Source organism: Alphaproteobacteria bacterium (genome assembly GCA_005883305.1).
Classification (GTDB): domain Bacteria; phylum Pseudomonadota; class Alphaproteobacteria; order Sphingomonadales; family Sphingomonadaceae; genus Allosphingosinicella.
This window is the reverse complement of record VBAC01000001.1, coordinates 453,976-564,014: the sequence shown is the minus strand read 5'-3', so window position 1 is coordinate 564,014 and position 110,039 is coordinate 453,976. Positions and strand designations below refer to the sequence as shown.

At 68.1% G+C, this 110,039-nt stretch carries 110 protein-coding genes and 1 tRNA gene (2 of these 111 only partly in view); 56 read left to right on the top strand and 55 right to left on the bottom strand.

Annotated elements, in window-relative coordinates:
• Positions 1-1,315, bottom strand: the 5' portion of a protein-coding gene (locus E6G92_02655) for an NAD(P)/FAD-dependent oxidoreductase (GenBank protein TMJ18760.1). 275 nt of this gene lie to the left of the window's left edge; 1,315 of the gene's 1,590 nt are visible here — the first part of the coding sequence; the start codon lies at positions 1,313-1,315; its stop codon lies off the left edge, out of view.
• 75 nt (positions 1,316-1,390) lie between these two features.
• Here E6G92_02655 and E6G92_02650 point away from each other — a divergent pair, with 75 nt between their 5' ends.
• Entirely contained in the window at positions 1,391-1,942 is a 552-nt protein-coding gene (locus E6G92_02650) for a manganese efflux pump (protein ID TMJ18759.1), read from the top strand.
• Between the two features lie 64 nt (positions 1,943-2,006).
• The gene (locus E6G92_02645) at positions 2,007-2,336 is read left to right on the top strand and encodes a hypothetical protein (protein TMJ18758.1); all 330 of its coding nucleotides are present in this window, start codon (positions 2,007-2,009) and stop codon (positions 2,334-2,336) included.
• Positions 2,337-2,390: 54 nt separating this feature from the next.
• Here the strand turns inward: E6G92_02645 and gorA are convergent, their stop codons facing one another.
• Both gorA and E6G92_02635 read right to left on the bottom strand, forming a co-directional pair.
• Positions 2,391-3,740, bottom strand: coding sequence for a glutathione-disulfide reductase (gorA, locus tag E6G92_02640; protein ID TMJ18757.1), 1,350 nt, complete (start codon positions 3,738-3,740; stop codon positions 2,391-2,393).
• Positions 3,740-5,245 (bottom strand): glucose-6-phosphate isomerase, encoded by a 1,506-nt coding sequence (locus E6G92_02635; GenBank protein ID TMJ18756.1) that lies wholly within the window; start codon positions 5,243-5,245, stop codon positions 3,740-3,742. The genes gorA and E6G92_02635 overlap by 1 nt, the downstream gene beginning before the upstream one ends.
• A gap of 80 nt (positions 5,246-5,325) precedes the next feature.
• Here E6G92_02635 and lepB point away from each other — a divergent pair, with 80 nt between their 5' ends.
• The 4 genes from lepB to E6G92_02615 are packed head-to-tail and all read left to right on the top strand — an operon-like array spanning position 5,326 to position 8,057.
• Positions 5,326-6,156, top strand: a complete 831-nt coding sequence (lepB, locus tag E6G92_02630) for a signal peptidase I (protein ID TMJ18755.1) — start codon at positions 5,326-5,328, stop codon at positions 6,154-6,156.
• Entirely contained in the window at positions 6,156-6,815 is a 660-nt protein-coding gene (gene rnc, locus E6G92_02625) for a ribonuclease III (GenBank protein TMJ18754.1), read from the top strand. The genes lepB and rnc overlap by 1 nt, the downstream gene beginning before the upstream one ends.
• Positions 6,812-7,705 carry a GTPase Era gene (locus E6G92_02620; protein ID TMJ18753.1) on the top strand — a complete coding sequence of 298 codons (894 nt, stop codon included), beginning with the start codon at positions 6,812-6,814 and terminating at the stop codon, positions 7,703-7,705. The genes rnc and E6G92_02620 overlap by 4 nt, the downstream gene beginning before the upstream one ends.
• A 58-nt stretch (positions 7,706-7,763) precedes the next feature.
• Positions 7,764-8,057 (top strand): GIY-YIG nuclease family protein, encoded by a 294-nt coding sequence (locus E6G92_02615; protein ID TMJ18752.1) that lies wholly within the window; start codon positions 7,764-7,766, stop codon positions 8,055-8,057.
• A gap of 65 nt (positions 8,058-8,122) precedes the next feature.
• Here E6G92_02615 and E6G92_02610 read toward each other — a convergent pair whose 3' ends face one another.
• Genes E6G92_02610 through E6G92_02600 form a run of 3 tightly spaced genes read right to left on the bottom strand, consistent with a single transcriptional unit; the run spans position 8,123 to position 9,698 of the window.
• Entirely contained in the window at positions 8,123-8,464 is a 342-nt protein-coding gene (locus tag E6G92_02610) for a GFA family protein (protein ID TMJ18751.1), read from the bottom strand.
• Positions 8,451-9,161: an NAD-dependent deacylase gene (locus E6G92_02605; protein ID TMJ18750.1), complete on the bottom strand. Its 711-nt coding sequence runs from the start codon at positions 9,159-9,161 to the stop codon at positions 8,451-8,453. The genes E6G92_02610 and E6G92_02605 overlap by 14 nt, the downstream gene beginning before the upstream one ends.
• A 39-nt stretch (positions 9,162-9,200) precedes the next feature.
• Positions 9,201-9,698: a hypothetical protein gene (locus tag E6G92_02600; protein ID TMJ18749.1), complete on the bottom strand. Its 498-nt coding sequence runs from the start codon at positions 9,696-9,698 to the stop codon at positions 9,201-9,203.
• On the opposite strand from E6G92_02600, the gene E6G92_02595 reads away from it, so the two are divergent.
• Together E6G92_02595 and E6G92_02590 are read left to right on the top strand one after the other, a co-directional pair.
• Entirely contained in the window at positions 9,649-11,556 is a 1,908-nt protein-coding gene (locus E6G92_02595; GenBank protein ID TMJ18748.1) for a hypothetical protein, read from the top strand. The two genes, E6G92_02600 and E6G92_02595, sit on opposite strands and share 50 nt — an antisense overlap.
• Before the next feature lie 42 nt (positions 11,557-11,598).
• Positions 11,599-13,611, top strand: a complete 2,013-nt coding sequence (locus E6G92_02590) for a hypothetical protein (GenBank protein ID TMJ18747.1) — start codon at positions 11,599-11,601, stop codon at positions 13,609-13,611.
• Between the two features lies 1 nt (position 13,612).
• Here E6G92_02590 and E6G92_02585 read toward each other — a convergent pair whose 3' ends face one another.
• A complete protein-coding gene (locus tag E6G92_02585; GenBank protein ID TMJ18746.1) occupies positions 13,613-13,795 on the bottom strand; it encodes a hypothetical protein in 183 nt (60 codons plus the stop codon).
• Between the two features lie 121 nt (positions 13,796-13,916).
• On the opposite strand from E6G92_02585, the gene E6G92_02580 reads away from it, so the two are divergent.
• From E6G92_02580 to nth, 4 genes are all read left to right on the top strand, one after another.
• The gene (locus E6G92_02580) at positions 13,917-14,654 is read left to right on the top strand and encodes a 4-hydroxy-tetrahydrodipicolinate reductase (GenBank protein TMJ18745.1); all 738 of its coding nucleotides are present in this window, start codon (positions 13,917-13,919) and stop codon (positions 14,652-14,654) included.
• 109 nt (positions 14,655-14,763) lie between these two features.
• Positions 14,764-16,092, top strand: coding sequence for an amino acid permease (locus E6G92_02575; GenBank protein TMJ20664.1), 1,329 nt, complete (start codon positions 14,764-14,766; stop codon positions 16,090-16,092).
• Positions 16,089-17,144, top strand: a complete 1,056-nt coding sequence (locus E6G92_02570; protein TMJ18744.1) for a pyridoxal phosphate-dependent aminotransferase — start codon at positions 16,089-16,091, stop codon at positions 17,142-17,144. Before E6G92_02575 ends, E6G92_02570 begins: the two co-directional genes overlap by 4 nt.
• Positions 17,141-17,782, top strand: a complete 642-nt coding sequence (gene nth / locus E6G92_02565) for an endonuclease III (protein TMJ18743.1) — start codon at positions 17,141-17,143, stop codon at positions 17,780-17,782. Before E6G92_02570 ends, nth begins: the two co-directional genes overlap by 4 nt.
• Here the strand turns inward: nth and E6G92_02560 are convergent.
• Positions 17,779-18,384, bottom strand: coding sequence for an isoprenylcysteine carboxylmethyltransferase family protein (locus E6G92_02560; protein ID TMJ18742.1), 606 nt, complete (start codon positions 18,382-18,384; stop codon positions 17,779-17,781). The genes nth and E6G92_02560 overlap by 4 nt on opposite strands.
• Before the next feature lie 57 nt (positions 18,385-18,441).
• Complete coding sequence (locus E6G92_02555) at positions 18,442-19,773, bottom strand: DUF4118 domain-containing protein (protein ID TMJ18741.1); 1,332 nt, start codon at positions 19,771-19,773, stop codon at positions 18,442-18,444.
• 106 nt (positions 19,774-19,879) lie between these two features.
• On the opposite strand from E6G92_02555, the gene E6G92_02550 reads away from it, so the two are divergent.
• Positions 19,880-21,790, top strand: a complete 1,911-nt coding sequence (locus tag E6G92_02550; GenBank protein ID TMJ18740.1) for a potassium transporter Kup — start codon at positions 19,880-19,882, stop codon at positions 21,788-21,790.
• A gap of 23 nt (positions 21,791-21,813) precedes the next feature.
• Here E6G92_02550 and E6G92_02545 read toward each other — a convergent pair.
• A tRNA-Arg gene (locus E6G92_02545) sits at positions 21,814-21,890 on the bottom strand.
• A gap of 148 nt (positions 21,891-22,038) precedes the next feature.
• Between E6G92_02545 and E6G92_02540 the strand changes: the two genes are divergently transcribed.
• The 12 genes from E6G92_02540 to E6G92_02485 all read left to right on the top strand — a co-directional run bounded on the left by E6G92_02540 (position 22,039) and on the right by E6G92_02485 (position 36,658).
• Positions 22,039-22,383, top strand: a complete 345-nt coding sequence (locus E6G92_02540; GenBank protein ID TMJ18739.1) for a type VI secretion protein — start codon at positions 22,039-22,041, stop codon at positions 22,381-22,383.
• Positions 22,384-22,387: 4 nt separating this feature from the next.
• Positions 22,388-22,672 (top strand): type VI secretion protein, encoded by a 285-nt coding sequence (locus E6G92_02535; protein TMJ18738.1) that lies wholly within the window; start codon positions 22,388-22,390, stop codon positions 22,670-22,672.
• Positions 22,651-25,023 (top strand): VirB4 family type IV secretion/conjugal transfer ATPase, encoded by a 2,373-nt coding sequence (locus E6G92_02530; protein ID TMJ18737.1) that lies wholly within the window; start codon positions 22,651-22,653, stop codon positions 25,021-25,023. The genes E6G92_02535 and E6G92_02530 overlap by 22 nt, the downstream gene beginning before the upstream one ends.
• Entirely contained in the window at positions 25,020-26,282 is a 1,263-nt protein-coding gene (locus tag E6G92_02525) for a hypothetical protein (protein TMJ18736.1), read from the top strand. Before E6G92_02530 ends, E6G92_02525 begins: the two co-directional genes overlap by 4 nt.
• Positions 26,279-27,085: a hypothetical protein gene (locus E6G92_02520; protein TMJ18735.1), complete on the top strand. Its 807-nt coding sequence runs from the start codon at positions 26,279-26,281 to the stop codon at positions 27,083-27,085. Before E6G92_02525 ends, E6G92_02520 begins: the two co-directional genes overlap by 4 nt.
• A 14-nt stretch (positions 27,086-27,099) precedes the next feature.
• A complete protein-coding gene (locus tag E6G92_02515) occupies positions 27,100-27,822 on the top strand; it encodes a type VI secretion protein (GenBank protein ID TMJ18734.1) in 723 nt (240 codons plus the stop codon).
• A 479-nt stretch (positions 27,823-28,301) separates the two neighbouring features.
• Positions 28,302-28,967 carry a TrbI/VirB10 family protein gene (locus tag E6G92_02510; GenBank protein TMJ20663.1) on the top strand — a complete coding sequence of 222 codons (666 nt, stop codon included), beginning with the start codon at positions 28,302-28,304 and terminating at the stop codon, positions 28,965-28,967.
• Positions 28,964-29,959, top strand: coding sequence for a P-type DNA transfer ATPase VirB11 (virB11, locus tag E6G92_02505; protein ID TMJ18733.1), 996 nt, complete (start codon positions 28,964-28,966; stop codon positions 29,957-29,959). The genes E6G92_02510 and virB11 overlap by 4 nt, the downstream gene beginning before the upstream one ends.
• Positions 29,960-30,144: 185 nt before the next feature.
• Positions 30,145-31,044, top strand: a complete 900-nt coding sequence (cysD, locus tag E6G92_02500) for a sulfate adenylyltransferase subunit CysD (GenBank protein TMJ18732.1) — start codon at positions 30,145-30,147, stop codon at positions 31,042-31,044.
• Complete coding sequence (gene cysC / locus E6G92_02495; protein ID TMJ18731.1) at positions 31,044-32,846, top strand: adenylyl-sulfate kinase; 1,803 nt, start codon at positions 31,044-31,046, stop codon at positions 32,844-32,846. The genes cysD and cysC overlap by 1 nt, the downstream gene beginning before the upstream one ends.
• Before the next feature lie 304 nt (positions 32,847-33,150).
• Positions 33,151-35,412, top strand: coding sequence for a hypothetical protein (locus E6G92_02490; protein TMJ18730.1), 2,262 nt, complete (start codon positions 33,151-33,153; stop codon positions 35,410-35,412).
• Between the two features lie 106 nt (positions 35,413-35,518).
• On the top strand, positions 35,519-36,658 hold the full coding sequence (locus tag E6G92_02485) for a TIGR03032 family protein (GenBank protein TMJ18729.1): 1,140 nt from the start codon (positions 35,519-35,521) through the stop codon (positions 36,656-36,658).
• A gap of 76 nt (positions 36,659-36,734) precedes the next feature.
• On the opposite strand, the gene E6G92_02480 is transcribed toward E6G92_02485, so the two are convergent.
• Both E6G92_02480 and E6G92_02475 read right to left on the bottom strand, forming a co-directional pair.
• Positions 36,735-37,781: a GNAT family N-acetyltransferase gene (locus E6G92_02480; protein TMJ18728.1), complete on the bottom strand. Its 1,047-nt coding sequence runs from the start codon at positions 37,779-37,781 to the stop codon at positions 36,735-36,737.
• Between the two features lie 6 nt (positions 37,782-37,787).
• Positions 37,788-47,912, bottom strand: a complete 10,125-nt coding sequence (locus E6G92_02475; GenBank protein ID TMJ18727.1) for a hypothetical protein — start codon at positions 47,910-47,912, stop codon at positions 37,788-37,790.
• Between the two features lie 223 nt (positions 47,913-48,135).
• Between E6G92_02475 and E6G92_02470 the strand changes: the two genes are divergently transcribed.
• Genes E6G92_02470 through E6G92_02435 form a run of 8 tightly spaced genes read left to right on the top strand, consistent with a single transcriptional unit; the run spans position 48,136 to position 56,153 of the window.
• Positions 48,136-50,427 (top strand): bifunctional salicylyl-CoA 5-hydroxylase/oxidoreductase, encoded by a 2,292-nt coding sequence (locus E6G92_02470; GenBank protein ID TMJ18726.1) that lies wholly within the window; start codon positions 48,136-48,138, stop codon positions 50,425-50,427.
• The gene (locus tag E6G92_02465) at positions 50,424-51,236 is read left to right on the top strand and encodes an SDR family NAD(P)-dependent oxidoreductase (GenBank protein ID TMJ18725.1); all 813 of its coding nucleotides are present in this window, start codon (positions 50,424-50,426) and stop codon (positions 51,234-51,236) included. The genes E6G92_02470 and E6G92_02465 overlap by 4 nt, the downstream gene beginning before the upstream one ends.
• A gap of 14 nt (positions 51,237-51,250) precedes the next feature.
• Complete coding sequence (locus tag E6G92_02460) at positions 51,251-51,724, top strand: MarR family transcriptional regulator (protein ID TMJ20662.1); 474 nt, start codon at positions 51,251-51,253, stop codon at positions 51,722-51,724.
• Positions 51,642-52,523 (top strand): enoyl-CoA hydratase family protein, encoded by an 882-nt coding sequence (locus tag E6G92_02455; protein ID TMJ18724.1) that lies wholly within the window; start codon positions 51,642-51,644, stop codon positions 52,521-52,523. The genes E6G92_02460 and E6G92_02455 overlap by 83 nt, the downstream gene beginning before the upstream one ends.
• The gene (locus E6G92_02450) at positions 52,523-53,689 is read left to right on the top strand and encodes an acyl-CoA dehydrogenase (protein TMJ18723.1); all 1,167 of its coding nucleotides are present in this window, start codon (positions 52,523-52,525) and stop codon (positions 53,687-53,689) included. The genes E6G92_02455 and E6G92_02450 overlap by 1 nt, the downstream gene beginning before the upstream one ends.
• Positions 53,686-54,078 carry a RidA family protein gene (locus E6G92_02445; GenBank protein ID TMJ18722.1) on the top strand — a complete coding sequence of 131 codons (393 nt, stop codon included), beginning with the start codon at positions 53,686-53,688 and terminating at the stop codon, positions 54,076-54,078. The genes E6G92_02450 and E6G92_02445 overlap by 4 nt, the downstream gene beginning before the upstream one ends.
• Complete coding sequence (locus tag E6G92_02440; GenBank protein TMJ18721.1) at positions 54,075-55,631, top strand: 2-aminobenzoate-CoA ligase; 1,557 nt, start codon at positions 54,075-54,077, stop codon at positions 55,629-55,631. The genes E6G92_02445 and E6G92_02440 overlap by 4 nt, the downstream gene beginning before the upstream one ends.
• A gap of 60 nt (positions 55,632-55,691) precedes the next feature.
• Positions 55,692-56,153, top strand: a complete 462-nt coding sequence (locus E6G92_02435; protein ID TMJ18720.1) for a hypothetical protein — start codon at positions 55,692-55,694, stop codon at positions 56,151-56,153.
• Here the strand turns inward: E6G92_02435 and E6G92_02430 are convergent.
• A complete protein-coding gene (locus tag E6G92_02430) occupies positions 56,134-56,769 on the bottom strand; it encodes a glutathione S-transferase family protein (GenBank protein TMJ18719.1) in 636 nt (211 codons plus the stop codon). The genes E6G92_02435 and E6G92_02430 overlap by 20 nt on opposite strands.
• Entirely contained in the window at positions 56,766-57,746 is a 981-nt protein-coding gene (locus E6G92_02425; protein ID TMJ18718.1) for an NAD(P)H-quinone oxidoreductase, read from the bottom strand. Before E6G92_02425 ends, E6G92_02430 begins: the two co-directional genes overlap by 4 nt.
• 84 nt (positions 57,747-57,830) lie before the next feature.
• Here E6G92_02425 and E6G92_02420 point away from each other — a divergent pair, with 84 nt between their 5' ends.
• Both E6G92_02420 and clpA read left to right on the top strand, forming a co-directional pair.
• Positions 57,831-58,028: a DUF1192 domain-containing protein gene (locus tag E6G92_02420; protein ID TMJ18717.1), complete on the top strand. Its 198-nt coding sequence runs from the start codon at positions 57,831-57,833 to the stop codon at positions 58,026-58,028.
• Between the two features lie 109 nt (positions 58,029-58,137).
• Positions 58,138-60,474, top strand: coding sequence for an ATP-dependent Clp protease ATP-binding subunit ClpA (gene clpA, locus E6G92_02415; protein ID TMJ18716.1), 2,337 nt, complete (start codon positions 58,138-58,140; stop codon positions 60,472-60,474).
• A 98-nt stretch (positions 60,475-60,572) separates the two neighbouring features.
• Here clpA and E6G92_02410 read toward each other — a convergent pair whose 3' ends face one another.
• A complete protein-coding gene (locus E6G92_02410; GenBank protein ID TMJ18715.1) occupies positions 60,573-61,367 on the bottom strand; it encodes a class I SAM-dependent methyltransferase in 795 nt (264 codons plus the stop codon).
• A 223-nt stretch (positions 61,368-61,590) separates the two neighbouring features.
• On the opposite strand from E6G92_02410, the gene E6G92_02405 reads away from it, so the two are divergent.
• Entirely contained in the window at positions 61,591-62,235 is a 645-nt protein-coding gene (locus tag E6G92_02405) for a glutathione S-transferase family protein (GenBank protein ID TMJ18714.1), read from the top strand.
• On the top strand, positions 62,232-63,113 hold the full coding sequence (locus tag E6G92_02400) for a dienelactone hydrolase family protein (protein ID TMJ18713.1): 882 nt from the start codon (positions 62,232-62,234) through the stop codon (positions 63,111-63,113). Before E6G92_02405 ends, E6G92_02400 begins: the two co-directional genes overlap by 4 nt.
• 55 nt (positions 63,114-63,168) lie before the next feature.
• Here the strand turns inward: E6G92_02400 and E6G92_02395 are convergent, their stop codons facing one another.
• The gene (locus E6G92_02395) at positions 63,169-63,918 is read right to left on the bottom strand and encodes a Bax inhibitor-1/YccA family protein (protein ID TMJ18712.1); all 750 of its coding nucleotides are present in this window, start codon (positions 63,916-63,918) and stop codon (positions 63,169-63,171) included.
• Positions 63,919-64,107: 189 nt separating this feature from the next.
• On the opposite strand from E6G92_02395, the gene thpR reads away from it, so the two are divergent.
• Positions 64,108-64,641: an RNA 2',3'-cyclic phosphodiesterase gene (gene thpR / locus E6G92_02390; protein ID TMJ18711.1), complete on the top strand. Its 534-nt coding sequence runs from the start codon at positions 64,108-64,110 to the stop codon at positions 64,639-64,641.
• Here the strand turns inward: thpR and E6G92_02385 are convergent.
• Genes E6G92_02385 through E6G92_02375 form a run of 3 tightly spaced genes read right to left on the bottom strand, consistent with a single transcriptional unit; the run spans position 64,638 to position 66,564 of the window.
• Positions 64,638-65,444, bottom strand: coding sequence for a fructosamine kinase family protein (locus tag E6G92_02385; protein TMJ18710.1), 807 nt, complete (start codon positions 65,442-65,444; stop codon positions 64,638-64,640). The genes thpR and E6G92_02385 overlap by 4 nt on opposite strands.
• Complete coding sequence (locus E6G92_02380; GenBank protein ID TMJ18709.1) at positions 65,441-66,094, bottom strand: glutathione S-transferase family protein; 654 nt, start codon at positions 66,092-66,094, stop codon at positions 65,441-65,443. Before E6G92_02380 ends, E6G92_02385 begins: the two co-directional genes overlap by 4 nt.
• On the bottom strand, positions 66,091-66,564 hold the full coding sequence (locus tag E6G92_02375; GenBank protein TMJ20661.1) for a low molecular weight phosphotyrosine protein phosphatase: 474 nt from the start codon (positions 66,562-66,564) through the stop codon (positions 66,091-66,093). The genes E6G92_02380 and E6G92_02375 overlap by 4 nt, the downstream gene beginning before the upstream one ends.
• Before the next feature lie 79 nt (positions 66,565-66,643).
• On the opposite strand from E6G92_02375, the gene E6G92_02370 reads away from it, so the two are divergent.
• Positions 66,644-68,245 (top strand): MFS transporter, encoded by a 1,602-nt coding sequence (locus E6G92_02370; GenBank protein TMJ18708.1) that lies wholly within the window; start codon positions 66,644-66,646, stop codon positions 68,243-68,245.
• 167 nt (positions 68,246-68,412) lie between these two features.
• Here E6G92_02370 and E6G92_02365 read toward each other — a convergent pair whose 3' ends face one another.
• From E6G92_02365 to E6G92_02325, 9 genes are all read right to left on the bottom strand, one after another.
• A complete protein-coding gene (locus E6G92_02365) occupies positions 68,413-68,937 on the bottom strand; it encodes a superoxide dismutase family protein (protein TMJ18707.1) in 525 nt (174 codons plus the stop codon).
• A 2-nt stretch (positions 68,938-68,939) separates the two neighbouring features.
• Positions 68,940-70,277, bottom strand: coding sequence for a UDP-glucose/GDP-mannose dehydrogenase family protein (locus E6G92_02360; GenBank protein ID TMJ18706.1), 1,338 nt, complete (start codon positions 70,275-70,277; stop codon positions 68,940-68,942).
• A 169-nt stretch (positions 70,278-70,446) separates the two neighbouring features.
• Positions 70,447-71,601, bottom strand: a complete 1,155-nt coding sequence (locus E6G92_02355; GenBank protein TMJ18705.1) for a flagellar motor protein MotB — start codon at positions 71,599-71,601, stop codon at positions 70,447-70,449.
• 192 nt (positions 71,602-71,793) lie between these two features.
• The gene (locus E6G92_02350; GenBank protein TMJ18704.1) at positions 71,794-72,294 is read right to left on the bottom strand and encodes a DUF2793 domain-containing protein; all 501 of its coding nucleotides are present in this window, start codon (positions 72,292-72,294) and stop codon (positions 71,794-71,796) included.
• A gap of 12 nt (positions 72,295-72,306) precedes the next feature.
• Positions 72,307-74,457: a hypothetical protein gene (locus tag E6G92_02345; GenBank protein ID TMJ18703.1), complete on the bottom strand. Its 2,151-nt coding sequence runs from the start codon at positions 74,455-74,457 to the stop codon at positions 72,307-72,309.
• Between the two features lie 13 nt (positions 74,458-74,470).
• Positions 74,471-74,866 carry a peptidoglycan endopeptidase gene (locus E6G92_02340; protein TMJ18702.1) on the bottom strand — a complete coding sequence of 132 codons (396 nt, stop codon included), beginning with the start codon at positions 74,864-74,866 and terminating at the stop codon, positions 74,471-74,473.
• Positions 74,850-75,041, bottom strand: a complete 192-nt coding sequence (locus tag E6G92_02335) for a hypothetical protein (protein TMJ18701.1) — start codon at positions 75,039-75,041, stop codon at positions 74,850-74,852. The genes E6G92_02340 and E6G92_02335 overlap by 17 nt, the downstream gene beginning before the upstream one ends.
• Positions 75,042-75,085: 44 nt before the next feature.
• Positions 75,086-75,901 (bottom strand): DUF2163 domain-containing protein, encoded by an 816-nt coding sequence (locus tag E6G92_02330; GenBank protein ID TMJ18700.1) that lies wholly within the window; start codon positions 75,899-75,901, stop codon positions 75,086-75,088.
• A 163-nt stretch (positions 75,902-76,064) separates the two neighbouring features.
• A complete protein-coding gene (locus E6G92_02325; protein ID TMJ18699.1) occupies positions 76,065-78,347 on the bottom strand; it encodes a TIGR02217 family protein in 2,283 nt (760 codons plus the stop codon).
• Positions 78,348-78,430: 83 nt separating this feature from the next.
• Here E6G92_02325 and E6G92_02320 point away from each other — a divergent pair, with 83 nt between their 5' ends.
• Both E6G92_02320 and E6G92_02315 read left to right on the top strand, forming a co-directional pair.
• On the top strand, positions 78,431-78,727 hold the full coding sequence (locus E6G92_02320; protein ID TMJ18698.1) for a hypothetical protein: 297 nt from the start codon (positions 78,431-78,433) through the stop codon (positions 78,725-78,727).
• A gap of 87 nt (positions 78,728-78,814) precedes the next feature.
• The gene (locus tag E6G92_02315; GenBank protein ID TMJ18697.1) at positions 78,815-79,810 is read left to right on the top strand and encodes a hypothetical protein; all 996 of its coding nucleotides are present in this window, start codon (positions 78,815-78,817) and stop codon (positions 79,808-79,810) included.
• Between the two features lie 68 nt (positions 79,811-79,878).
• Here E6G92_02315 and E6G92_02310 read toward each other — a convergent pair whose 3' ends face one another.
• From E6G92_02310 to E6G92_02295, 4 genes are all read right to left on the bottom strand, one after another.
• Entirely contained in the window at positions 79,879-80,442 is a 564-nt protein-coding gene (locus tag E6G92_02310) for a tail tape measure protein (GenBank protein TMJ18696.1), read from the bottom strand.
• Positions 80,435-80,683, bottom strand: a complete 249-nt coding sequence (locus E6G92_02305) for a phage tail assembly chaperone (protein TMJ18695.1) — start codon at positions 80,681-80,683, stop codon at positions 80,435-80,437. The genes E6G92_02310 and E6G92_02305 overlap by 8 nt, the downstream gene beginning before the upstream one ends.
• 42 nt (positions 80,684-80,725) lie before the next feature.
• Positions 80,726-81,034, bottom strand: coding sequence for a gene transfer agent family protein (locus E6G92_02300; GenBank protein TMJ18694.1), 309 nt, complete (start codon positions 81,032-81,034; stop codon positions 80,726-80,728).
• Between the two features lie 200 nt (positions 81,035-81,234).
• On the bottom strand, positions 81,235-81,642 hold the full coding sequence (locus E6G92_02295) for a phage major tail protein, TP901-1 family (GenBank protein ID TMJ18693.1): 408 nt from the start codon (positions 81,640-81,642) through the stop codon (positions 81,235-81,237).
• A gap of 41 nt (positions 81,643-81,683) precedes the next feature.
• Here E6G92_02295 and E6G92_02290 point away from each other — a divergent pair, with 41 nt between their 5' ends.
• A complete protein-coding gene (locus tag E6G92_02290; protein TMJ18692.1) occupies positions 81,684-82,097 on the top strand; it encodes a hypothetical protein in 414 nt (137 codons plus the stop codon).
• 178 nt (positions 82,098-82,275) lie between these two features.
• Here E6G92_02290 and E6G92_02285 read toward each other — a convergent pair whose 3' ends face one another.
• The 5 genes from E6G92_02285 to E6G92_02265 all read right to left on the bottom strand — a co-directional run bounded on the left by E6G92_02285 (position 82,276) and on the right by E6G92_02265 (position 86,891).
• Positions 82,276-82,659, bottom strand: a complete 384-nt coding sequence (locus E6G92_02285) for a DUF3168 domain-containing protein (GenBank protein TMJ18691.1) — start codon at positions 82,657-82,659, stop codon at positions 82,276-82,278.
• Positions 82,656-82,874 (bottom strand): hypothetical protein, encoded by a 219-nt coding sequence (locus tag E6G92_02280; protein ID TMJ18690.1) that lies wholly within the window; start codon positions 82,872-82,874, stop codon positions 82,656-82,658. Before E6G92_02280 ends, E6G92_02285 begins: the two co-directional genes overlap by 4 nt.
• Positions 82,871-83,395, bottom strand: a complete 525-nt coding sequence (locus tag E6G92_02275; GenBank protein ID TMJ18689.1) for a hypothetical protein — start codon at positions 83,393-83,395, stop codon at positions 82,871-82,873. The genes E6G92_02280 and E6G92_02275 overlap by 4 nt, the downstream gene beginning before the upstream one ends.
• A gap of 241 nt (positions 83,396-83,636) precedes the next feature.
• Positions 83,637-84,755 carry a phage major capsid protein gene (locus E6G92_02270; GenBank protein ID TMJ18688.1) on the bottom strand — a complete coding sequence of 373 codons (1,119 nt, stop codon included), beginning with the start codon at positions 84,753-84,755 and terminating at the stop codon, positions 83,637-83,639.
• Positions 84,756-84,824: 69 nt separating this feature from the next.
• On the bottom strand, positions 84,825-86,891 hold the full coding sequence (locus E6G92_02265; protein ID TMJ18687.1) for a hypothetical protein: 2,067 nt from the start codon (positions 86,889-86,891) through the stop codon (positions 84,825-84,827).
• Between the two features lie 118 nt (positions 86,892-87,009).
• Here E6G92_02265 and E6G92_02260 point away from each other — a divergent pair, with 118 nt between their 5' ends.
• The gene (locus E6G92_02260) at positions 87,010-87,405 is read left to right on the top strand and encodes a hypothetical protein (protein ID TMJ18686.1); all 396 of its coding nucleotides are present in this window, start codon (positions 87,010-87,012) and stop codon (positions 87,403-87,405) included.
• Positions 87,406-87,432: 27 nt separating this feature from the next.
• On the opposite strand, the gene E6G92_02255 is transcribed toward E6G92_02260, so the two are convergent.
• The 3 genes from E6G92_02255 to E6G92_02245 all read right to left on the bottom strand — a co-directional run bounded on the left by E6G92_02255 (position 87,433) and on the right by E6G92_02245 (position 89,486).
• Positions 87,433-87,816: an HK97 family phage prohead protease gene (locus E6G92_02255; protein ID TMJ18685.1), complete on the bottom strand. Its 384-nt coding sequence runs from the start codon at positions 87,814-87,816 to the stop codon at positions 87,433-87,435.
• A gap of 186 nt (positions 87,817-88,002) precedes the next feature.
• Positions 88,003-88,320 (bottom strand): hypothetical protein, encoded by a 318-nt coding sequence (locus tag E6G92_02250; protein ID TMJ18684.1) that lies wholly within the window; start codon positions 88,318-88,320, stop codon positions 88,003-88,005.
• Between the two features lie 17 nt (positions 88,321-88,337).
• Positions 88,338-89,486 (bottom strand): phage portal protein, encoded by a 1,149-nt coding sequence (locus E6G92_02245; protein TMJ18683.1) that lies wholly within the window; start codon positions 89,484-89,486, stop codon positions 88,338-88,340.
• 331 nt (positions 89,487-89,817) lie between these two features.
• On the opposite strand from E6G92_02245, the gene E6G92_02240 reads away from it, so the two are divergent.
• Positions 89,818-90,222 (top strand): PRC-barrel domain containing protein, encoded by a 405-nt coding sequence (locus E6G92_02240; protein ID TMJ18682.1) that lies wholly within the window; start codon positions 89,818-89,820, stop codon positions 90,220-90,222.
• 344 nt (positions 90,223-90,566) lie between these two features.
• Here the strand turns inward: E6G92_02240 and E6G92_02235 are convergent, their stop codons facing one another.
• Both E6G92_02235 and E6G92_02230 read right to left on the bottom strand, forming a co-directional pair.
• Complete coding sequence (locus tag E6G92_02235) at positions 90,567-91,886, bottom strand: ATP-binding protein (protein TMJ18681.1); 1,320 nt, start codon at positions 91,884-91,886, stop codon at positions 90,567-90,569.
• Complete coding sequence (locus E6G92_02230) at positions 91,883-92,344, bottom strand: hypothetical protein (GenBank protein ID TMJ18680.1); 462 nt, start codon at positions 92,342-92,344, stop codon at positions 91,883-91,885. The genes E6G92_02235 and E6G92_02230 overlap by 4 nt, the downstream gene beginning before the upstream one ends.
• A gap of 254 nt (positions 92,345-92,598) precedes the next feature.
• Here E6G92_02230 and E6G92_02225 point away from each other — a divergent pair, with 254 nt between their 5' ends.
• Both E6G92_02225 and E6G92_02220 read left to right on the top strand, forming a co-directional pair.
• Complete coding sequence (locus tag E6G92_02225; protein TMJ18679.1) at positions 92,599-92,781, top strand: hypothetical protein; 183 nt, start codon at positions 92,599-92,601, stop codon at positions 92,779-92,781.
• A gap of 139 nt (positions 92,782-92,920) precedes the next feature.
• Positions 92,921-93,166: a hypothetical protein gene (locus tag E6G92_02220; GenBank protein TMJ18678.1), complete on the top strand. Its 246-nt coding sequence runs from the start codon at positions 92,921-92,923 to the stop codon at positions 93,164-93,166.
• A gap of 708 nt (positions 93,167-93,874) precedes the next feature.
• Here E6G92_02220 and E6G92_02215 read toward each other — a convergent pair.
• On the bottom strand, positions 93,875-94,219 hold the full coding sequence (locus E6G92_02215) for a hypothetical protein (protein ID TMJ18677.1): 345 nt from the start codon (positions 94,217-94,219) through the stop codon (positions 93,875-93,877).
• A 229-nt stretch (positions 94,220-94,448) separates the two neighbouring features.
• On the opposite strand from E6G92_02215, the gene E6G92_02210 reads away from it, so the two are divergent.
• Positions 94,449-94,994: a hypothetical protein gene (locus E6G92_02210; GenBank protein ID TMJ18676.1), complete on the top strand. Its 546-nt coding sequence runs from the start codon at positions 94,449-94,451 to the stop codon at positions 94,992-94,994.
• Positions 94,995-95,143: 149 nt separating this feature from the next.
• Positions 95,144-95,575, top strand: coding sequence for a DUF1801 domain-containing protein (locus tag E6G92_02205; GenBank protein TMJ18675.1), 432 nt, complete (start codon positions 95,144-95,146; stop codon positions 95,573-95,575).
• 192 nt (positions 95,576-95,767) lie between these two features.
• Here E6G92_02205 and E6G92_02200 read toward each other — a convergent pair whose 3' ends face one another.
• Positions 95,768-96,079 carry a hypothetical protein gene (locus E6G92_02200; protein TMJ18674.1) on the bottom strand — a complete coding sequence of 104 codons (312 nt, stop codon included), beginning with the start codon at positions 96,077-96,079 and terminating at the stop codon, positions 95,768-95,770.
• Positions 96,080-96,155: 76 nt separating this feature from the next.
• Here E6G92_02200 and E6G92_02195 point away from each other — a divergent pair, with 76 nt between their 5' ends.
• From E6G92_02195 to E6G92_02185, 3 genes are all read left to right on the top strand, one after another.
• Entirely contained in the window at positions 96,156-96,527 is a 372-nt protein-coding gene (locus E6G92_02195) for a hypothetical protein (GenBank protein ID TMJ18673.1), read from the top strand.
• A gap of 339 nt (positions 96,528-96,866) precedes the next feature.
• Positions 96,867-97,271 carry a hypothetical protein gene (locus tag E6G92_02190; protein TMJ18672.1) on the top strand — a complete coding sequence of 135 codons (405 nt, stop codon included), beginning with the start codon at positions 96,867-96,869 and terminating at the stop codon, positions 97,269-97,271.
• Between the two features lie 41 nt (positions 97,272-97,312).
• The gene (locus E6G92_02185) at positions 97,313-98,809 is read left to right on the top strand and encodes a hypothetical protein (protein TMJ18671.1); all 1,497 of its coding nucleotides are present in this window, start codon (positions 97,313-97,315) and stop codon (positions 98,807-98,809) included.
• Positions 98,810-98,914: 105 nt separating this feature from the next.
• On the opposite strand, the gene E6G92_02180 is transcribed toward E6G92_02185, so the two are convergent.
• From E6G92_02180 to E6G92_02170, 3 genes are all read right to left on the bottom strand, one after another.
• On the bottom strand, positions 98,915-99,499 hold the full coding sequence (locus E6G92_02180; GenBank protein TMJ18670.1) for a hypothetical protein: 585 nt from the start codon (positions 99,497-99,499) through the stop codon (positions 98,915-98,917).
• A gap of 414 nt (positions 99,500-99,913) precedes the next feature.
• The gene (locus E6G92_02175) at positions 99,914-100,339 is read right to left on the bottom strand and encodes a hypothetical protein (protein TMJ18669.1); all 426 of its coding nucleotides are present in this window, start codon (positions 100,337-100,339) and stop codon (positions 99,914-99,916) included.
• Positions 100,340-100,390: 51 nt separating this feature from the next.
• On the bottom strand, positions 100,391-100,633 hold the full coding sequence (locus E6G92_02170) for a hypothetical protein (protein TMJ18668.1): 243 nt from the start codon (positions 100,631-100,633) through the stop codon (positions 100,391-100,393).
• 228 nt (positions 100,634-100,861) lie between these two features.
• On the opposite strand from E6G92_02170, the gene E6G92_02165 reads away from it, so the two are divergent.
• Positions 100,862-101,191 carry a hypothetical protein gene (locus E6G92_02165; GenBank protein ID TMJ18667.1) on the top strand — a complete coding sequence of 110 codons (330 nt, stop codon included), beginning with the start codon at positions 100,862-100,864 and terminating at the stop codon, positions 101,189-101,191.
• A 64-nt stretch (positions 101,192-101,255) separates the two neighbouring features.
• Here the strand turns inward: E6G92_02165 and E6G92_02160 are convergent, their stop codons facing one another.
• Positions 101,256-101,540, bottom strand: a complete 285-nt coding sequence (locus E6G92_02160; protein TMJ18666.1) for a hypothetical protein — start codon at positions 101,538-101,540, stop codon at positions 101,256-101,258.
• 431 nt (positions 101,541-101,971) lie between these two features.
• Here E6G92_02160 and E6G92_02155 point away from each other — a divergent pair, with 431 nt between their 5' ends.
• From E6G92_02155 to E6G92_02140, 4 genes are all read left to right on the top strand, one after another.
• Positions 101,972-103,039 (top strand): DUF4118 domain-containing protein, encoded by a 1,068-nt coding sequence (locus E6G92_02155; protein TMJ18665.1) that lies wholly within the window; start codon positions 101,972-101,974, stop codon positions 103,037-103,039.
• 56 nt (positions 103,040-103,095) lie between these two features.
• The gene (locus tag E6G92_02150) at positions 103,096-103,284 is read left to right on the top strand and encodes a hypothetical protein (GenBank protein TMJ18664.1); all 189 of its coding nucleotides are present in this window, start codon (positions 103,096-103,098) and stop codon (positions 103,282-103,284) included.
• A 344-nt stretch (positions 103,285-103,628) separates the two neighbouring features.
• Entirely contained in the window at positions 103,629-103,913 is a 285-nt protein-coding gene (locus tag E6G92_02145; GenBank protein ID TMJ18663.1) for a hypothetical protein, read from the top strand.
• A gap of 66 nt (positions 103,914-103,979) precedes the next feature.
• On the top strand, positions 103,980-104,243 hold the full coding sequence (locus E6G92_02140; GenBank protein TMJ18662.1) for a hypothetical protein: 264 nt from the start codon (positions 103,980-103,982) through the stop codon (positions 104,241-104,243).
• Positions 104,244-104,416: 173 nt separating this feature from the next.
• On the opposite strand, the gene E6G92_02135 is transcribed toward E6G92_02140, so the two are convergent.
• The 7 genes from E6G92_02135 to E6G92_02105 all read right to left on the bottom strand — a co-directional run.
• On the bottom strand, positions 104,417-105,121 hold the full coding sequence (locus E6G92_02135; protein TMJ20660.1) for an aquaporin family protein: 705 nt from the start codon (positions 105,119-105,121) through the stop codon (positions 104,417-104,419).
• Positions 105,121-105,597 (bottom strand): glyoxalase/bleomycin resistance/dioxygenase family protein, encoded by a 477-nt coding sequence (locus tag E6G92_02130; GenBank protein ID TMJ18661.1) that lies wholly within the window; start codon positions 105,595-105,597, stop codon positions 105,121-105,123. The genes E6G92_02135 and E6G92_02130 overlap by 1 nt, the downstream gene beginning before the upstream one ends.
• A complete protein-coding gene (locus E6G92_02125; GenBank protein ID TMJ20659.1) occupies positions 105,594-105,950 on the bottom strand; it encodes a helix-turn-helix transcriptional regulator in 357 nt (118 codons plus the stop codon). The genes E6G92_02130 and E6G92_02125 overlap by 4 nt, the downstream gene beginning before the upstream one ends.
• Before the next feature lie 217 nt (positions 105,951-106,167).
• On the bottom strand, positions 106,168-106,863 hold the full coding sequence (locus tag E6G92_02120) for a DsbA family oxidoreductase (protein ID TMJ18660.1): 696 nt from the start codon (positions 106,861-106,863) through the stop codon (positions 106,168-106,170).
• A gap of 335 nt (positions 106,864-107,198) precedes the next feature.
• A complete protein-coding gene (locus tag E6G92_02115; protein ID TMJ18659.1) occupies positions 107,199-107,486 on the bottom strand; it encodes a GIY-YIG nuclease family protein in 288 nt (95 codons plus the stop codon).
• A 266-nt stretch (positions 107,487-107,752) separates the two neighbouring features.
• Complete coding sequence (locus tag E6G92_02110) at positions 107,753-108,442, bottom strand: trimeric intracellular cation channel family protein (protein TMJ18658.1); 690 nt, start codon at positions 108,440-108,442, stop codon at positions 107,753-107,755.
• A gap of 158 nt (positions 108,443-108,600) precedes the next feature.
• Positions 108,601-110,039: the final stretch of a hypothetical protein gene (locus E6G92_02105; protein ID TMJ18657.1), read on the bottom strand. Its footprint extends 2,011 nt past the window's final position; 1,439 of the gene's 3,450 nt are visible here — the last part of the coding sequence; its start codon lies beyond the right edge, outside the window; its stop codon occupies positions 108,601-108,603.

The following is a 110,039-nucleotide window of genomic DNA, read 5'->3' as shown; positions in this document are numbered from 1 at the left end:
CCGGCGCGTAGCGGTCGACATGGGCGATGATGTGGTCCGCGGCCTCTTCGCGCCGCGAGTCCCAGCCTCCGGGCACGTCGTAGGGGAAATGCTGGCAGAACAGGCTGGCGACATGCTGGCCGTCGGGCGCCAGGCTGTCGTCGAGCGTCGACGGGATCAGCATCTCGACGATCGGCTCTTTCGCATACCCTTCGGTCCGCGCAGTCAGATAGGCGCGGTCCATATAGCCGAGCGAGGGCGCGACGATGATCCCGGCGGTGAGCTGGTCGCCAGGCTTGGGCAGCGAAGTGAAACGCGGCAGCTCCGAAAGGGCCACATTCATCCGGAAGGTCGCCGACTCGCTGGACCAGTGCGCCATGCGCCGCGCCGGTTCCGCCGCGACCGCGCCCTCGGGCAGCAATCGGGTGAAGAGCAGCTTAGGGTGCACGCCGGCGACCACGGCCTTGGCGCGGTAGGTTTTGCCGCCCGCCACCACGCCCGCAGCCCGGCCGCGCTCGACGATCACCTCGTCCGCGGGGCTATCGAGGATGATCTCGACCCCCGCCTCTCGCGCAGCCTTGGCCATCGCCTGGGTGATTGCGCCCATGCCGCCGATCGCGTGCCCCCACGCGCCCTCCACGCCCGCCGCTTCGCCGAAGACGTGGTGAAGGAGGACATAGGCGGAGCCCGGCGCGTCGGGGCTGGCATAATGGCCGACCACGGCGTCGAAGCCGAACAGGGCCTGGACCAGTTCGTGGCTGAAATAGCGTTTCAGGATGTCGCCTGCCGACTTGGTGAAGAAATCGACCAGGTGGCGCTGCTCCTCGAGCCCGAGCCGACCGACGCCGCCGCCGAGCTTGAGCAAGGCAAGCAGGGCGCCGAGGCCGCCCCCCGCGTTGGGCGGCGCGCGCAGAAGCCACTGGCGGAGCACGCCGACGACTGAGCCCAAAGCGGTGGAATAAGCGTCGTAATTCTCGGCATCCGCCGGCGAATGCCGGGCGATCTCCCGCCGCGTCAGTCCGCCCCGGCCGGAAAGGAGATAGTCGCTCCCCTCGGTCGGAAGGAAATTGTCGATCTTGCGCAGCACGACCTTGAGGCCGTGCTGGTAGAGCCGCATGTCGCGGATCACCTTGGGGTTGAGCAGGCTGACCGTGTAGCTCGCGGTGGAGTTGCGAAAGCCCGGATGGAACTCCTCCGTCACCGCCGCCCCGCCGACGACGGAGCGGGCCTCGACCATGGTGACGCTGTAGCCCCGCTCGGCGAGGTAAAAGGCGCAGACGAGCGCATTGTGCCCCGCGCCGATGATCAGGATGTCGCTCTCGCCCGCCCGTGCCATGCGGCGGCTATAAGGGCGTCGGTCAAGCCCGGCCATCCTTGACTTGGGCGGTTCGAACGGCTTCGGCCCGGCTCCATGGCGGCCCTCTTCCTCCTCGCTCTGGCGCTCTCGATGGACGCCTTCGCCGTGGCGCTTTGCCAGGGCGCGGCCGGCGGCGGCACGCGCGCCGCGCTGCGCGCCGGTGCGGCCTTCGGCCTGGCGCAGGGCCTGATGCCGCTCGTCGGCTGGAGCCTCGGCATCGCCTTCGCCGCCTCGATCGCGGCGGTCGATCATTGGATCGCCCTCATCCTGCTCTCGATCCTCGGCCTCAAGATGATCCATGAGGGCGCGACCGCCGAGCATGAGAACGGCCGCCCCCTCCTGTCAGGCTGGGCGCTGTTCGCGGCGGCAATCGCGACGAGCATCGACGCGGCAGCGGCCGGCATAACGCTGCCGACGATCGGCGCCCCGATCCTGGCCGCGGTCGCGGCGATCGGCGCGACCACCGCAATCATGAGCTTCGCCGCCGTGCTCATCGGCCGCGCCGCCGGGGACCGTCTCGGCAAATGGGCGGAGATCGCAGGGGGCCTGATGTTGATCGGGATCGGCGCCAGAATCTTCGTCCAGCATCAGTTTCCGGGCGGCTGAGACGGTCATTGCTTCTCCCCATTCGGCCCTTATGCTGCGGGCCTCACAAAAGGGGGACGATTCAATGAGAAATTTGTTTATCGCCGGGGCTCTGTTGGCCTCGGCAATCGCCACTGCGGCCTATGCGGCGGCGCAGGATTTCACGATCACCAACAGCACCGGCCACGTCATCGTCACGCTCAACGTGTCGCCGACCAGCTCCAGCCGCTGGGGCCCGGACATCCTCGGCCGCGAGGTGCTGGCGGACGGCGAGCAGGCCGAAGTCAGCTTCGACCGCGACGAGAACCAGTGCGTCTGGGACATCCGCGTCACCTATGACGACGGCACCGAGAATGACGAGCGCGGGATCAACCTGTGCGAGACGACCGAGGTCGAGTTCACACCCTCCAGCTGATCGGGACCGCTTTAAAAGAGAGCCGCTCCGGCAGGTCCGGGGCGGCTCTCTTCGTCAGCGCATCAGCACCAATTCCTCCGACATAGTCGGATGCAATGCGACCGTCTCGTCGAACTGGGCCTTGGTCAGGCCCGCCTTCACCGCGATCGCCGCCGCCTGGAGGATTTCGGGCGCGTCAGGGCCGATCATGTGGATGCCTACGACCCGATCGGTCTCTTCATCCACGATCAGCTTGTAGAGCGAGCGCTCGTTGCGGCCGGCCAGGACATTCTTCATCGGCCGGAAATCGGAGACGTAGGTCCTGTAGGTGCCGAGCTTGTCGCGCGCCTGCCCCTCGGTCATGCCGACCGCCGCGATCGGCGGATGGCTGAACACGGCGGAGGGGATGTTGGCATAGTCCACGCGCGTCGGCTTGTTGCCGAACATCGTGTCGGCGAAGGCCTGACCCTCGCGGATGGCGACCGGGGTGAGCTGGACGCGGTCGGTGACGTCGCCGATCGCGTAGATGCTGGGCACCGACGACTGATTGTCCTCGTCGACCAGGATCGCGCCGTTCTTGCCGAGCTCCACGCCCGCTTCTGCGAGGCCCAGCCCTGCGGTGTTGGGCGCCCGGCCGACCGCCCACAGCAGCAGGTCCGCGTCGATCGGGCTCGATCCCTGCAGATGGATGCGCAAGCTGCCGTCCTTGCGCTTCACGACCTTCTCGAACGGGGCGTTGAACTTGAAGTTGATCCCCTTGGTCAGCGAGATCTGGAGCAGGCGGTCGCGGACCTGCTCGTCATAATGGCGAAGGATCCGGTCGCCGCGGTTGACGATCGTCACCTCGCAGGCGAATTCGTGCAGGATTCCGGCGAACTCGTTGGCGATATAGCCGCCGCCGGCGATCACCGCGCGGCGCGGCATCGCGTCCAGATGAAACATCTCGTTGGAGGTGACCCCGTGCTCGGCGCCGGGGACGTCGGGAACCACCGGAGTCGCTCCGGTCGCGATCAGGATCGTCGCGGCGCCCACTTCGCTGCCGTCCTCGAGCCGAACCCGGTTGGGCCCGACCAGACGCGCGCGCTGGGCGAAGACCTCGACGTCGTGGCGCTCGAGGATATCGGCGTAGATGCCCTCCAGCCGCTCGACCTCGGCCAGGACGTTGTCGCGAAGCGTCGGCCAATCGAACTTCTGCCCCTTGATCTTCCAGCCGAAGCGGGCGGCGTCCTCCAGGTCCTCGGCGAAATGGGCGCCGTAGACGAGCAGCTTCTTGGGCACGCAGCCGCGGATGACGCAGGTGCCGCCGACCCGAAATTCCTCGGCGATCGCCACCCGCGCGCCGTGCGCCGCCGACACGCGCGCCGCGCGCACCCCGCCGGAGCCGGCGCCGATGACGAACAGATCGTAATCATAGGCTTCGGCCATCACAGTTCTTCCTCGAACGCCCGGGCGAGCAGGGCCTGCGTGGACGGGTCGAAGGCGACCTCACCGTCGCCGTCCAGCGATTTCGCCATTTCCTTGCCGAGCTCGACTCCGAACTGGTCGAACGGGTTGATCCCGAGCAAGGCGGCGTTGGCGAAGGTCCGGTGTTCGTAGAAGGCGATCAGCGCGCCGAGGCTCGCCGGATCGAGCCGATCGAGCAGGATGGTGGTCGAGGGCCGGTCGCCCGGATAGGCGCGGTGCGGGTCCTCCGCATTCTTGCCGCTCATCAGCGCGGCGCCCTGGGCGAAGCAGTTGACCAGCAGCGCCCGGTGATGGTCATCGACGAAGCCGGCCGAATTCTCGATCGCCGCGACGAATTCGACGGGCACGAGGTGCGTCCCCTGGTGAAGCAACTGGAAAACGGCGTGCTGGGCGTCCGTCCCGACCCCGCCCCACACCACCGGCGAGGTCGCCCGCCCCGCCGGCTTGCCGTCAATGCGGACCGACTTGCCGTTCGATTCCATCTCCAGCTGCTGGAGATAGGAGGGGAGCAGCCGAAGCCGCTCGTCATAGGCGAAGACCGCGCGGGTCTCGGCGCCCCGGACGTCGGCGTAATAGCGGTCGACGAAGGCGGCGAGGACCGGCGCGTTCCGCTCGAACGGCGCCAGCCTGAAATGGCGGTCCATCGCCGCTGCGCCCTCCAGCAGGCTCTCGAACGCATCCCAGCCGAGCGCCAGCGCGGCGGAAAAGCCGATCGTCGACCACAGCGAATAGCGCCCTCCGACGCTTTCCGAAAAGGGCAGGATCCGGGTCTCGTCGACGCCGAACTCGATCGCCTTTTCCGGGCTTGCGGTGAGCGCGACGAGACGGCCGTAGGCATCCTCCACGCCCCCCTCTTCCAGCCAGCGCAGCGTCGAGCGCGCGTTGAGCATCGTTTCCGTCGTGGTGAAGGTCTTCGAGGCGATCGCGACGAGTGTGGTCGCCGGATCGAAGCCACTCAGCGCCTCGTCGAGCGCCGCGCCGTCGACGTTGGAGACGACCGCCGTCTCGTAGCGCCCAGCCTCGCGGCCGAGCGCGTCGACCAGCAGGTGCGGCCCGAGCGCCGATCCGCCGATGCCGATGTGGAGGATGTGGCGCACGGGGCCGAACGCTTCCGCCTCGATCGCGTCGATCAGCGCGCGCATCCGGTTGTGCATGCCGCTCGCGCGAGCCACGCTTTCAGGCGCCCCCTGGCCGCGCTCCGCGCTATGCTCGGCGGCGCGCCCTTCGGTCGGGTTGACCACCTCGCCGGCGAACATCGCGTCGCGGCGGGCTGCGAGGCCCGCCGTTTCGGCCAGCCGGACGAAATCGGCGATCGCGGCTTGGCTCAGGTGAGTCTTGGAAAAGTCGAACAGCGTGTCGCCGACCTCGAGCGACAGGCGATCGAGCCGGTCGGGCTCGGCGGCGAACAGCTCCGCCAGGGTCGGTCGCGGCGCCTGCGCCAGCGCGTTCCAAAGGTCCTCGTTCATTGGCCGTGCTATTAAGGCGGAGCGCGGCGAAAGCCCAGCGCGGCTTGACCCGGCCCGGCCCCCAAGCGAAAGCGCGCGCGATGGAGACCGACGCCGCCCCTTTTGCAACCCACGAGCGTAAACCCGAAAGCTGGGCCAGCCTGGCGCGCTTCGTGTTGCTCCTGTTCCTCGGCGCTCTGGTGCTCAGAACCCTCGTCGTGGCGCCGTTCAGCATCCCCTCTTCCTCGATGCTGCCGCGCCTGCTGGTCGGCGACTATCTGTTCGTCTCCAAGTGGAGCTACGGCTATTCGCGCTATTCCTTCCCCTTCGGACTCCTGAACTTCCACGGCCGAATCCTGGGCGACGTTCCCGAGCGCGGCGACGTCGTCGTGTTCCGCTACCCCGGCAATCGCGACGAGGACCTGGTCAAGCGCGTGATCGGCCTTCCCGGCGACACGATCGAGCTTCGCCAGGGGATCGTCGTTCTGAACGGTCAGGCGCTGCCGCGCGAGCGGATCGCGGACTTCGCCCTTGCCGTAAGCCCCAACAGCGAGTGTCGCGGAATCGTGCCCGGCGCCGCGCGGCTCGCTCCGCACGATGGCGGCGGCACGGACTGCCTCTATACGCGCTTCCGCGAAACGCTACCGGGCGGGCGAAGCTACGAGGTGCTGGACCAGGTGGTGAACGGAGAGGGCGACAATTTCGGCCCGGTCACCGTCCCCGTGGGCCATGTGTTCGTAATGGGCGATAATCGCGACGACAGCCTCGACAGCCGCTTCCTCCCGCAGCGGGGCGTTGGGATGCTGCCCGTCGACCATATCGTCGGCCGGGTCCTCGTCACCATCTGGTCGACCGACGGCTCGTCGAGCTGGGTGAAGCCCTGGACCTGGTTCACCGCCGCGCGGTGGAGCCGGATCGGGGGGACGGGCTGATGAAGCTTGCCGCCTGGATCGAGAAGCATACCGGCCACAAGCCGTCCGACATCGCCTTGTTCGAGCGCGCCATCACCCATTCGAGCCATGGCGAGGAGAATTACGAGCGGATCGAGTTTCTCGGCGACCGCGTGCTTGGCCTGGTCATCGCCGACTGGCTCTACGCTTCGTTCCCGAACGAGCCGGAGGGCCAGCTTTCCAAGCGCCTCAACGTCCTCGTCGCCCGCGCGACCTGCGCCGAGATCGCCCGCGACCTCGGGCTTTCGGCCCACATGCGCCTCGGTAAGCAGGCGCGGGACGACGGCGCCTTCGAAAGCGACAATGTGCTCGGCGACATGGTCGAATCGCTGATCGGCGCGCTCTGGCTCGATGGCGGGTTCGGGACGGCCAGGGCATTCATCCGCTCCGCCTGGAGCGACCGCGTCGACCGCCGCGAGGCCGCGCCGCAGCATCCCAAGTCGATGCTCCAGGAATGGGCCGCAGCGAAGGATCGCCGGCCCCCGGTCTACGAGGTCGTCCGCCGGTCGGGGCCGCAGCACGCCCCGACCTTCGTCGTCCGCGTGTCGATCCACAAAGTGGGCGAAGCGGAGGCCGAAGGCGCGTCGAAGCAGGACGCCGAGACCGAGGCGGCCCAAGCCTTGCTGGAGAAATTGAAATGAGCGCTCGCTTCGGTACGGTCGCGGTGGTCGGCGCGCCCAATGCCGGCAAGTCGACCCTGGTCAACGCGCTGGTCGGCCAGAAGGTGGCCATCGTCTCGCCCAAGGCGCAGACCACGCGCACCCGCCTCATGGGCATCGCCATGGCCGGCGAAAGCCAGATATTGCTCACCGACACGCCCGGAATTTTCGAGCCCAAGCGCCGGCTCGACCGGGCAATGGTCGCCGCCGCGTGGGGCAGCGCGCAGGATGTGGACCTGATCGCTTTGGTCGTCGATGCCAGCACCGGCCTGAAACGCGGCGTCACCGACATGGTCGACCGGCTGAAGGACCGGCCGGAGCCGAAGCTGCTGATCCTCAACAAGGTCGACCTGGTGAAGAAGGAGGCCTTGCTGACCCTCATCGCCGACTTCGACGGGCGCGCACGGTTCGAGCAGATCTACATGATCTCGGCTTCGACCGGCGACGGGGTCGAGGAGCTGAAGGCGGCGCTCGCCGCGCGCGTGCCGGAAGGACCGTGGCATTTTCCAGAGGACCAGGTCTCCGACGCCACCGATCGGATGATGGCCGCCGAGGTCACCCGCGAGCAGCTCTACCACCAGCTCCACGCGGAGCTCCCTTATGCGAGCGCGGTCGAGACCGAGAAATATGAGGAGCGCAAGGACGGCTCGATCGTCATCCACCAGCAGATCCTCGTCGGGCGGGACACGCAAAAGGCGATCGTGCTCGGCAAGGGCGGCGCCCGGATCAAGCAGATCGGCGAGGCCGCACGCAAGGAGCTGACCGAGGCGTTCGGCCGCAAGGTCCACCTGTTCCTCCACGTGAAGGTGAACCCGAAATGGGAGGAGGATCGGGGGCTCTACCGCGAGATCGGGCTGGACTGGGTGGAGTGAGGAGCGTGATGCTCACTTTTTCGTCATTCCCGCGTAAGCGGGAATCCCGCTTCTGAAAATGCGAGGCGGCTGGGTCTATCTGCTGGCCAGCCGCTATCGCGGCACGATCTATACCGGCGTCACGGCGGATCTGGCGCGACGGACCTACCAGCACCGGATGGGAAAGGGATCGAAGTTCGCCGCGAAATACGGTGCGATCCGCCTCGTTCACGCCGAGCATTATCCGAGAATTGACGAAGCGATTGCGCGCGAGAAGGCGATCAAGAAATGGCTTCGCGCCTGGAAGATCGAACTGATCGAGAAGGACAATCCAGATTGGATTGACCGGTACGATCAGCTCATCGGCCTGTGAGAAAGGAAGCGGGATTCCCGCTTTCGCGGGAATGACGGCCAAGTGCGAAGCTGGGGACTGACCCCTTACCAGCTCGCGCCGTCGATCATCCTATGCGGCAGCGATTCCCACACGGCCGGATCGAACAGGCGCAAATTGACCCCCATCCGCTCGTAAGCGGGATCGCGCGGCGACCAGTGGCTGGTGCAGCCGCATATCCCGCAATGCCAGGTGGTCAGGGTCTCGTCGCCCTGGACGTAGCCGGCGAGCCGCCCCTCGGGATCGGCGACGCCCACCTGGTCCGGCCGGTAATAGCCCCAGAGCCCGCCGAGGCGGCGGCACAAGGAGCAATTGCAGCTGCCGAGGTCTGCTGGCGGCTCCGGCAGGGTGATTCGAATCGCGCCGCAATGGCAGCTACCCTCGATCATCCAGCACCTCCTCGACCCAGGCCGGCACCAGCTCCCCCGCCTTCCCGATCCGGCTCTCGTCGAACAGATAGGAGCCGAGGCTCGGCTCCAGGTTCATCTCCAGCGTGCGGGCACCGACATAGCGCGCGGTCTGGACGAAGCCGGCGGCGGGATAGACGTTGCCGGAGGTGCCGATCGAGACGAACAGGTCCGCGTCCATGAGAGCGCGGTCGATCCGCTCCATCTCGTAGGGCATCTCGCCGAACCAGACGATGTCGGGCCGCATTTGCCCGGGAACTCCGCATTCGGGGCACAGCGCGTGACCGCCCATGCCGCCCTCCCAGGCCATCCGCGCGTCGCAGGCGCGGCACCAGGCGGACTTGAGCTCGCCGTGCATGTGGAGCAGCCTTTTCGCTCCCGCCCGTTCGTGCAGGTCGTCGACATTCTGGGTGACGATCAGCAGCTCGCCCGGCCATGAGGCGTCGAGCCGCGCCAGCGCCTCGTGCGCCGCATTAGGCGCGACGCGGGCGAGATTTTCGCGCCGCGCGTCGTAGAAGCGGTGGACCAGCACGGGATCGCGCGCGAACGCCTCCGGGGTCGCCACGTCCTCGACCCGGTGCCCCTCCCACAGCCCGTCGGGCCCGCGAAAGGTCGCCAGCCCGCTCTCGGCGGAAATGCCCGCGCCGGTCAGGATCACGATGTTGTGAATCTCGCGCATCGCGCTTTCTTAGCCGCAACAGCGCTGTCTGGAGAAGCGTCAGGCGCGACCTTCTGCAGGGAATATCTCGGCGACCTGGAACAAGGGCATGTGCCGGCGCCACACGCGGGCGAGATCGTCGAGCGTCGCGCGCTGAGCGGCCGCTTCCGTCATGTCGCCGCCGCGCATCGCGTGACGCAGGCGGAACAAAGCGATGTTGATTTCGGCGAGCAGACCCAATGCATGGTCGTCGCCGAGCCTCGCGAAATGGCACTGCGCGCGACCGATCTCGCCATCCACGCCGGGCGCGATCAGCAGGCGGTCGGCGGCCGCGTGCGCCGTCAGGATGCGGTGCACCTCGATGTGATGGCTTGACTGCGCGGGTTGATCGGGCTGCATCGAGCCAGCATGGCAGGAGATGGTTAACGGCCGGTTTTCTTGCGGCTGGCGCCGCCCGGAAAGCTCGCTTAAGCTCGCATAAAACCGAAACGATACGGGGGGATCGGCGATGCGCTTTAGATCGAGGCTCTGGTTTGCGGCGCTGGCCGCCGCCGTCATGATTTCAGGGTCTCCGGCCCCCGCAATCGCGCAGGGCGGCCCCGAGGCGCCGACGCTCACCCCCTTCTCCAGCGACCGCGCCCTGCGCGATTTCCTGCGCGCGGTGGTCGCCGAGGAAAGGCGCGAGAACATGGAGGCCTACGGCCAGCCTTACCCGCCGCCTCCGGCGCCGCCCCCTCCCCCGCCGCCTCCGCCTCCGCCGCCTCCGGGCGCCGCGGCCGCGCCCGCCGCGCTCAGCATCACCAACAACCAGGTGATCGGGGTCGATGAGGGGGACATCGTCAAGGCGCGCGGGGACATTCTCGTGGTGCTCCGCCGCGGCCGCCTCTTCACCGTCAGCCTGGCCGGCGGAACGATTCGGCCGGTCGCAGCGATCGACGCCTTTCCGCCGGGCGTGAACGCTCAGGGCGATTGGTATGACGAGATGCTGATCGCCGGGGATCGGGTCGTCGTGATAGGCTATTCCTACCACCGTGCCGGCACGCAGGTGAACCGTTTCCGGCTCGGCGCCGACGGCAGCCTGGCGTTCGAGGACAGCTACCAGCTCCGCTCCAACGATTATTATTCCTCGCGCAACTATGCGAGCCGGCTGATCGGCAACCGCCTGATCCTCTATTCGCCGCTCGCGCGCGGCTTCGACGACGTGCTCGGCAACCTCCCGGCCATCCGCCAATGGCAGCCGAATCCCCAAGGCGGCGGAGCCTGGCGGCGCACTGCCGGGGCCACCAGCTTCTACGTGCCGAACGCCTTGCGCGACCCCCGCCGCGCGATGATCACCACCCTCCACACGGTGACCAGCTGCGACCTTTCCGCCGCCACGCTCGATTGCGGCTCGACCGTGGTCCTCGGCGGCTACGCGCGGACCTTCTTCGTCTCGGGCAACGCCATCTATCTGTGGATCGGCAACGCCTGGAAGGAGCATGGCGGATCGACCGCCTTTGTCTACCGGATCCCGTTCGACGGTGCACGCCCCTCGGCGCTTCAGGCGCGCGGCATGCCGGTCGACCAATTCTCCTTCTATCCCGACGCGGCGCGAAGCGCGCTTCACGTCGTCGTCCGCGCCGAGGGGGATGGTGACGCGATGTGGAGCCCGGAGGTGACGAGCGGCGACGTGGCCCTGCTGACCATCCCGATGGCGACCTTCGGAAGCGGCGCGCGCGAGGCGCCTCGGGGCGCCTATCACCGCCTGCCCAAGCCGGAAGGAAGCACTTGGTCCTTCCAGAACCGATTCGTCGGCGATCACCTGCTCTACGGCACGGCGAGCGGCGACATCACCGGCGCCGTCTCGGTCGTCTCGCTTGCGGACTATGGAGTCACCCGGCTTGGGCTTCCGCACGGGGTCGACCGGCTCGACGCGATTGGCGCCGATGCCATCGCGATCGGCAGCGGCCGGGGGGCGCTGGGCTTCAGCGCGATCGACCTCGCCGGCACGCCGCGAATCGCCGACACCTTCCTTCTGCCCAACGCTCGCGAGGGGGAGACTCGAAGCCATGCCTTCTTCTTCCGGCCCGATCCGGATTCCCGCGACGGATCCGGCCTGCTCGGCCTGCCGGTGGCACGCTTCCTCGATCGGCGCGGACAGCCGCAGGGCAATTCCGCCGGCATCCTCTTCCTGAACCGGCGGGGCGGGAAGCTCTCCGAAGCCGGAGCGCTCAACGGCAGCACCGTCGCGGGCAGCAATGCCGACGATGGCTGCCAGGCCTCCTGCGCCGACTGGTACGGCAATGCGCGGCCGATCTTCATCGGCGACCGCATCTTCGCCCTGCTCGGCTATGAGCTGGTCGAAGGCACGGCGCGGGGCGGCCGCGTCAGCGAGGTGGGGCGCAGCTCCTTCGCCCCGCGGCGAGGCGACAAGTGACGCCAACCGCATCTTAAGGCTCCGCGCGTATAGGACGGCCCGATGTCGGCCGAGCTTGCCCTTCCCGCGAAGCGCTGGTCGCTGCGCCCGTCCTGGGCCGCGGCGGCGCGCCTGGTCCTGCCCGCGACGATCCTCGTCACGCTGATCGCCGAACTTCTCCTCGCCGAGCGCAAATATGCCTTGTTCGGCGGAGGCTTCGGCCAGTCGCAGGTGCTCGACGCGCCGCTCGAGATCGCCGCCTTCCTCGCCGCGATCCTCGCCTGCCAGACGTTGGTCTTCTGGCTGCTCTACCGCGCGCTCCGTCGCCTGCATGGACGAAACGGCTCGGCGCCGCTGTTCGTGCTCAATTATGCTTTTCTGATGGGCGGCGGCGCGATAGCGGTGTTGATCGGCAAATATCAGGCGCTGGCCTTCTTCAGCGACGCGATGAGCTTCCAGATCGTTCGCAATCTCGGCGGCGGCAGCCTGGTCGACGCCTTGCTCTATTCGCTGAGCGAATCCGGCTTGGTCCTGATCGCGGTGGCCGGCGGAGCGCTGTTGTATGCCGCAGCGCTGATCTTCTCGCGGCGATGGCGGCGCGATTCGCCGCCAATCCCCGATTGCTACCGGATCGGTGCCGCCCGGGCCGTGGCCGCGCTGGCCGCGACAGGCCTGCTGCTGTTCGCGGTGAACCGGGTCGACGATGCGCGCGCGGGGGCGGTGCGCTTCAATGCGGTGCTCGGCCTTTCAACCCTTTTCGACCAGCTGACCGATTTCGACCGCGACGGATGGAGCTGGTTCTCCTACCCGCTCGACCGCCAGCCCTTCGACTCCGCCCGCCACCCGTTCGCGCTCGACATTCCCGGCGACGGGATCGACCAGGACGGCTTCGGCGGCGACCTCATTTTCTCGGGCAACGCGGCGACGGCGTCGGCGCCGGTCATCGCCGGCGCGAAGCGCAACGTCGTCCTGATCGTCCTGGAAAGCACGCGCGCCGATGCGATCGGGCGGCGAATCGACGGCCGCTCGCTCACCCCGACGCTCGACGCACTGGCGGCGAGCGGGAGCCGGGCGCAAGCGGCCTATTCCCACGTCGGCTTCACCACCTTCTCGCTGCAGAGCCTGTTCACAGGCGAGCTGGCGCCGGTCGACGACCGCCAGTCATTGATCCGCGACTTCCAGGCCAATGGCTATGAGGTGGGAGTCTTCTCAGGGCAGGACGAGAATTTCGGGGGCACGGCGGAGCTCGTCGGCCTCAGGCGCGCCTCGACCTACGTCGACGGCGCGACCTTGCGCGAGGAGCGCGCGTTCAGCTTCGCCGCGCAGGGATCGATCATCATCGACGGCAAGCTCCTCCTTCGCGAGTTCGACCGCCGGCTCGGCCGGCCCGAGGCGTGGCACCGTCCGCATTTCCTCTATTTCAACCTGCAATCGGCCCATTTCCCTTATACCGAGCCGTTGATGGATCAGGTGATCGCCGGCACGCCGATTCCGCGCGGCGAGATCGGCGCCGGCAACCGCGACTGGACCCAGCGCACCTATTGGAACGCGATCGCCTATAACGACCGGCTGATCGGCGCTCTGATCGCCCGGCTGCGGCGCCTGGGGGTGCTCGACAACACCTTGCTGATCGTCACCGCCGATCATGGGGAATCGCTGTTCGACGACGGCTTCCTGGGCCACGGCCACATGCTCAATGAGCAACAGACGCGCATCCCCTTCATACTCAGCGCGCCGGGCGTGGCCATGCCGCAGGTGATGGGGCTGGCCGACATGCGCGGCCTCATCCTCACCGCTGCCGGAGCGCCGCAACCTGCCCGCTCCCCCGTCCCCGTCTTCCAGTATCTGGGCTCGCTCGACCGGCCCGGGTCGATCGGCTGGGTCGACCCGGCCGGCAACCGGACGATCTTCAATCTCTTCGAGGAATCGGTCTGGACCAGCGGCAGCGGGCGCTGGGTGCGCTATTCCGCGCTCGCCGCGGGAAGCGGCGAGAAGCGCGCCGCCGACGCGCTCATCGGCGAATGGGCGCGGCAACGCTGGCTGCGCCACTTGAGGGAGCAGCCAGCGTCGCGCTAGCTCACTTCGGCGTCTCGACCTTGACGTCGGCGTTGATGTCGGTCGGGTTGTTGCCGTTCATCAGGCCCCTGCCGAACAGCAGGAACAGAACGACGACCACCGCCACGAGCAAGACCACGGCGATCAGAACGCCGCCACCGCCGCCGCCACCGTCCGTGACGATCACTTCCTTTTCATCGGCCATCTTTTCGCTCCTGCAATGATACCTCGCCCGACAACGCCGCGCCCGGCGGGATCGTTCCGGGACCGGCGCTTGCGGCGAACGCGCCGCTCGCCCATGAAGCGATGCGAAGGAGCTTCGGCACATGACCTCGATCGGAATCCTGGGCGGCGAAGGACGGATGGGCCGGGCGATCGCCGACGCCGCGGGGGCCAGGAGCATCGGAGGGGCCGTCAACCGGGGGGCGGACGAGAAGGCGCTTGCGGCGCTGGCGGCGGCGAGCGACGTTCTCGTCGACTTCACCGCCCCGGACGCGCTTCAGGCTCATCTCGAGGCGGCCGTCGAAGCGGGCAAGCCGATCGTGATCGGCACCACCGGGCTCGCCCCGGAGCATCACCGCGCGATCGACGAGGCGGCGAACCGGATCGCCGTACTGCAGACGGCGAACACCTCGCTGGGCGTCAACCTCCTGCGGGCACTGGTGGAGCAAGCGGCAAGGCGCCTCGGCCCCGAATGGGACATCGAGATCGTCGAGATGCACCACCGCCACAAGCGCGACACGCCCTCGGGCACCGCGCTCCTGCTCGGCGCTTCCGCGAATATCGGCCGTCAAACCGGCAGCACCACCGCCAACAATCGCTTCGACCGAATGCAGGAGGGACCGCACGAGCGCGAGGAAGGCGGAATCTATTACGCTTCGCTGCGCGGCGGGTCGGTTGCCGGCGATCACCTGGTGATCTTCGCCGGAGAGGGCGAGCGGATCGAGCTCGGCCACCGCGCCGAAAGCCGCGCCATCTTCGCCAAAGGCGCGGTCAAGGCCGCCCTCTGGCTCGCCGACAAGCCTGCCGGCCGCTACGCGATGGCGGACGTATTGGGCCTGTGAGGACCAGGCGAATGGATCATTATCCCGTCATTGCGAGGAGCGTAGCGACGAAGCAATCCAGTCTGACTCGGCGGCAGCACTGGATTGCTTCGCTTCGCTCGCAATGACGATGGAAGCTCATCAGACCGGGCGAAATGGCGCAGAACCCCAGCTTGCCCGGCGGCTCGGCCTGTTCGACGCGATCATGCTGGTCATGGGCGGGATCGTCGGCTCGGGCATTTTCCTCAACCCCGCCGAGGTCGCGCGCCACGTCTCCTCGCCCGGACTGATCGTCGGCGCCTGGCTGATCGGCGGGGCGGTGGCGATCGCCGGAGCGTTCGTCTACGCCGAGCTCGCCGCGCGGCGGCCCGAAGTGGGCGGCCAATATGCCTATCTGCGCGACGCCTGGGGGCCGATGCCGGCCTTCCTCTACGGCTGGTCGCTGCTGCTGGTGATCCAGTCGGGCGGGATGGCGGCGGTGGCGATCACCTTCGCCCGCCACTTCCACGATCTCGTCGCCTTGCCGGTGCCGGACGGCGCGGTTGCAGCCGGCGTGCTGGCGTTGCTGACCGCGATCAACTGCCTCGGCGTGCGCGCCGGGAGCAACGTGCAGAGCTTCCTAATGGTGCTAAAGATCGCAGTCATCGCGGCGCTGGTCCTCGCCGGCCTGCTCCTCGCCGGCCCAGCCCGGGCGCCGGCCGCCACCTCCTTCGTCGCGGCCGGCGGGATCGGCGCCGCATTGACGCCGGTGATGTTCGCTTATGGCGGCTGGCAGACGTCGAGCTTCGTCGCGGGCGAGATGCGCGACCCCCGCCGCGACCTCGCGCGCGGCGTCCTGATCGGAGTCGCCGGCGTGGTCCTGCTCTACACCGCGGTTGCGTTGACCTGCGTCTACGTCCTCGGCCCCACGGGCCTCGCCGAGACGCGCACGCCGGCGACATCGATCATGCGCCTCGCCTTGGGCGACACCGGGGCGAGCCTGATCGCGCTCGGCATCGCCGTCTCCGCGCTCGGCTTCCTGAGCCAGGGCATGCTGACGACGCCGCGAGTCTATTTTGCCATGGCCGAGGATCGCCTCTTCTTCCGCACGGTCGCCAAAGTGAACGCCAAAACCCATGCCCCGGTCGCCGCGATCCTGCTCCAGGGCATTGTCGCGGTGCTGATTGCCCTGTCGGGCACTTACGGGTCCATTCTGAGCTACGTCGTCTCCGTCGATTTCATCTGGTTCGCGCTGACCGGCGCGGCCTTGTTCGTGTTCCGCGCCCGGGATGCGAAGGGCACGGCATGGTTCGAGGCGCCGGGCCATCCTTTCACCACCGGCCTCTTCGTTGTCGCCTGCGCGGTGATCGTCGGCGCGACGGTCTATAACGACCTCGCCAACAGCGCGGTCGGCTTCATCATCCTCCTCGCGGGCATCCCGGCCTTCCTCTACTGGAAGGCCCGGCGGAACCGCGCATGAGGACCCGGCAATCGGACTATATGCACTGGGCCAAGACCCAGACACCGGCGCGCTACAATCTGGCGTCGAGCGAGGTCCCGCATTTCCCGCTCGACCGCTTCCCGATCGACATCGCCGACCTGCATCTCACCGGCGCCAGCCATTACCGCTATCCGCCGCTGCGCGAGGCGATCGCGCGCAAATGCGGCGTCGATCCGGCATGCGTCGTGATGGCCGACGGCACGTCGATGGCCAACATGCTGGCCATGGCCGCCCTGATCGATCCGGGCGATGAGGTGCTGATCGAGCTTCCCGCCTACGAGCCGATGGTCGCCGCCGCCCGCTTCCTCGGCGGCGAGGTGAAGCGCTTCGTCCGTGAAGGCCCGGAATTCCGCCTCGATCCGGGAGCGGTCGGTAGAGCGGCGACGCCTCGAACGAAGCTGATCGTCCTCACCAACCTCCACAATCCGAGCGGCAACCTTGCCAGTCCGGAACTGCTCCTCCCGCTGGCGGAGATCGCCCCGCACGTACTGATCGACGAGGTCTATCTCGACGCGGCGCCGGGCCAGCGGAGCGCCGTCCTGCTCGGCGATGCCTTCGTCACGACCTCCAGCCTGACCAAGGTCTACGGCCTGTCGGGCCTGCGCTGCGGCTGGATCCTCGCCGAGCCCGCGCTGGCCGAGCGCATGTGGCGCCTCAACGAGTTGTTCGGAGTCGCCCAAGCCCACGCCGACGAGCGGCTCTCCTGTCTCGCGCTCGAGCGGCTCGACGAGATCGCCGCCGAGACCCCGGCCTTGCTCGCCCGCAATCGCGCACTCGCCAATGCCTTCTTTGTCGGCCGCGCGGACATCGAGGTCGCGTCCATGGTCCACAACGTGACCGCCTTTCCGCGCCTCCTCGGCGGCGATGTCGAGCGGCTCCACGGCCTTCTGCGAGAGCGCTACGACACGGCCATCGTCCCTGGACGCTTCTTCGGCCTCGCGGACCATTTCCGCGTAGGCGTCGGCGGGCCGACCGAGATGGTCGAACAAGGCCTGGCCCGCCTCGGGGCGGCCTTGGACAAGCTGGCATGAAGAAGGCCGACATCGCCGAATTCTATCGGCGCCTAGCCGAACGGACGCCCGATCCCGAGACCGAGCTGAAGTCGGTCAACGATTACACGCTGCTCGTGGCGGTCGTGCTCTCCGCCCAGGCGACGGACGCAGGGGTCAACGTCGCCACCCGCGATCTCTTCCGCGAAGTAACGACGCCGGAGCAGATGCTGGCGCTGGGCGAGGAGGGCCTGAAGCGCCACATCAGGACGATCGGCCTGTTCAACACCAAGGCCAGGAATGTGATCGCCTTGTCGAAGGCGCTGGTCGATCGGCACGGGGGCCGGGTCCCGGCCGACCGCGACGCCCTCCAGGCATTGCCGGGGGTCGGGCGCAAGACGGCAAATGTGGTGATGAACGTCGCCTTCGGCGCTGAGACCTTCCCGGTCGACACCCACGTCTTCCGGGTCGCGAACCGAACCGGTCTTGCGGCCGGAAAGAATGTCGAGCAGGTCGAAGCGATTCTCGAGCGGCAGACTCCCGCGCCCTGGCGCCTCGTCGCTCACCACCTCCTAATCCTCCACGGCCGCTACGTCTGCAAGGCACGCAGGCCCGAATGCTGGCGCTGCGTGGTACGCGATCTGTGCCGCTACAAGCCCAAGACCCCGGCGCCCGGCTAGATCACGCCGGGGATGAACCGCTTCACCCGGGTCGCATAGTCGTCATAAGCGGCGCCGAACTCGCCGCGCAGCAGCTTCTCCTCCTCGCGGATGCGGATCGCCGTCCCGATCGCGAACAGGGGAAGCGCGAAGGCCAGGCTGTATTCGTGGCCGAAGGCGATCGCCATGGCGAGAAGGAAGCAGCCCATCGCGGTATAGATCGGGTGGCGAATGCGCGCGAAGACACCGCCGGTGACCAGCTCGTGGCCCTCGCGCATCCGGGCGACGATGCTCCAATTGGCGCCCATCGCCCGCGCCGCGGCGACGAACAGGCCGACGGCGAGAAGCATCAGCACCGCGATAGCGACCGCTTCGCCGATCGCGAGCGGGCTCGTCGGCGGAAGCACGGCGGCGGCACCGCCGAAGCCCACCGCGAAGAAGGCGAGCGACTGGATGAGGACTCCCCAACGCGAGAGGCCGCTCTTTTTCGTCGTGCCCCGCCTGTCCGCACCGGCCGCGCCGATCCGGGTCCAGGCAAGGCTGGCGAAGAACAGCATCGCGCCGGCCAGAAAGGCGATCAGGCCGGGCAGCCCGACCGGCTGGACTTGAACCCATGCGAACATAGAAGCCTTCCCCCCTTCAGCCGCAAGACTAGCATGATCACGGCGGGACGTGCAGCCTCAGCCAGCCTTCAGCCGGTAGCCCACGGCGGGCTCGTTGACGATCAACTCCGGCGCGGATGGATTGCGTTCGAGCTTCTGCCGCAGCGCGCGGACGGCGACGCGGAGATAGTCGATCTGCCCCTCCTGCGCCGGGCCCCACACGGTGCGCAGCAGATGGGCGTGAGAGAGAACACGCCCGGAGTGCTTCGCCAGCTCGGCAAGCAAGCCATATTCCTTCGGCGTCAGATGGACCTCCTCGCCTTCCCGGAGCACCGATCGCCGGAACAGGTCGATCGTGACTCCGTCAATCTCGATCGGTCCCTGATCGGACCCCGGACCCAGATCGACGAGGTTGGAGAGGTAGCGCTCGAGCTTCGTTGCCTCTGAGCCCACGACCGAGACCAAATCCCTGTCGGCCGATCCGCTGCGCCTTAGCGCTTCGACCGCATCGCGGATCGCCTTCAACGGGGGCTGGAGATCCTCCCCGATCGTCGAGAGCAGCATCGTGCGCACCTCATCGCGCTCCCGCACGCGGGCGAACTCATGCGCCTCCGCCTCCAGCCGGCCGCGCTCCAACGCGAGCGCCGTCTGATCGAGCAGATTGTCGAGCAGCGGCATCTGGTCCGGGCGGATGGGCAGAGCGCCGTCGTCCCTCGCGAGCCCCATCGCCGCAATCACGGCTTCCCCGGATGTCAACGGATGGAATTGCCACTCGGTTGGCACTGCCCGGCTAACTCCCCGGCCGGCGCGCTCGCCCCGGTCGATCACCAGGGCAGCGACGGCGATGTCCCCCGGCGGCAGACGAAGCGACCCCGGCGCGCTGGCAAGAAGGGTCGGCCTGGCTGTGCCGCCGACCAGCACGGCATTGCAGTCGAATATCTCGCCCAGCTCGTGCGTGCTGACTTCGGCGACCTCCTTCTCCGTCGTGCAGGTCAGCAGCTGCCGCGCGAGACCGGCGATGGTCGCGTTGCGCGCAGCGTGGGTCTCGGCGATGCGCGCCTGCCTTCGCACGGATGCGGCGAGCTGGCTGGTGACGGCCGCGACCGCGAACAGCACCACGACCGTGACGATGTCGTTCGGATCGTCGATGCGGAAGGTGAGGTGGGGCTCGGTGAAGAAGAAGTTGTAGGCCAGGGCGGAGACCATGGCGGCGAAGAGCGCGGGCCATAGACCGGCAAGCACCGCCGTGGCGATCACCGCCGGCAAATAGAGCAGGTCGACCGCCGCATTGCCCCATCGCGGCGCGAGCGCGAGGCCGAGGAGTGTCGATCCCGCGATCATGAGCGCAGCTTCGGCATATCCGCGCAGCTGCGCGGGGGCGGATGCTCTGCTGGCGGGAAGGCCGACCATGGACGCTAAGTGCGCCGTACGGTTCCGCGCGTCGAGTGCCTACCCACCGACCTCTCCCGGAATCCACATGGAATCTTTATGCCCCCGGACCACACATGCATCGGCCATGGCCACTGTCACGCACCCCGCTGCAGCGCCGGCCGAAGCGCCGAGCGAGATTCACAAGCAGTCGCTGAGCACCGCGATGCTCGGCGCGATCGGCGTCGTCTACGGCGATATCGGCACCTCGCCGCTCTACGCGATGAAGGAAAGCTTCATCGGCCCGCATCCGCTGGCGGTCGATCCGCTGCACATATTCGGCGTCCTCAGCCTGATCTTCTGGTCGCTGATGCTCGTCGTCACCGCCAAATATGTGCTGGTCGCGATGCGCGCCGACAACAAGGGCGAGGGCGGCTCCTTCGCCTTGCTCGCCCTCATCGCACGCAACCTCGGCGAGAGCCGGTGGGCGTCCAGCCTGGTGATCATGGGCGTGCTCGCCGCCGCGCTTTTCTATGGCGACGCGATGATCACCCCGGCCATCTCGGTCCTTTCGGCGGTGGAGGGCCTCACCGTCATCCAATCGAGCCTGCAGCCGCTCGTCGTGCCGGCGGCGATCGTCATCCTGATCGGCCTGTTCGTGGTGCAATCCCGTGGCACCGGGAAGGTCGGCGCGATGTTCGGGCCGGTCGTCCTCCTCTATTTTGCCGTCCTCGCCGTGCTTGGCGTCTGGAACATCCTCAAGCACCCCGAGATTCTGGAAGCGCTGAGCCCGCATTGGGCCGTCCGGTTCTTCGCTTACGATCCCGGCCTCGCTTTCCTCGCCATGGGCTCGGTGTTCCTCGCGGTGACCGGCGCCGAGACGCTTTACGCCGACATGGGTCATTTCGGGCGCAAGGCGATCGGCTTCTCCTGGCTGGGGCTGGTCTATCCCTGCCTGACACTGAACTATTTTGGCCAGGGCGCGCTGCTGCTCGGCACACCGTCCGCGGTCGAGAACCCCTTCTACCTGATGGCCCCGGAATGGGCGCGGCTGCCGCTGGTGCTGATCGCCACCGCGGCGACGATCATTGCCAGCCAGGCGGTGATCTCGGGCGCCTTCTCCGTCACCCACCAGGCAGTCCAGCTCGGCTTCCTGCCCCGCCTCCGGACCGAGCACACCAGTGCCAGGGCGGCTGGCCAGATCTACATCCCGGCGGTCAACTGGGGCCTGCTGGTGATGATCGTGCTGCTGGTCCTCGGCTTCCGCGAATCGACCAATCTCGCCTCGGCCTATGGCATCGCGGTCAGCGGCACGATGATCATCACCACGATCATGCTCGCGGTGCTGATCTTCCCGGTGTGGAAGTGGAACCGCCTGTTCGCAGCGCTCACGATCGGTCTCTTTGCGCTCATCGACGGCATGTTCTTCGCGTCCAACGTCACCAAGGTGGCCGACGGCGGCTGGTTCCCGCTCACCGTGGCCGCGGTGATATTCACCGTCCTGACGACCTGGGCGACGGGCCGCGCCCTGATGCGCAAGCGGCTCGAGCAGGACGCGCTCCCGCTCGACGTCATGATCCGGTCTGCGGCATCGCTACACCGCGTGCGCGGCACGGCGGTCTTCCTGTCGACCTCACCCGATGTCATTCCGACCGCGCTCCTGCACAACCTCAAGCACAATCAGGTGCTCCACGAGCGCGTGCTGATCCTGACCGTCAAGGTCGAGGAGGTGCCGCACGTCCCGCCGGCTGGACGGCTCGAGGTGCATGCCGCCGAGAGGGGCTTCTACCGAGTCGTCCTCCATTATGGCTTCATGGACGAGGTCGACGTGCCAGCGGACCTCGTTCGCATCGAGACCTGCGGTGCGAGGTTCGACATGATGAGCACCAGCTTCTTCCTCGGCCGCCAGAAGCTGATCGCCGCCAAGGAGCAGCCCGGCATGGCGCTGTGGCGCGAACGGCTGTTCGCCTGGATGATGCGAAGCTCGGAAAGCGCGATGGAGTTCTTCAAGCTGCCCACCAACCGAGTCATCGAGCTCGGCAGCCAGCTGCGGATATGAGCGGCGTGGCGCACTAGGAAGAATGGCGCACCCGACAGGATTCGAACCTGTGGCCTCTGCCTTCGGAGGGCAGCGCTCTATCCAGCTGAGCTACGGGTGCATCCCTTGGAGGCGGCGCCTTAGCAAAGGGTATCGGGACGGGCCAGCCCGATCTTTCGCGCCCGCCCGAAGCGGGACCCGGCGCGAGCCTGCAAACTATTGGCAAGGAAGGCGGAAGAGAGCACAATCGCGCAGGGAGGCGAATCGAGATGTTTTTGCGTGGTAAACGGGCGTCCGGCGGGCGGGGAGGCATCGCGCTGGCGCTCGCGGGCTTGTGGAGCGCGGCGTGGCCCGGCGCGGCGATCGCCGGCACTCTCTCCGATCCCCAGGGCTCGGGCGTGATCGTGGCCGCGGTGCGCTGGCTCGAAGGCACGTTGCTCGGGACGATCGCGACGGTCGTCGCGGTGATCGCTGTGGCCTCGGTCGGCTTCCTGATGCTCACGGGGCGGATCAACTGGCGCTACGGGGCGACCGTGATCCTCGGCTGCTTCATCCTGTTCGGCGCGGCGAGCATCGTGGCCGGCATCCAATCCACGGCGGCGATCGGAAACTAGAGCCATGATCGGGCTCGAGCGGGACACCTTGTTCGTCGCGTTGACGCGGCCGCAGATGTTCGCGGGCGTGACCTACAGCTTCTTCATCGCCAATGCGGTGATCGCGACCGAATTGTTCCTCGTCTTCCGCTCGGCCTGGGTGCTGCTCGCGGCCGTCGTCATCCATGGCGTGGGCGCCGTGCTCTGCGTTCGCGAGCCTCGCTTCTTCGATCTGTGGCTGACCAGGGTCTCGCGCTGCCCGCGCGTCAAGAATTACGCGATCTGGCGATGCAACTCCTACCGGCCCTGACCCGCGAGGCGCGGATCGTCGCGCGCGAGCGGCCGGCGGGGTTCCACCTCCCCTATGCCCGCCACGTCGACGATCACACGATCGAGACCCGCGACGGCATGCTGATGCAGATGATCCATCTGCGCGGCCTGCTGTTCGAGACCGCCGACAGCGAGGAGATCAACTACCGCAAGCGGCTTCGCGACGCGATGCTTCAGGCGATCGGCTCGTCGCGCTTCGCGCTCTACCACCACATCGTCCGCCGCCGGATCGGCGCGGAGCTTTCCGCCGACCATCCCGATCCCTTCTCGCGCGAGCTCGACGCCATGTGGCGGGCGCGCCTCTCGACCAAGCGGCTCTACATCAACGATCTGTTCCTGACGCTGATCCGCCGGCCGCTGCAGGGCCGGGTCGGCGCGTTCGACCGGCTGGGCGGCCTGTTCGGCCGCGGTCCCGCCGAAGCCGAGACCGGCAGCGCCTACGAGGTGCGCCAGCTCGACGTCGCCCGCGACGCGCTGATCGCCGCGCTCGGCAGCTACGCGCCGCGGCTGCTCGGCGCCTATGAAACGCCGCAGGGCTTCTGCTCCGAGCCGCTCGAATTCCTCTCCGCGCTCTACAATGGCGAGATGCGCCCGGTGCTGATGCCGATGCAGGATCTGGGCGCCTACCTCCCCTATCGCCGGGTCAGCTTCGGGCAGGAGACCGTGGAGCTCGGCCCGTGCGCCAATCAGGAGCGAAGCTTCCTCGGCCTCGTCTCGATCAAAGACTATCCCGGCCAGACCGCGCCCGGAATGCTCGACGAGCTGCTTCGCCTGCCCTTCGAGCTGACCGTCTCGCAAAGCTTCGGCTTCGTCGAGCGGCAGGCGGCGCTCGGGCGGATGAACCTCGCGCTGAGGCGGATGCGCTCGGCCGAGGATGAGGCCGTCAGCCTTCGCGCCGATCTTTCCAGCGCCAAGGACGAGGTCGCCGCCGGCCGCGCCGGCTTCGGCGAGCATCACATGACGATCGCGATCCGCGGCGACACGCCCGCGCAGGTCGACGAGGGCGTCGCCGAGGCGCAGGCGGCGCTCGCCGATCTCGGGATCAACACCGTGCGCGAGGAGATCGCCATCGAGCCCGCCTTCTGGGCGCAGTTTCCGGGCAATTTCAAATATATCGCCCGCCGCGGCCTGGTCTCCACGGGCAATTTCGCGGGCCTCGCCAGCGGCCACAACTTCCCGCTCGGCCAGGCCGACGGCAACCTGTGGGGCGAGGCCGTCACCCTGCTCGAGACCACCGCCGCCGGCCCTTATTACTTCAACTTCCACCAGGGCGACCTGGGCAATTTCACGGTGATCGGGCCGTCGGGCTCGGGCAAGACCGTGGTGCTCAACTTCCTGCTCGCCCAGGCGCGCAAGTTCCGCCCGCGAATCACCTTCTTCGACAAGGACCGCGGCGCCGAATTGTTCATCCGGGCGATCGGCGGCCGCTACGACCTGCTGCGCCCCGGAGTCCCGTCCGGGCTCAATCCGCTCCAGCTCGACGACGCGCCGGTCAACCGCCAGTTCCTGATCGACTGGGTCACCCTGCTCGCCGGCGGGGCGGACATCGACGAGGTGGCTCGGATCAAGGACGCGGTCGACGCCAATTTCCAGCAACCCGTCGAGCACCGCCGCCTTCGCCATCTGGCCGAGCTGTTCCGAGGCGCGGCGCGGCCCCATGCGGGCGACCTGTGGTCGCGCCTCCGGCCCTGGTGGGGCGACGGCGAGCGCGCCTGGCTGTTCGACAACGAGCGCGACAGGATCGACCTCTCGGCCGAGGCGGTCGGCTTCGACATTACTTCGATCCTCGACGATCCCGCGATGCGCACCCCGGCGATGATGTACCTGTTCCACCGGGTCGAGGAGCGGCTCGACGGGACGGCGGCGATCATCGTCGTCGACGAGGGCTGGAAGGCGCTCGACGACGACGTCTTCGTTCGCCGGATCAAGGATTGGGAGAAGACGATCCGCAAGAGGAACGGGATCGTCGCCTTCGCAACGCAGAGCGCCCAGGACGCGCTCGAAAGCCGAATCGCCAGCGCGATCATCGAGCAGGCGGCGACCCAGATCTTCATGGCCAATCCCAAGGCGCGCGCCGCCGACTATATCGAAGGCTTCGGCCTCACCCCGCACGAGTTCGATCTGGTCCGCTCGCTTCCAGACAGCGCGCATTGCTTCCTGATCAAGCACGGCGCGGAAAGCGTCGTCGCCCGGCTCAACCTCAGCGGCGAGGACCGGATCCTCACCATCCTTTCCGGGCGCGAGCGCACCGTGCGGCTGCTCGACGAGATCCGCGCCGAGACCGGCGACGATCCGGAGCTGTGGATTCCGCGGCTGATGGAGCGGGCATGATCGCGGTCTGCCCAGCAGCCCCCTCGGGCGCCGCCTTCGTCCGGCGGATCCTCGATTTCGTCGATTGCCAGGCGCAGGCGATCGGCGCGGGGGGCTATCAGGCCCTGTCGTCCCCCGGGTCCGCCCTCTCGCTGATGCTGACCGGCCTGCTCACCCTGTTCGTCGCCCTGATCGGCTACCGGATGCTGTTCGGCCAGACTCCGACCGTTCGCGACGGCGTGCTCGCTCTGGTCAAGATCGGAATCGTTCTCGCGCTGGCGACCGGCTGGAACGCCTATCGGACGCTGGTCTACGACGTCGCGATGCACGGGCCTGCCGAGCTTGCCGGCGACGTCGGCCGCCCCGCCGCTCTGCCGGGCTCCGCCGGCGGCTTGGTCGACCGCCTGGCCAATGCCGACCGGATGTTCGAGCTTCTGGCGGTCGAGGGGACGGGCCGGATGATCGCGCCCGCCGCCCGGCCAGGCCAGCCCGGCGGGCTTCCGGTCGCCGTCCAGGGCGCGACTCCGGAGATGTTCCCCGGCTTCGACAGCTGGGCGCTCGGCTGGTCGCGGATCGCCTACCTCACCGGAGCGCTCGGATCGCTGGCGCTCGTCCGCCTGCTTGCGGGCCTGCTCCTCGCGCTGGGGCCTTTCTTCATCGCCTTCCTTCTGTTCGACGGGACTCGCGGCCTGTTCGAAGGCTGGCTCAGGGTGCTGGCCGGGGCCGCGCTCGGCGCGGCCGGCCTCGCGGTCGTGCTCGGAGTCGAGCTGGCGCTGCTTGAGCCCTGGCTCGCCGATCTGCTCTCGCGTCGCTATGCCGAAATGCCGATTCCGGGCGCCGCGGCCGAATTGTTCGTCGCCACGCTGCTGATGGCCTTCGTGCTCGCCGGCGTGCTCTACGGAGCGGCGCGCGTCGCCATGGGATTCAGGATGGCCGCCTTCTGGCGCCTTGTTCCGACCCAGGCGCTCAACGAGCTGAGGGCCCTTCAGCCGCAGCTTGCCGGCCTCTCCCAGAGCGCGCGCGAGAACCAGCTTGAGGGCCGCGCGCGCGCCGCCGCGATCGTCGACGCCGTCACCGCCGCCCAGCGACGCGAAGCGGGAACGCCGGCCGCGGCCCTCGCCGCCGCCGGGCCTGCGGGCGAGCCGGGGCGGCGAATCCATCCGCAGGGCAGGCCGCAAGATCTCGCCGCGCCTGCCCCGGCGCCGCTCGGCCAGAGCTTCCGGCGCCGCACCACCACCCGCGTCTCGGCGACGGCGGGCAGACGGGACATCGTCCGATGAAAAAGCAGACTCGCGAAGCGCTCAACGCTTATTATGTCGAGGCGGACAGCTGGGCCCACGATCGGGTCGACGCCCTCCAGGTGTCGCGCCGCACGGCATGGCGAGTGGCCTTCGGCGCGGCGCTCATCGCCGTGCTCGAAGCTTTCGCACTGATTATCCTGATGCCCCTGAAGACGGTCGAGCCCTACACCCTGCTGGTCGACCGGCAGACCGGCTTCGTCCAGGCGCTGAAGCCGCTCGACGTCGAGCGGATCGCGCCGGACCGCGCGCTGACCCAGTCCTTCCTCGTCCAATATGTCATTGCGCGCGAGAGCTTCGACATCGACTCGCTCCAGGAAAACTACCACAAGGTGGCGCTCTGGTCGGGCGGCCGCGCGCGCGCCGAATATGTCGCCGGCTCGCAGGTTTCCAACCCCGACAGCCCGCTCGCCCGTTATCCCCGGACGACCGTGATCGACACCCGGATCAAGAGCGTGTCGCCGGTGGGGCGGGACGTGGCGATGGTCCGCTTCGAGACTCGGCGGCGCGACGTCGGCGGCCAGCTCGGGCCGCCAAGCGCCTGGGTGGCGGTGATCCGCTATCGCTATTCCGGCGAGCCGATGCGGATCGAGGACCGGTTCATCAACCCGCTCGGCTTCGAGGTCGTGCGCTACCAGCGCAACCCCGAAGCGCTTCCGCCGCAGGAGCAGCCCGCGCCGCCGGCCGTCGTGTCGCAAGTCCAGGTCGTGCCCGGCCCGACCGTCACGGTCCAGACTCCTCCCTCCCGGCCCCAGCAGCCGCCCCAGCCGGAGCCCGAGCTCTGACCCTTCTCCTCGCCTTGATCGCGATGCTCGCCCAGGCGGAGCAGCAGCCGCAGCCCCAGGCCGGGCCTCAGCCCGAGGCGCCGGCCTTCGCGCCTCCCGGGCCGTCCGGGCCGTCCGGGCCGCCCCTGCCGCTGGATTCGCGCATCCAGTCAGTCGAATATCATGAAGACCAGGTGATTCCGATCCAGGTCGCCGGCGGCTATCAGCTGATGGTCGAGTTCGCCGCCGACGAGCGGATCGAGAGCGTCGCCGTCGGCGACAGCGCCGCCTGGCAGGTCACTCCCAACCACAGCGGCGACCGAATCTTCATCAAGCCGCTCCAGAGCGGCCTCGCCACCAACCTCACCGTCGTGACCAGCGCCCGCACCTACACGTTCGACCTGGGACCGGGCTCGCCGGGCGGACCCTATGTGCTCCGCTTCACCTATCCCGGCGCCAATGCGACGGCCGAGGCCGATCCCGCCGGGGCGGTCGCCGGCCGCTATCGCCTGAGCGGTGCGCGCGCGCTTCGCCCGAGCCGGATCAGCGACGACGGAATCCACACCTATATCGAATGGCCGCGGGACCGCTCGCTGCCCGCGGTCTACGCGATCGACGAGCGCGGACAGGAATCGATCGTCAACGGGATGATGCGCGACGATCTGTTCGTCATCGACGCGGTCGTCCACCGGCTGGTCTTCCGAATCGATCGCGACGTCGCCCGCGCCGAGCGGGTCGAGGAAAGGGGACGGCCCTGATGGCGCGGCGGCCGACCACCGGGACGGATCCGCGCATCGCGCCCGCGCCACCGGGCGAGGCTGGAGTCGCGAGCGAGGCAAGCGTCAAACCGGTCGTGCCGCTTCCCCGCGGCGGGCCTTCGCCTTTGTTCTTCGTGATCGCGGTGGCGGTCGCCGCGGTGCTGCTGTTCAGCGTCCTCGATGCCCGTCGGCGCTCCTTGAGCGCGCCATCGACTCGCGAGCGCGCCGCCGACCGGATTGCGCTCGCCGCCCCGCCCCCGCCTTTGTACGTGCCGCCGGCGGCGCCGCCTGCGCCGCTGCTGATCAATCCCGTCGTGGCCCGCGTCCAGACTCCAGCGCCGCCTCCGCCAGCACCGCCGCGGATCGTTTACGTGACTCAGCAGGTGCCGGTTCCGATGGCGCCCCAGCCGGAGGCGCCGCCGCCGCCGCAGAGGGGCGGGAACACGCCGACTTTGGTTTATGACGCCGGCACACAGGCCATGGCGGCGGCCGAGGGTGCTCCGGCGGCCGCATCGGGCGAGGGCGCCGCCAACGTGCCTGCTCCCACCGCCATGGCCGTCGCCGGAACGCGGACTCGCGCCGGCGTGCTCGCCAATCGCACCACTACGGTCGCCCAGGGCACGGTGATTCCGGCCGTGCTCGAAACCGCGCTCGATTCGACCCGGGCCGGCATGGCGCGGGCGATCGTCTCACGCGACGTTCGCGGCTTCGACGGCACCCGGGTGCTGATACCCCGGGGAAGCCGGCTGATCGGGGAATATCAGTCGGAGGTTCAGCCCGGCCAGAACCGGGCGATGGTCAACTGGTTTCGCCTGATCCGCCCGGATGGAACGACCATCTCGATCGGCTCGCCCGCCGGCGATCCGCTCGGACGCGCCGGCATTCGCGCCAGCGTGAACACCCATTTCTTCCAGCGCTTCGCCGGCGCGATCCTCCAGTCCGCGCTCGACATCGGAGTCGCCCTCGCCGCATCGAGCGCCGACAATAGCGGCGTACTGTTCGTCCCGGGCGCCTTCCAGAGCGCCACCCCCCAGATCGTCCAGCAGCAGCAGATCACGCCGACGCTCACCGTCCGGCCCGGAACGAGCATCAGCATCTTCGTCGCCCGAGACCTCGATTTCACCGGCGCCGGAGCGAGGCGGTGAGCGCCGCGGCCGCGCTCGACGAGCGGGTCTATCTTCGCTCTTACCTCGCCCCGCTGACCGGAGTCCTGGCGCGGGCCGACGTGACCGACATCTACGTCAACGGGCCCGGCGAAATCTGGGTCGAATCGACCGGCGGAGCGATCGAGCGGCACGAGGCGCCGGGCCTTACCGAAGCCACCCTCGCCCGCCTCGCGCGCCAGGTCGCCGCGCTTACCCACCAGGGGATCAGCCGCGAGCATCCGCTGCTTTCGGCCACTTTGCCAGACGGCGCCCGGGTGCAGATCGTCATCCCCCCGGCGACCCGCGGCCATATCGCGCTGGCCATCCGCAAGCACGTCTCGCCCGATCTGGCGCTCGAGGATTATGTCGCCGCCGGGGCCTTCGGCGAGACCCGCGCGCGCCAGTCGCTCGAGCGATCGGACGCCGACCGGGCGCTCGCCAACCAGCTCGAGGCCGGAGATTATGCCGGAATGCTCGCCGCAGCGGTGCGCGGCCGCAAGAATATCCTCGTCTCTGGCGGAACCTCCACCGGCAAGACCACCTTCCTCAACGCCCTTCTGCGCGAAGTCCCGGACTCGGAGCGCCTGATCCTGATCGAGGACACGCCGGAGCTTCAGACCCGGCACGAAAACATGGTCGGCCTTCTCGCGGCGCGAAGCGCGCTCGGCGAGGCGCAGGTGACGGCGAACGACCTGCTCGGGGCGTCGCTGCGCATGCGCCCGGACCGAATCATCCTCGGCGAGCTTCGCGGCGACGAGGCCTATGCTTTCCTTCGCGCCGTCAACACCGGCCATCCGGGCTCGATGACCACCGTCCACGCCGACAGCGCCGAGCGGGCGATCGAGCAGATCGTTCTGCTCGCGCTCCAGGCCGGCACCCAGCTCAACCGCGACGACATCCGCCATTACGTGCGCAGCACCGTCGACGTCTTCGTCCAGCTTGAGCGGATCGCCGGGCGGCGGCGGATAGCCGAGATCGTGCTGAGCGATTGAGCGTGATCGGTCGGAACCACTCCGTCATTGCGAGCGTAGCGAAGCAATCCAGTGCTGCTTTCGAGGCCCGCTGGATTGCTTCGTCGCTCCGCTCCTCGCAATGACGGATTCCGTCTTGGGCGATCGGGCTGGACAGCGCATTGGCGGTTGACGAGCACGCCGCTCCCCCGGCACGTGCTTCACCCATGCCGACGGGGAGCCCTAAGTTGAGCGACGCGCATCTCGATCGGCTGGAGGCCGAGGCGATCCAGATCATCCGCGAGGGCGTGGCCGAAGCGGAGCGGCCGGTGATGCTCTTCTCCGGCGGCAAGGACAGCTGCGTCATGCTGCACCTCGCGCGCAAGGCCTTCTTCCCCGCCCGGCCGCCCTTCCCCCTCCTCCACGTCGACACCCGGTGGAAATTCCGCGAGCTCTATCGCCTCCGCGATTCCCTCGCCGCACAGGCCGGGATGAGCCTGATCGTCCACCGCAATCCGGAGGCCGAGGCGCGCGGCATCAACCCGTTCGATCACGGCGCGACTTTGCACACCGAAATGTGGAAGACCGCAGGCCTCAGGCAGGCGCTCGACTCCGGCCGGTTCGACGTCGCCTTCGGCGGCGCCCGGCGCGACGAGGAGATGAGCCGGGCCAAGGAACGAGTCTTCTCGATCCGCTCGGCCGGGCACGTCTGGGACCCCAAGCGCCAGCGGCCCGAATTGTGGCGGCTCTACAACGGCCGGCTCGGGCCGGGCGAAACCCTCCGCATTTTTCCGCTCTCCGATTGGACCGAGGCGGACATCTGGACCTACGTCGCCGCGCAGAAGATCGAGGTCGCCTCGCTCTATTTCGCCGCCGAGCGGACGACGATCGTCCAGGACGGGACCCTGCTCATCGCCGACGACGGGCGCGAGGGCGTGGTACGGCGGGTGCGCGTGCGGACGGTCGGCTGCTGGCCGCTCACCGGTGCGGTCGAGAGCGACGCGGACAGCATCGAGGCGATCCTCGCCGAGCTTGTGCGCGAGGGCACGTCCGAGCGCGTCGGCCGCCTGATCGACCGCGACCAGAAGGCGTCGATGGAACGCAAGAAGCGCGAGGGCTACTTTTGATGCTGCCCCTCCTGCGCTTCCTCACCTGCGGGTCGGTCGACGACGGCAAGTCCACGTTGATCGGCCGGCTGCTGTTCGATTGCGGAGCGGTCGCGAAGGACAAGCGCGAGGGAATCGAGGATTTCTCGCTGCTCGCCGACGGGCTCGAGGCGGAGCGCGAGCAGGGCATCACGATCGACGTCGCCTATCTCTATTTCGCGACCGAGAAGCGCCGCTTCATCCTCGCCGACACGCCGGGCCATGAGCAGTACACGCGCAACATGGCCACCGGCGCGTCGAACGCCGATCTCGCCGTGGTGCTGATCGACGCGCGCAAGGGCATGCTGACCCAGACCCGCCGCCACGCGCGCATCGCGCGGCTGCTGGGCATTCGCCAGTTCGTCCTGGCGGTGAACAAGATGGATCTGGCCGGCTTCGATCGGGCCGCGTTCGCGGCGATCCGCGACGAATTCCTTGCTTTCGCCGAGGGGATCGGGATCGAGCAGGTCACCGCCATTCCGGTGTGTGCCCTCAGCGGCGACAATGTGGCGCGGCTGTCGGAGAAGATGCCCTGGCATGAGGGTCCCACGCTCCTTTCCTGTCTGGAAGAGGCCCGCGCCGGAACCGGCGAGACCCTCCCCTTCCGGATGCCGGTGCAAAGCGTCATCCGCGAGGGATCGCGGCTCTATGCCGGAACCGTCGCCGCGGGCTCGGTGAAGCCCGGCGACAAGCTGCTCGTCATGCCCGCCGGGACGCCGGCCGAGGTTGCGCGGATCGTCACGATGGACGGCGATCTGGCCGAAGCGGGCGAAGGCAAGGCGGTCGCCATCGCCCTTTCACGCGAGGTCGATTGCGCCCGCGGTGACATGCTCGCCGCCGCCCAGGCGCCGCCGCCGGTCGCCGACCAGTTCGAAGCGACGATCATCTGGATGAGCGAGGAGCCCTTGCTCCCCGGCCGCCAATATCTGCTCAAGCTCGCCACCCAATCGGTCCCCGCCACCGTTCACGAGCCCAAGCACAAGCTCGCAATAGACACACTGGAGGAGCTCGCAGCCAAGACCCTGGAACTCAACGAGATCGGCGTCGCGAATATATGGACGGGGCGGCCGATCGCCTTCGAGCCTTATGAAAAGAGCCGCGCGCTCGGCGGCTTCATCCTGATCGACCGGATCAGCGGCGCGACCCTTGCCGCGGGCCTGGTCAATTTCGCGCTGCGCCGGTCCGAGAACGTCCATGAGCAGAGCCTTTCCGTCACCGCCGCCCGCCGCGCGGCGCTGAAGCAGCAGAGGCCGAAGCTGCTCTGGTTCACCGGCCTCAGCGGCGCCGGCAAATCGACCATCGCCAACCTCGTCGAAGCAAAGCTGCACGCGCGCGGGCGGCACACCTTCCTCCTCGACGGCGACAATGTCCGCCTCGGCCTCAACAAGGATCTCGGCTTCACCGCCGCCGACCGGGTCGAGAATATCCGCCGCGCCGGCGAGGCGGCGAAGCTGATGATGGACGCGGGCCTGATCGTCCTCACCGCCTTCATCAGCCCCTTCCGCGCCGAGCGCGCGATGGTGCGCGAGCTCGTCCCCGAAGGCGACTTCGTCGAGATCTTCGTCGACACGCCGCTCGTCGAGGCCGAGCGGCGCGACACCAAGGGCCTCTACAGGAAGGCGCGCGCCGGCAAGCTCGCCAATTTCACGGGTGTGGATTCGCCTTACGAAACGCCGGAGGCGCCCGAGATCTGCATCGATACTTTGACGATGGACGCTGAGGCCGCCGCGGACCAGATCGTCCGCTATCTCGACCGGCTTGAGACAATAACGGACGCGAAATAACCACAGTTCTTCTTGCGCGGCGTGTTGACCGTTCGAATTTAGCTATCTAATCGAGCCACTTAGCGGCTGCGGAATCGCCGCTGGGGGGTTTATGTCCATTGTTGCGTTGCGTATCGGCGCGACCGCTTCGGCGGCCGCTTTCTCCGGCATTGCGGCCATGGCCGATGCGCCGCCGCTTCCCGGCGGCGCCGTCCGCGCGCCTGCGCCCTCGACATCATTGATCCCACGCGAGCCGGCTGCGTTCGCCCCAGCTCGCTGACCTGAGCCCCAACCACCGAACCCATCAAAAAAGGAGAGACAAGACATGCCCAGCGAAATTCTGACCGGCACCAATCCCGACCAGGTCGACGCCTCGATCGACAATCTCGCCGGCTCGATCGCCGGCAACGGAAAGCCGATCTGGACCCCCGACCAGATTTCCGCCTACCTCAACCGCACCAGCGCCGCCTTCGCCGGTGGGCCGGGCGACGCGCCGCAGAGCGACTCCAATCTCAGCGTCATCAATTTCGGCTTCCACACCAGCCAGGCGACGCTCCAGGCCAACGGCTACGTCTATGCGCTGAACGGCGGCCTGTTCGGCCTCGCGGAATATTTCAACTTCACGCCCTTCACCACTGCCCAGCGCGCCGCGGCGCGCGAGGCGCTTCAGACCTGGGACGACCTGATCAGCGTTTCGCTTCAGGAAACCGGAATCAACACTGCGGACATCGCCTTCGGCAATCTGACCAGCGCGCCGACCACCCAGGCCTATGCCTATCTGCCGAGCGCGACCGTCAGCTCCAACGCAATCGTCAACGCCCAGGTGCTCGACATCACCGGCGACGTCTGGATCTCGCTCAGCCAGGGCAACAACCTGCAACTCGACGAAGGCCAGTACGGCATGCACACCCTGGTGCATGAGATCGGCCATACGCTCGGCCTCTCGCACCCGGGCAATTACAATGCCGCGCCCGGCGTCTCGATCACCTACCCGGTCAACGCCGAATATTATCAGGACAATCGGGTCTATACGACCATGTCCTATTTCGACGCTTCGGCGATCGGCGTTCGCCACTTCGATTTCAACATCTCCACCACGGTCTTCTCCTCGACGCCCCAGATCCACGACGTGCTGGCGATCCAGACGATCTACGGCGCCGACATGACGACCCGCACCGGCGACACGACCTACGGCTTCAATTCCAACGCCGGCCGCGATTCCTACGACTTCACTAAAACTCCGGCCCCGATCATGACCATCTGGGATGCCGGCGGCACCGACACGCTCGATGCTTCGGGCTACGCCACCAGCCAGATCGTCGATCTGCGCGAGGGCGCGCTCTCCAGCATCGGCGGAGTCACCATCGATACCGCGCCCAGCTTCGCCCAGGTCAATGCCAACCGCGCCGCGGTAGGCCTCTCTGCGATCAGCCTCGCCACCTACAACGGCAACATGGCCGCCCTCGCCGCCAATGCGGTGGTCGGCCGGCTGACCGACAATGTCGGCATCGCTTACGGCGCCATCATCGAGAATGCGGTCGGCGGCTCGGGCAACGATCTGTTGATCGGCAACAATGTCGACAACATCCTTCGCGCCAATGGCGGGGACGACGGCCTCAACGGCGGCGCGGGCAACGACACGCTCGACGGCGGCACCGGCGCCGACAATATGATCGGCGGCACCGGCAACGACCTCTACTACATCGACGTGACCGGCGATTCGGTGGTCGAGCTGGCCAGCGAAGGCACCGACACGGTGTCGAGCGGGATCAGCTACACGCTCGGCACCAATGTCGAGAACCTGATCCTGACCGGCGGCGCGCTCGACGGCACCGGCAACGCGCTCGACAACATCGTTACCGGCAACGGCCTCGGCAACCATCTCGATGGCGGCCTCGGCGCGGACCGGATGGCCGGTGGCCTCGGCAACGACTTCTACGTCGTCGACCAGTCCGGCGATTCCGTGGTCGAGCTGGCCGGCGAGGGCAATGACACCGTGTCGAGCGGGATCAGCTATGCGCTCGGCGACAATGTCGAGAATCTGATCCTCACCGGCTCGGCCGCGAACGGTACCGGCAACGGCCTCGACAACGTCCTCCAGGGCAACGGCCTCGCCAACCATCTCGACGGCGGCGCGGGCGCCGACAGGCTGATCGGCGGCGACGGCACCGACTGGCTGACCGGCGGCGCCGGCGGGGACATCTTCGTCGCCGAGATCGATGCCCTGAAGGTCGACAGCAAGAACGGCCCGCTCTCGCTCGATCTCATCCTCGATTTCAAGAAGGGCGAGGATAAGATCGACCTCAGCGGTATCGACGCCAAGAGCGGCGTCGAGGGCCACCAGGCGTTCACCTTCGTCGGCAATGCCAGCGGCAACAATGCCGGCGATCTGTTCGCCAAGACTTTCGGCACCATCAACGCCGCGGAGAAGAGCCTCGGCATCGACCTCCATGGCCTCGACGGCAATACCGGCCCAGACGGCAAGGTGACGATCGTTTTCGGCAACACCGACGGCGGCCATCCGGACTTCGCGATGGTCCTGTTCAACACCGAATCGATCAACACGACCGACTTCATCTTCGGTTGAGATCGATAGCCGGAAGGGGCGCCGCGGGAAGCCGCGGCGCCCCTCTGGCACCGGCCCCGAATTCCCTCTAGGCTTCCCCCACGCGACGCTCGAGCGAGAGGGGACGATGGCCAAGAAGAAGAGCGTCGAAGCGCCGGCGGTCGCCGTCGAGGAAGCGCAAGCCGCGCCTTCGCCGCCCCAGCCGGCGGCCGATCAGACCCGGATCAGCGTCTCGCGCGGCTTCGGCGGCTGGCTCACGCGCAACCGCTGCAGCCTCGCCTTCACTTCCTACCAGACCGGTCAGCTCTTCCTCGTCGGAATGCTTCCCGGCGGGCGAGTCTCCTTCCATCAACAGAATTACGTGCGCGCGATGGGCGTCCACGCCAACGCCTCGCGTCTCTATGTCGGATCCCTGTTCCAGATCTGGCGGCTGGAGAACGTCCTCGCCCCGCACGAGCGGGCGAACGAGAATTTCGACCGGCTCTACGTGCCCCGCAACGCCCAGACCACCGGCGACATCGACGTCCACGAGCTCGCCGTCGACCGCTCGGGCCGGGTCATCTTCGTCAACACGAAATTCTCTTGCCTCGCGACGACGAGCATCACGCACGGCTTCAAGCCGCTATGGAAGCCGCCCTTCATCTCGCGTCTCGCCGCCGAGGACCGCTGCCATCTCAACGGGCTCGCGATGCAGGACGGCGCGCCCGCTTATGTCACCGCGGTCAGCCGCTCCGACATGATCAACGGCTGGCGCGACCGCCGGCACGAAGGCGGCGTGCTAATCGACGTCCGCGACGACCGCATCGTCACCGATCAGCTGTCGATGCCGCACAGCCCGCGCGTCGCGGCAAGCGGGCTCTATTTGCTGGATTCAGGCCGCGGAATGCTCGTACGCGTCGATCCGAAGAGCGGCGCGCGCGAGGATATCGCCTTCTGTCCCGGCTTCCTTCGCGGCCTCGCCATCCACAACGGCCACGCGATCGCCACCGTCTCCCTGCCCCGCGACGGCGCGTTCGGCGGCCTCGCCTTGCAGGACGAGCTCAAGAAGCGCGACGGCGAGCCCTGGTGCGGGGTCTGCGTGGTCGATCTGCGCTCGGGCGACACGGTCGAATGGATCAAGCTCGACGGAACGATCAAGGAATTGTTCGACGTCGCCGTGATCCCGGACACGATTTGCCCAATGGCCCTCGGCGTCAATTCGCCGGATATTCAAAGCCTGATCTCGTCCGACCCGGAGTTCGGCCCGCTTCAGCCGCCCGCGCCCTAGAGCATAATCGCCTATGACGGCCTCGCTTCGCTCGTCCTGAGGAGGGACTGAGCGAAGCGACTAAGCTGATAGTGCCCTAATCGAGCGAGGCGTTCCGGAACCAGCGGACGCGGATCTGGCGGCCGTCGGGCGTGAATCCGATCAGGTGGAAGCGCGTTTCCGGCCAATGCGGCACCCGCTGGAAAGCCGCCAGTTCGGGCGCCTCGATTATGCCGCCGACGCCGGCGACGCGCTTGGCCGGATTGGCCGCGGCCCAGGCTTCGAGCGCGTCGAGCGACCGTGGAAACATGGCAAGGCCGATATGGGTACGGCGATAATCGGGGTCCACCGAGCCACGCAGCATCGCCAGCCTGGCGCGCACCCGGGGCAAAATTCCAACCTCGGCGGTCGTCACGCCGATCATTCGGCCGTCATGATAGGCGGCCACCACCACCTCCCTTGCGCGCTCTTCCGGCGCGGTGTCGGGCGGCAGATTCCCGAGCCGCTGCCAGAAGGCGACCGCATCCTTTTCGATATCGGCTCGATCCGCCCGCCACGCGGTCCGGATCTCGATGCCGGGCGGAAGGCCTGCCGTCAGCGGTGGGAACGGAGGCGGCGGCGGTCCCTCGCCGTAATGAAAATGATCGAACCAGCGCAGGCGGATCTGGCTGCCCCGTTGATCGTAACCGGCCAGCTGGAGCTCCGATTCCGGCCAGACCGGCAGCCGCGCGAAATCGCCCCATTCGGCCGGATCGACGAAGACGATTCCACCGGCACATCTCTCGTCGGGGTTGGCGAGCGCCCATTCTTCCAGCGCCCGCCGGCTCGGCGCCGCGAGCGCGAGCTGGGCGTGGCTTCGGCGATAGTCGGGATCGGTCGCCCCGCGGATCACCGCCATTCGGGCGCCGAGAAAATCGATCGTCTCGATATGCGCGGTGGAAACGGCGACGAGGCGGCCGTCCTTGTAGGCCGCTGCGACCAGCTCCTGGGCGCGCTGCCCGGGCGCGACGTCCTTCGGCAGCAGGCCGAGCCGGCTCCAGAAGCCGATCGCGTCTGCCGCGATTTCGGGATCGTCACGCCGCCATGCCGGCCGCACGTCGAACCCGTAAGGCCCCGCCGGGTCGAACGCCTTGGATGCAATCACGCGCGGTCAGAACCGGATCCGGACCCCGGCCCGGCCCGAAATCCCGTCGCGATCGTCGCCGAAGTCGAGCTCGCCGCGGATGAACGCTTCGACCGAGCCTGTCCGCAACGTCGCTCCGGCGCTCACCTCGCCGAACGTGCCCGGCGAGTCCTGCTCGAGGACGATGGCCTGGCCGAGCGTGAAGACGTTGCGCGCGTCGCCCTCGAACTCCTCCACGGCCTGGATGCCGAGATAGGGCGACAGCGAGGCGTGCGGGCTGATCTGGAAATCGCCGCCGACGCGCACCCCGATCGACCCGCGCAGGCTCTCGAAGCTTTCGTACGAAACCGTCGCCCCGGCGACCGTATAATCGTCGATGTCGACATTGACCCAGGCGAGGCTCGCACCCGGCTCGATGAACGCGCCGCCGAGCTGGAAGCGATAGCCGGCATTGCCGCGAAGGCCCCAGGCGGTCGCGTCGAACTGAGTCGCGAAGCCCGTTCCGAATTGGCTGTCGGCATCGATCCAGTCGATCTTGCCGATCGCGTTGAAGTAGAAATTGCCCGACTGGAACGCGCCGTAAAGGCCGATGTTCGTGCCGTCGAGCTCGAGCGCGTTGAAGCTGGCGTCGAACTCGACGTCCGAGCGGCCCGCGCCGAATGTGACCCCGAGGATCGTTCCGCCGCTCTGATAGTCGAGGCCGGCCTGGATGCCTTCGAAATCCTGGTCGTAGCCGGTGTCGAACACGCTGGTCGTGCCGACGACGGTCAGGCTCTGCGCCGCATCGCGATCGACGTTCGCGCCGACCAGCTGGACCCATCCGCCAACGCGACCCCCGCCGCTCAGGTTGCCGGTCGAGCCGTCGAGTATCGTCCCGTCCCGCGCGGCCTCCAGCTGGTGGCTGATCGCGTCGTCCCCTTGGTACCAGAAATTGAGCAGCGTCTCGGGCACCATGATCGATTCGAACACCGGAGCGTCGGGCAGGCCGACGAGCAGGAAATTGTTGTTGGGCGCGTCGAACAGGAGCCCAAGCTTGATGAGCGGGCTGGAGATGTTGGTGCCGAGGGTGAAGGCGCTGGCGCTGGTGCCCGCGGTTGCGTCCACCACCAGGGTGCCGGTCAGGTTGAAGACCAGCGGTCCGATCAGGTTGACGTCGAGCACCGTCGACCCGCTCGAAACGCCGGTGATCAGCACGTCGGCGGTGGTCGTCGAAATATTGGCATCGACGCCGAGGCGGCTGTTGGCTCCGCCGGCAAAGGCGCCGGTGACGTTCAGCGTGTCGTTGACGGCGTTGTCGCGCATCTCGACGCGGCCTGTATTGTTGAACGCCTCCAGCCCCGCGAAGACCGCCGCGCCGTTGAACGCGGTGACCGTTCCGGAATTGTTGAACGCATCGCTGCCAAGGCCGAACAGGCTGGTGCCGATCGCGTCGAACAGGCCGGCATTGTTGACCCGGTCGGCATTGTCGGTGAGGTCGATCTGGCCGCGGATGATTCCGGTCGCCGTCGTGTTGACCGTCGCCGCCCCGCCATTGGCCTGGACCTCGAAGCCGTTGGTCGACTGGACGAGGCCGCGGATCGTGACCGTGCTGGTGGTCGCGGAATTGACGAAGATCGCTGACCCGCCGGCACCGGTGACGCTGATCGCGTTGGCGTCGACGGCGACGAAGCCGGCGTGGCTGATCGCGGCGATGCCGACGCTGTTGGCGCCCGACGTGGCGATTGTGCCGGTGCTGAGAATCTCGACGTCGCCGGTCGCCGCCTCGCCGACGATTCCGTGGGCGAACGCGCCGCTGGTGGTCACCGATCCGCTGGTGATCGAGACGCCGCCATTGGGCCCGAGCGCGGCCGCTCCTCCGGCGATCGAATCCTGCCCTTCGTCCGGTTCCTCGATCTGGGTGCCGAAGATGCCGATCGCATTGGCCCCGGTCGTGATCACGCTACCCGAGGTGATGACGACCCGCCCGGTCGCGGCGGCGTAGATGCCGAACGCGCTGGCCCCGCCGGTTCGGACCACGCCGGTGCTGGTCACCGTAGCATTGCCGCCATCGGCATAGGCATAGATGCCATCGCTGAAAGCGCCGCTGGTGGTGATGGCGCCGCTGCTGGTGACGCTCGCATTGCCGCCGATCGCGGTGATCTCGATGCCAGCCGAATCACTGCCGAGGGTGGTCACCGCGCCGCTGCTGACGACCGTCGCGTTGCCGTGATAGGCGAACAGGTCGATGCCGTCGCTGCGGTCGCCGGACGTGCTGACCGGGCCGGTGCTGGTGACGAGCGCGTCGCCCTCATAGGTGAAGACGTTGATCGCGTCGCTATAGCGGCCGGTCGTCGCCACCGAGCCGCTGGTCACCGTCGTGTTTCCGAACCTGGACCTGGCGACGATCCCCGCCGCTTCGTTGCCGCCGGTCGCGACCGCCGTGCTCGTGACGGTGGCGCCGCCCTCATCGGCATAAGCGAATATGCCCTCGGCATAGGCGCCCGTCGTTGTGACGCTTGTGCTGGTGACCCTGGCGTTGCCGTGAATCGCGACCGCCTGAACGCCGTCCGAATCCGCGCCGGACGTGATCACGATATTGCTGGCGACGGTCGCGTTGCCGCGGTTGGTGAAAGCGGTGATCCCGTCGGCATCGGAAGCGCTCGTGGTGCGCACCGTGCCGGTGCTGGTGACGGCCGCGTTGCCGTCGCGGGCGTAGGCGTAGATGCCGTCGCTGTTGGCCCCCGCGGTGGTCACGCCGCCGCTGGTGACGCTGGCGTTACCTCCGAGGGCGGATGCCCGGAGACCCTCGGACCCGGTCCCGGTCGTGATAACGAGGTTGCTTGTGATCGCCGCATTGCCGCCATTGGCGAAAGCGGTGATGCCCTCGGAATTGGCGCCCGTCGTGCGCACCGTGCCTGTGCTGGTGACGAGGACGTTGCCGTTGCGGGCGTAGGCGGAGATGCCATCGCTGTCGGCGCCCGATGTGGTGACGTTGCCGCTGGTGATCGTGGCGTCGCCGCCATACGCGCCGGCGATGAGGCCGTGCCCGCGCGTGCCGGTGGTGGTCACCGCCGAGCTCGCGATCGTGGCGCTGCCGCCGAAGGCGCGCGCCCGGATCCCAGTGCTGTCCGTGGCTCCGGTGGTCGCGACCGTGCCGCTGGTCACCGTCACATTGCCGGTATCGGACCGGGCTTCGATGCCGTTGCTGTTACTGCCCCCCGTGACGACGGAGGCGCTGGTGATCGCGATGTCGTTGGCCGCCGACGCGTCGATGCCCCGGCTGCCCTGGCCCGCCGTGGTGATCGACGTGCTCCCGATCGTCACGAAGCCGTTGGAGCTTTGCGCGCGGATCGCCGCCGAGTCGGCGCCCGTCGTCGCCACGCTGCCGCTGGTGATGGTGACGCCCGCCGAGCCGTAAGCCCCAATTCCGCGGCTGCTGTCGCCGGCGGTCGTGATCGCGCCGCTTCCGATCGTGACGGTCCCATCCGGGGCCAGCGCGAGGATGCCCGTCGCATAGGCCCCCGTCGTGGTCACGGAGCCGCTGGTGACGGTCCCGCCGGTAGCTGCCACCACGAGAATTCCTACGCTGTCGTCGCCGTGAGTGATGACCGACGCGCTCCCGACAGTGACGGCGCCCGCCGAGCTCTGGCCGCTAATGCCGATTGAATGATCGCCTGTGGTATCCACCGCGCCGCTCGTTACTGCCACGGCGCCCGGGCCCAACGCGTCAATGCCCCGGCTGCTGTCGCCGTCGGTGCTAATTGACATGCTGCCGACCGTGACGGGCCCCGTGTAGCTCCGCGCGAATATGCCGGTCGCGTATTCGCCGGCGGTGTCTACCGAGCCGCTGGTCAGGGTCGTGGCGGTCGCACCGAACGCAACGATCCCGCTGCTGCTGTCCCCGTTCGTGGTCACGGACGTGCTTCCGATCGTCACCTGACCGGACGAGCTTTGCGCGAAGATGCCGTTCGCGTTCGTGCCGCCGGTGGAAACGGTGCCGCTCGTAATCGCGACGTTGCCGTCCCCGAACGCAATGATTCCGCCGCTATTGGCGCCGCCGGTGACTACCGAGCCGCTGCCGATCGTCACCGCCCCGCTCGAGGCTTGCGCGAAGATGCCGGCCGCGTTGCCGCCCAGGGTCGAGACGGCGCCGCTGCCGATCGTCACGTTCGCTTCGTTGGAAATCGCGATGATGCCGGTGCTGCCGGCGCCTGCGGTGCTGACGGCTGTGCTGGTGACTGCGGCGTTGCCGCCGCCGGACACCGCGTAGATTCCGGTCGCATTGCCGCCTGCCGTGGTCACCGTGCCGCTGGTCACCGTCACGTCGCCCACCACCGCAACGGCGTCGATCCCGCGGCTGCCGTTGCCGATGGTGGTGACCGTGGTGCTCCCGACCGCCACCGAGCCCGCGTCGCTGTGCGCACGGATTCCGGTCGCACCGTTGCCGAGCGTCCCCACCGCGCCGCTCGTCACGGCCACGTTGCCCGCCCCGGACGCATAGATTCCGTGGCTGAAATTGCCGCCGGTGCTGACCGAGGTGCTGCCGACGGTGACGGAGCTTGTGACGCTACGGGCGAAGATGCCCGTCGCGCTTGCGCCCGCGGTGCCGATGGCGCCGCTGGTCACCGCGACATCGCCCGCCGCGAATGCGTTGATGCCGGTGCTTCCGCCGCCGCTGGTGGTGACCGAATTGCTGGCGATCTGGACGAAGCCGTCCTGCGAAAAGGCGTAGATGCCGTCGCTGTTGAAGCCCGTGGTCGTGACCGTTCCGCTGGTGATCGAGACGCCGGGGCCGACGCCGATTACCTGCGCGGAATCGGCCGGCGCCTGGATGTCGTTGCAGTCTGGGCAGACATAGGGTTCGTAGGTGTCCTGCCGCGCGATAATGCCCTCGGAATTGGAACCGCTGGTGCTGACGGTCCCCGACGTGATGACGACGTTGGCCGAGCTGCGCGCGTCGATTCCGTCGCTGTCGTTGCCCGTCGTGGTAATGGAGGTCGAATGGATGGTGACGGTCGGCGAATAATAGCCATAGCGATCCGAGCCCGCTCGGATGCCGGCGCTGTTCCCTCCGTGGGTCGTGACCGAGCCCGACGTGACCGTGACATTGCGGTTATAGGAATAGGCCGAGATTCCGGCCGAACCGTTCCCGGACGTCGCGATCGAGCCGCTCCCGACAATCACCTCGGCATTGTGTGCGTAGGCATCGATTCCGACGGAGCCGTTGCCACCGGTCGTCACGCTGCCGCTCGTTACCGATATCAGGCCCGGCTCGGCGCTCCGGCCGGCAACGGCGACGATGCCGGCCGAATTGTCTCCGATCGTGCTTACGACGCCGCTGTCGATTGAAATCGAGCCGGCAAAATTGCTGATCGGTGTCACTCGCGCGTCGATGCCGCCGGCACCGCTGCCCTGGGTGGCAACGGTGTGGCTGACAATGGTGACGCTGCCGTCTTGCGAGAAAGCGGCGATACCGGTCGCGCCAGCGCCCGAGGTCTGGACCGAGCCGCTGTGAACGGATACGCCGCTCTCGCCGAAGGCATCGATGCCGATCGAGTTAATGCCTTGGGTTGAAACGGCGCCGCTTGTGATCTCGGCGTCGGTTTGTGCGCTCGCGTGGATTCCTGCGCTGTTGTCGCCGCTCGTGCCGACCGTGCCGCTGACGATGTGGACATATCCGTTCGCGGAAGATCCGTAGATGCCCCGGCTGTTGTTGCCGGCGGTGACGACGGCCGCGGAGTTGACCGTGACGCCGGCGGTGCCGCCAGTGTTGAAGGCGTGGATTCCGATGCTGTCCTGACCGCTTGTCTGGACCAGCCCGTCGGCGGTTACCGAGACGGAGCCGACGCTTGAGCGCGCGCGGATCGCCTCGCTGCCGTTGCCTTGGGTCGTCACATTATTCGCATGGACGGTAACGTCGCGGTTGTCTGCGAGCGCGAGAATGCCTGTGCTTTGCATGCCGGCGGTGCTCACGACCCCGTTGCTGGCCACCGACACTGCGCCGCCGGCGCTGCGCGCATAAATGCCTGTGGCGAAGTCGCCGCGCGTATGGACCGAGCCTCCATCGACCGTGACGTTGCCCGTGCCGCCCCCGGTGGTCGCCACGATGCCGTCACTGTCGTAGCCGCTGGTGTTGATTACGCCGTCGCTGGTCACGGAGACCGCGCCGGTGTTGGAGACGGCCTCAACGCCCTCGGAACGGTCTCCCAGCGTGGCAATGTCGGTTGCCGTGACGGTAACGTTTCCCGCTGAGGAGCCTGCGTTGATCCCATCGCTGTCGTCGCCGGTAGTCTCCACTGAACCACTGGTGACGGTCACCCGGCCGGCGGCCGTCGCCGAGATGCCGATGCTGCTGGCGCCCTGGGTGACCACCGTTCCGCTGATAATTTCGACATCGCCGAGCGCCGCGGTCGCAACTATGCCTGAGCTGTTGACCCCGGTCGTGGTGACGGAACCGCTGATGACGCTGACGCCGCCGTTGGCGCCCAAGACCGGATCGCTGGCTTGGCCTGCGAAGGCGTTGCTGTCGGACGGCGGAGGCGTGACGAACTGGTTCGCCGTGATCCCGATTGAATTGTCGCCGAGAGTCGTGACCAGATCCGAAGTGACCGTGACCGTGTGAGTGTCATATGCGTAGGCGATGATCCCGTCGCTGCTGGAACCGGATGTAGCAACAGTTCCACTGGTAACGGCGACGTTACCCTCACGGGCGAAGGCCACGATGCCAGGACTGTTATCTCCATAGGTCTCGACCGAACCGCTGCCGACATTCGTATCGCCGGAGCCGTAAGTGCCGGCAACCAGACCCGTCGCGCCAGTACCGAATGTGCCGATCGCTCCACTCGTCACTGTGACGTCACCGTCTTGCGAAATCGCCTCGATGCCGATGCTGCCGGTTCCGAATGTCCCGACGAGTCCGCTGTCGAGCGTGACGTCGCCGAGGGCGACAGCAATGATGCCGGGCGCGCTGTTTCCCTGGGTCGAAACGACGCCGCTCGTCACGGTGACGCTGCCCGTTCCATATTTCGCGGTGGTGGCGACGATACCGGCAGCATCGCCCCCAAGGGTCGAGACGCTGAGGCTGTCGACCGTCACCGCGCCTTCGCCGCCGGCGAGAGCAAGGATGCCCAGCGCGTTTTGTCCGTCGGTCGAAACGGTTCCGCTGTGAACCTCCGTGTCGCCATATTTGGCGAGCCCGGCGATGCCGATCGCCCCGTCGCCGGAGGTCTGCACGACGCCGCTGTGGACCGTGGCACCTGTGTATCCAAGCGCCAGAATGCCCAGGCTTCCGGTTCCCGAAGTGGCGACGAACTCGCTGGTGACGTTGGTTGCGCCGTAATAGGAGCTCGCGGCGATGCCGGGGCTGTTCGAGCCCGTTGTGGTAACGACGGCGCTGACGACATTCGTGTCACCGAAATAGGCGTCGGCGCTGATCCCGGCACTGTTGTTTCCGCTGGTGGTGACATTGCCCGATGTAATCGTCACACCCTCTAGACCCGCCGCAAGGATCCCGGTGCTGCTATTGCCGACGGTCGTCACCGCGCCGCTCACGATCGTCACGGAACCATTGTAGGCGATTCCCGAGATGCCGCCGCTCGTGCCGCCGAGAGTCGATACGGATCCGCTGCTGGTGATGTCCACATCGCCGTCGGACGAATAGGCGTCGATGCCGGGCGAATTTACCCCCTCCGTGGCGACGTCGCCGCTCACGATCTGGACGTCGTCCCGGGCGGTCGCGCCGATGCCGGCGCTGTTATCTCCGGACGTGTGAACGCTGCCGCTCGCGATTTGAACCCAGCCGTCGGCCGATGCCGCCAGGATGCCCGGGCTATCGGCCCCGGCCGTGATCACGGAGCCGCTGCTGACGGTCACGCCCGGACCGACCCCAATCAGGCTGGCGCCGCCGGCAATCGGTGCGGGCGGCGATGAGGGTGTGCTGTAGCCAAGCTGGCGTACGTCGATGCCAGCGGAGTTGGAGCCTGAGGTCGCCACGGAACCCGAGGTGACAGTCAGGCGGTCGGTACCCATGCCATAAATGCCGATGGAGGAATCGCCTTGGGTGATCACCCCGCCCGAATTGATCGTGACGTCCCCGTTGATACCGGTGGCGAGTCCGACGATGCCGTCTCCGTCAAGGCCCTCGGTGTGGACGAACCCACTGCCGATCACGACGTCTCCCTGACGTCCGATGGCGAAGATGCCGTCGCTATTCTCCCCAGCCGTCCGTACGACTCCGCTTGAGACGCTTACGTCGCTATGCGCGTCGGCTAGAATGCCGGTGCTTTGCGCCCCCGCAGTGGTCACCACGCCGGTGTTGGCGATGTGAACAAACCCATCGTCGGACAGGCCGACGATTCCCCCGCTCGAGGCGCCGAATGTGCCGACATCGGCGCTGGTGATCGTTACGCCGACATTGGCCGGATCGACGACTGGGGCCTGCCCGGTAAAATTCTGGCAATCCCCACAATCTGAGTCCGCGATTCCTTGGTGGGCGTAGATGCCGATGGAACTGTTGCCCATGGTGGACACGGAACCTGAATTGATCACGACCGCGCCCGAGCTGCGTGCATCGATGCCGCGGCTCATGTAGCCGCCGTCTTCCGAACCAGTCGCTACGCTGGTCGAGTTGACGGTCACTACGGGAAGGTAATCGCCGGCGAGGTCAGAGGCAGCGTATATGCCAGCGGAATGGTCGCCGCGGGTCACGACCGAGCCGCTGATAATCGTAACGTCGGCAGTATCCGAATACGCGACGATCCCGCCGCTGTTGATGTTGAACGTATCGACGTAGCTGCTGTTGATCAGCACCTCGGTATGGCCGAGGGCGACAATGCCGCGACTGCTGGTACCGAAAGTCTCAACCGAGCCGCTGGTGATTTGAACGAAACCGTCGGCCGAGAATCCGGAGATGCCGGGGCTGCTGCCGCCCGACGTGGTCATCGACGTGCTGTCGATTACAACCCCCGGGCCGACGCCAATCTCTTCGTGCGGCTCTCCCGGCGCTATGATTTCAGACGGCGTGTAATCGGGACAATCCGGCTCGCAGGTCGGATCGCCGCCGCCGGATCCGCCGTATCCGCTCTGGCGGGCGCTGATTCCGGTTGAATTGGCGCCTGAAGTGACGACCGTTCCCGATGTCACCGTCACGAGACCCGTGCCGCTGGCGTCGATTCCGATACTGCTCGCTCCGTCAGTACTGACGGAACCGCTGGAAACCGTCACGTTGCCGGAATCGGACACAGCATGAATTCCAGGGCTGGTCCCTGCCGTCGTTGTCACGCTGTCGCTGGTGATATCGATCGACCCGTTGGGCGTGTGCGCGTCGATGGCGGTGCTGAGCGTGCCGCTCGTGTGAATCGTACCGCTGACGATCGCCAGGTCGCCGGCGATGGTGTCGGCATCGATGCCCGTCGACCGCGCGTTGGAGGTGCTGATCGATTCCGACGTGATCGATAGCAGCCCGCTCGCCCCGGCGGTGATTCCGCGGCTGTCGGACCCGGTCGTGGTGATCGAATCGCTGGCGATCGACACCGAGCCGATCGGATTGGTGGCGGTGATGCCGTCGCTATATTTGCCCGATGTGCTGATCGTTCCGCTGTGGACGTCCACCAGCGGCTGGGCTTCCGCAACTGCGCTCGGGCCGCTCACGGTGGCGACGATTCCGCCGCTATATTTGCCCGACGTCACGATATCGTTGACGAAGATTGTGGTCCCGTCGGAGCTGTCCGCCGTGATTCCGCGCGAGTGGGATTGGTTGGTCGAGACCGAATCCACGCCGACATAGGCGGTGCCGAAGCCGGCATCCATGCTGACGCCCGGCGCCCCGCTGATGGTCGTTCCGATGCTTGTGTCGGTGCGGCCTTCGATCCGCAGATCGACATAGGCGGTGCTCGAGGTGAGCTGGACCGTGTCGCTGACGGTGACGGTGGGCTCGAGGACCACGGTCAGGTCTTCGACCGCGCCGTTATAGGTGATGCCGTTCGGATAGGGGTTGTTCGAAGGAGGACAGGTGACGGTCCCGCCGCCGGGCGGAGGAGCGCCGCACTCGTCCTGCGCGCGCGCCGCGGTGGGAACCGCCGCATAGACGAGAATGCTGGTGCCTATGAGTAGAACGGCGCGCCGCGCCGGGGAGCGGACGGGTGCCGAAGCGGGATTTCTTCCGTCGAAAGCCAAGTCGATTGGAAACGCCCGTCGACTCATTCTGCCCTCCACCGGATGATCTCCAGAATCTACCGCTCTGGCGCAATCTCGACGGCCTATCGGATTGTCATCCGCTTGCATAGCCCGCGGAAGAGCAATTCCAGGAGGCAAATACGTCGCGGAATATGGCGGATTTCCGCTTGACGTTACGGCCCCGGCGAATTTACTTTAGGGCTAAAGCAATTGGGACGTCTCGATGCGCATAGCTTGCCTCGGCGGAGGCCCGGCCGGGCTCTATCTCGCGATCTCGATGAAGCTTCGCGATCCGGGGCACCGGATTGATCTGTTCGAGCGCAACCGAAGCGACGACACGTTCGGCTGGGGCGTCGTTTTCTCCGACCAGACGGTCGAGAATCTGCTCGCCAACGATCCGGTCTCCGGCGCCGTCATCCAGAGCGAATTCGCCCATTCGGACGATATCGAGGTTCACATTCATGGGTCGTCGATCCGCTCCTCCGGCCACGGCTTCATCGGCATCGGCCGCAAACGGCTGCTGAGCATCCTCCAGGATCGCGCCCGCGATCTCGGCGTGAACCTCCACTACGAGCACGAAGCGAGCCCCGACCTTGCGGATTGGGCGGGCTACGACCTGGTCATCGCCGCCGACGGCGCCAACAGCCGGATCCGCGACCGCTACGAGCCCCATTTCGGGGTCGACATCGAGGTCCGCCGAAACAAGTTCTTCTGGTTCGGCACCCGCAAGGTCTTCGAGGCTTTCACCTTCGCCTTCGAAAAGACCGAAGCGGGCTGGGTCTGGGCCCATGCCTACCGCTTCGACGACGATCTTTCGACCTTCATCGTCGAGATGGACCCAAAGACCTGGGCCGGCCTCGGCCTCGACCGGATGGAGCAGCCGGAAGCGATCGCTTTGTGCCAGCGGATTTTCGCCAAATATCTCGGCGGCCACGAGCTGATGTCCAACGCGAGCCACCTCCCCGGCCCCCAGGCATGGCTCAACTTTCGCCGAATCAAGTGCGACACCTGGGCCTACGAAAACCTGATCCTCCTCGGCGATGCCGCCCATACCGCCCATTTCTCGATCGGCTCGGGAACCAAGCTCGCGCTCGAGGACGCGATCAAGCTGGCCGAGGTGCTGAACCGTCCGGGCCTGACGCGCCGGGCGGCGCTCGCCGAATACCAGGCCGAGCGGAACCTCGAAGTGCTGAAGCTCCAGAATTCGGCGCGCAACTCCACCGAATGGTTCGAGACGCTCCACCGCTATCTGGATTTCGAGCCGATCCAGTTCGCCTACTCGCTGCTCACCCGCTCGCAGCGCGTCAGCCACGAAAATCTCCGCCTGCGGGACAGGGCTTGGCTCGAAGGCGTCGAATGCTGGTTCCAGTCGCAGGCGCGCGGCCGCGCCGTCAACGAGCCGGCCCCGCCGATGTTCGCTCCGTTCAAGCTGCGCGAAATGGAAGTCGCCAACCGAGTCGTCGTCTCGCCGATGGCGATGTATTCGGCCGAGGACGGTTGCCCGAATGATTTCCACCTCGTCCATTACGGCGCCCGCGCCCAGGGCGGCGCAGGCTTGATCTACACCGAGATGACTTGCGTCTCGCCGGAGGGCCGAATCACGCCGGGTTGCACGGGCCTCTACGCGCCGGAGCATATCGAAGCCTGGCGGCGGATCGTCGATTTCGTCCACGCCAACAGCAGCGCCAAATTCTGCCTCCAGCTCGGCCATTCGGGGCCGAAGGGAAGCACCAAGGTCGGCTGGGAGGGCTATGACGTTCCGCTCGACGCCGACAACTGGCCGGTTATGGCCGCCTCGGACGTGCCCTGGAGCGCCGACAACCAGGTCCCCCGCCCGATGACCCGCGCCGACATGGACGAAGTCGTCGCCCGGTTCGTCGCCTCGGTGCGGATGGGCATCGAGGCGGGCTTCGACATGATCGAGCTCCACGCCGCGCACGGCTATCTGCTCTCCAGCTTCATCACTCCGCTGACCAACAAGCGGACCGACGACTATGGCGGAAGCCTCGAAAACCGGCTGCGCTTTCCCCTCGAAGTCTTCCGCGCCATGCGCGCCGCGTGGCCCGCCGAGCGCCCGATGTCGGTCCGCATCTCGGCCACCGACTGGATGGGCGATCTTGGGGTGACACCGGACGACGCGGTGGAGATCGGCCGCGCCTTCTGGGCGGCGGGCGCCGATTTGATCGACGTGTCGGCCGGCCAGACCTGGGCCGATTGCCAGCCGGTCTACGGCCGAATGTTCCAGACTCCCTTCGCCGACCAGGTCCGCAACGAGGGCCGGGTCACGACCATGGCGGTCGGCAACATCTACGAGCCCGATCACGTCAACTCGATCCTTGCCGCCGGCCGCGCCGATCTCGTCGCGCTCGCCCGTCCCCACCTGATCGACCCGAGCTGGACTCTGCGCGCCGCCGCGCAGCAGGATTACCGCCGCGTCGCCGTGCCCCCGCCCTATCTCGGCGGAATGGCCCAGCTCGCCCGCAATCTGCAGCGCGAAGCGGAGCTCAAGGCATGAGGCTCCAGGGTCGCCACGCGATCGTCACCGGCGGCGGCACCGGCATCGGCGCGGCTATCGCCGAGGCGCTGGCGGCGGAAGGAGCGAGCCTCACTCTGGTCGGTCGGCGACGCGAGAAACTGGATGAGGCGGCGCGTCGCTGTTTCCCGGCGCAGGCCGGGGCCCAGGCGGCGGCAGCGCCGCCGTCTTCAACGGCGCCTGGACCCCGGCCTGCGCCGGGGAGCATCTTCGTGGCACCGGCCGATGTGACCGACCGCGCCCAGATCGACTCCGCCTTCGCCGCCGCCCGCAAACGCCACGGCCCGATCTCGATCCTCGTCAACAATGCCGGCATCTCTGAGGGCGTGCCCTTCGCCAAGGTCACCGAGCGGCTCTGGCGGGACATGCTGGCTGTCAATCTGGACGGCATGTTCCGCTGCTGCCAGGCGGCGCTCGCCGATCTCCTCGAAGCGGAGGCCGGACGGATCGTCACCATCGCCTCGATGGCCGGGCTCCAGGGCTTCGCCTATGCCTCGCCCTATATCGCCGCCAAGCACGGCGCCGTAGGCCTGACCCGCGCGCTCGCCGCCGAATATGCGAGGACGAACCTTCGCGTGAACGCGGTCTGTCCCGGCTTCGTCGATACCGAAATGACCGTCCGCTCCGTCGCCAACATCACGGCAAAGACCGGCCGCAGCGAGGGCGAGGCGCGCGCCGAGCTCGCCGGACTCAACCGCTCGGGCCGCCTGATCGCGCCGGCGGAGATCGCTTCGCTCACCCTCGCTCTGATCCTCTCCGACCGCAACGGCGAGGCGGTCGAGATCGCATGACCGGCGCCCTCGCCATTCGCGAGAAGCATGACGGCGCGCTCGCCGACCGGTCGAGCGTCCGGGTCTGGCTCAGACTGCTCTCCTGCACGATGGCGATCGAGAAGGACGTCCAGCGCCGCTTCGCCGGGCGCGGCGCCACTCTCGCCCGATTCGACGTCCTCGCCGCGCTCGATCGCGAACGAGCGGGGATGACCATGGGCGCCCTCTCGCGCGCGCTGCTCGTCTCCAACGGCAATGTCACCCAGCTCGTCCAGAAGCTCGCCCGCGACTGCCTGGTGCGCATCGCCCCCTCGCCCGCCGACAAGCGCGCGTCGATTGTGCGCCTGACCGCCAGGGGCCGGGCCGAGTTCGCCGGCCTCGCCGCTGCGCATCACGACTGGATCGAGCGGCTGGTCGGGGGCATGGATGGCGAGGCGCGGGAAAAGCTTTATCACGCGCTGGGCGAGCTCAAGCAGTCGATCGCGAAAGGACAGCAGCTTGAACCCTGAGACCTACCGGCCGGCCCATTTCGCCTGGTCCTACCAGGGCGGCGTCGCCACCGTGACGCTGAACCGGCCCGAGCGGAAGAATCCGCTGACGTTCGAGTCCTACGCCGAGCTTCGCGACCTCTTCCGCGATCTGGTCTACGCCAGGGACGTGAAAGCGGTCGTCGTCGCCGGCGCCGGCGGCAATTTCAGCTCGGGCGGCGACGTTCACGAGATCATCGGCCCGCTGACGGGGATGGCGATGCCCGCCTTGCTCGATTTCACGCGGATGACCGGCGACTTGGTCAGGGCGATGCGCGGCTGCCCGCAACCGATCGTCGCGGCGATCGACGGCGTCTGCGCCGGCGCCGGCGCGATCGTCGCAATGGCGTCCGACATGCGAATCGCGACTCCGGAGGCGAAGACGGGCTTCCTCTTCACCCGCGTCGGCCTCGCCGGCTGCGACATGGGCGCCTGCGCCATATTGCCGCGGATCATCGGCCAGGGCCGCGCCTCGGAACTGCTCTTCACCGGCCGAATGATGAGCGCCGAGGAAGGCGAACGCTGGGGCTTCCACAATCGCCTGGTCCCGGCCGAAAGCTTGCTCGATGAGGCGCAGGCGCTGGCCCGCAGCCTCGCGAGCGGCCCCACATTCGCCCACGGCATGACCAAGAACCAGCTCAACACCGAATGGGCGGTCAGCCTCGACACGGCGATCGAGATGGAGGCGCAGGCCCAGGCGATCTGTATGGGCACCAACGATTTCCGCCGCGCCTTCGAAGCCTTCGCCGCCAAGCGGACGCCGGTGTTCGAGGGCGACTGATGACTGACCGCAGCTTCCTCGATTGGCCATTCTTCGACAATTCTCACAGAGAGTTGGCGGCGAAGCTCGAGAACTGGTGCGAAAAGGCTCTTAGAGAGCCGCACGGCACGGACGTCGATGCCGAATGCCGTGCTTTGGTCCGCAAGCTGGGCGACGGCGGCTGGCTCCGCTACTGCGTGCCCGCGGCCTATGGCGGCGTTCACGAAACGCTCGACGTCCGCTCGTTCGCCTTGATCCGCGAGACGCTCGCCCGGCACGATGGCCTCGCCGATTTCGCCTTCGCGATGCAGGGGCTCGGATCGGGCGCGATCAGCTTGTTCGGCTCCGAAGCTCAGAAACGATCTTATCTTCCCGCCGTCGCTTCGGGCGACAAGATCGCCGCCTTCGCGCTGAGCGAGCCCTCATCCGGCTCGGACGTCGCCAATCTCGAAACCGAGGCGCGCGAGGACGGCGGAGGCTATATTCTGGGCGGCGCCAAGACCTACATCTCGAACGGCGGCGTCGCCGATTTCTACGTCGTCTTCGCCCGCACCGGCGAAGCCCCCGGCGCCAAAGGCGTCTCGGCCTTCATCCTCGACTCAGGGACGACCGGCCTCGACGCGAGCGAGCGCATCCAGGTGATCGCGCCCCACCCGCTCGCCACGCTCAAGTTCGACCGGATTGCGCTTCCCGCCGAAGCCTTGCTCGGCGAGCGCGGCCGCGGCTTCATGCAGGCGATGGCCACGCTCGACGTCTTTCGCACCACCGTAGGCGCCGCCGCCTTGGGCTTCGCCCGCCGCGCGCTCGACGAGGCCACGGCGCGCGCCCTCACCCGCAAGTCCGGCGGCGCCACGCTTGCCGACAACGCGATCGTCCAGTCGATGCTCGCGGAGATGGTGCTCGACATCGATGCCTCGGCCCTGCTCGTCTACCGCGCCGCCTGGGTCCGCGACGTTCAAGGCCGGCGCAACAGCCACGAGGCGGCGCTTGCCAAGCTCCACGCCACCGACCGCGCCCAGGCGGTGATCGACAAGGCGGTGCAGATTTTCGGCGGCCTCGGCGTGACCGTGGGCGTTCCCGTCGAAAGCCTCTACCGCGAGATCCGGGCGCTCAGGATTTACGAGGGGGCATCGGAGGTGCAGAAGGTGGTCATCGCCCGCGCTCATCTCGCGGAGTTCGCCAGGTGAAAGCGCTGCTCCCACCCGGCTGGCCGCGTCCCAAAGGCTATGCGAACGGCATCAGCGCCAGCGGACGCATGATCGTCACCGCCGGAGTCGTCGGCTGGAACGCAGAGGAGGGTTTCGAGACCGCGGATATCGCGGGCCAGTTCCGCCAGATCTTGCTCAACACGCTCGCCATCCTCGCCGAGGACCATGCCGGCCCGGAGCATATCGTGCGGATGACCTGGTACGTCACCGACATCGCTGCCTACCGGAACAGCCTCGCGGAGATCGGCGCAGCGTGGCGCGAAATCATCGGCAAACATTTCCCCGCCATGGCCGTCGTCGGAGTCACCGCGCTCGTCGAGCCGAAGGCGAAGATCGAGATCGAGACCCTCGCGGTCGTCCCGGAATGACCGATACCTTCGTCAAGGACCGCCTCCCCCCGCCCGAGGCGCAGCCCGAATTTCTCTTCACCCTGCCCGAGCTCCAATATCCCGAGCGGCTGAACGCCGCCGTCGAGCTGATCGACCACCAGGATCCGGATGCGCTCGCGATTCTCAATGATGCCGGCAGCTGGACCTACGGCGAGATGCGCGACCTCTCGAATCGGATCGCGCGCCGTCTCGTGGAGAAGGAAGGCCTCGTCCCCGGCAACCGCGTTTTCCTGCGCGGGCCGAACAACGCGATGCTGTTCGCCTCCTGGCTCGGCGTTCTCAAGGCCGGCGGAATCGTCGTCGCCACCATGCCGATGCTTCGCCCAGGCGAGATCGCCACCATACTCGAGCGGGCTCGGGTCACCCACGCCATCGTCGACGCCCGCTTCCGCGACGATTTCGATGCGGCCGGCGGAGTCGGATCGGTGATCGCCTACGATGGCGACAATGGCTTCGAGGCGCTCGAAGCGGCGCCCGACTTCATCCCGGTCGAGACCGGCCGCGACGACGTGGCGCTGATCGCCTTCACCTCCGGCACCACCGGAAGCCCCAAGGGCTGCGTCCACTACCACCGCGACATCCTCGCCCCGGCCGACAGCTTCGCCCGCCACGTCCTGAAGCCGAAGCCCGGCGATCGCTGGGCCTGCTCGGCGCCGGTCGCCTTCACCTTCGGCCTCGGCGTGCTTCTGATTTTCCCCTGGCGCTTCGGCGGCACCGCGGTGACGATCGAGACGCCCGGCCCCAAGGCGCTGCTCGAAGCGGTCGCGCGGCACAAGGTGACCACGCTGGCCACCGCGCCCACCGCCTACAAGGCAATGCTGCCCATGCTCGCGGTCCACGACATCGCCTCGCTTCGCACCTGCGTTTCCGCCGGCGAGCACCTGCCGGCCTCGACCTGGCAGGCCTGGAAGGAGGCGACCGGAATCGGCATCGTCGACGGGATCGGCGCGACCGAGATGATGCACATCTTCATCTCGGCCTCGGGGCAGGACATCCGCCCCGGCTCGACCGGCAAGGCGGTGCCCGGCTATGTCGCCGCCGTCCTCGACGAGGCCGGCGCCCCCATGGAGACCGGCACCGGCCGTCTCGCCGTCAAGGGGCCGACCGGCTGCCGCTATCTCGACGACCCGCGCCAGTCCGCCTACGTCCAGGGCGGCTGGAACGTCACCGGCGACACCTACCGCAAGGATGAGGACGGCTATTTCTGGTACGTCGCCCGATCCGACGACATGATCGTCTCCTCGGGCTACAACATCGCCGCGCCCGAGGTTGAAAACGCGCTCTACGCCCATGCCGCGGTTCAGGAATGCGCGGTGATCGGCACGCCCTGCCCCGAGCGCGGGCAGAAGGTGAAGGCCTTCGTCGTCCTCGCCCCCGGCTACGCGCCGGACGCGCGGACCGCCACAATCCTCCAGGATCATGTGAAGGCGTCCATCGCCCCCTACAAATATCCTCGCGAGCTGGAATTCGTCGACGCGCTGCCGAAGACGGCGACCGGAAAATTGCAGAGATTTGCGCTTCGCGGCGGCTGATTGCCCGCAAAGCGCCACAATTCCATTTCACGTTCCCCTTTGAAAAGGGGGAACAATTTCATGAAAAGATCGATTGCCGCCGGCCTTGTGCCTGCCCTGCTCCTGTCCGCCGCGCAGCCGGCCGTCGCCGCCGATTTCGCCGAGGCGCGCGACGTGCAGGCCGGCGCCTTCGCCGGCGTCCGGCTTCGCCTTCCATTGGGCGGGGATCGCGGACGAAGGGGCGTGCAGGCCGGCTTGGCGGTCGCTCCGGCCGTGCTCAGCACGACCATGGACGGACGATCGCGCCGCGGCATCGCGGAGGGAATCGAGCTGGGCCTGCGCGATCGCGAGCCGGTGGCGCTTCGTCTCGCCGGAACCCGCATCGATCGGCTTGGCGTCGCGCCGGCGAGCCAGGCCCCGGGCGGCCGCCGCGCCGGCGTCTCCACCCTGGGCTGGATCGGGATCGGAGTCGGCACGATCGTCGTCGCGGTCGCCATAGGCACCGCCATCCTCGCCCACGAAATCAGCGAGAATGACGAGTAAAGTCCATCGGCGCGTAGCCGGGTAGCGCCGCCACGTGCTCGATCCACGCGCAGACGTTCGGATAGTCGGCAAGGCGGTAGCCGCCTCCCTCGGCGACGTGCGTGTAGGCGTAGAGCGCGACGTCGGCGAGCGTGACCGAGTCGCCGACGAACCAGGGGCGGCCGGCGAGATGCGCGTCCATCAGCGCCAGCGCCGCCTCGCCCGCCGCGCGCTTGGCCGGCTCCTGGGCGCGCTGCAAATCGCTCCAATTCTCCTCGCCCACCCAGCCGTGCCAGAAGCGCAAAGTCGCGACGTTGGGCTCGTGATTATACTGCTCCCAGAACATCCAGCGCAGCATGTCCGCGCGGTCGAATGGATCGGCCGGGACCAGGGCGGAACCCTCGGCCAGGTAGAAACAGGCGGCATTGCTTTCCGGCAGGAAGCGCTTCCCGATCTGAAGCACCGGAATCCGCCCGTTGGGATTCACCTCGGTGAGGAATTGCGGCGTGCGCGTCTCGCCCTTCATGATGTCGTAGAAGCGCCGCTCGATCGGAAGCCCGAGCAGGGCCGCCGTCAGCCGGATCTTGTAGCAATTTCCGGACGGCGGATATTCATGGAGGATCAGCGGCTCGCTCACCCGATCTCCAGCACGATCTTGCCGACATGCTCGCCCGATTCCATCAGCATGTGCGCCTTCGCGGCGTCCGCCAGCGGGAAGGTGGCATCGACGACCGGCTTCAATTTGCCTGCCTCGACATGCGGCCAGACGGCGCGCGAAAGCTCGTCCGCGACGAGGCATTTGAACTGGGCCGAGCGCGGCCTCAGCGTCGAGCCGGTCAGAGTTAGCCGCCGCTGCATCACCTTCGCGATGTTGACCTCGCCGGTCGCGCCGCCCTGCACCGCGATCGAGACGTGGCGCCCCTCCTCCGCCAGGCAATCGAGGTTGCGCCCCAGATAATCGCCGCCGACCATGTCCAGCACGATATGGACGCCCGCGCCCCCGGTGAGCCGCGCCACCTCGGCTACGAAATCCTGGGTCCGGTAATTGATGGCGTGGGCCGCGCCGAGCGCCTCGGCCCGGCGGCACTTTTCGTCGCTTCCGCAGGTGACGATGATCCTCAGGCCGAACAGATCGGCAAGGCCGATCGCCATGGTCCCGATCCCGCTCGTTCCCCCGTGGACCAGCGCGGTCTCGCCCTCGGCTGCATAAGCCCGCTCGAACAAATTGGTCCACACGGTGAACAGCGTCTCGGGCATGGCCGCGGCTTCGATCATCCTCAGCGACGGCGGAACCGGCAGGCACTGGCCGGCGGGCGCCACCGCATATTCGGCATAGCCGCCGCCGGAAACGAGCGCGCAGACCTGCTGGCCGACCAGTTCGGCGCCGACGCCGTCGCCGGCCTCCACGATCTCCCCCGCCACCTCCAGGCCCGGAATCGAGGGCGCTCCCGGGGGCGGCGGATAGAGGCCGCGCCGCTGGAGCACGTCCGGGCGATTGACTCCGGCGGCGGCGACTTTGATGAGCACCTCGCCCGTTGCGGGGCGCGGCACCGGCCGAGCGACGATTTCGAGCACCTCCGGGCCGCCCGCCCCTGCCGGATCGATCGCCTTCATTTCCCTGGGAAGTTCAGCCACGATTCCCCCGCTCCGAGATGCGCGTTTATTGACTTGGCCGCCGCTTCGGTCAACGCTCTGCCAATGGATCTCGACGAGCTCTTTCCGGACAAGCCGGACGATCCGCTGAAGCTCCTGACGAAGCAGGATCTCGATCCGCTGTCGGTCGAGGAGCTCGACGCGCGGATAAAGGTGCTGGAGGCGGAGATCGAGCGGGTGAAGGCCAAGCTTCATGCCTCGGTTAACTTCCGCGCAAGCGCCGACGATCTATTCAGGAAATGAGGTTTTCCCCAAGCGATTTCGCCGTGCCGCTTGATGTGGAGGCGCGGAGAGCCGACATTGGGGGTCTAGGGCGCCGGTGAATCGCTCGTCGGGCCCGAAGGAGTAACGCATGCCTTCTTTCGCCCGTGAGCTCGAACAGACCCTCCACAACGCCTTGGCCGAGGCGGGTGGGCGCCGCCACGAATATGCGACGCTCGAGCATCTTCTTCTCGCTTTGATCGAGGACGTCCACGCCGGCCGCGTGATGGAGGCCTGCGGCGTCAATACCGGCGAGCTTCGCGACGCGGTGCGGCACTATCTCGACACCGAGCTTGATTCGCTCAAGGTCTCCGCGGAGACCGAGCCGTCGCCGACGAGCGGTTTCCAGCGCGTGGTGCAGCGCGCCATCCTGCACGTCCAGTCCTCCGGGCGCGACGAGGTCACCGGCGCCAACGTGCTCGTCGCCCTCTTCTCCGAGCGCGAGAGCTACGCGGTCTATTTCCTGCAGCAGCAGGACATGAGCCGGCTCGATGCCGTCACCTATATCAGCCACGGCGTCGGTAAGGGCGACGCGGTCGCGGCCCCCGCCGAGAGCAAGCAGACCGAGGAGATCAAGCAGGACGACGGCAAGAAGAAGCCCGAATCCGCGCTCAAGCAGTTCACCGTGAACCTCAACGAGAAGGCCGCCGAAGGCCGCGTCGATCCCCTGATCGGCCGCGGTCCCGAGGTCGACCGAACGATCCAGATCCTCTGCCGCCGCTCCAAGAACAACCCGCTCTACGTCGGCGATCCGGGCGTCGGGAAGACGGCCATCGCCGAGGGCCTGGCGCGCAAGATCGTCGAGGGCGACGTTCCCGACGTGCTTCGGCCGGCCGTGATCTATTCGCTCGACATGGGCTCGCTCCTCGCGGGCACGCGCTATCGCGGCGATTTCGAGGAGCGGTTGAAGGCCGTCGTCTCGGAGCTCGAGAAGCTCCCCGACGCGATCCTTTTCATCGACGAGATCCACACGGTGATCGGTGCCGGCGCGACTTCGGGCGGCGCCATGGACGCTTCGAACCTGCTCAAGCCGGCGCTCTCCAACGGCGCGATCCGCTGCATCGGCTCGACGACCTACAAGGAGTTCCGCAACCATTTCGAGAAGGACCGGGCGCTGCTCCGTCGGTTCCAGAAGATCGACGTCAACGAGCCGACGGTCGAGGACACGATCAAGATCCTCGCCGGCCTGCGAAGCGCGTTCGAGGAGCATCACGCGGTCAAATACACGCCCGACGCGATCAAGGCCGCGGTCGAGCTCTCCGCGCGCTATATCTCTGACCGCAAGCTGCCCGACAAGGCGATCGACGTGATCGACGAGGTCGGCGCGATGCAGATGCTGGTCGTGCCCTCGAAGCGCAAGAAGACGATCACCGTCAAGGAGATCGAGGCGGTCATCTCGACCATCGCCCGGATCCCGGCCAAGAGCGTCTCCTCCGACGACAAGAAGGCGCTCGAGCATCTCGAGAAGGATTTGAAGCGCGTCGTCTTCGGCCAGGACGAGGCGATCGACCGGCTCTCCTCGGCGATCAAGCTGGCCCGCGCCGGCCTTCGCGATCCCGAAAAGCCGATCGGCTCCTACCTCTTCTCCGGCCCCACCGGCGTCGGCAAGACCGAGGTCGCGCGCCAGCTCGCCTCGATCATGGGCATCCCGCTGCAGCGCTTCGACATGAGCGAATATATGGAGCGTCACTCGGTCTCCCGCCTGATCGGCGCGCCTCCGGGCTATGTCGGCTACGATCAGGGCGGCCTCTTGACCGACGCCGTCGACCAGCATCCGCACAGCGTGCTCCTGCTCGACGAGATCGAGAAGGCGCATCCGGATCTGTTCAACATCCTCCTTCAGATCATGGACAACGGCCGGCTCACCGACCATCACGGCAAGACGGTCGATTTCCGCAATGTGATCCTGATCATGACCACCAATGCCGGCGCCGCAGACATGGCGAGCGAGGGGATCGGCTTCGGCAACGTCAGCAGGGAGGACGCGCAGGACGAGGCGGTCAAGCGGATGTTCACGCCCGAGTTCCGCAACCGGCTCGATGCGATCGTGCCCTTCGCCTACCTCCCCACCGAGGTCGTCGCCCGCGTCGTCGACAAGTTCATCCTCCAGCTCGAGCTCCAACTCGCGGACCGCAACGTCCACATCGAGCTCGACGACGAGGCGCGGGCCTGGCTCACCGCGCGCGGCTACGACCGGCTCTACGGTGCCCGGCCGATGGGCCGCCTGGTTCAGGACAAGATCAAGCAGCCGCTGGCAGAGGAGCTGCTGTTCGGCAAGCTCGTCCACGGCGGCGAGGTCAAGGTCCGAATCAAGGACAATGCGCCGACCTTCGAGATCATCCCCGCGCCGCCCAAACCCTCGAAGAAGCGGAAGAAGAAGCCGGCCGGAAAGACCACCGGAGCCGACCAGCCGGAAGAGCAGGCCTAGAGGCGTTCGCCTGACCTACGGCGCGGACTGGGATTTCGAGCTGCCCGGGATCCGTTCCCGCCTGGCTTGGGACGGACCCAATCTCGATCGAGCAGATTCTACGCCCTGTCCGCGAGGCCTTGGTCGGGCCGCTCCGGGACGTAGCGGGCCGGATCGAAGCCCAGCCGGTAATCGGGGTTGAGCTCGCCCGCCTTGATCCAGGGCTTCGTCCGGCCGGTCTTGATAATGGCGAAGGCGAACTGGTTGCCCTGTCGGGGCAGCAGACGAAAGAGCGCTCGGGCGAACACTCCCCCGACGCGCAACGCCAGTCGCTTGACCGGGCTGCTCATCGTCATCCGCTCGGTCGGAAGCACGAGGCCGTAATAGAAGCGCAAATCGTGGGCGACTCCCGGCTCGGCGCTCTCGATCGTCTTTTTCACCTCCCGTTCGGTCCAGCGATAGACGAAATTGGGCAGCGGGCCGTTACGCAGTCCGCCTACCCCCATCGCGACGCATTCGAGTTCGTACGCCGGCGTCAGCCCCATCCGCACGGCAAGGCGGATGAGCAGATTGTCCCGGGCCTCGAGGGCGAGGACGCCGCGCCGCGACACGCGCATCAGTTCCAGCAGGCCGCGGTGCGGCGACCGGCAATGATGGAGGCCTGCATTGACGATTCCCCAGTCGAAGCTGTCGTCGGCGAAGGGCAGATCCTCGGCATCGCAGCGCTGCCAAGAATAGGGGCCGATTCCCGCAGACTTGCGGACGTCGAGATTGGTGATGAGAACGTCTCGAAAACCGCCATGCTGAAGCGCGCGCGCATCCGTATCGCCACCGCAAGAAACCAGAATGCCGTCCTCGGCTCCAATCAGTCCATGGTCCTGAAGGGAGGCGAGCGCCCGCTCGTAAATACCCATCCTCTCATACTAGCAAAGACTTCTTCACTTGGAAAGCCGGGCGTGGGCCTGGAGGCCCCGCAATCCTATACTTGCAAAGGAAATTTGGGGCGTTTGTCGCGGCGCGCGGTCCATTCGGCGCAAGCGAGCCGCCACGGGTCCGAAACTGCGCCGCGCCGGCGGACTCCCGCTTTGCCGTGGGCGGCGGTATAAGCCCCCGGTCGCTCACACGGGAGGCCGCTCGATGACCGATCTCACCTTCTACACCAACCCGATGTCGCGCGGCCGGATCGCGCGCTGGATGCTCGAAGAGCTCGGCGAGCCCTATGAGACGGTCGTGCTCGGCTATGGGGCGTCGATGAAGGCGCCCGAATATCTCGCGGTCAACCCGATGGGAAAGGTTCCGGCGATTCGCCACGGCGATTCGGTGGTCACCGAATGCGGCGCGATCTGCGCCTATCTCGCCGATGCCTTTCCGGCCAGGAGCCTGGCGCCGCCTGTCGGCGACGCGCGCCGCGCGCCCTATTTCCGCTGGCTGTTCTTCGCCGCCGGACCGTTCGAGCAGGCGGTGACCGGCAAGGCGCTCGGCCTTCTCGCCACCGAGGAGCAGAGTCGCATGGTCGGCTACGGAACCTACGAAGCGACGATCGACGCGCTCGAACGGGCGGTGTCCGGCTCGCTTTATCTCTGCGGCGACACATTCACCGCCGCCGACGTCTATGTCGGCTCGTCGATCGGCTGGGGCCTGCAGTTCGGCACCGTGCCGAAGCGCCCCGCCTTCGAGGAGTATTTCGCCCGCCTCGCCGCGCGTCCGGCCGCGATCCGCGCGAACGAGATCGACGATGGCCTCATGGCCGAGCTGAAGGCGCAGGAAGCGCAGCCGGCATGAGCGACCCGATCCGGCGCGCGGCGATCGCGCTTTACGATCGCTTCACCCACGAAGGCATGGACCGACGCGCCTTCATGGCCGAGCTGACCCGAATCGCCGGCGGCGCGGCGGCCGCGGGCGCCTTGCTCGGAAGCATCGCCTGCCAGGCCGCCGCGGCGCCGCAAATCGCGCCCGACGATCGGCGAATCCGCACCGGTACGATCGAATGGGAGCCGCGGCCGGGCCGCCGCTATCGCGGGTACAACGCAGCGCCCGCGGGCGCCGCGGACAACCTTCCCCTGATCGTCGTCGTCCACGAAAATCGCGGCCTCAACGATCATATTCGCGACGTCGCCCGCCGGCTCGCGGTGGCCGGCTTCTCCGCGCTCGCGCCCGATTTCCTCAGCGTTCCGGGCGGCACGCCGGCCGACCAGGACCAGGCCCGAACGATGATCGGGCAGCTCGACATGGCCGAGACGGTCGCCGACGGGGTCGCGACGATCCAGCGGCTCGCCTCGCCGGCGGGAGGGTCGCGCCGGATCGGCGCGGTCGGCTTCTGCTGGGGCGGCGGGATGGTCGACCGGCTCGCGGTCGGCGCCGGCGCGGCGCTGAAAGCGGCGGTCCCCTTCTACGGCCCCGCGCCCGACCCGGCGGAGGCGGCGCGGGTCCAGGCGGCGATGCTGATCGTCCTCGCCGGCCTCGACGCCCGCGTGAACGGAACCGCCCATCCCTGGGCCGAGGCGCTGCGGGCGGCTGGCAAGGACGTCACCGTCCATGAATTCCCCGGCGTCGATCACGCCTTCCACAACGATACCTCGGCGGCGCGCTACAACCGCGAGGCGGCCGAGGTCGCCTGGGCCGAGACCCTCGCCTTCTTCCGCCGCCACCTGCGCGGATAGGAAAAGGGCTCGGCGTCGCCGCCGGGCCCCGATCCACTCGAAACCTGTTCGAAGCCTAGTTCCGGTTGCCCATGAAGCGCAGCAGGAACAGGAACAGGTTGATGAAGTCGAGATAGAGCGTCAGCGCGCCCATCACCACCGCCTTGCCGTGGAAATCCGTCCCGGCGACGGCGAAGTAGAGGCTCTTGATCTTCTGCGTGTCGTAGGCGGTGAGGCCGGCGAAGATCAGCACGCCGATGGCGCTGATCGCCAGGTCCATCGCCGGGCTCTGCATGAAGACGTTGATCAGCATCGCCACGATCAGGCCGAACAGTCCCATGATCAGGAACGTGCCCATGCCGGAAAGGTCGCGCTTCGTCGTGTAGCCCCACAGGCTGAGGCTGGCGAAGCCCGCCGCCGTGGCGAAAAAGGCGGTGGCGATCGATCCCGCCGTGTAGACGAAGAAGATCGTCGAGAGCGAGACTCCGAGCAGGCCCGCATAGACCCAGAACAGGATCCGAGCCGTGCCGGTCGAAATCCGGTTGATGCCGAAGTTCAGCCACATAACGACGCCCAGCGGCGCCAGGATCGCGGCCCAGACGACCAGCGGCCCGCCGCCCACGAACAGGCGGAAGGCCAGCGAATTCTCGCCGCCCTGCGCGAACAGCAATGCGACGATGCCTGTCAGAAGCACGCCCGAGGTCATGTAATTGTAGACCGACAGCATGTGCGAGCGAAGGCCGGCGTCGAACGCGACGTCTTGGCCGACGGTCGTCGTCGTCCCCGGTTGGCTCGCCCCGATCCGCGGATCAGACCAATTTGCCATGTGAAACTTCCTCCATCGACGGCGAAATGCCGTGCCTCGTGAATATCGTGGGAATTGGGCCCCAATTCAAGGAAAACCGGCGAGCGCGGGCGCGCCGCCCCCGCGAAGGCGGGGGTCCGGCTTCCTTCCCGTCCGAAGGGCAAGCGGGCTGGATTCCCGCTTCCGCGGGAATGACGATATGGGGATCCCATGCACCGCCTCTTCGTCGCCATCCGCCCGCCCGCGGCGATCCGCGCGCTGCTCCTCGCCGCGATGGGCGGCATCAGTGGCGCTCGCTGGCAGAGCGAGGACCAGCTCCATCTCACCTTGCGCTTCATCGGCGAGGTTGACCGGCACCGCGCGGACGACGTTCACGCCGCGCTCGGCACGATCCACCACGCGCCCTTCCCGATCGCGCTCGCGGGCATCGGCGCGTTCGAGCGGCGCGGCCAGGCAGAGACGGTCTGGGCCGGCGTCGCGCCGCACGAGCCGCTCAAAACCCTGCACAAGAAGGTCGATGCCGCGCTCGCCCGGGTCGGCGTCCCGCCCGATGAGCGCGCCTATCTTCCCCACATCACGCTCGCTCGCCTCAAGCGCGGTTCGGGCCATGTCGGCAATTTGCTCGAACGATCGGGAGGCCTTGCCAGCCCGCCCTTCGAGGTCGCCGACTTCGCCCTGTTCGAAAGCACGCTGACGCCCGAAGGCGCGGTCTATTCGATCGTCGAGCGCTACCCGCTCGGCTAGGCCCCGATCTGCGTCAGCAGCCGGTCGAGCAGCGGCCCGTAGCGCGGTCCGTAGAGCCGCATGTGGACGATCGCGTGGAACAGCTCGTAGATCGGTCGCCGAATGTCGGCCCCCGTCTCCAGCGGCCCGTAAGCGTCCCAAAATTCCTCCGGCGGCGCATCGAACAGCGACAGCATCGCCAGGTCCGCTTCGGCATGGCCGAAATAGCAGATCGGATCGATCAGCGCCCTCACCTCCCCGTCAGCGACGAGCACGTTCCCGCGCCACATGTCGCCGTGAAGCAGGATCGGCTCGGGCAAGGCCGGAAGCGTCGCCCGGGCGATCTCCGCCGCAGCGGCGACCCGCTCGCGCCACGGCCGGTCGAGGAGCGCGGCGGGCGCGAGCAGGCGCTCGTCGGCCCAGAACTGGCCCCAGTCGCTCGAGGGACGGTTGGAGATGAGGACCGAGCCCGCCGCGAAATCCACGGGCCAGCCATAATCCTCGCCGGAATGGCCGTGCAGCCGGCGCAGCACCGCGCCCAAATCGGCCCAGGCCCGCGGGCTGAACAATTCGTCATTCTCGACAAAGCCGAGCAGCAGCACGCCGTCATATTCCCCCTCGATCGGCGGCACCGGCACGCCCGCCTCCGCGAGCCTTCGCAGCATCATCGCCTCGACCGCGGTCATTCCGCCTTTCGCCACCACCGTCCCGCCCTCCGGCCGGGTGACTCGCAGCGTGCCGCTGACGTCGCCCCCGGCCAGCCGCTCCATCGCCTCTTCGCCGGCGCCGGTCAGTTCGGCGACGCGCTCCGAAAAGGCGCTCATCCTTCCGGGAAATATTGGAAATAGGGCTCGGCCTCGGCGAGCACCCGCGCCACGCTCGGCCGTGCCTTCAGCCGGTCGAGCAGCGCCGTCGCGTTCGGACGATCTTTTCCGAACGGCGTGACCTTGTCGGCGTAGAACAGCGCCGGCAGCGCCGCGCAGTCCGCCAGGCCGAATTCGTCGCCGGCCGCCCATTGCCGCCGCCCCGCGACATTCTCGACGATATCGAGCGCGATCGCCAGCGACCGGCGCGCCTCGGCCACGCCGAACGGGTCGCGCTGATCCTCGGGCCGCAGCCTGTCGCCGACGATCTTCTGCATCGGCGCTTGCACGTGCAGGTCGAACACCCGATCCCACAGCCTCGTCTCGCGCGCGGCATCGGCGTCGGCCGGAACGAACCGGACCGGCCCCGGATAATGGCGGTCGAGATAGTCGATCATGATCGTCGTCTCGGGCACGATCTCGCCGCGCGCCTCGTCCTCGAGCAGCGGGATCTTCGCCAGCGGCCACAAGGCAGTCAGGGCGGCGCGCGTCTCCGGATCGCCGAGATTTTCGAGCAGGACGGGCTCGAACGGCGTGTCGTTCTCGTAGAGCGCGATCAGAACCTTCCAGCAGAAGGACGAAAGCGGATGGTAGTGCAGCCTCAGGCTCATACCGCTTTCTCCTCGGCCAGCGCCTGCGCCAGGCAGCGCGCCGCCTCGCTGACGTCGCTCCAGGTCGTATCGAAATGGCTGTCCCCGCCATAATAGGGATCGGCCACCGCCTCCCCCTCGCGCCCGGGAACATGGTCGAGCAGCAGGGCAAGCCGCGCCCGGCTCGCGGCCGGGCGTATCGCCTCGAGGTCGGCCAGATTCTCGTCGTCGAGCGCGAAGATATGATCGAACCGGTCGAAATCCTCGCGCTTCACCTTGCGCGCCCGAAGGCCGGCGATGTCGACGCCGTTCCTGCGCGCCGCCGCGATCGCCCGCCTGTCCGGCGGCTCGCCTTCATGCCAGCCGCCGGTGCCCGCGGAATCGGCCTCGACATCGAGCTCGCGCCGCTGCGCCTCCGCGCGAAACGCAGCCTCTGCGAGCGGGGAACGGCAGATGTTGCCGAGGCAGACGAACAATATCCGGGTCGTCATCGCATCCATGCCGTGTTGCCAAAGCGCCCTGCTCTGCTAGCCAGTTGGCATAAGAAGCACAATCGACGGGGGAGGCCGCATGGCGAGCGAGCGAGGGTCGGCGAAGCCGCGGATCGGCGCCTACGCCTGGTACGCCTTGCTCGTGCTGGTGCTGGTCTACGTCATCAACTTCATCGACCGGCAGATCATCTCGATCCTCGCCCAGGACATCAAGCGCGACCTCCACCTCGAGGACGCCCAGATCGGCTTCCTCTACGGCACCGCCTTCGCCGTCTTCTACGCCCTGTTCGGAATCCCCCTCGGGCGGCTCGCCGACAGCTGGTATCGCGGCCGGCTGATCGCCATCGGCCTCGGCCTGTGGTCGTCGATGACCATATTGTCCGGCTTCGCCACCAGCTTCGCGATGCTCGCGGCGGCGCGCATCGGGGTCGGCATCGGCGAGGCGAGCGCTTCGCCCGCCGCCTACTCGATGATCTCGGATCGCTTTCCGAAGGAGAAGCGCGCCACCGCCCTCTCCATCTATTCGAGCGGCCTCTATCTCGGCGGCGCGATCAGCCTGCCGATCGGCGGCGCCGTCAGCAGCCGCTGGAACGCCGCCTGGCCGAGCGCTGCCGACGCCCCGTTCGGCCTGGTCGGCTGGCAGGCCGCCTTCCTCGCCGTCGGCCTTCCCGGCCTCCTGCTCGCGCTCTGGGTGTTGACCTTGCGCGAGCCATTGCGCGGCGCGTCGGAGGGCCTCGCCGAACCGGTCGTCCGCCCCAGCGCCTGGCGCGAGTTCGGCCGCGAGCTCGCCGCCATCCTGCCGCCGCTGACCCTCGTCACCGCCGCCAGGACTCCCGGCGCGCTCGGCACCAATCTGGTCGCCCTCGCCGCGACGATCGCCGGCGCTTCGGCACTGATCTGGCTGACCGGCAGCTGGCCGCAATGGATCGCCTACGGGATCGGAGTCTATGCGATCTTTTCCTGGGTCCAGTCGCTGCGCTCGCGCGATCCGGCCGCCTATCGCCTGATCTGGGGCACGCGCGTGGTGATCATGCTCGCGATCGCCTTCGGCAGCATCTCGTTCATGACCTACGCGATCAGCTTCTGGGCGCCGCCTTACGCGATCCGGACCTTCTACGATTCCCCGGAGGCTCCGGCGCGGATCATCGCGGGCCTTAGCGCCAGGGACGAGGTCGCCGCGATCCTCGGCTGGAGCGCTGCGGTCGCGGCCGCGAGCGGGGTGATCCTGGGCGGGATCGTCGCCGATTACTGGCGCCGCTTCGATCCGCGCGGCCGGATCTTCGTCAACATGGCCGCCGTCGTCCTGCCGGTCCCGGCGGTCTACGTCATGTTCACCACCCAGAACCTCGCCGCCTTCTACATCGGCAGCCCGATCGCCCAGTTCTTCGGCTCGATGTGGGTCGGCGCCGCGGTCGCCACGCTTCAGGATCTGGTCCTCCCGCGAATGCGCGCGACCGCCGGCGCCACCTATGTCCTCGGCACCACCATGGTCGGCCTGGCCCTCGGCCCCTATTTCGCCGGCAAGATGGCCGACGTGACCGGAAGCCTCAGCGCCGGCATCTTCTGGCTCTACGTCGTTCCGCCCTTCACCCTCGCCGCCCTGTGGATCGGCGCCGGCCATGTCGGCGCGCTCGAGGCGAGCCGCTTCGAACGGGCGAGAGAGGCGGGGGAGCGGGGCTAGGTCGTATAGACAGTCGCTGAGCTACTGCTCCCTCTCCCATGGGGAGAGAGTTGGGGTGAGGGGTTCCGGTGTCGGCGGAAAACCGCAAACGCCGTAAACCCCCACCCTACCCTCCCCCTCAGGGGGAGGGATTAGAAGACTGAATGTCGACACAGCCTAGAGCGACTCTAGGGCCGCGCCGCAAGCACCCCGCAGGCGATCCGGGCGCCGCTATTGCCGCTGGGATCGGTGCGGTAATCGTCCGCCGCGGCATGGATCACCACCGCCGCTCCGTCGGCGTCGAGCAGGCCGGCGGCGCCGGTGGCCGAGCCGCCGGGGATCGTGAATTCGAGCCGCCCGCCGCCGCTCTCGTCGACGTCGAGATTGTCGAGATCGCCGAGATGATGGCCTTGCGGATTGAGCGAGCCGTGCTGCCGTCCGGTCGGGTTCCAGTGCGGCCCGGCGCTCTCGAAGCCGGGTCCTTCGCAACGCCCCGCGGCATGAAAATGGACTCCGTAATGGCCGGCGGCGAGCCCCTGCGCCTGGACGCGCACTTCGAGCCCCGTCCGCCCCTGCCAGACCATCGCCCGCGCCGCCAGGCTCCCGTCCGCCCGCCGAACGTCCGTGATCAGCACTTCCGGCGGCGGCGACGGAGCAAGGGCCGCCTGGGCCGGCTCGGCCGCTTGAAGCAGGGCCAGCGCAGCAAGAATCATCGTCACCCTCCCGGTTGGGGCGCCCCGCCATCTCGCGGCGCGCGGCCGATTCCATACCATGAGAGGCCGGCTTCTTCGACCTCCTCCGGCGGATAGATGTTGCGCAGATCGACGAAGGCACGGCCTCGCATCGCTCCGGCCATCCGATCGAGGTCGAGCGCCCGAAGCGCGTCCCATTCGGTGACCAGCACGACCGCGTCCGCTTCTGTCGCCGCCTCGTAGGGGCTGGAGCAAAGCTCGACGCCGGGCATGAGCGGCCGCGCCTGCTCCATGCTCTCGGGATCGTAGCCGCGCACCTTGACGCCTGCATCCTCGAGCGCCTGGGCGATCGCGATCGACGGCGCGTCGCGCATGTCGTCGGTGTTCGGCTTGAACGCCAGGCCGAGAAGGGCGACGGTCTTGCCGCGCGCCTCGGCCCCGAGCGCCTGGACGACCTTGCGCCCCATCGCCCGCTTGCGTGCGTCGTTCACCTTGACGACCGCCTCGACGATGCGCAGCGGCGCGTGATAATCCTCCGCCGTCTTCAGCAGCGCCAGTGTGTCCTTGGGGAAGCACGAGCCGCCATAGCCCGGGCCCGCGTGCAGGAACTTGGGTCCGATCCGCCCGTCCAGCCCGATCCCGCGGGCCACGTCCTGGACCTCGGCCCCGACCTTCTCGCACAGGTCGGCGATCTCGTTGATGAAGGTGATCTTGGTCGCGAGGAAGGCGTTGGCGGCATATTTGATCAGCTCGGCCGTGCGCCGCGACGTGAACAGGAGCGGGGCCTTGTTCAGATAGAGGGGACGGTAGATTTCCTTCATGATCTCCCTTCCGCGCTCGTCATCGGCGCCGACGACGATCCTGTCCGGATGCTTGAAATCCTCGATCGCCGCGCCTTCGCGCAGGAACTCGGGATTGGAGACGATCGAGACCGTTGCGTTCGACGCGGCCTCACGGACGATGCGCTCGACTTCGTCGCCTGTGCCGACGGGGACCGTCGATTTGGTGACTACTACCGTTGGGCCATCGAGCAACGCTGCGATTTCCCCTGCTGCGCCATAGACATAGGAGAGATCGGCATGGCCGTCGCCCCGCCGCGACGGGGTGCCGACGGCGATGAAGACCGCCCCGGCGCCCTTGAGAGCGGCGGTCATATCGGTAGTGAAGGACAGCCGGCCCACGGCGACGTTTCGTGCCACCAGTTGGTCCAGGCCGGGCTCGAAAATCGGCATGATCCCCTCGCGAAGATCGGCGATCTTGCGTTCGTCCTTGTCGACGCAGACCACGTCATGGCCGAAATCCGAAAGGCAGGCTCCGGAAACGAGGCCGACATAGCCCGTCCCGATGATCGCGATGCGCATTGAAGGTCCTTGATGGAATGGCTCGCGCCCGCGTTATCAAAGCGGCGCGGCGCAGAATAGGGGGCTTGGCGTCGAGGCTGGTGGCGCGCACTTCGAAAAAAAGGGAGCCGACCCGAAGGCCGGCTCCCAATCTTTTGGCGTTCCGCCGCCGGAGCGGCAGAGCCCCTTCTTACCAGCCGGAGCCGGGGCCGAAGGTGACTTCCACGCGCCGGTTCTGCGGCTCGCGCACGCCGTCGGCGGTCTCGACCAGCGGCCGGCTTTCGCCGAAGGCCTCGGTCGTGATGACACCGTCCGGAATGCCGTGACCGGCAAGGTAGGACCGGGTGTTGTTGGCGCGCCGCTGCGACAGGCCAACGTTGTAGTCCGCAGGACCCGACCGGTCGGCGTGACCGGCAAGGACGACCTGGGCCCGGCCGCACTGCTGGTAGGCAGCCGCCGCATTGTCGAGGATCGCGGCCGCTTGCGGCGTGATCTCGTCCTTATCCCAATCGAAGAACACGATGTAGGGACCCGGCGCGCACGGCGGAGGCGGCGGCGGCGGCGGAGGCGGAGGAGGCGGCGGGGGCGGAGGCGGCGGCGGCGGCGGAGGCGGCGGCGGCGGCGGAGCCCCGAAGTTGTAGGTGATGCCGCCCAGCAAGCTGTGCGAGCGGAACCGCGATTCGGACTCGAAGCCACGATAATCGACGGTGTTGATGTTGTCCGCGTTGAAGAAGCGGTAGCGGACGGTCACGTCGAGATTGTCGCTGATCGCCTGACGGAGACCGGCGACGATCTGCCACGCGAAGCGCGTGTCGGAATCGTCGATCGCGGCGCCCTGGTTCGAGAAGGCGCGGACGTTGTTGTAGTCGATGCGGGCAACACCCACACCGCCGCCAACGAAGCCGCTGACGCCATCGTCGTCACCGAAGTCGAGCATGCCGTTGATCATGAAGCTGAGGGCGCTCGAGCGACCACCGCCAGCCGGATAAAGGTCCGGCGTGATCGTGCTGCCGACAGGCCGGCAGGCGGCCGGATTGCCCGGAAGGCAGGTCACCGACTCGATGTCGTCCACGTCGGCGCTCTTGTAGGCGACCTCGGCCTCGATGCGGAACGCACCGAGATCGTAGCCGACGAACAAGGCTGCGTCGTAGCCGTAATCGTGATTGAGAGCGAGCTGCGAGGTCCCGCTGCTCGGAATGGTCGGCGTAAGACCGAAGTCGAAGTCGATGTCCTCGACGATCATCCCACCGAAATCGCCACCGACGTACCAAGCGTTATTGCGCGCGAGGGCCGGCGTGGCGAGTACGGTTGAGGACAGCGCCACAACAATGGCGAGCTTCCGCATAATCTTCCCCTTTCTTCTGCGTCCCAATCGGGAACGACGTGAACTCCTTACGGTAAGCGGAGTTTCCGCGCAAGCACGCATAGCCCCACACCTGTTGCTGAAAAGCCGCAGCCCACCCAGAAGATGAACGGCAGTTGATCGGCGGCTCAGAAACGACCCGCCCCCGCTTGGGTTGCAGACGAAATGAGGACATCATGATTCGATCAGGCCGTGTGACTTTAATGTCGCAATGACGGCGTCGAGCGCAAGCCGTGCTTTCGCGTCGATTGTCGTTCCGCCAGAAGGACTTGCGATCGTTTCGAGGCGCGGCCCGACGACTTGCTGGCCGCCGACGAAAAGCGCCGCGGCGGGCAGGCGTCCGTCGCTCCACCCCGTTCCGTCCCAGTGGATCCACAACCCTGCCGCCTTGTTCCAGACCAGCATCCCGGGAACCGGCGCCACGAACCGCCAGCCGCCGTCCGTGCGGCAGGCCAATGCGCCGTCCTCGCCGGCCCAGGCGCCGGTCGCTCCGGCGGCTGCGATCCAGCACTGCCCCGGCTCGGGGGCGTCCGGCGGATCGGTCCGCGGCCCCTCCTCGACCGCCGCCTGGAGCGCGGCGTCGATCCTCGCCAGCGCCTCGTTGTGGAACATCTCCTTCTGGGCCTGCCCCGGAAGGATGAACGGAAGGGCGAAGCGGGGGCTCGATTCCGGCATGACGGATCTCCTCTAGCTGACGAGCAGCGTCGCCGGGCGCGACACCGCGAAGGTTCCGAGCTGGACGATCGAGACGAGCGCCGGCCCGCCTCCATCGGCCGCGCGCTCGGCGGCGCCGTAATGGAAGGAAGGCTCGGTCACGATCGCGCTTCGGGAGAAGCCCTCCCCCGCCAGCTTCACACGGTAGCGCTCGGCCTCCTCGCCCAGCGGCGTGTCGCCGCCGCTGGGCCAGACCCATCCTTGCCGGCTGCGCCTCACCCAGCGCAGCGTCACGCCGCCGTCGAGCGGCTCGGCAGTGAGGTGCACCGGGCTCGGCGGACGAATCGCTTCGCCCGCGATCGGGCGCTCGGCCGCCGCTCCTTCGGGCGGGTCACCTATGCCGTAAGCGATCAGGCGCGCTTCGCCGCCGGCCGATCCGGCGGGCGCCTGCAGAGGAACCAGGCTCTCGGCTTCGATCAGAACGAAGCCCTCGCCGGCGGAATGGAGCGCCGCGGCCCATTCCGTCCCGCGCCGGCCGCGCCACAGGCGGGACAGGCGAAATCGGTTCGTGCCGACGGGATCAGCCGCGCCGAACTGGATCAATTCCTCGCCCACCAGCGCCAAATTCTCGCCGTTCGCCAGGGCGTCGTCGCTGCGCGATTCGAGCCACATCGAAGCGTTGAGAAGCTCGACCTCGATCGCGGATTCCCTGTCGGCCAGCGCCGGGCCCGCGGGTGCAAGCGCGCCGAGCACGGTGCCGATTACCGCCGGGGCGGCCGTGCTCCCGGCCGCGAGCCAGGTGCCGCCGCCGTCGAAGCTCGCCTCGATCGCCGCCCGCCGCCAGCCCGCCTCGCTCCCGGCCGCCGCGGCGAAGAGCAAGGGCGCGCCGGCGGTGCCGTCGCCCAAAGGAAGGTCGAGCAGGCGGAGGACGGTCGGACCGTGAACCATGTCCGGCTGCCGCACCGGAACTCCCGGGCTCGCAGGCGGAGCGCCGAAGCCCGCAGGCGCGATCCGGACGAGATCGAGAGTCACGGTCATCGGCCCGATCGACATCCGCTCGATCCGCCAGCGCCCGGCCTCTCCCTCGAGCAGGACATGGCCGCCGGGGCTGAGGGCGCAGGCGCGCCACGACCGCGTGACCCGGGCGGTGAGCCGTCCGGCCCAGGCCGCCGCGAGCCGCTCCTCGGCCAGCCGCTTGGCCTCCGCCGCGCCGAGCGCCGCCGGCAGCGCGCTTCGGTCGGCGGGCCCCGACGCTCCGCCCCGCGTCGCCCGCTGAAGCCCCGCCTGATAGTCGCGCTCGATCTCGTAATAGGCGACGCTCGCCTCGCGCGGCAGGGTGGAGGCGCCGCGGCGGACGATCTCGCGCCGGCCCTGCTCGTCACTCGCGCCGAGCGCGTCCGCCTCGCCCGCGCCGGCGGTCAGCGTGAGCCGCTCGCCGTCGTCCACGAGCGACAGCGGGGCCACCTCCGCCAGCGCCGCGATCGCCCCCCGCACGCTGTCCTCCGACACCGCATAGCCGCCCACGACCGGAGTTTCTCCGGCCACGACCATCCCGCCGCCGAGCGCCTCGGCCATCGCCCCCACGCTAACCGCCCCGGCATCGGCGATCACCTCGAAGGTCAGCGAGGGGATTCGGTTGCCGTAATCCTCGAGCTGGAAATCCTCGAACAGCGCATAGGCGATTCCGCGAAAACCGGGCGTCTGCGCGATCCCCTCGGCCGCCGCGATCAGCGGGTCGGCCGGCTGGTCCTCGCCGCCCGAATGGATCCTGAAGCCGGTCGCGCTCTTGAAGTCCCCGGCCGCGCCGCGAAGCAGCTTGCCGTCGGCCCAGATCCGGCCGATCCCGAGGATCGGCCGCGCCGACAATGCGACCGCGAAGCTCGCCGAATAGGAATAGCCGATCGTCTTCGGCCGCCCCTTGCCGCCGCCGCTCGACGTGCGCCGCTCGATCAGGTCGGTCGACCAGATCACCGTCCCGGCCACCCGCATCGTTCCGAATATCTTCGGGATCGCCGCACCGTAGCTAGAAATCTGCACCGCGAGGTCGCCGAGCCGCGCGCCATGGATCGGCTTCGGTGCGAACAGCACCTCGCGGTCCAGGATCTGGCCGGCGATCGATCCGATCGCGCCGCCGATCGGCCCGCCGATCGCAGTGCCGACGGCGGTCAAAACAAGAGTGGCCATCTTTCTTCTCCGTTCAGGAAAGGCGCCAGGCCGAGAGCACCGGCCAGGGCGGCGCACCCGGCGCCTCGACGACCCGGCGAAGGCCGGCATCGGCGTGAAGATGGCCGCCGGGGGTGACGATCGCCGCGTGAAGCCGGCCCGGCGCGGGCGCGAGGATCAGGATGTCGCCGGGCCGCGCCGGGCCCTCGGCGCGCCGGAAACCCAGCGTCTCGAGCGCTTGCCCGATCGCCTCCGGCTCGAAGTCGCGAAGGCGATAGTCCCGCCTCGTTTTCGCGAGGTCGGCCCCTGCCGCCGCGGCGACGAGGCCGAGGCAATCGAGCCCGGTCTCGGCCGAGCGGCCCTGCGGCCGGAAGGGCGCGCCGATCAGGGCGCGCCCGGCCGCGACGATCGCCTCAGCGCTCCGGGTCATCGGCGGGGACCGGTCCCGAAGGCGCGGGCGTCGGCTCGGGAGGCGGCGGCGCCGGCTCCTCCGCCTTCTTGAAGTCGAGCGTGCTCCCGTCGACCACGATGTGGATCCCCTTGGGGATCGAGGCGCAGGCGCCGGGCGCGAGCAAAAGCAATCCCAGGCAGGCACGAAGCTGCATCGTCTTTCTCCTTCTTGTGGTTGGAACAAGGGTCCGTACGAACCCTAGGCGCCGGGGTAGCGAGTCAGCAGGTCGGTCCCCGGCAAATGCGGCTCGCCGCGAAAGTTGAGGGCGTTGGCGAAGCGGCCGGCGCAGGTGGCCAGGCTCTTGTCGCAGCCCTCGCTGACTTCGATGAGGTCGCCGATCGCGGGCGCGACGGCCGGCGGCTCGCGAAGCACGAGCGCCGCGCCCTCGGCGCGAAGGATCGCGCTCTCGGTTCCGCTATTGGCCCCGCCGATCCAGCGCAGCCGGCCGTAGCCGAGCGCGTCGCCGGCGGGCGCGTCCGCGACCGTCACTTCATTCTCGCCTTCGACCGATGCGATCCGGGTGATCCGCCTGCGCCCGGCCATGTCGACCCGGCACCTCTTGTCGCCGAGCTCGGCGCGGCATTCGGGCGAGGTCTGCTCGACGGCCGGGCCCTCCAGCATGGCCGCCGGCCCCAGCAGCTCCGCCTCGAACGCGTCGCCGCGCAGCGAAACCTCGCCCAGCACGCCGCGAGCGATCGGCAACACCTCCGCCCCCGGCGCCTCCCAGTCGGTCATGAACAGGCTCAGCGCCGCCCCGTCCCAGCGCCCGGCGCGCAAATCCTCGGCCCGGATCGCATCGCTGGTCAGCGCGCCCTTGATGTCCAGGCTCGCGGGATCGAACCCGTCCGACAGGCCGATCGCCGACGGCAGCATCCCCGGCGCCGCGCGGTAGGTGAGGCCGCCGATCGCCAGGTCGCGGTCGTGCCCGGTGAACCCCAGCGCCACGCCGTCGTGGCGCTCCAGCCGCCAGCACAGGGCGACGGTGGTGAGGTCGGGTTGAAGGAAGTCGGTCATCACGAACCTCTCCCCTTCTCCCCTTGTGGGAGAAGGATACGTAGCCTTGGCGAACGAAGTGAGCTTAGGCGGAGTTGGATGAGGGGTAGCGACGCGGAGCGTCGCGCGCTCGCAAGGCGAGCGCACCCCTCACCCCAACCCCTCTCCCACAAGGGGAGAGGGGCTACAATTCCCGCACCTCGATCATCGGCACGCTCGGCACCTCCCCCGCGAGAAACGTGGCCCGGCTCAGCTCCAGCCGGTCCTCGGCGAAGCGAACCGGCACGTCGAAGCGGAAGCCCGCCTTCACCTCCGCACCCTCGGGCGGCGGATCGTCGAAGGCGACGACGCCCTTCCCGCCCAGCGCCCAGCCGCCGGCCATCTCCACGCCAGTCACCGACACCCGAACGCTCGCCGCCACCGGGCGGGTGATGCGGCGGACCTGCTGCCCATAGGCCTTGATCAGCGGGAACTCCGTCCTCACGCCGTCGCCCATGCCAAGCAGCTGGTCCGCCGCCCCGGGCTCGAGGCTCATCCCGTTCGAGCTGTTGTCGAACGGGTCCTCGATCCGGAATCCCTGCGCCGCCCCGCGCCGCGCGCGGAAGAAGGCGAGCAGCGCCTGCAAATCCTCCTCGCTGCGCAATCCCGGCCCGGCGTCGAAGGAGAGCCGGGCGTCGGCCCACTCCGAATTGCGCTGCTCGGCCCCGCCGGCGGTCGTCACCACCGCCGTCGAAAAGGCCGGCGCCACGCTCGCCTCGCGCCCGAGCGCGATCGGAAAGCGGACGTCCGCGAAGGCATCCATGTCAGTCTCTCCCAAATCGAAATGGACGAAGCCGTCGCGGGCCACCTGCGGCAGCGCCCAGGCGAACACCTCGGCCGTTCCGCGCTCGAACGCCGCCTCGGCCGCCGCCTCGATCCGCGGCCACAGATGCGTATCGGCGCCGTCGAGCACGAAGCCGGCGAAATAATGCTGCTCCGAAACCGGATAGCCGAGCCGCTCGGCCATCGCCGTCGCCGCCGCCCCGCTCCTCCCGCGCCCCTCAACCACCCAATCGTAGTCCTCAAGCTGGAGCACGTCGAAAAGCGGCGCGGCCCAGCCGGTCGGCACATTGGCCCGGGCGATGTCCGGCGACGCCAGCACGCCCGGCAGGTAGACGAGCAGCAGGCACTCGGCCCCCGCCGCCTCCTCGCGCACCGCCGCGCACAAGGCGGCGGTCGAGGCCGCGAGGCACGCGCCCGCGGCGTCGAGCGTCGCCTCCTGCGCTTCATTCAGCGGCCCGTTGACGACCGCGATCGCCACCGGCGCGAAGGCCGCCACGGCCGCCGCGTCGTAGAGGCAGATGCCGCCGTCCGCCGTCACCCACCACCAGGGCTCGCCGACCTGGAAGCGCACCGGCAGTCCCGCGTCGCGCAGGATGCCCGCGAAGGCCCGAGCGACGAGCCGCAAATAGCCCATCGCCCCGGCGTTCGCCGGCGACAGCAAAGCCGACGGCGGCTCCCATGCCGTGAGCGCCGGCGCGCCCTCCAGGTCGCGCTGCTTCCAGTCGTTCCAGCAATGCTGGTCGAGCAGCTCGTAGGAGAGCGAGAAGATCGGGCTAAACCCGAGCGCCGCGGCCCGCGCCGCGAAGTCGCGGTGCCAGGCGGCGCAGGGGCCGTTGAGCACTCCGCCCGCGAGGCTGACGTAAAAGGCGCCGCCCACCGCCTCGAGCCGGAAATAATGGCTCATCCCGACATAATGGCTGAGCGCACCGCGATAGCCTAGGCCAAGCGCCATCCGAAGCACGCGCGCCGGCGTCAGGTGGTAGAGATCATCATAGCCGGTCGCGATGCGCAAGGCGTGCTCGGGCACGAGCACGTCGCCTTGTCCCAGCACCGACCCGGATCCATCGCAGCTCATGCCGCTGAGCTCGGCCCAGCCCTCCGCCGGAGCGTCGAGCGGCGAGTCCGTCCCGTCATAGCCGGGCGCGGCCAGCGAAACGAATATCCTGTCGACGTCGCCCGCCCAGACCGGATCGTCGCCCTCCCAGCCTCCCGCCAGCGCGGCGAAGTCGAGAGTCACCACCGCGTCCTCGCCCGATCCGACCGCATTATTCCACAGCCGGACGTACCAGGCGCGCGCCGCCCCCGCCTCGTCGCGGCCTTCGATCGTCAGGGTCGGCCCGTTGGCGGCATCGAGCGGCATCAGCCCTTCCGAACGCCAGCGAAAGCTCAGCCGGCAGCGGCGGAAATCGCGCGCCGTCTCATAGGCGAGCAAAGGGTGGTCGTGCCGGTCCTCGGCCTCCCAGATCAGCCCGGCGAGGTCGCTCCTGCGGTAGAACACCGCGTCGACCCGAAGCGCGTCCGGCGCGATTGTGGTTGCCGCGGCCATCATCGGCCGCGGGAAGTTCACCGTCCAGAACAGCGGATCGAAGCGCTTGACGAATCCCAGCCGCGCCGCCGCATCGTGCCTGGTGAGCCAATGTCCCATCGAAACTTCCTAAGATCGTCATTCCCGCGAACGCGGGAATCCAGCTTCTTCAACTTGTCGGAGCGAAGGCGTAGGACGCTCGAATGCTGTTCCCGCCATCGACATCGCTGCCGACCCCCCCGGCTCCGTCTCTGCGGCTGCGCGGATCGGCGCGGCGCCCGCTGGTCCAGTTTCTCGCCGTATTCGCTCTGTCGAGCGCGTGGGCTCACCTCGAGCGAGGCCACACCCCGCTTAACCCCGTGCTTTTCATTGGTGTGCCGCTCTTGATTGGCCTTGTTGCCAACAAAGGCTTTGCGCGCCTTGCCATGGGCGTTGCGCTCGTCGGGGTTTCCGCCGCGGCCGTGATGGCAAACGCCTGGCTCTTCGGCTGGGGCATGTGATCGATCCGTCACCCGCATAAATCATCGTTTTGTCCTTGAGCCCCGGCGACTTGACCGCCCCTCGCATGAGTCGCACACATCGCCGCCATGGCGGGCGCGGCGCGGCTTACATTCGGTTTTGCCCTGGCCCTGGCGGCGCTTCTCCTGCCGGGCGCCGCATCGGCCGCCGATCTCCTGCTCGGCCCCGAATCCGGCTTCACCATCCCTGTCGAGCTTGGCGGCGCCACGCTTCGCCTTCGCGTCGATCCCGCCGCCTCCGGCCTCGTCATCCTCAATCCCGACGCGGTCGCGCGCGCGCGGCTCACGCCCGAGATGATGCGCGGCCGCCCGGGGATCCCAGGCCAGTATATCCGCCCGTCCTACGCCCGGATCGGCCCGGTCGCCCTCGCCGGCCGCACCCGCGCCGTCACCGCCCGCCTGGCCGGCCAGGCGCTGCGAATCCAGGCGATCTGGTTCGATCGGGCCGTTATCGACGGCGCCGACGGCCTGATCAGCCCCGCTTTGCTACCCTATGACAGCATCACCTTCCGCCTCGGCGCGGCCCGCGCGGGCGAAAGCGCCGCCTCGCTCGCGCTCGATTTCGTCACCGGGCTCGGCCTCTATTTCCCCTATCCGCTCGAAGGCCGGGCGCTTCCGGTCCAATTCTCGCTGTGGAAGCCGTCGAGCATCGCCACCGCGGCCGCCGGCGCCTTGCTCGCGCAGGCGCGCGGCGGCGCCTGGGCCGGCGATCCCGGCCGCCGCGCCGTCAGCTTCGGAATCCTCCGCCCGGTCCGCCCGATGCAGCTCCGGCGCCCGCTCGATCTCGGCTTCGCCCGGGTCGGCCTGTTCCTCGTCCGCACCGGCGATTATGGCGGCGGCCTCGCTCTGCCCGCCGAGACCGAGGCCGATCCCGACGAGATCGTCGTCACCGCCGCCCGCGCCGCCCAGGTCGCGCGCCTCAACCTCGTCCTCGGCGCCGACCAGTTCGCCGCCTGCTCCTCGCTGCGCTACCAGCGCGCCGAGCGCCGCCTGACCCTCATTTGCCCCGGCGCCACCCCCGCCCCCCAGCGCCCCCGCGAGCGCTTCCGGGGGCCGCCGGATTAGGCTGGATCGGCATTCAATTCCCACCGTCATTCCCGCGAAAGCGGGAATCCAGCTTCTTCAACCGCAACCTAACCCGCCTCGCTCAGCGCCCGCCTCACCGCCCGCGCCACCTGCCGGCTCGACGCCTGCAGCGCGCGCGCCTCGCTCCCCGCGGGGGCGTTGATCGTGATGCTCAGCCTGATGTCGCGCCCGCCGGGCAGCGCCTCGATCCGCCCGCTCGCCGTCGGAACGAACAGCTCCGGCCCGCGCTCGCCGACCAGATAGGGCCGCGCGGGCGAGACCGGGCCGCCGATCGCCTTGCCCGGCGCTCCGGCGAAGGCCGCGAGCAGGCTTGCGATCGTCTCGCCGAGCCCGCCCGCCTTGCCGCCGCCGAGGATCGCTCCGATCCCGCCGCGGATCGAGGCGGCGGCGATCTCGCTCAGGGCCGCGAGCGCCGCCCGCTTCAGATCCTCGAAGCCGAGCCGCCCGGTCCTGACCGCGCGAAGCAGCGCATTCTCCAGCGCCGCCCCGGCCCGCTCCGCCCCGGCCGCGAACGGCCCGTCCAGCTCGCCCCGCATCGCCGCCACGTCCCGGGCGAACCCCGCCGTATCGGCGCGGACGCTGACCAGCAGCCTTTCGATCTCTTCATCCATCGGGAAACATCTCCTTGAGCCGGGCGAGGTCGTTCGCGTCGAGCGGCTTGGGCTCGTCGCCGGCCAGCGCCGCGATCACCGTCGCGAGTTCGGCCGGCGTCGCATTCCAGAATTCGTCGGGCCGCCAGCCGAGCAACGCGCCCGCCAGTCCGGCAAGCTTTGCAGCAGCACTGACAAAACCCTCTCCCGTGGGGAGAAGGTAGGGTGAGGGGGTACGGTTTCGGAGGTTATCCTCGGACATCCTAACCCCTCACCCCAACCCTCTCCCCATGGGGAGAGGGAGCTAAGCCGCACCCTGCAAGATCTGCCCGAGCAGCACCCGAAGCACCGGCGCAACCCGCGCCAGCCCCATCTCCGCGACCGCCTCCCCGATCTCCTCGCGCGTCGCCGCTCCGTCCGCGCAATGCGCGAACAGCCCCGCCATCTCGCTCAGCGTCAGCCGCCCCTCCGCCGCCCGCTCGACCAGAGCGAAGAGCGGCCCGAGCTCCGCCTCCGCCGCGCACAATGCTGCGAAGCTCGGCCGCAGCAAAACCGCGGCATCGCCGACCTGAATCTGCGCCTCCCCTCGCGCCGCATTCGCCCTTTTGCTCATCGCATTTCTCCAGTTCGAAAGTTTTCACGCGGAGACGCGGAGAAGAAAGGAGAGGCGCGGAGAAGTAGCTCGGGGCCGAAGGCCCAACCCTTCCTTCTCCGCGCCTCCCGCACCGATGCATGAACGACGCCGGCTCCGCCGGAATTTCGCGATCCGGCGAACCCATTCCGGCCTCGGCTCTCCGCGCCTCCGCGTGAACCCTAAACCGGTACCACCGCGCCCGAGCTTTCGAGCGCCAGCGCGTAGGTCCGCTCGCCATTATAATCGCCGGCATAATCGAGCCGGGTCAGAAGGAAGCGCCCGCGCATCCGCTCGCCGCTTTCGAACGACAGCTCGTAATCGTCGATCGCGCCCGATAGCGCGTTGGCCTTGACCCGCGCCTCGGCCGCCGATCCGGTGAAGATCCCGCTCGCCGCCACCGACACCGACCGGACGCCCGCGCCGGACAGCAATTCGCGCCATCCGCCCGAGTCCTTGCTGGTCACGTTCACCGCTTCGCCGTTGACCGACATCTGGGTCGTCCGCATTCCCGCGATCGTCGCGTAGACCGGCGGCGCTCCGCCGTCTCCGACCTTCAGCAAAAAGGCGCTTCCCTTTTCCGCACTCATGGCGCATTCTCCTTGATCTCAATCAGTTGGGGGTTGGGAACATGATAGCCACTGCGATCGCCATGCTGCTGTCCATGCAGGCGTCCGATACGACCAGGGCTTCGCGAGAAGCCTTCACGCGCTGCCTCGGCCGGTTCGTCGATTCGAGCATGGAGGCGGGCAAGACCGCCGCCCAGTTCAGCGCCGAATTCCCGCAGGCCTGCGCCACCGAGCAAAGCGCCTTCCGGAACGCGATCATCGCCCGCGACACCGCTTCGCGATCGACCCGCGCAAGCGCCGAGGAATCGGCGAATGCCGAGATCGAGGACGCCCGGTTCAACTTCAACGACCGCTTCCAAGGCGCTCAGCCGCCGCAGGTCGCCGCGGCCTCCACGCCCGCCGGCCAGCCGGCGGCGCAGACCGCGGCGCAAACGACCCCGGCTCCGGCCGCCCAGCAAGCCTCGCAGCCGCATTAAACGCGCGTCGGCCCGGCCTGAATCACCGTGATTCCAGCGCGAGCTAGAATCACTTTCCTTTCTTCGCGCCCTTCGCGGCTTCGCGTGAACCGAATCCCCTTTCTGTCACGCGAAGACGCGAAGAACGCGAAGGAAGAAGGAACGAGAAGCGAGATCCCCTCTCGTTCGAGCGGGAGCCTTAATCCTCCCGCATCATCCGCGCCCGATAGTCGATCGCCGCGCTCCATTTCCCCGGCGCCTGCGCGGCGAAAATGCTGCGCACGAAAACCAGCGTCACCAGCCGCCAGCCGCCGCCGGTCTCGATCCCCTCCATCGCCGCCTGCGCCGAGTCCGCCAGCGCCCGCAGCCGCGCCGGCGATTCGCCCTCGTCGCGAAGCACGATCGAAAGCCTGAGCTCGCGCCCGGCGCCGCTTTTGTGCCCCCAGTCGCTCTCCATCCCCGCGCCGATGGTGACGTGGGGGATCGCCGCCTGGATCGGCGCCGCCTCGTGCACCCCCGCCAGGCCGGGGACCGTCTTCAGCGCGGCATCCGCCGCCGCGATCAGGGCTCCGCTCGCGTTCATCTCGTCTTCTCCTCGATCAGCCGGCGCAGGGCCGCGTCGAGCGCGAACCTGCGCCCGAGGCCCCGGCCCGAAATCACCACGCCGTCGTCGTCCGCCTCGGCCTTCACTCCCGGCGGAAGCGCCCCGGCGAGGTCCGCCGCGAGCGCCTCGCGCCGCGCCGCCGCCCGCGCCTCGGCCCGCCGCCGCGCCCGCTCGGCCAGCCGGTCGAACGTCATCCGAGCCTCAGCCGGCGCCAGGGCCGCCACAAGGCGGTCACCGCCGCCGGCGGCTCCCGGGGCCCGCCGCCGTCGCGTATCGTGTAGAGATGCGCCGCGAGCCGGACGATGCCGTGGCGAAGCGCCTCCGGCAGCCGGCCCGGATCGGCCGCCATTCCCGCCCGGTAGGCGACGCTGACCCGCCCCGCCTCGATCGGCCGCAACAGCCGCACCCAGCCCTCGCCGGCGGAGTCAATGTCGACCGCATAGTCGCCCGGCGCCAGCGGCACGTCGCCGGCCGCGACTGCGGTGATGGCCATCACCGGCGCCGCCCCGAGCCGGGTCCAGGCGCCCGTCCCCGGCAGAGTCTCGATCAGCTCGCGAACCATCAGCGCCCGCCTGGTGAAGGCCTCGCAGGCCTCACCCGCGGCCCCGATCAGGCCCGCAAGCAGCGCGTCCTCGCCGTCATGGCCGATGCGAAGATACGCCTTCACCTCGGCCAGCGCCGCCGCCGGCGCCGGCGGCTCCTCGATCACGATCATCGCCGTGCCTTTCGATTGTGAAAAGAAGGTGCGCCGGCCGGGTCAGGGGGAGAACCCGGCCGACGCTGTCGCCAAGCCAGCCCCTTCCCCCCTTGTGGGGGAAGGATACCGCAGCTTAGCCGCGGAGCGGCTTAGCGAAGGTTGGATGGGGGGTAAGCGCTCCGAAGGAGTGCGCGAAGCTCACGCTTCGCACCCCCACCCCTCAATCCCCTCCCCACAAGGGGGAGGGGAAGCTCCCGTATCAGGCCGCGAACTTCAGCAGCTTGATCGCCTCCGAGTTCATCACCTGCCCGCCGACCCGCCGCGTCGCGTAGAAGTGGACGAACGGCTTGTTGGTGAAGGGATCGCGAAGGATCTGCGTCTCCTGCCGCTCGGCGATCAGATATCCGGCCTTGAAATTGCCGAATGCGACCGACAGCGAATCCGCCGCGACGTCGGGCATGTCCTCGGCCTCCACCACCGGATAGCCGAGCAGCGTGTCGGGCTGCCCCGCCACCAGCCCCGGCTGCCAGACGAACGCGCCGTCGTCGGTCTTGAACTTGCGGATCCGCGCCGCGGTCGACGAGTTCATCACGAACACCGCGCCCTGCCGGTAGGGCGGGCGAAGCGCCTGGACGAGGTCGATCAATTTGTCCTGCGGCGCCACGTTCGGAAAGCCGCCGGCCACGCCCGTCGAGACGAACTGAAGCGTCCCGAACGCCCGAACGCTGTCGATCGCGCCGCTGGTCGGCTGGCTCAAAAAGCCCTTCGGCCGGTTGACCCCGCTCCCGGAGACGAACGCCGCCCCTTCCGCCCGCGCGAACTCGGTCGCGATCTCGCCGGCCAGCCAGGCCTCGACGTCGAACGCCGAATCGTCGAGCATCGCCTGGCTCGCCGCCGGATTGGCGTAGAGTTCGCCGAAGGGCGGCGCGATCTCGGCGAAGTCGGGCGTGTCGGTCTCCGGCCGCCCGGCCGTCTCGGCGACCCAGCCCGACGGCGTCCCGCCGGTCGTCACCAGCTTGCGGTAGCCGGCCGATCCGACCCGAACGACGCTGGCGATGGACCGGATCGGCGAGATCGCGGTCAGCGTCTTTTCGATCCTCTGGTCGATCTCCTCGGGCACCGCATAGCCGCCCGCCGCATCGGTCGCGCCCGACAGCGCCTTCAGCTCCACGCCCGCCTCGAGCCCCTTGCGCAGATAGCGCTCGACGAACGGCGACGGCTCCGACTTGACGCCGGACAGCGCGGGCCTCGCGATCGCCTGCCCCTCGATCCGAGCCCGCAGCGCCGCCACCTCGCCGCGCAACGCCGCGACGTCCTCATCCTCGCGCTCGAGCGCCTCGAACGAGGCCTCCAGAGCATCCGCCTTCACTTCGATCATGCTTGTTCTCCTCCATGGAAAAGAGCCTCCCCGCCGGCGGCGGGGAGGCCCGGATCATTGCTTCTGAAATCAGGATTGCGTGCCGACCACGGTGCCGTCGGTGTCGCTCGACGGCAGCGAGGCATGGGTCGTTCCCGCCTTCACCATCGCCTTCCCGCTGGCATTGGTCCAATACCAGCCGCCCCCGATCTGCGTGGGGTTGAGCCAGTTCGCGGCGGCGCCGGAAAGGAAGGCGGGAGGCAGCGGAGACACCTGGTCCTGGATTCGCCAGCGGCCGACGAAATAGCGGCTCTCGTCCCCGCTCTTCACCGGATAGCCGCTGGCGGTGTCGAGCACCGGCGCCGTGGTCGAAAGCCCGAGCGCCGGCAGATTCCCGCTGTCGTAAAGATAGACGTTGTAGGTCGTGTTGCTGGTCAGCGCGCCGCCCTCGTCGTTCGTGCCGGTGAGCGTGCGCGGCAGCCCGGTGCCGCGCATCTTGATGGCGACCCAGGGCCCGGTCTTGAAGAGCGCCAGGCTCGCGCCGCCATAGGCCTGGCGATAGGGCACCTTGTTCCCGCCCTTGGCGAAATCGGGGATCAGAAGGATCGCTCCGCTGTCCTCGATCAGCCGGCATTCGTTGGGGATCGGGTCGAACGTCCATCCGTCGAAGCCGATTTGGCCGGTCCAGCCGAAATTTTCCCACACGACGTTGCGGATCCGGTGGTCGTTAAGCGTCACCTCGCCTTCGAGCGTCAGCTTGAACGCCGTGTACGGATTGTTGTCGGAGGTCGCCCGGACCACCACGCCGTCGATGTCGATCTTCTGCAGCGAATAGGACGGGAGGAAGCTGCAGGTGAACTCGAATCCGACCTTCGCAACGCCGGCGCTCGAATTGTAGAGCTGGAGGCTGCGGGCCTTGAAGGCGTCGATGCCCGAGCAATAGAGACTCCTGCGCTTGTTGTTCTCGAAGGTCGTGCTTTCCAGCGTGGCCGATTGCGCCAGGCCGTCCTGTCCGGGGATGAACAAGGCGATATTCTCGTTCTGGGTGAACGCGCACTGATCGAGCGTCAGGATCTGCCCTTTCCAGATCATGCCGCCGGAATAGTCCAGCACGGTTCCGCTCGAAGCGGTGTACGAACCGAAGCTCGTCCCATCCACGCCGTCCAGCGTGAAGCTGTTTGCGCCTGTGACGGTGACGGTGAACCGGCGCCCGTTGAGGTAGATGAAGCTGCCGCCGGCGGCCTCGAAGATCATGATCGTATCGCCGGTCGTCAGGCCGTGGGCGGTGGAGGTCACGGCGACGGGGTTGGCGGCCGTCATCGCGGAAATGGACCGGTCGTTCGCCGTCCCGCATTCGTGGATGAACACCTGCTGCAGCCGAAGGAAGGACAGCTCGTTGACGTCCTCGGCGCAGACGGCCCTGATGCCCCAGCCGGCGCAATTCTCGATCCGCACCTGCTCCAGCTCGATCATGTTGCAGGTGTCGGAGCCGAACGCATCGCCGTAGAGCCCGACGATCTCGATTCCGTCGCCGCTCATGTCGATGATGTGCACGTCGCTGATCTTGATCTGATAGCCGGCGCGCAGCCTGATCGCCGTCGCATCGGTCGGCGATCCGTAGGGGCGGATGGTCAGCCCCTGGATCGTCGCTCCGAGCATCGCCCGGAAGCGATAGACCATCTCCTGGGTGTTCGCGGTCGCCGTGGCGTTCGCCGAAAGGTCGACCTCGGTGCCGGAGACAATTGTCTGAACCGTCGCGCCGGCGGGGATTCCGGGGCCGAAGACGTGCCCGCCCGTCGTGAGCTGGTTCGCATCGACGCTGATGTGGTCCAGGGTGGGGTCGGCCGCGTGCGTGTCGGCGGTGAAGAACAGGCCGCCGTCGAGGTCGAAGGCGGCGCCGTTGTCGGCGCCGGTGAGGATCGTGGTGTGGCCCGATCCTGCGCCGAGGATGCGCGGCCCCGGTCCGAACGCCCCGTCATAGTCGGCGACGCGAATCTTGAGCGGCGCCTCGATCCGGTAGCTGCCGGCCGGAATGTACAGGATCTGGCCCTGGTCGATCGCGTCGTCGAGCGCGGCCTGGATGTGGACGGTGTCGTCGGTCGTTCCGTCACCGACGGCGCCGTAATCCTGGACGTTGATGCAGGGAATGGATGTCATTTCGTCTCTCCATGAAAAAAGCCGCCCGGAATGGACGGCTTGCTGGACTGGTTGATTCTGGTTTCGCTCGAGCGGCCCGCCGTTGACAGCGGGCCGCTCGACCGTGCATTTTGCGGCGATGAAACAGGCTCGAAGGACGCTCGCCGCGCTCGCCCTCGCGCTTTCGCTGTCGCCGCTTCGGGCGCAGCCGCCCGGCGATCTCGAGACCGAGGCCGAGCAGGCCGCCGCCGCCTTGCGCGAGAAGCTGCCGATGCGCGCCGACGACGTCACCACCGCGGTCGCGATCCGCGCCGACGGCGCCGAATTCGTCTACGACATGCAGCTCAGCGAGGTCATCCCGCCCGACCAGCTCGAGGCGCGCCAGCGCCTGATCCAGGAGCGTAACCAGGCCGGCCTCTGCCAGGGGCAGGGCGGCGCCTTCGTCCGCCGCGGCGGCTCCTACCGCCACGTCTACACCGATCCCGAAGGCCACCGCTTCGAAACCCGAGTCGCCCGCTGCCCGCCGGCGGAATGAAAACTCCCTCTCGCACGGGGAGAGGGTCTACCCCTCCACCGCGTGAACCCGCGCCTTGGGCTGCATCGGCAGCGACACCAGGCTGATCTCGACCAGCTCGAGCTCGGTCAGCTCGCGCGGCCCCTCCCCCTGGGCCGCGCGCACCCGGTAGCCGAAGCTCAGCCCCCTCACCCTGCCCGCCTTGAGCAAGGCCGCGGCCTCCGCATCCGCCAGCCGGGCGATCACGCGCAACCCGCGCCTGTCCTCCTGCAAATAGTCGATCCGCCCGATCGGCCGCTCCGGTCGGTGCTGCCAGAGCAGGGGCACCGCGCCGCAGCCGCGCTTGAGCGAGCCCGCGAACGCGCCCGGCCGAACCAGGTCCCCGCCCCGGTCCAGCCGGTCGAACACCGCCGCATATCCCGCAAATCTCATGTCGGTCTCCAGCTTCGTAGGTTCACGCGGAGGCGCGGAGAATCCGGTCCGGGCCGAAGGCCCAAGCCCTTCTTCCCCGCGCCTCCCGCACCGTCGCGTGAACGAAACCGGCTTCGCCGGACCGCGCGATGGCCCGAACTGCTCCGGCCTTCGCCTCCGCGCTCTCCGCGTGAACTCTCTTCTTTCTTAGCCGCGCAGCATTTCCAGGAGCCCGGCCTTGACCGCGATCCCCGCCACCAGCAGCGCCAGCACGATCCTTATCGCCCAGTTCACCACCGCTTCCCGGGCGCTCTTCTTGGCGTCGCGCCAGGCGCGCAGAAGCTCGCGCAGCTCGTCCATGTCGCGCCGCGCCCCGGCGTCGGTCAGGCCGAGCGCGGCCAGCGCCCGCTCGGCCCCGGCGCCGCTCGCCTCCTCGATCAGCGCGCGCATGGTCACCATGTCCGCGCCCTGCCCTTCCGCCTGCGCCACGAGCAGCGCCAGCATCGATTGATTCTGGTTGGTCATCCGGTCCCTCCTCCTCGTCAGGCCTGGCTCTCGAAGCCCAGCATCTCGCGCTTCTCCTCGCGGCTCAAAAAGTCCGCCGCGATAACCTGCCGCCACAAGGCCTCGCGCTCTTCGGCGAGCGCGCTGATCCGGTCGAGGTCGACCGCGAGCCTCAGGCCCGGCCACCAGCAGGCGAGCGCGTCGGCGAGCCCGCGAAGGATTCGCTCGGCCATCGGAAGCACGGTCAGCCGCCACAGCGCCCGGTTCGCCTCCTTGTAATTGGCGTAGGTCGAATCGCCCGGAAGGCCGATCAGCATCGGCGGCACTCCGAACGCCAAAGCGATCTCCCGCGCGGCCGCGGCCTTCAATCCGGCGAAGTCCATGTCCGCCGGAGTCAGGCTCATCGCCTGCCACTTGAGCCCCCCGTCGAGCAGCATCGGCCGCCCGGCGTTGCGCGCGCCTTCATGCTCCGCCTCGAGCTCGGCGCGAAGCCGCTCGAACTGCTCGGCCGAGAGCATGTCCCCGCGCCCGTCCTCGTAGACCAAAGCGCCGCTCGGCCGGGCGCCGTTGTCGAGCAGGGCCTTGTTCCATTTGGCCGCCGCATTGTGCACCGCCACCGCGCCCGCCGCCGCGCCGAGGCAGCCGAGGCCGTAATGGTCGTCGAGCGGGTGCGCCGCCTTGAGGTGAGCGAGCCCCGGCCGCCCGAGGGCGTCGACCGCCGCGATCCGGCTCGCCGCCTCGCCCACCTTGTAGCGATAGGCCGCCGGCCACCCGTCCGGCCCCGCCTCCACCGTCACCCGCTCGGGCCTCAGCGCGAACAATTCCGCCGGCATCCCCTCGCCGTCCTGGAGCAGCTGGACGAACGCATTGCCGTGCAGCAACAGCTGCGTGGCCACCGTCTCGAGCAAGGCCGGAGGAATAAGGGAAACCGCTCGTCCACCTTCGTTCCCCGGCGAAGGCCGGGGCCCAGGCCTCGCTTCTTCCCCGGTCAAAGAATAGACAGGCACGGAAGCCACGCTCTCCGCCACCAGCCGAACCGCCCGCTGCGCCACCGGATTGCCGAGATAGGCCTCCCGAACCTGCGCCTCGTAAGACCGCGGCCAAGGCTCCCCAGCGAACAGCGATCCCAATCCCGCCACTAAAAAAGGCCGCGCCCGCGGGCCGGCCTTCCGTCCGAACCATTTCATGTCGCTCTCCTGAAAAAGAACTAGGTCCACGCGGAGGGCGCGGAGAAGAAACTGAGGCGCGGAGAGAGCGTGCGGGCCTGAAAGTCCAATCCTTCTCCGCGCCTCCGGCACCGATGCATGAGCCACGCCCGCTTCACCGGCAACCAGCCGATGTTCGAGCCGCCTTGCCGTCGTCCTCCGCGCCCTCCGCGCGAAACTTCCTTCCTCACAGCCCCGGTCCTGCGCCCGCCCGTCGCGCCCATCCCCCACACCGCCGCGCCCGCCGGAACGCCCCGCTTCCCGCCCCGTTGATTCCCCGCCGCCAGCTTCCCGCGGCAAGGAGGAATTCCCAATGTCCATCGACGATCTCGACATCCGCCCGAGCACCGCAACCCGCGACGACGATTACGAGCGCGACGAGCAGCATCATCTCATCGCCTCCAACCGGGTCGAAGGCACCGCGGTCTACAACCGCGAGGGCGAGCGGCTCGGCACGGTCAGCCACTTCATGGTCGGCAAGCGCAACGGCCGCGTCGAATATGCGGTGATGAGCTTCGGCGGCCTGTTCGGCCTCGGCAGCCGCTACCACCCGCTCCCCTGGGACGTGCTCGATTACGACACGGGCCAGGGCGGCTACGTCATCGATTTCGACAAGGCCAAGCTCGACGCGGCCCCGACCTACGAGAAGGACGCCGAGCCGGTCTGGGACCGCTCGTGGGGCGAGCGGGTCCATTCCTATTACGGCGTGCCCTATTAGGCCCCGGCCGTGCGGCGGCGGGGCGGCGATCCCGGCTGCCCCGCCGGCGCGCGCGCTGGTGTCTTCCTTCAGACTCACGAACCCCTCACCCAACCCTCTCCCCAGGGAGAGGGCTTAAGGGACCGGCAGGGCATGACCCCCTCTCCCATGGGGAGAGGGTTGGGGTGAGGGGGTACGGCGTCGCCGCAAAATCGCAGAATCCGAACCGCGTGCCCGCAAATCACAAAAACCGGATCCGCGCCTCCCGCGCCGCCGCATGAACCCCGCCGGCTTCGCCCGACTTGAGCGATCGTCGAGCCGCTCCGGCCTTCGTCCTCCGCGCCCTCCGCGCGAAATCCCTTCCCTCACAACACCCTGATCCGCGGTTCCCGCCGCACCCCCAGCATCAGCTCGCTCATCGCCCAGACCATCGCGTCGGCGCGGTCGGGCGAGCGGCCCGGCCCTTCGTAGCCGGCCGCGGTCATCCCGCACAGCTCGTCCTCGAGCTCGGGAAAGACGCCGGCGAATTTCGCCTTGCCCCGGGCGAACAGGGCCGAGACCGGCTCGGCCCGCCGCCCCTTGCCGTAGCGCGCTCGCGCCGGCCTGACCGGAAGCGCGCTGTCGACGCTCCTCAGCACGCTCTCGACCATCTCGCCGCCTTGGTTGGTCTCGGCCACCACCCTGTCCGCGCCCCAATCCTCGGCCGCGGCGACCACCGCCCGCGCCCAGCCTTCCGGCGCCATTCCGCGCACCGACCGGTCGTCGAGCACATAGCCGACGCCGTCGGAGTCGAGCCCGCAAACCACGATCCCGCAGGCGTCCCCGCCGGATGAGGCCGGCGGATCGACGCCGATCACCACCCGGGGACAGTTGCCGGCAACTGTCCCCAGCGCCACCCGTCCCTCCTCCACCATCGCCCTCGTCCACAAGGCCCCGTCCAGATCCTCGATCAGCTCCCCGTCCAGCTCCTGCCGCCCGAGCCTCGTCCCGGCGTAGAGGGTGGACATCGCCGCCACGAAATCCTCGGGCAGATAGAGATTGTCTCCGGTCCGTCCGCCGGTCAGCACGCTGTCCGGCGCCGCCGCCAGGCGCCGCAGCAGGGCCAGCGGGCGGGGCGTCGTCGTCACCAGCGTGCGCGCCCGCTCGCCGAGCCTCAGGCCGAGCATCAGGTTGCTCCACGTCGCTTCGGGATAGGCCCATTTGGCAAGTTCGTCGCACCAGGCGTGGTGGTGCTCCGGCCCGCGCAGGGCCTCCGGGTTGGCGCCCGAATAGACGAAGCCGCGAGCGCCGCTCGAAAATTCGACCAGCCCGCGCGTCGGGTACCAGAGCAAATCTTCATCGCCGTGCGCCACCGCGATCAGCCCGCTCTCGCCGCGGATCATGACCCGCTCCACCTCGCTTGCGCTCGCCCCGACCAGGGCGATCCGCAACGATCCGTCGGCCCGCGCCAGCGCGCTGACCCACTCCGCGCCGGCCCTGGTCTTGCCGAAGCCGCGCCCGGCGGAGATCAGCCAGGTCCGCCAGTCGCCCGGGGGCGGGAGCTGGCCCTCATGGGCCCAGAACGGCCACTGCTCCCGTACCGTCCTCTGCTCCGGCTCGGTCAGGCGCGAGACGACATAGGCCCGGGCCGCCTTGTTCAGCGCCAGCTTGCGCAGGGCGGCGTTGAGCGCGCGGTCCTCCTTCATTTCCCATTCCTCCGCCGCAGCCGGCGTCCGGCGGCCTCGAGCAGGCGCAGGATGGACGCGGTCGTCTGCGCCTTGCTCGCCCGCTTCGGCCTCGGTCCGCCGCCGCGCCGCCCGCCCGATAGCCGGCGCCGATTGTGGGCGAGGATTCGCAGCGCCAGTTCCGGGTCGAGATCCTTGATCGGCGGCATCGCCGGCTCGCCATCCTCGCGCGGCGGCACCGGCTTGCCCCCGGTCTCGGCATAGACGAACAGCTTGCCGGTGAGCCGCGTCTCCGCGTCGCGCAGCAGCGCGTCCATGGTCGCGGCGAACTCGGGATCGCGGTTGCGCAGCTTGAAGGCGCTGCCCTCGCTCATCCCGGCCGCCCGCGCCGATTCCGTGACGTTGGCGGTCGCCGCATAATGGGCGAAGAAGATTTCACGCTTCGCCTGCGTCCACCCATCCTCGCGCACCTTGCGCAACTGGGCTCCGCGCTTCCCGCGCGAGACTCGCCGGTCCCCGCCGCCGGATCCCTCCGCGCGCGCTGCGCCTGTCGAATCCCTGCCCCTCGATCCGCCGCTCCTCGCCATTCTCCGCCTCCAAAGAAAAAGCCGGCCGCGGCCCCTCCGCCGCGCCGGCTGCCTGAATCCACGATGCCCGCTCCGCTCGTCGCATCCGCTCGGAACCTTTGATCTCGATCAAGGTTGTCCGCCCACGAGCAGGTGGGGTTTGTAAAGTGACCACGATACGGAACGAGGCGTCAGCGGATGTCGAGGCCGCCCAGGCCGCCTTGCGCGAGGGCATGAAGCGGGCGCGGAAGCTGGTCGACGACGCCAGGCAGGCGATCGCCGACAAGCCGCCGGAGCCCCCGGAGCCGCCCGCGGTCGCGCCGCAGCCTTCTCCCCTCAATCCAACATAGTTTTCCTCCCCCGGCCCAACCTGGTTTTGGGGCTCCCCCCCCCCCCCCGCGCTATGGCGTGGGCACCGCCAGAAAGGTTTTTTCAGGCTTCGGCGGCCGGGAGCGCTCTTGCTCCTGCCTGCAAAACCGGGAGCCCCTCATGGCCCGCTATTATTTCCACCTGCGCGACGGCACCGAGGAGCTGCTCGACGACGAAGGCCGCGAGTTCGGCGACCTGGAAGCGCTCGAAAAAGCCGTGCTCGAGGGCGCCCGCGACCTCATCGCCTCCGAGCTCAGGAGCGCCGGCGTGGTCGACCTGCGCCACCGCATCGACGCCGAGGACGAATCCGGCAACATCGCCTGCACCCTCCCGTTCAAAAGCGCCGTGACGATCATCCCGCAGTGAGCGGGCAATTCCCTTCTCCGCGCCTCCACCTCTTCTTCTCCGCGCCTCCGCGTGAGCCGTCTCTTTTTTCTCGCGGAGGACGCGGAGAAGCGAAATGAGGCGCGGAGATCATTCCCGCACCTCGATCATCGGCACGCTGGGCACCTCGCCCGAGAAGGCCCCGACCGACAGATGAGGTCGGGTTGAATCCTTCCCGCAAAGCGGGCAATTCCCTTCTCCGCGTCTCCACCTCTTCTTCTCCGCGCCTCCGCGCGAGCCGTCTCTTTTGTCTCGCGGAGGACGCGAAGAAGCGAAAGGGGGCGCGGAGATCATTCCCGCACGGCTTCTCTTGCGTCTCCGCCCGAACAATCCTTCTCATTCGAGACCGCCGGCCCGATCCCAACAAAAAGGCCCCGGAAAGACCGGAGCCCGCATCCGCCGGACGCATTTTTCGACGATGATTGAATTGTGCCATGGCAGAGTCACTCTGTCAAGCATTTAGAACCGATCAGGTTCGATCCTACAAAATTTCCGCGTTCGCCGCACTTTTCCGCGGCTTTCGGCGCTCAAGAATAGGATCGCAAATCCAACACTTTGCGAAAAAAGTGCGCGCAAACTTTATTTTCAAACCGCCTTTTCGGCCCGATTCGCGGCCTTTCCGGTCCGACACCGATTCGGCGATTCGCGACGCTGCCGGGCCGATTCCGATAGTCCCACCGAATACCGACCCTAGCCCAGCCTTTCGAAGAGCAGGAACAGGAAGAGCAGGACGGCCAGCGCGCCCGTCGCGCGCTCGAACGAAAGGACGACCTCGGATCGCCTGCCCGACGGGTTGAGGACCTCGACCCCGTTTCTCCGCACCATCTCTTCCCGATGAACCCGCGCAAGGGCGATGCCCGGGTCTCCGCGCCCCGGCCAATCGTCAGGCGATCCGTAGAGCAGCGGCACCTCGGTGAGCAGATCCCGCTCGAGCCCCTCCGCTGCCTGGCGCCGGCGCCTCAGGCTCTCGGCGAACGCTTCCGGATCTTCGGGGGGAGCCGCGCCCCTTGGAGCGTTCCGCAATTCTTCGTTCACGGGCAATCCTCCACCACGGCCCTCCGGAGCCGGTGACATCCAAAGTGCCCGAAAAATAGTTGCGATCCGATTGCGGAGCAGTTCATCCTGCGGCTTCCAAAAGCTTGCTTGCGCTCCGGTGGCGAAAAGGCGGCATTAAGCCTTGCGGTGCACAAGATGCCGCCGGATCGACGACGAGGGAGCCAACGTCGATCGGACCATTTTCGGGAGCTCGGGAAGGTAGCAAGCCATGAGTTTCGCGTTCGCGGCGATCGCCTTGGCGATGGGAGCCGCACCGCCGCCCCCACCTCCGCCTCCGCCCGTGCCGCCGCCCGATCCCGCCGCGCTGGCCGAAGCGGTCCTCATCTGGCGCGACCATCCGCCCCACCCGCGCACCCTGGAGCTGTCGGCGGAGTTCAGCATCCGCGAGAGGGTCGTTTACATGCTGACGGCCGCCGGGGTCAGGCGAGGCGGCCGGCAATGGTTCGCGAAATACCGAGTTCTTCAAGATTTCCTCTCGAGCCGAATCTCCCCCCATCTCCAGGAGAATGAGCGACCGTTCGTCGAATGCCTGGCGAGGCGCTACGCCTACATGAGCATCGGGGATTTGCGGACTCTCAGGGCTTTTCTCTCGACGCCGGCGGGTTCGAGCTTCTGGAGGATGAGCTCGGTTTACGATCAGGACGAGTTCGATTGCGCGCGCAGCGTCTTCCGTGACGACATCGAGGCTGTCGAAGCCGAGGCCTGGAGGCTGATCGGCGCGAGGCCCCCGCCTCCCGCGCCTTCGGTGGACTGACCTAAGGGTCGGGTTTGCGAGGCTCTCGGCTGCCGCAACTGAATGCCCACTCGACGCGAAACCGCTCGAACGCTGTCCCCGAGGCGCTTCCCGCCTTATGCCGGGCCCCGCGACGGCAAAGCGGAGGGCCCGCCATGAGCAGTTCCCGGATGAACGTGGAAGCACAGATCGAAGCCTATCTCGCCGGCCAGGGCGCGCGGAAGCGGGACGAGATGCGCGCGCTTCACCGGCTCATCCTGGATTCGTCGCCCGGATGCCGGCTCTGGTTCCTCGACGGCCGGAACGAGGAGGGGAAGATCGTTTCCAATCCCAATATCGGCTACGGCCACCGGGCGATCGCCTATGCCGGCGGAAAGAGCAGGGATTTCTACCGCATCGGCCTCAGCGCCAACACGGCCGGGATCTCGGTCTACATCATCGGCATCGAAGACAAGAAACACCTCGCCCAGGCCTATGGGCCGAGGCTCGGCAAGGCCTCCGTCACCGGCTATTGCATCAGGTTCAGGTCGCTGGCCGACATCGACGCCGCAGTCCTCGAAGAGGCGATCCGGTTCGCCTTCGAGGTTCCGGGTTCCGGCTGAAGCAGGCGAAGGGGCCCGCCATGCCAAGACTGAGGGGGAGGCGGACGCTCACGAAGCGAGCCTGTTCAGCTTAGTTTTTCCCGTCACCCCCGCGAAAGCGGGGGTCCAGCTTACTTTTCTTGAGGGCGGTTGAAGAAGCTGGATTCCCGCTTTCGCGGGAATGACGAAGGAAAATTGAATATTGACCACCCGCTAATGCCGCCCGAGCCCGTAATCGATCCGGATCCTGACCCACGATCCGACCATCAGCCGCCCTCCCCGCCGCGGCGGCCTCACCCGGAATTCCCAGGCGGCGGCGAGCACCGAGCGGTTGATCTGCGATCCTTCCGGATATTCGGCGAGCGCGACACAATCCTCCACCCGATAATCCGGCGCCGTCCGGCAGGCGATCAGCCCCCAGCCCGGCCCGCGCGAGGTGGAGAGATAGGCGCGCATCATCGCCTCCTCGGGCTCGCGATACCATTCGGCGGCGTAGAGCGGCTCGCCATTGGGCGCCGTCCCCACCCGCTCGGTGTCGCGCAAATAGGCGGGGCGCGTGTCCGGCGGCCCGTAGACCGGCCGCGCCGTCGCCGGGGGCCGGTTGACGCTCTGCGGCGCTGCGGGCGGCGCCGGCGGCGAGGGGACCGGAACCGGCGGCGGCGGGGGCGCTGCTGCCGGCTGGGGCTGCGGGGGCGCCGGTTCCGGCGGCTGCGGCCGCTCGGCCTGGCGCCGCGCCCTTTGCTCGGGCTCGGGCCTCGGCGCCTCGGGCGTGTCCTCGGAAATCTCGGCGGGGAGGCTGACCACGGTCAGCCGCCGCTCCTCCGCCCCCGGCCGCCGGTCCGTCACCAGCCGGAGCAGCAGGAACAGCAGCAGCGCCTCGATCGCCAGCGTGAGGCCGAGGCCGAGCGCGCGCCGCCCGGCCCCGGAACGGAGCCGCTCGACGAAGCGAGACGCTGGAACGGTTTTCGGCTGAAACAATGCGCGTTCGGGGGCGGTGTCCGCGGGATCGGAACCCGGGGCTACAGCGAGCGGCGATAGTTTGGCGCCGCCCCCGTGGCAAGCGGGGCCGAGCGGCGAAGGAATGTCCGCAATGGGTGGCAAGCGGACATCCGGTGCATTAGGATTCACGGCGATGATACTGGCATTGCTCACTGTTTTGTTGGCGCCGGGTGCTGCGGCGGCCCCCGAGCCCGGGCACTCGCCCACAGGGGCGGACCAATCGGCCCTTACGACTCTGCTTCCGCCGGCGCCCCCACCGCCTCCCCCCTTCTCACGGAACGCCGCTCCGGCAGCGCGCTCTATCGGCGCTCAGGTGTCTCGCGAGTTCGCGCGCTGCGGTGAGGCAACCACCAATAGCAACGGGCGCTACGTAGAGGCACTGGGAACGGCTCGCCATTCCGCCGAGTGGCAAAGAGCCGCGCTCGCGATGAATAATGCCCTGGCTGTCTGTCGGCACCTTCGCGGGGCGCTCCGCAGGCAGAAGGATTTCCTGCTCGGTCTCGTTCAAGGTGGGGCTGGGCAGGATGTGGATGCGGCGCGAGCCAGGCTCGACGGTGTTTCTTCAGAGCTCGAGGCGCTCGAAAGGTTCTTCAGCACCGAGACATTGAAATACCGCGATCTGGTGAACGTCGGTTGGGGTAATCCTCACTGCGCGGCCCCGCTCACAGGGTTCGAGCCTCCCGCCAGCCTCTGCCGCACGCCGGCTCTGCCCCGCTAGTCGCGGCGATTCCGCAATGGGTCGATAGCCGCCTGTCCGCCATGGCTGGAAAGCGCACGTCCCTGCCCCTAAGCTGCATCATTATTCCGCGGTTGCGCCGGGAGTGGCCATTGAAACCGTTTCTGTTGTTGCTGGCGGCGTTGCTCTCGGCGGCGAGCGGCCTCGCCCGCGCCGAGACCCTGGCGATCGCCGATGTCACGGTGCTCGACATCGCCCATGGCAGGACTCGCCCCGGCCAGACGATCGTGATCCGGGACGGCACGATCCGCGCGGTCGGCGACGTCCGGCGCACCGCGGTCCCGGCCGATGCGCGGAGGATCGACGGGCGCGGGCGCTTCGCCATGCCCGGCCTGTGGGACATGGGCAGCTTCGTCCTCGACGGGCGAAGGACGGGCGTGCCCGGCGCCTTCGAGCTGATGATCGCCCACGGGGTCGTCGGCACGCGCGACCTCGGAACGGCGCTGCCCGCGGCGGAGGTGGCGAGGCTGGAACGCGAGATCGCGAGCGGTGCGATCGTCGGCCCCCGCCTGATCTGGACGACCAGGAGCCTGAGCAGCAGCCTGGACAGCACCTTCTCGGGCGCATCGCCCCAACGCTTGGAAATCGCCGACGACGACTCCGCGCGGGCTGCGGTCGCCGAGGCGGCCCGCGGCGGCGCGCACTACATCCGCGTGGTCCAGAACCTGCCCGAGCAGCGCCTGCCCGCGATCATCGCCGAAGCGCGCAAATTGCGGCTTCCGGTCACCGGGGCGATCGTCAGCAGCTGGGCCGACGCCGCCCGGCTCGGCCTTGCCGGGTTCGATCACTTCGTCGACCTCTACCGAAGCACCGCCCGACTGCCCGAACGGGCCCAGTTCCTTCGCCTCTACCGCGACAGCGCGTTCAGGAACGCCACCGCCACCTCGCGCGACGGCATGTACGCCTTCTTCGCGCCGCTTCGCTCGCTCCGCGACCAAAATTACTATCGCGCCGCGCTCGCCGCCATGGCGCGAGCGGGCACGCCGGTGACGACGAACATGGCGACGATGATGTGGGCGCGGCAGGAAAATGCCGCAATCATCGACCGGCGGCGGATCTACGCCTTTCCCGAGCCGCCTTTGCCTCCCCCGCCGCCCACCGCCGTCGACGGCCAGTCCCGCGACGGCCTGTGGTCCGACATCCGCGACATGCGCGACGCCGGAGTGCCGCTGATGGCGGGGACGATCGCCGAGAATTCACCCGGCGCCCTGCCCGGCGCGACCCTGCTCGACGAGCTCGAATGGCTGGTCCGCGCCGGCCTCACCCCTCGCGAAGCGCTTGCCGCCGCGACAATCACCCCGGCGCGGATCATAAGGCGGCTCTTTCCCCGGGTCCGCGCCGCCGGCGCGGTGGCGGCCGGAGAGCCGGCCGACCTGGTCCTGCTCGACTCCAACCCGCTCGACGACGTCTCCAACGCGCGGCGCATTCACGCCGTCGTCGCCAACGGCCGCTGGTTCGGCCCCGCCGAGCGCCAGGCCCTGCTCGATCGGGCGGCGACGCTCGCCGCACGGCGGGACTAGGCCCCCGGCCGGCCGCAAAGGCGAGGCCTGCGCCCTCGCCGCCAAAATGTCCGCAATGGGTTGAAGGCGGCCGTTCGGCAGGGTCCGGCCAGAGCAGGCCTGGCTCTATTCGCCTGAACGACCGGTGGGCGGGTGGAACCTCACGAGTGCCACGATCGCGACGAGCGGAAACAGCGTCTTGAGCAGAATGCCGCCGCCGCCGATCCTCCATATGAGGAGGACGGGTATCTGTATTCCGAACTGCAGATACAGATCGCCGGGCGCGTTCAAGGTGGTGGCAAAGCCGACAAATCCGAACAGGGAACCGACGATCCAGAGCGGCTTGTATTTGGCGCCGGGTGCCGTGGCGACGCGCCAAACCGCCAACGCGCTGGCAGCGATCGATACGATCGCGAAAATGCCTGCAAAAAGCTGGAATCCACTCATCGGCTGTGCGCCCCCCAAAGCGCCATCCACCAGATTGCGCACGTCCGCAATGGGCGAAGGACGGACATCGGCCTTCGTGGTAGAAGCTATGCCCCCGGTTATCCAGCCATCCATCATCGGGTGAAAGTCCGCAATGGGTGGAAAGCGGACGTTGCCGCGAACGCTGCAAGCTGCCAAACGGCACGACATGAAGCGGTGGTCATTCGTTGCAACGGCGGGCCTTGTTCTTGTCGGCGGCTGCGGTGAACAGCGGGGATCGGACATTCTTCTAAAGCCCGGAGCGATCTACTCGCAATCATGCAGCGAACCACGGCCGGGCTGGAGGAGGCCCGGCGACAACCCGGGCAATTATCCCCTTTGGCATCACCTGATTATCAGCTCCGTCCGGATCGAGGCGGACAATAGCCTCCGCTGGAGCGGCAACCCGCTATCCCGTTCTGCCCTACGCGGAGATCTTGGCCACATACCCGATCCGAACCCTCCAATGGCAGTGGTCCTGCGCGTGGATGCCGGCGCGGACTGCCAAATCGTCCGCGCCATTCGCCAGGATATGGAGGAACTGCTGCGCTGCCGGTCGAGCCGCTTGTGCGGGGAAGGCGATGGCGAATGGGACTAGCGTCCGCGATGGGGTCGATAGCAGACCGGCAGGCTCCGGCGACAAACCCGCTTTGGCCGCGGCTAATCCCCCGGGCGGGTCCACAGCGGGGCGAAGCGGCGGCGGTAGCGCCAGGCGAGGAGCGCGAACCAAGCGGCCACGAACGGCCCCCAAAGATATTGCCCGCTGAGGAACATGTGGAAGCCGAGGATCACCGCGACCGACGGGGCGAGCAGCGCGAGCCCCAAAGGCGCGGTCCGGTCGAGCAGCAGGCACCCGCCCCCCGCGACGAACGAAAAAGCGAGCATCGGATCGACGAACCGCGCCCGGCTGAGCGCCGCCATAAACGCGCCCGCCTCCGGAGTCGGCTGCGTCGGCGCGGGGACGAGGCCGGTGGCGACGGAGACCAGGATCCAGATCCCGGTGGCGAGAAAGAAAGCGCCGTAAACCATCCGCCCCGCCGTCCACGCCGCCCGCATCGTCTTTTCCCCCTTCGCCCACCCTTTCACCGGCGCGCGCCGTCCGCAAGAGGCCGGGCGCAAATCGCCGGAAGAGCGCGCTCAGCGGCGCTCGATCACGTTCACGGCGTCGCCGAAGGTGATCGTGAACAACAGCTTGTGGGCTTCGTCCTCCACCTCGATGAACGAGTTCAGGTCCAGCTGGCCTTCGCGCAGATCGCTCGCCATCACGTCGCGGGCGGCGAGGATCGCCTCGCTCCTTGCGGTCGCCTCGTCCGGCAGATCCCTGCCCTCCTCGTCCTCGACGAAGCCGGTGCCGTTGCAGATATGCATGTAGAAACGCACCTGGCCTGATTAGCGGGGGGGGGGGGGGCAAGGTCCCTGCCTTAGATCAAGTTGGGCAGCCCACGCCCTCGACGAATCGCTTTTGTTCAGCTTTCTCGCGTTGTAACTGAACGGCCGACTCCCCATATCGGGCAGGCAGCGGTCGCCGCTTCGCATGAGGCCGACGCCGCCGCCCACCTATTTCGCACGAGGCCGCCCCGGCCTCGGCGCCCGTTCAGGAGCGAGCCGATGAGAAGACGAAGAGTCGATCTGGGGCCGCGCCGCATATTGGACGAGACCACGCTCCAGGTCATGGTCGGGGACGAGGTCCTCGAGGCTGCCGCGCAGGCGAGCCCGGCCGCGCCCCGCCATATCGCCCGCTCCGGCAAGCGCGCCGAGGATACGGCCGTGGGCTGCCGGGCCAACGCCGCCGCCAATCTGGTCGGGGCCGGCGCCCCGGGCGGCGATTACATGCGCGTGCGCCTCGAGCACAGCGCCGCCGTGTGGAGCGCGCGCGCCGATCTCCTGGAGCGGATCGAGCAGAAAGCCGGGAACAGGGCCGCCGCCCGCGCGGCGTAACGAGATGAGCCGGGACAGCCGGAGCGCCCCGACGCCCCCCGGCGCCGGGACGCTCGGCGCCCCCTCAGTCGGTCTTGGCCTTGCGCAGGGCTCCCTGGCGAAAGCGGGGTCGAAGGCGCGGCCGCTCGGCGATCTTTCGGCCGGGAGGCGGAGGAAGGTGGATCTGAAGCGCCGCCTGCTCGCCCTCGCTGGGCGCCTTGCGGGGCAGCATGAAAGGCACGGCGTTCGCGGCGTTCACGCTGTAGCGGCCGGCGAGATCGTAATGGATGAGCCGCGCCTCGGCGCTCGTCGCCGCGCGCGCCATCCGCATCGAAGCGTGCTTGCGGCCGATCCAATATTTCTTGTCCATCGAAAGATCACCTTGTCTGTGCAAGCGGGAGCGCGAAGTGTCTCTCAGTCACGGGGCGCTTGCGTAAAACGCAGGTGATGGGCGAGGCCTAGCACGGCATCATGAGGATAGCGATCTTATTCCGGGTCGCGGTCGGCGGTTCTCACCGGCTATTCCTGTTCGAACACGGAACATTCTCTGCGGCCCGCTTTACTTCGGCAATGCTCTGAATTTCTCGGACTTGTCGCACCGGGAGAAGCGAAAGGGCGGACCGCCGGCTCGCCGCAAACACGACGCCCTTCGCCGGCGGCGGCCTGTCGCGAGATGCGAAAGATCTGACGCCGCTTGTGAAGCCGCGCCATGCCGTCCGGTCTAGGCGAACGCCGGCGAGGACCTCGATTTTCCGAAGGAGCCCGGCGCAATTTCCGTCCCTCGCTTCCTGCGGAACAACGATGACCCGACTGCACTTCCTCCGAGGCCGGATCCTCGCCGCGCCGCCGCGCGGCCTCGCCGCGCTTTTCTGCATGGCCCTGGCCGTCGCCCTGCCGACCCTGGCGCGGGCCGGGATCGACTCCTGGGTCGCGGGCACCACCTTCGTCGCTTATTATCCCTTCGTCCTCTTGTCGGCGATCGTTCTGGGCTGGCGCCGGGCGCTCGTCGTTACGCTCCTTAGCGCCGCGGTCGCGAACTTCCTCTTCATGTCGCCGCGCTTCACCTTCTTCGCCGGCTCGGGCGACACCGCCGGCGCCGTCTCCTTCGTCTTCTCGTCCCTGCTCATCGTCCTGCTCACCGAGACCCTGCGCCGCAACGTCGCGGAGGTCGAGGCGAGCCGAAGCCTCGAGGCCCGTCTCAACCGCGAGCTTCAGCACCGGGTGACCAACACGCTGGCCGTCATCCAGGGCCTCGCCACGCAAAGCTTTCGCGAGCCTTGCTCGGCGGCCGAGCTTCGTCTGTTCCAGAGCCGGCTGCGGGCGCTGGCGGACGCCAACGACATCCTGACCAGCGGCCGGTGGGAGACCTGCCGGCTGCCGGACCTCGCCGCGCGCGCGCTTGGCCCGTTCAACCGGACGGGGGCGATCAACCTTTACGGGCCGGCCTGCACGCTGAGGGAGGAAAGCTGCGTACCGCTGGTCCTCGCCCTCCACGAGCTCGCCACCAACGCCGTAAAATATGGCGCGCTTTCGAATCCGCAAGGAAGCGTCGACCTCGTCTGGAGCCTGGCCGCCGGCTCCGGGCAGAAGGGCCGCCTCCTCGTCCTCGAATGGAGCGAGCGGGACGGGCCGGTCGTGCTTGCGCCGACCCGGCGCGGCCTCGGCTCGCGGCTGCTTCGGCCGCAACCGGGAATCGCCGGAGTCGAACTCACCTTTCCCGCCGACGGCGTCCGCTGCCGCCTCCACGTGCCCAACGCCAGGATCCTCGCCGAAGGCGGCAACGCCGGGGCGCCGGCCGTCCCGGCGACCCTCTACTCGACGGGATCGCCTCCGGGCGCGGCAAACTGTGCTTCTATTTCAGCCACTTAACCTGGTTTAAGGTTTTTATGGCGCAGCCCGTGAATGCTGCGCCCGATCGAAAAAGCATGAAAAGATTCGCCCTGCCCCAAATCTGCGACTGCGGAGCCCGCGGACTGATCGTGCTCGAGCCGTCCGCGCCGCCGCCGCCCGGCCTTCCCGATCCCGATCCGATCCTCGTCGCCGCCGAAGGGGCCTTCGCCCTGCACGATCGAGGCGGAATCGTCTGCCGCGCCTGCGGCGACCGGCTCGGCTGAGGCGCGGATCGGGCCTCGCGCCGGCCCGACGGGCGGACCGGCTGCCGCCGCCTTAATGCTGCGGCGCGGGCGCCGGGGCCGGCGTCCGTGCGTGATCCCCATGATGCTGGCGCATCTCGTCGCAGCAATTGTCGCAGCAGCCCATCGCCTGGACGGCGGCATAAGCGGTGCCCGAGGCGAAGGCGATGGCGGCGAGGGCGATGGCGATCTTCGATTTCATGAAAAGGCTCCCGAAAAGTGGCGCCGCCACCCTATCAGGGCCGGCCCGCCTTGCCACCCCCGATACTTGACGCCGAATGGCCCGCGGCGCACAATCGCCGCCTCGTCCGCGCAGGAGAAGTTTCATGTTTCTGGTTCTCGCCCTGATCGCCGCGGAGCCCGCCACGGCGGCGTCGCCGGATCCCAATGAGATGATCTGCCGCAGCGTCGGCACGATCGGCTCGCGCCTCGCCCGCCAGCGCCGCTGCGCGACCCGCGCCGAGTGGGAGGAAAATCGCCGCAACGAGCGCCGGAGCACCGAGGACGCCCAGATCGGCCAGACCAATCCGCAGGGCCTGACTCCCGGCGACCGCGGAGCCGCCGCCGGGCGCTACGTGGCGCCTCCGGCTCGCGGCAACGTGCCCCACTAGGCTCCATCCATGTTATAGTCCGGTCCCGTCCGATCCGTGTAAAGGGGGGAATCGGAGGCCGCAGCGATGCCGCGATTCTTCTTCAACGTCCATGACGGGAGCGAGCATCCCGATGCCGAGGGCACCGAGCTGCCCGACATCGCCGCGGCCCGCGCTTATGCCGTGCGCTATTTCGGCGATCTTCTGCGCGGCGATCCCTGCGCCTTCTGGAACGGCGAGGAATGGAAGATGGAGGTGACCGACGAGGCCGGCCTGCTCCTCTTCTCGCTCCACTTCCACGGCGTGGATTCCCCCGCATTGGCCCCGCACGGCCCGACCATCCTGATCTGACGGGATCTTGAGCGCGTCGCCATTCGGCGCAAGTCTTGTTCAGCTCAGGACATTCTCTCACCCGTCACCCCCGCGAAAGCGGGGGTCCAGCTTCTTTCTTCTCGTAAGCGGTTGAAGAAAGCTGGATTCCCGCTTTCGCGGGAATGACGATGAAAATTGAACGTCGCTGTACCCTAACGCCTCCCGCCCCCGGCCCCGCTCGCCACCCTTCCCGGCTCATCGAACAACCCCCGCCCCACCACCGCCCCGGCCGCCGCCCCGATCAGCTGCGCGGCGACGAAGGCCGGCACATTGGCCGGCGCGATCCCGGCGAAGCTGTCGGAAAGGCTCCGCGCCACGGTGATCGCCGGATTGGCGAAGCTGGTCGAGGAGGTGAACCAGTAAGCGGCGGTGATGTAGAGAGCGACGCTCGGCGCCACCCAATCGGGCCTGTGGCGGCCCGTGCCGAGGATCGTCAGGATCAGGCCGAAGGTGGCGATCGCCTCGCCCGCCCACTGCCCCAGCCCGGTCCGCGCCTTCACCGAAAGCTGGAGCGCCGGCAAATCGAACATCAAATGCGCCGCCCACGCACCCAATATGCCGCAGCCGAGCTGGGCGAGCGCATAGGCCCCCGCCTCGCCCCAGCCGAGCTCGCCCCGCCACGCGGCGACCAGGCTCACCGCCGGGTTCATGTGCGCTCCGGAAATCGGGGCGAGCATGGCGATCAGCACGAACAATATCGCCCCGGTGGCGATCGTGTTGCCGAGCAGGGCGACGGCGTCGTTCCCGCCCGAAAGATGCTCGGCCATGATCCCCGATCCGATCACCGTGGCGAACAGGAAGAAGGCCCCGATCCCCTCGGCCGCGAGCCGCCGCCTCAGGCCCGGCCGCTCGCCCATCAGCCGCGGCAGCCCGGCTTCGCCTCGGCCGCGGGGATCTGCGGAGCGCAGCACGCGCCGTCCGCCGCGTTCTCGGAAAGCGCCCCAAGCTCAGGCGCGTCGCCGTAGATCGTCGCCTCGCCGGTCGTGTGGAACGCCTCCCAGACCACGCCGTCGGGATCGCTGACCCAGCTCTTCTCCGATTTGGCGTAGCAGCAGGTCGTCGCCCCCTCCTCGATCACCGGCCGCCCGGCTTCGCCCAGCCGCCCATAGACCTCGGCCAGCTCGACCGGATCCTCGGCCTGGATGCCGAGATGCTCGATCCCGTTCCTGGCGTGGGCGCCGCTCGAAATGGCGAAATTGACCCGCGGATCGTCGAGCATCCACTTGGCGTAGTCGGCCTTGGCCACGCTCGGCGCGGCGCCGAACAGCGTGGAGTAGAAGGCGATCGACCGATCGAGGTCGCTCACTCCGACATGGACGTGCAGGCGCTTCATGCGGATTTCCTTTTCGCTTGAACGGGCGCGGCCTCGCCGCAGACGGCGGCGGGGGCGCATTCCTGCCCGCCGCAGCAATTTTCCATGAGGTAGCCGACCAGCGCGTTCATCGCTCCATAATCGGCCGAATAGAGGATCGACCGGTGCCGCCGCTCCTGCCTGACCAGCCCGGCCCGGCTCAGCTGGGCGAGATGGAAGGAGAGCGACGAGTTCGGCACCCCGAGCGCCGCGGCGATCGCCCCCGCCGCCATCCCCTCGGGCCCGGCCTGGACGAGCAATCGGAACAAAGCGAGCCGATGCTCCTGGGCCAGGGCGGCGAGCGCTTGGACGGTGGATGCAGCGGTCGTTTCCATCATTCTCGAAATGACTCGAGAATGCGCCGGCGTCAAGCCTCATTTCGACGACCCTCGAAATGAATTCTGCACCCCTCTCCCATGGGAGAGGGATACGTAGCCTTGGCGACGAAGGAGCCTAGGCGAAGTTGGGTGAGGGGCTACGGCGTCCGAAGCGATCCTCGAGCTCAGTAACCCCTCACCCTACCCTCTCCCCATGGGAGAGGGATGACCCTGCTCAATGCTGCGGCGTCTCCTCGCGCGTCCGCGCTCCGGCTCCAGCTGGCGCCTCGGCGGCGATCCGGCGCAGCGCGCTTTCGAAGGCCTCCGCCGGCTGCCCGCCCGATATCAGATAGCGGTCGTCGATGATGATTGCCGGCACGCCCGAAATGCCCTGCGCCTGCCAGTGGCGCTCGGCGGCGCGGACCTCCTCGGCATAAAGGCCGGACGACAGCACTTCGCCGGCCGCGTCGGAATCGAGCCCGGCCTTCGCCGCCGCTTGCCGCAGCACCTCATGGTCGCCCGGATTGCGCCCCTGCGTGAAATAGGCCTCGAACAGGGCGAGCTTGAGGCCGCGCTGGCGCCCCTCGATTCCCGCCCAGTGGAGCAGCCGGTGGGCGTCGAACGTGTTCCACACCCGCCCCGCGGCCGAGCCCGCGGCGATCGTGAAGCCGAGCGCGGCGGCGCGCTCGCGGATCGTCTCGCGCCGCTCGAAATATTGCTCGCGCGTCGATCCGTATTTCTGCGCGACATGCTCGGCGAGGTCCTGCCCTTCGGCCGGCATCTGCGGATTGAGCTCGAACGGCTGGAAACGAATCTCCGCCGCGACCAGATCCCCGAGCCGCGCCAGCGCCTCCTCGAGCCCCCTGAGGCCGATGATGCACCACGGGCAGGAAACGTCGGAGACGAAGTCGATCTTCATGGGCCTGGTCATGGCGGCATCCGAAAGGGGAGGAAGAGAAGGGGATATAGGCGCCCGGGCCGGGCGATGCACGGGGGAACGGAGGCACGTGCAGGCCCGTCATTGCGAGCCCCCGGCAATCACGAACAGGAGGTCGCAAGGACGAGGCGTGACTAAGCCAAAGCCGTCATTGCGAGGAGCGAAGCGACGCGGCAATCCAGCAGGCCTCGGCCGCAGCACTGGATTGCTTCGCTACGCTCGCAATGACGAAAAACCCGTCATTGCGAGGAGCGTCGCGACGAAGCAATCCAGGGGCCTCCGAGACCTCGCGGATGGTTCACCAGGCCCGCAATGGCGCGCCTGACGGACTAATGGATGATCGACTCATAGAGGTCCGCCCAAGCCGGATTCATGGCCTCGATCAGAGCGAGCTTCTTTTTGCGCGACCCGGCCTTGATCTGCTTCTCGCGCAGGATCGCCGCCGTCATGTCCTCGTGGATCTCGTACCAGGCGAGAAGCTTGCAGTCATATTTTCCGGCGAACCCGATCTTGCCTTCCCTGTGCTGCCAGATGCGCCGGACGAGATCGGAGGTGACTCCCGTGTAGAGCGTGCCATTGCGCCGGCTGACAATGATGTAGACCGCAGGCTGCTTCATCGATTCGATCTGGCGCGCTCCGCTTTCCCCCGCAACGACGACAAGGAGGCAATCCCCTTTCCGTCATTGCGAGGAGCGTAGCGACGAAGCAATCCAGCGGGCCTCCGCCGCAGCACTGGATTACTTCGCTTCCGCTCGCAATGACGAACCCTCCTCCGTCATTGCGAGGAGCGCAGCGACGAAGCAATCCAGCGAGCCTCCGAGGCCGAACTGGATTGCTTCGCTTCGCTCGCAATGACGGCGCGATGCTTCGCCAGAGCGCCCCCCTATTCCCGCCCCTCCCAATATTCCCGGAAGGATTCCAGCGGCCGCGAGCGGACGCCCATCTGCAGCATCGCCCCGGCCATCACGAAGACGCTGCCGACGGTGATGAACGCGGCGAGCGTCTGCGGCAGGCGGAGCTGGATGGCGAGAAGCGAGAAGAAGATCGCGCCGACGAAGGCCGCGCCGCCCAAGGGGATTCCCGGCTTGAACAGGTCCGGCACGCGCCGCATCAGCACGTCGCGAAGAAGCCCGCCGCCGACCGCGTTGAGAACGCTGACGAAGATCACCCCGGCCTGCGGCAGGCCGGCGGCGATGGCGAGGTTCGCCCCGACCACCGCATAGGCGCCCGCGCCGAGCGCGTCGGTGAGGTAGGTCGCCGGCCCGACCACCCGCGAGCGGTCGACGATCCGCCCGGCGAGCGCCACCAGCAGGGACGCGACCAGCGCCAGCTCGAGATAGACCGGGTTTCGCACCGCGACCGGCGGCTGGAGCAGGAGCACGTCGCGAAGCAGCCCGCCGCCGATCGACGAGGCGATGGCGACGGTCAGGATTCCGATCCCCACGAACCCCCGCCGCGCCGCGATCAGCGCCCCCGAAAGCGCCCAGACGAAGCTCGCCGAATAGTCGAACAGGATCGGCAGCAGGTCCGCATCGACCGGCAATTTGGTGATTGCTTCGGGCACGAGGCTCATGGCCGCGCAGACGCCCACCTTCGCCGCGCCGGGTCCATCGGGACCTACCCGGAGGGCCGGGAGAATCCGAGAGTTTTGTCAGACGGCTATCGGCCCGCTTGCCCGATTTTCGCGGATGCGGTCCGCCGGGAACTGTCCAGGCTCAGACCACCCATTGGTCACAATTCTGCGCGGCCTGTCCCTTTCGCATCTCCTGCTTCCTCCAGCCGTTGCTTGCGGCTGTAGAGCGGTGTCAGCCGGACGAATGCCTCGACCGAGCTGGTGCGCAGGCGCGGACGGCCCTCGTCCACCGCGGTGATCAGCGCCAGCAGATCGGGGTCGGCGCGGATTCGGTTCACCTCCTTGAGGGTCGCCTCCCGCGACCCCGGCAGCTCGCTCTCGTCGATCCTGTCGAGCGCCGCCTTGGGGTCGGCTTCGGCAAGGACGTCGGCGATCCGAGGGCAGCTCGCCAGCACCCGCCACGTCTTCGGCCATTCGGTCATGACGATCACCCAGATCGCCAGCTCGATGCCGCGCTCGTCGCTCTCGTCCATCTCCATCTGCAAATAGGCGACGGCGGTGTACATCGTAATCGCGTTGACGATCCGCTTGATCTGCCGCGGATTGGGCGGGAAGAAGCGCGCCAGCGGCTCGAGCCGGTGGAGCAGCGCCTGGCCCATCTTCTCGTCGACCGCGGCCGACAGCGCGCGCTCCTCGCTGAGCAATTTGTCGGCTTGGGCGCTGGCAGCCTCGGCGTCCGGCGCCACCCGATAGTCGCTCGCACTATAGTCGAACAGCTGGTTCGACGCGTGCTCCAGACCCCGGCCGATCGCCTGGATGGTTGACTCATATTTGTGTCGCAGGGCTTGCTCCGCCAGCTGGCGCTCCTCGGCGCTTTCGGCGGTGGCGACGGTCTCGCGATACTCCGCGCGTAACTGCTGGGCGATGTCGGGGGGCGGAGGTGGGGCGGCGTCCGCCGCGACCGCGCCCGGGCCGATCAGCACCCGGCGGACATAGGCGTCCTGGCTCGCGTCGGGCATTTCCGGCAGGATGAACGACATCTGGATCGCCTTCTCGACGAAGCGCGCGCCGAACTCCTGCTCCTGTCCGACATTGACCTTGCTCATTGCCGCGTGATGAGCCTCGAACGCTCGCTCGATCCAGTCGCGGTCGCCGAGGATGACGAAGACGACACGCGGGCTCCTGAGCAGGGTCTGGATGCCGCGCACGAGGTCGACGACGAAGTCCGGCCGGCAGCGGTCGAGATCGTCGACGACCACCATCACCGGCCGCCGGACCGCCGCCATCGTCCGCACGAAATGCCGCCGGAACCGCTCGAACGGGTCGCCGCCGCCGAGGCTGCGCCGCTCGGCGGCATCGTCGGTGCCGGGCGCGACCGATTCGGTGAGCAGCGCGCCGAGACCCCACAGCCCGCTGATCCCGCCGATCCCGGCAAGAACGAAGCCGAGCGCATTGCCGGCGTTGAAATTCGGGCCCTTGTCGCCCTGAAAGACGAGATCGAACCGCCAAAGGACGACCAGCGCGATGGCTGCGAGAGCGAAGGTCGCGAGACGGGCGAGTATCTTGGGATTGCGCAGCCGCCACCAGAGCTCGCGCC

Bases quoted from the DNA above. Each gene is read 5' to 3' on its own strand.
- E6G92_02650 (TMJ18759.1), top strand. From the start codon at position 1,391: ATGGCGGCCCTCTTCCTCCTCGCTCTGGCGCTCTCGATGGACGCCTTC.
- E6G92_02645 (TMJ18758.1), top strand. From the start codon at position 2,007: ATGAGAAATTTGTTTATCGCCGGGGCTCTGTTGGCCTCGGCAATCGCC.
- gorA (TMJ18757.1), bottom strand. From the start codon at position 3,740: ATGGCCGAAGCCTATGATTACGATCTGTTCGTCATCGGCGCCGGCTCC.
- E6G92_02635 (TMJ18756.1), bottom strand. From the start codon at position 5,245: ATGAACGAGGACCTTTGGAACGCGCTGGCGCAGGCGCCGCGACCGACC.
- lepB (TMJ18755.1), top strand. From the start codon at position 5,326: ATGGAGACCGACGCCGCCCCTTTTGCAACCCACGAGCGTAAACCCGAA.
- rnc (TMJ18754.1), top strand. From the start codon at position 6,156: ATGAAGCTTGCCGCCTGGATCGAGAAGCATACCGGCCACAAGCCGTCC.
- E6G92_02620 (TMJ18753.1), top strand. From the start codon at position 6,812: ATGAGCGCTCGCTTCGGTACGGTCGCGGTGGTCGGCGCGCCCAATGCC.
- E6G92_02615 (TMJ18752.1), top strand. From the start codon at position 7,764: ATGCGAGGCGGCTGGGTCTATCTGCTGGCCAGCCGCTATCGCGGCACG.
- E6G92_02610 (TMJ18751.1), bottom strand. From the start codon at position 8,464: ATGATCGAGGGTAGCTGCCATTGCGGCGCGATTCGAATCACCCTGCCG.
- E6G92_02605 (TMJ18750.1), bottom strand. From the start codon at position 9,161: ATGCGCGAGATTCACAACATCGTGATCCTGACCGGCGCGGGCATTTCC.
- E6G92_02595 (TMJ18748.1), top strand. From the start codon at position 9,649: ATGCGCTTTAGATCGAGGCTCTGGTTTGCGGCGCTGGCCGCCGCCGTC.
- E6G92_02600 (TMJ18749.1), bottom strand. From the start codon at position 9,698: ATGACGGCGGCGGCCAGCGCCGCAAACCAGAGCCTCGATCTAAAGCGC.
- E6G92_02590 (TMJ18747.1), top strand. From the start codon at position 11,599: ATGTCGGCCGAGCTTGCCCTTCCCGCGAAGCGCTGGTCGCTGCGCCCG.
- E6G92_02585 (TMJ18746.1), bottom strand. From the start codon at position 13,795: ATGGCCGATGAAAAGGAAGTGATCGTCACGGACGGTGGCGGCGGCGGT.
- E6G92_02580 (TMJ18745.1), top strand. From the start codon at position 13,917: ATGACCTCGATCGGAATCCTGGGCGGCGAAGGACGGATGGGCCGGGCG.
- E6G92_02575 (TMJ20664.1), top strand. From the start codon at position 14,764: ATGGAAGCTCATCAGACCGGGCGAAATGGCGCAGAACCCCAGCTTGCC.
- E6G92_02570 (TMJ18744.1), top strand. From the start codon at position 16,089: ATGAGGACCCGGCAATCGGACTATATGCACTGGGCCAAGACCCAGACA.
- nth (TMJ18743.1), top strand. From the start codon at position 17,141: ATGAAGAAGGCCGACATCGCCGAATTCTATCGGCGCCTAGCCGAACGG.
- E6G92_02560 (TMJ18742.1), bottom strand. From the start codon at position 18,384: ATGTTCGCATGGGTTCAAGTCCAGCCGGTCGGGCTGCCCGGCCTGATC.
- E6G92_02555 (TMJ18741.1), bottom strand. From the start codon at position 19,773: ATGGTCGGCCTTCCCGCCAGCAGAGCATCCGCCCCCGCGCAGCTGCGC.
- E6G92_02550 (TMJ18740.1), top strand. From the start codon at position 19,880: ATGGCCACTGTCACGCACCCCGCTGCAGCGCCGGCCGAAGCGCCGAGC.
- E6G92_02540 (TMJ18739.1), top strand. From the start codon at position 22,039: ATGTTTTTGCGTGGTAAACGGGCGTCCGGCGGGCGGGGAGGCATCGCG.
- E6G92_02535 (TMJ18738.1), top strand. From the start codon at position 22,388: ATGATCGGGCTCGAGCGGGACACCTTGTTCGTCGCGTTGACGCGGCCG.
- E6G92_02530 (TMJ18737.1), top strand. From the start codon at position 22,651: ATGCAACTCCTACCGGCCCTGACCCGCGAGGCGCGGATCGTCGCGCGC.
- E6G92_02525 (TMJ18736.1), top strand. From the start codon at position 25,020: ATGATCGCGGTCTGCCCAGCAGCCCCCTCGGGCGCCGCCTTCGTCCGG.
- E6G92_02520 (TMJ18735.1), top strand. From the start codon at position 26,279: ATGAAAAAGCAGACTCGCGAAGCGCTCAACGCTTATTATGTCGAGGCG.
- E6G92_02510 (TMJ20663.1), top strand. From the start codon at position 28,302: ATGGCGGCGGCCGAGGGTGCTCCGGCGGCCGCATCGGGCGAGGGCGCC.
- cysD (TMJ18732.1), top strand. From the start codon at position 30,145: ATGCCGACGGGGAGCCCTAAGTTGAGCGACGCGCATCTCGATCGGCTG.
- cysC (TMJ18731.1), top strand. From the start codon at position 31,044: ATGCTGCCCCTCCTGCGCTTCCTCACCTGCGGGTCGGTCGACGACGGC.
- E6G92_02490 (TMJ18730.1), top strand. From the start codon at position 33,151: ATGCCCAGCGAAATTCTGACCGGCACCAATCCCGACCAGGTCGACGCC.
- E6G92_02485 (TMJ18729.1), top strand. From the start codon at position 35,519: ATGGCCAAGAAGAAGAGCGTCGAAGCGCCGGCGGTCGCCGTCGAGGAA.
- E6G92_02470 (TMJ18726.1), top strand. From the start codon at position 48,136: ATGCGCATAGCTTGCCTCGGCGGAGGCCCGGCCGGGCTCTATCTCGCG.
- E6G92_02465 (TMJ18725.1), top strand. From the start codon at position 50,424: ATGAGGCTCCAGGGTCGCCACGCGATCGTCACCGGCGGCGGCACCGGC.
- E6G92_02455 (TMJ18724.1), top strand. From the start codon at position 51,642: ATGGCGAGGCGCGGGAAAAGCTTTATCACGCGCTGGGCGAGCTCAAGC.
- E6G92_02450 (TMJ18723.1), top strand. From the start codon at position 52,523: ATGACTGACCGCAGCTTCCTCGATTGGCCATTCTTCGACAATTCTCAC.
- E6G92_02440 (TMJ18721.1), top strand. From the start codon at position 54,075: ATGACCGATACCTTCGTCAAGGACCGCCTCCCCCCGCCCGAGGCGCAG.
- E6G92_02435 (TMJ18720.1), top strand. From the start codon at position 55,692: ATGAAAAGATCGATTGCCGCCGGCCTTGTGCCTGCCCTGCTCCTGTCC.
- E6G92_02425 (TMJ18718.1), bottom strand. From the start codon at position 57,746: ATGAAGGCGATCGATCCGGCAGGGGCGGGCGGCCCGGAGGTGCTCGAA.
- E6G92_02420 (TMJ18717.1), top strand. From the start codon at position 57,831: ATGGATCTCGACGAGCTCTTTCCGGACAAGCCGGACGATCCGCTGAAG.
- clpA (TMJ18716.1), top strand. From the start codon at position 58,138: ATGCCTTCTTTCGCCCGTGAGCTCGAACAGACCCTCCACAACGCCTTG.
- E6G92_02410 (TMJ18715.1), bottom strand. From the start codon at position 61,367: ATGGGTATTTACGAGCGGGCGCTCGCCTCCCTTCAGGACCATGGACTG.
- E6G92_02405 (TMJ18714.1), top strand. From the start codon at position 61,591: ATGACCGATCTCACCTTCTACACCAACCCGATGTCGCGCGGCCGGATC.
- E6G92_02400 (TMJ18713.1), top strand. From the start codon at position 62,232: ATGAGCGACCCGATCCGGCGCGCGGCGATCGCGCTTTACGATCGCTTC.
- E6G92_02395 (TMJ18712.1), bottom strand. From the start codon at position 63,918: ATGGCAAATTGGTCTGATCCGCGGATCGGGGCGAGCCAACCGGGGACG.
- thpR (TMJ18711.1), top strand. From the start codon at position 64,108: ATGCACCGCCTCTTCGTCGCCATCCGCCCGCCCGCGGCGATCCGCGCG.
- E6G92_02385 (TMJ18710.1), bottom strand. From the start codon at position 65,444: ATGAGCGCCTTTTCGGAGCGCGTCGCCGAACTGACCGGCGCCGGCGAA.
- E6G92_02380 (TMJ18709.1), bottom strand. From the start codon at position 66,094: ATGAGCCTGAGGCTGCACTACCATCCGCTTTCGTCCTTCTGCTGGAAG.
- E6G92_02375 (TMJ20661.1), bottom strand. From the start codon at position 66,564: ATGACGACCCGGATATTGTTCGTCTGCCTCGGCAACATCTGCCGTTCC.
- E6G92_02370 (TMJ18708.1), top strand. From the start codon at position 66,644: ATGGCGAGCGAGCGAGGGTCGGCGAAGCCGCGGATCGGCGCCTACGCC.
- E6G92_02365 (TMJ18707.1), bottom strand. From the start codon at position 68,937: ATGATTCTTGCTGCGCTGGCCCTGCTTCAAGCGGCCGAGCCGGCCCAG.
- E6G92_02360 (TMJ18706.1), bottom strand. From the start codon at position 70,277: ATGCGCATCGCGATCATCGGGACGGGCTATGTCGGCCTCGTTTCCGGA.
- E6G92_02355 (TMJ18705.1), bottom strand. From the start codon at position 71,601: ATGCGGAAGCTCGCCATTGTTGTGGCGCTGTCCTCAACCGTACTCGCC.
- E6G92_02350 (TMJ18704.1), bottom strand. From the start codon at position 72,294: ATGCCGGAATCGAGCCCCCGCTTCGCCCTTCCGTTCATCCTTCCGGGG.
- E6G92_02345 (TMJ18703.1), bottom strand. From the start codon at position 74,457: ATGGCCACTCTTGTTTTGACCGCCGTCGGCACTGCGATCGGCGGGCCG.
- E6G92_02340 (TMJ18702.1), bottom strand. From the start codon at position 74,866: ATGACCCGGAGCGCTGAGGCGATCGTCGCGGCCGGGCGCGCCCTGATC.
- E6G92_02335 (TMJ18701.1), bottom strand. From the start codon at position 75,041: ATGCAGCTTCGTGCCTGCCTGGGATTGCTTTTGCTCGCGCCCGGCGCC.
- E6G92_02330 (TMJ18700.1), bottom strand. From the start codon at position 75,901: ATGACCGACTTCCTTCAACCCGACCTCACCACCGTCGCCCTGTGCTGG.
- E6G92_02325 (TMJ18699.1), bottom strand. From the start codon at position 78,347: ATGGGACATTGGCTCACCAGGCACGATGCGGCGGCGCGGCTGGGATTC.
- E6G92_02320 (TMJ18698.1), top strand. From the start codon at position 78,431: ATGCTGTTCCCGCCATCGACATCGCTGCCGACCCCCCCGGCTCCGTCT.
- E6G92_02315 (TMJ18697.1), top strand. From the start codon at position 78,815: ATGGCGGGCGCGGCGCGGCTTACATTCGGTTTTGCCCTGGCCCTGGCG.
- E6G92_02310 (TMJ18696.1), bottom strand. From the start codon at position 80,442: ATGGATGAAGAGATCGAAAGGCTGCTGGTCAGCGTCCGCGCCGATACG.
- E6G92_02305 (TMJ18695.1), bottom strand. From the start codon at position 80,683: ATGTCCGAGGATAACCTCCGAAACCGTACCCCCTCACCCTACCTTCTC.
- E6G92_02300 (TMJ18694.1), bottom strand. From the start codon at position 81,034: ATGAGCAAAAGGGCGAATGCGGCGCGAGGGGAGGCGCAGATTCAGGTC.
- E6G92_02295 (TMJ18693.1), bottom strand. From the start codon at position 81,642: ATGAGTGCGGAAAAGGGAAGCGCCTTTTTGCTGAAGGTCGGAGACGGC.
- E6G92_02290 (TMJ18692.1), top strand. From the start codon at position 81,684: ATGATAGCCACTGCGATCGCCATGCTGCTGTCCATGCAGGCGTCCGAT.
- E6G92_02285 (TMJ18691.1), bottom strand. From the start codon at position 82,659: ATGAACGCGAGCGGAGCCCTGATCGCGGCGGCGGATGCCGCGCTGAAG.
- E6G92_02280 (TMJ18690.1), bottom strand. From the start codon at position 82,874: ATGACGTTCGACCGGCTGGCCGAGCGGGCGCGGCGGCGGGCCGAGGCG.
- E6G92_02275 (TMJ18689.1), bottom strand. From the start codon at position 83,395: ATGATCGTGATCGAGGAGCCGCCGGCGCCGGCGGCGGCGCTGGCCGAG.
- E6G92_02270 (TMJ18688.1), bottom strand. From the start codon at position 84,755: ATGATCGAAGTGAAGGCGGATGCTCTGGAGGCCTCGTTCGAGGCGCTC.
- E6G92_02265 (TMJ18687.1), bottom strand. From the start codon at position 86,891: ATGACATCCATTCCCTGCATCAACGTCCAGGATTACGGCGCCGTCGGT.
- E6G92_02260 (TMJ18686.1), top strand. From the start codon at position 87,010: ATGAAACAGGCTCGAAGGACGCTCGCCGCGCTCGCCCTCGCGCTTTCG.
- E6G92_02255 (TMJ18685.1), bottom strand. From the start codon at position 87,816: ATGAGATTTGCGGGATATGCGGCGGTGTTCGACCGGCTGGACCGGGGC.
- E6G92_02250 (TMJ18684.1), bottom strand. From the start codon at position 88,320: ATGACCAACCAGAATCAATCGATGCTGGCGCTGCTCGTGGCGCAGGCG.
- E6G92_02245 (TMJ18683.1), bottom strand. From the start codon at position 89,486: ATGAAATGGTTCGGACGGAAGGCCGGCCCGCGGGCGCGGCCTTTTTTA.
- E6G92_02240 (TMJ18682.1), top strand. From the start codon at position 89,818: ATGTCCATCGACGATCTCGACATCCGCCCGAGCACCGCAACCCGCGAC.
- E6G92_02235 (TMJ18681.1), bottom strand. From the start codon at position 91,886: ATGAAGGAGGACCGCGCGCTCAACGCCGCCCTGCGCAAGCTGGCGCTG.
- E6G92_02220 (TMJ18678.1), top strand. From the start codon at position 92,921: ATGGCCCGCTATTATTTCCACCTGCGCGACGGCACCGAGGAGCTGCTC.
- E6G92_02210 (TMJ18676.1), top strand. From the start codon at position 94,449: ATGAGTTTCGCGTTCGCGGCGATCGCCTTGGCGATGGGAGCCGCACCG.
- E6G92_02205 (TMJ18675.1), top strand. From the start codon at position 95,144: ATGAACGTGGAAGCACAGATCGAAGCCTATCTCGCCGGCCAGGGCGCG.
- E6G92_02185 (TMJ18671.1), top strand. From the start codon at position 97,313: ATGGCTGGAAAGCGCACGTCCCTGCCCCTAAGCTGCATCATTATTCCG.
- E6G92_02180 (TMJ18670.1), bottom strand. From the start codon at position 99,499: ATGTCCGATCCCCGCTGTTCACCGCAGCCGCCGACAAGAACAAGGCCC.
- E6G92_02165 (TMJ18667.1), top strand. From the start codon at position 100,862: ATGAGAAGACGAAGAGTCGATCTGGGGCCGCGCCGCATATTGGACGAG.
- E6G92_02160 (TMJ18666.1), bottom strand. From the start codon at position 101,540: ATGGACAAGAAATATTGGATCGGCCGCAAGCACGCTTCGATGCGGATG.
- E6G92_02155 (TMJ18665.1), top strand. From the start codon at position 101,972: ATGACCCGACTGCACTTCCTCCGAGGCCGGATCCTCGCCGCGCCGCCG.
- E6G92_02150 (TMJ18664.1), top strand. From the start codon at position 103,096: ATGAAAAGATTCGCCCTGCCCCAAATCTGCGACTGCGGAGCCCGCGGA.
- E6G92_02145 (TMJ18663.1), top strand. From the start codon at position 103,629: ATGTTTCTGGTTCTCGCCCTGATCGCCGCGGAGCCCGCCACGGCGGCG.
- E6G92_02140 (TMJ18662.1), top strand. From the start codon at position 103,980: ATGCCGCGATTCTTCTTCAACGTCCATGACGGGAGCGAGCATCCCGAT.
- E6G92_02135 (TMJ20660.1), bottom strand. From the start codon at position 105,121: ATGGGCGAGCGGCCGGGCCTGAGGCGGCGGCTCGCGGCCGAGGGGATC.
- E6G92_02130 (TMJ18661.1), bottom strand. From the start codon at position 105,597: ATGAAGCGCCTGCACGTCCATGTCGGAGTGAGCGACCTCGATCGGTCG.
- E6G92_02125 (TMJ20659.1), bottom strand. From the start codon at position 105,950: ATGGAAACGACCGCTGCATCCACCGTCCAAGCGCTCGCCGCCCTGGCC.
- E6G92_02120 (TMJ18660.1), bottom strand. From the start codon at position 106,863: ATGACCAGGCCCATGAAGATCGACTTCGTCTCCGACGTTTCCTGCCCG.
- E6G92_02115 (TMJ18659.1), bottom strand. From the start codon at position 107,486: ATGAAGCAGCCTGCGGTCTACATCATTGTCAGCCGGCGCAATGGCACG.
- E6G92_02110 (TMJ18658.1), bottom strand. From the start codon at position 108,442: ATGAGCCTCGTGCCCGAAGCAATCACCAAATTGCCGGTCGATGCGGAC.